Below are 115,343 nucleotides of genomic sequence, written 5' to 3' on the forward strand. Positions count from 1 at the left end.
GCCAGAACCTGGTCCAGTACGTCGTCAGGGATCACGGGCTTCTTGCGTCGGGACATGATGCTTCTCCTTCTCCAGCATCACACCAAACACACGAAATTCAGGATAGGCCCGTGAAGATGGGCGTGAAAACAGGGCATTCGGGCATTTCCAGCCGGGTTGGCGGGGCTCCGGTCGTGGCGGCGGCGTTTCTGGACCGGAAAGTGCGGGGAATGGAACGGTTCCTGGCGTGTTCGGTATTGGCCGAGGCCCGGTTTTTGCCTGCCGTGTCATTGTCGCCACGGCGGCTGGTTTACAGGAACGCCATCATGATGCGGTGCAGATGGTCCGTGGGATCGGCCTCGAACGCGCCGCCGCCGGCCGATGTGCCGATCATGGCCAGCAGAGGCCCCGTGCCCGCGCCTCTGCGTGGATCGACCACCACCGCGCAGAGCGGACCTTCGGGCCGCAGGACCAGCACCCGGTCGCGCCGCCGGATCGGGATGGCGGGCGACACCGTCAGGATGGTGCCGACGCGGAAGACCGGCTCGAACAGGTCGGTATCCAGCGTGACGGCGTAGAGGTCGGTTTCGGTGGCGGTGGGCATGTCCCACTGGTCCCAGTGGCGGCCGCTGGGCAGGCCGGTGCCGTCGAACATGCCGGGATGGTCGAGATGGGAGAAGGGGGACAGGCGGAGGCGTGATCGGGCGCCGGCGCGGGGGGAGGAGGAGAGGGGATGGTGGCCGGTCGCGAGGCGGGCGAATGCCTCCAGGCTCAGGCCGGTGATGTCCAGCACGCGGGCCAGGCTTTCGGTGCCGGGCCAGCGGGGGCGGCCGGCGGCCGTGATGCGTTTGGAGGGATTGAAGCTGGTCGGGTCCAGGCCCGCCGCGCGGGCCAGGCCGGACGGCGTGAGGCCGCGTTCGGCGGCCAGCGTGTCTAGCGCGCGCCACAGATCGTCATGCCGGATCATGAGGGCGAGAGGATTTCCGATTCATGCCGGGCCACGCCCTCGGGCGTGGGGTGGTAGCGGCCGTGGGTGTCCTGGCTGGCCAGGCCCATGCAGGTCAGACGCGCCAGGCATGGCTGGTCCTTCAGGCCCGGCGGGCGGCCGGCCGCGCCGCTGAGCATCAGCCGGTGCAGGGCCGACCGGCAGCAGGTTTCCAGGTAGGGTTCGGTCCACATGCGGCGAGGATCGGCGTTTCCGGGGCGACTTGCAACCTTGTGCTATTGCGGCGAGCCATCGGTGTCGATGGCGGCTGGGCCGCTACAGGGTATGGATCGTGCGGTCGCCGTCGAGCAGGGCGAAGGTCTGGCCCGTGCGGGCAATGCCGCCGCTGCGGTCAACGAAGGACATGAGGCGGGTTGCGACCTTCAACTGGCCCGGAGTCATGGTGACCAGGAGATATCCTCTGTGCTGGTAATCGTAATGCAGGATATGCGGGTTTTTCGGCAGGGCCTGCACGATCGGTGTCGCCAGGGGGGCGGGCCAGAGGGAACTGATGGAGGTGCCGAGAAATTCGGGCATGATGCCGTGTTCCGGTCCGTCGTCGGCGGTGCGCACGACCTGTGCGATCAGGTTGGAATGCAGGTCGCCCGACAGGCAGAGAGGATTGGCGGGGCGGTATTCCGCGATCGTGTCGAGAATCCTCTTTCTGTTCGCATCATAGCCGTCCCAACTGCCGGGGTAGCAATAGGAGTCGCCCGCATGCGTCATGCGCAGCGGCGACATCAGCACCGTCGAGACCAGAATGTTCCAGCGCGAAGGCGTGGACCGCAGGCGATCGTCGAGCCAGGCTTCCTGCGTCTTTCCCAGCATGCTGCGCAGAGGATCGGCAGCGAAGGCCGGACAGGCTTTTTCATAAACACCGAAGGCGAAATGGCCGTCCGATTCCTGCCGGCACGGCGTTTCGACATCGCGATACTGGCGGGTGTCGAGCAGGTTGAGGCGCGCGAGGGTGCCCAGTTCGACGCTCCGGTAGATCTGCATCCGGTCGTCGGCGTGGCGGTAGGGCGCCCTGACGGGCAGGAATTCGTACCATGCCTGATAGGCTGCCGCGCGCCGCCGGTCCTCGTCCTGGGTGTGGGGCGCGCTTTCCAGGGCATCGTGATTGTCGGGCAGCAGAATGAAGGGGTGGGCCTCGTGCGCGGCCAGCAGGGCGGGATCGGTACGGTAGAGGGCGTGGCGCGCCCGGTAGTCGTCGAGCGTCATCGGCAGGGCGGTGCGATCGTGCCGGCGGACGCCGCCGCCCCTGGTCACGTCATAGATATAATCGCCGAGATGCAGGACGAATTGCAGGTCCTGATCCACGATATCCCTGTAGGCGTCGAAATAGCCGTTTTCCCAGTTCTGGCAGCAGACGACGGCGAACCGGGCATCGGTCGGGAGCGCGCGGGGCGCGGGCAGCGTCCGGGTGCGTCCGACCGGGCTGCGCTCGCCATTGAAGAAGAATGCATAATAATAGACACGATCGGCAAGAAGGCCCGTGACATCGACATGGACGCTGAAACCGGATTCCGGGCGGGCGTGGGCCGTGCCCGTACGCACGGGGTGAGCCAGCGCCCGGTCTTCGGCGATCAGCCAGCGGACCGGGACCGCCGTCGTGGCGAAGGGCTCGGGATCGGTCGCCGAGCGGGCCAGCCTGGTCCACAGGATGACACGGTCGGACAGCGGGTCGCCCGAGGCGACGGAAAAGGGAAAGAACGTGGCGCCATGTGCATACGCACCGGTACCCGAGACGCTGGAGGATAAGGCGGGGCAGGACAGCAGCAGGCTGGAAAAGCGCCTGCGGCCGAGGCCGGGTCTCGGGTGCGTGTGCATTGATGTCAGAACCCCGCCGATACGGTGACCATCGCAGAGAAGGGAGGCTGAAGATAATAGCTGGGCTGCGAACCGGCAATCGTGCTGCCATACACCCCCTGCGTCGTCCGCAGTGCGTTCGAGATGCCGTAGATCCCGTTTCTGAACTTCGCGCCCGTCAGGTTTTGCAGGTTGAGCTGGATTTCGGGCGATTTGATGATGCCGTTGCTTTTGAGCCGGTACCCGATCGCGATATTGTTCGTGATATATTGCGGGATGGAACTGTCGTTCATGAACGTCGCGTATTGCTTGCCGATATATTTGATCTGGCCCGATACCCAGAAATTGCCGTCGTCATAATCGAGCCCCAGACCGGCCTGGATTTTGGGGGAGCGTACGGCGATCTTGCCCGCCGTCGGCAGGTAGTCGGTGACCTGCCGTCCATCGCGCATGCCCGCCGTCCGGATGTCGCTGTCGATCGTCGAATGGAGATATTCGACGGTGGCATAAGGGCGAAGATGGTTCCAGACCGGCTTCAGCCCGATCTGTGCATCGACGCCGCGCGTAGTCTGGCCGCCGGCATTGGTCGTCGTGGTGATGGGCGTGGTGCCGAGGTAATAGCTGAGCTGCTGCTGGCGGTTGGTCAGGTTGTAATTGAAGAACGAGAGCGAGGCGACGAGCAGGCGGTCGTTGTACCGATAGCCGATTTCCTCGTGGATCGCGTATTCCGGGCTGCTCTGGCCGCCGGATTGTGTTTTGACGCCCGCCATATTGTAGAAATCGACGATGGACAGGTTCGACGGCATTTTTTCGCTCGTCGTTCCGGAAATATAGATCTGGTGATGCGGGTTGAAGAGCCACGACACGCCGAGTTGCGGCAGCGGTTCCGCACTGTGGATATTCTGGTTGTATCGGGCGCCGGGCGTGTAATTATACGTCCTGCGCGTCGTCATCGCTTCCTTGAAGCCCAGGTCCACGAGCAGGCGGTCGTCGAAATAATGGGCATGATGCTCGACGAACAGCATGTTCGTCTGGGTCAGGGTGAGGAAATCGCGCATGTTGTAGGGTTGGCCGTTCGTCTGGGTGATCAGGTCGCTCCGCCCCCAGATGTCGAAGACGTGGCCTGTCGCCTGGTCCATTCTGCCCAGGGCGTAGTTCATGTATTCATTGTCGTATTCATACCACCAGCCGATGACGGTGGAATTGTGGGCATCGGCGTCATATTTGACGGACAGCGTGTTGCCCGGCCGGAATTGGCGCTGGTTGGACGAGCCCAGGACCAGGGCGTGGCTGGCGCCGCCCAGGTCGAGCGTGACCGGGCGTGTGCCCATATAGGCGTTGCTGCCCACGGTCATGGCCCCGCTGCCGCCGCCGGTGCCGTACCAGAAATACAGGCTGTCATCGAGGGACAGGCGCGGCGTGATGTGAATATGGGTGGGCACGACCGCGATGACGTTGCGAAACGGGTTGTTGCTGGATTTGTACCAGTTTCCGCCGCTGAAATAGGCGGGGAAACTGGTGCTGTATCCGGTGGTCCGGTATCGCGACAGGGTCGGGTTGAGATAATTGCTGTTGATCTGATCGTTGTAGGATACGGTCAGGCCGGTGTGGCTTCCATTGTCGAATTCCTTCATGGCCTTGAAATCGTAATGATCTTTCTCGGCCTGCCCGCTGCCGCGCCACAGGTTGCCCTTGGTGTGGCTGAAGGCGAACATGGCCCTGATGCCGCTCTGTCCGAGATAGCCGGAATTCAGGCGGATATATTGGCGAAACGTGTCGTAGGAGCCGAAGGAGGCGTCGATCAGGCCGCCGAACTTGGCAGCCGGCGTCATCATCGTCGCCTTGGACAGGCCCGCCGAGGCATTGATCACGGGGCTGGAGATGTCCACCGAGCCGGGTTGCAGGGAAACCGTTTCCAGATCCTCGGCCTCGACAGCCTCGTTGGCATAGAAGGCCGCGTTGCCGGTGTCGTTCAGCGGGGCGCCGTCCAGCAGCCAGCCGACTTCCGTCTGGTCGAAGCCGCGTACGTTGACCTGTCCGGCATATAGGCCGAACGGGTCCTGGTCGGCGATATTCACGCTGGGGAGCATGCGCAGCATCTGTTGCAGGTTCGATGTGGGCGCCTGCTTGGCGATATAATCGCGCGTGACCGTCTGGATGGCCTTGGGGCTTCTTTCCACCCGAATCAGGCCGCCGCCGGGCTCCTGCGTTCGTCCGCTGCGGCCGGATACGAGAATGGCTTCGGGAACGGCCGGTCGCGGATCGCGCGTGGCGGTGGGGGCCGCGGCGGTGGGCCGCGTTTCGGGCGGGGCGGGGTGCGCCGGGGCGTACGGGTGGGTCGCCGGGCGATGGGTCGCTTTGTGGCCCCGTGCGTGCGCCGCACCGGTATCGGCTCGGCCATCCGGGGCGCCGAACGCGGCAAATACGGCCGAATAAAGAAGGGTTCGTCGAGAGCGTCGCATGGTCCGGGTCGTCCTGTGAGCAAGGATGGCGGGGCGGGTCAAGGGTGGCCACGCGCATGGGGGAATCGACGAAATGTCGTTGCGTCACACGTTTGACGTGGGCGGATTTCCATTTCAAGATTTTTTTCGGCTATCATGAATATGTCATAAACCGGGTGTCGGGCGCGTCTGCGGTGGACCACGGGGCCGGCAGGTGGCAGTCAGGGTTTTTCGGGCGTGCGCCGGAGGGGGCGGTCCGGCGGAGATGCCGGTGCGCGGGGTGCCTGTCCGGTGGTTGAGCCTTGCGGACGGCGTTGCCGTTCGATGGGCATCAGGCGATTTGGGTGACGAGGATTTCTTGAAGATACGGCGTGCCACGGCGAAAGACGTTGCCAAACTGGCAGGATGTTCGGTGTCCGCCGTGTCCCTGGTGGTTCGGAACCGGGATGGCGGACGCATCAACGGCGATCTGAAGGCGCGCATCCAGAAAGCGGTTTCCGATCTCGATTATCGCCCCAACAGTTTTGCGCGTTCACTGGTCAGTCAGTTGCCGTCCAGCATATCGGTCGTCGTACCCAGCATCAGGAATCCGTTCTTCGGCGAGATGCTGGAGGGCATCCTTCAGGTGATCGGCACGCGCTTTACGATCCAGCTTCATGTGCCCTCGGAAGATATGGATTATGGGATCGATATCGTCCGGGCGGCCCAGGAAGATAATATCGCGGGCCTGATCCTTGCCACTCCGCCGCAGACGACGCTGGATTCGTTTCGCCAGACCTGTCCGACCGTCATCCTGGACGCCTATACCGCCATGGATGTCTCGCGCATCGAGTTGAATGTCGTCCTCGCCGGGCATCAGCTTGGTCGGCATCTGGTCGAACTGGGGCATCGGAGCGTCGGTTATCTGGATTTCCTGCCTGACAAGGCGACGTTTTCATGCCGGCGGGAGGCGCTTGGGGCGGTCGTCCGGCAGGCGGGCGGCGCTTTGCACAATGCCCCGGCGCCCGCCGAATATCTCGATATCGAGCAGGGAGAAGCGGCTTTTTCCCGGTCGTGGCCGCTATGGGAAGCCGCCGGCGTGACGGCGATCGTGGCGGCGGACGATATTCTGGCCTATGGCATCATGAAGCGCGCCCAGGAAATGGGCATGACGATCCCGGACAGGCTGAGTGTTGCGTCTTTCAACGATATTCCGTTCTCCGCACTGGTGTCTCCCGCATTGACCACCGTGGATTTGCGGGCGCATGAACTGGGCCTACAGGCCGCGCGCGTGCTGCTGGATGCCATTGCCAGGGAGGTTTCCAGCGTCTGTACTGTCGATCCGGAATTGCGGGTTCGTCGCTCGACCGGCAGCCGCCGGGCCGGCCCGTAAGGGAGGCGCGGCGTCCGGGGGCTGCCGGGATGCGCGCGGCATGGAGCCGCTATCGGGTATCGGCCCCCGCGCGGGTATGGCGGGTCTGAAAGATGGCTGAACAGAAAAGAGCTTCAGAAGATCACCCGCAGGCGCAGGCCGAGGACGGCGAGATTCTTCACCCGTTTTTCGAGGTTGGGGTTGATGACGTACTGGGCGTCTGGCTGGACCCACAGGCCCTGGAGGACGTGGATGTTGTAGGTGGCTTCGATGACCGTCGCGGAACTCTGGGGCGTCAGGGCGTTGGCGGGCAGTTTTTTGCCGCGTTTGTAAGAGAGTTTCTGGGCCGCGACGAGCGTGGAACTGGCCGTGATGCGGTTGACCAGGAGACCGAACGTGTCGTTGGGGCGGCCGGGGATCATGCCGCGATCGGACAGGCCGACATAATATTGATGTTCGTACGGCGAGGCGCGCGGCGTGTTGTGCACATAGCCGGCCATGAGATACAGGCCCTCGTAGAGCCCGCGCCCATTGCGCAGGATCATCTGGTCCATCGTCGCCCAGACCTGGATCTTGCCGCGCGCGGTGCGGGCCGGCAGGCCGGTCAGCGGGATCGGGTTGCCGTTGATGTCGTCGTAATACGACGGGTAGATCGAGGAATCGTAGGCGGCGGCGATCTTGTAATGGCCGATCAGCGCGTGGGGGCCATAAACGGGAATGGCACCGATTTCAAAGGGAACATACACACCCGTATAGGCGCTGGTCGCGAATTCGAACCCCGTGCGGGTATAGCGGGGCTTGCCGATGCCGGCATTGACGCCATAGGCGCCGCCCTGCACATACAGGCCGTGCAGGGGCCAGAAGCGCAGCCGGCCGCCCAGCGCCCCGTTTGGGGTATTGGAGAAGCCGATGGACCCCTTGGTCTGGGTTTTCGGATTGCCGCATATGGCATTGTTCATGAACGTGCAATAGAGCGGCGAGGTCGAGAAATCGAGATTGACCGACATGTAGCCGAGCGCGATCTGCATGCGCTGGTTCAGCAGGTCCTGGGTGCCGTAGGCGGAGACCAGATGGGCGATGACGTTGCCGCCGCCGCCGTAGATTTCCTGCACGTTGACCAGTGAGCGATCGCCGGCATCGGTGGAGAGATTGTGCCCGGCGCGGTTGACGAGGACGACATGGGTATTGAAACCCTTCCAGCCCACCAGCTTCTGCCAGTTGAGATGGAGTTGGACCGCGACCTGGTGCGTATAGCCGGCCGAGCCGGTGACGTTGGTGCGCCCGCCATCGAGGATGATCGCGCTTTCGCCGACATAATCCAGCCCCAGGCCGATGCCCATGCCGGCCAGCCGGGTACGCAGGCCGTTCCATGTGCCATAGGCATGTTCGGTATTGGGCGTGAAGGGCGTGTTTTCATACGCCGTCGGGCTGTCGAGGAAGGAGGACGGGCCGCTGGGCGAACTCAGGCCCGTATAGGGCAGGGTGCGGGCCGCTGTCGCGGCGGGTGAGGATGTCATGAGGACAAGGAAGAGGCCGGCGATCGCGAGGCACGTCTTCCCCGTTCCCATACGAGGGGAAAAGGTTGAGAGGGACACGACAGTTTTCCTGTTCTTTGTGATGTCCGCGACATGACGGCCGTTATGCGGCGGTCATGATCTCGTTCTTCTGTTCATATGCGCGCGGGAGGGTGCCATGCTGGTCATGGCACCTGCCTTTACTGGGTCTGTTCGCCGGCATGTCGTACAGGGGACGTGCCGGCGGTCTTTTTGACCGTAATGTGCGCGCGCGGCCGGCCCTATGCCGGGTGCAGTAACGCGCGATAGCGGCGTGCCCGGTCGCGGTAGGACTGGCTGGCGCCGCGCATCATCGCCTCGTGCGCCGGGGTGACGGGGCCGACGAGCGTGGCCGGGCGGCCGCGAATGACCGAGCCGTCGGGGAAAATCCTGCCTTCCGGGACCAGGCTGCCGGCGGCGACCAGGCAGTTTCGGCCGATCTGGGCGCCGTTCATGATGACCGAGCCCATGCCGATCAGCGAGCCGGCGCCGATGCGGCAGCCATGCAGGATGACCATGTGGCCGATCGTGACATCCTCGGCGATTTCCAGCGGAAATCCGGGATCGGTGTGCAGGACGGAATTGTCCTGCACGTTGCTGCCGGCGCCGATGACGATGCGTTCGGAATCGCCGCGCAGGACGGCGCCGAACCAGATGCTGGCCGCCGCCTGCACCGTGATGGCGCCGATCAGCGTGGCGGTCGGTGCCACGTAGGTATTTTCGGCCGACAGGTCGGGGGTCTGGCCGTCATATTCAAACAGCATCTCGTTCCTCACTCCCGTCCAGCGAGGCCAGGGCGATGCGCGCGCTGGTCCCCGCGATATGGTCGCGCATGAGTTGTGACAGGCGCGCCCCGTCGCGCTGTTCCAGGGCGTCCATGATGGCATCGTGTTCCGCGATCGCGGTGGCCCAGTCGCGATCGTCCTTGCGCCGGATGAAGCGGCAGACATGGATGCGCGCCAGGATCTGCTGGTACATCTCCGACAGGGCCGGATTGCGGGCCAGGGCGAAGATGGCCTCGTGGACCTGCCGGTTCTGGCGCAGGTAGCGTTGTTCGTCGCGCCGCGCGTAGCTTTGCATCATCTCGTCGTGCAGTGTGCGGACGTGGGCGATGTCCTGCGTGCTGGCGCGGGCGCAGGCCAGTTCGCCGGCCACGCCTTCCAGCGCGCCCATGATCGGGAACAGGTTGTGGATATCGGCCTCGGTGATCTGTGCCACGACCGCGCCGCGCCGGGGCAGCAGTTCGACCAGCCCCTCCGACGCCAGGACCTTCAGCGCCTCGCGCAGCGGGGTTCGGGAAATGCCGAACCGGTCGCATAGCGCGCGCTCGGCGATCTTCTCGCCCGGCAACCAGCACGCCGTCGAGAATCATGCCGCGCAGGGCGGTGATGAGCGTGTCGTGAAGGTTGAGGCGCGGGACGATCGTGGGATCGGTCATGGCGGGCTGGGTCTCCGGTGGTCAATGACCATGGGCGTTGCCGAGCTTGTGGCCCGACAGGGGGGCGCCAGGGTTCGGTGTGCCAGGGTTCGGTGTGCCCAGGTTCGGCGCATCCGGGGTCGATGATCCGGGGGCGGCGTCGGGGCGCGACGGCAGGTAGTGGAACGCCAGCGCTGCGCCGACGATCAGCAGGACGACCGGGCCGTAGAACGGCAGGCTGTAGCTGTGCGACAGGTCGATGATCAGGCCGAAGGCGAACGGCGACAGGATGCCGGCGATGGCCGAGCCCGTGTTCATGATTCCGCTGCTGGTACCGGCATATTGGGGCGCCATGTCCATCGGGATCGCCCAGATCGGGCCGACAGTCAATTCCAGGAAGAAGAAGGCCGCCGACAGCGCGATGCCGATGGCGGTGAGATTATGCACGAACAGCGCCGGCAGCAGGCAGAGCATGGAGCCGATCATGCTGGCGATGATGACCTGGCGCCGCGCCTGCGGCAGGTTGCCGTGGCGGCGGTACAGATAGTCGGTGAACAGGCCGCCGCAGGTATCGCCCACCACGCCGGCGGTGAAGACGCCGAACGAGAAGATGGCGGTGTGCTTCAGGTTCAGCCCGTAAGCCTGCACGAAGAAGGACGGCAGCCAGGTGATGTAGAGCCACAGCGTCCAGTTGTAGCAGAAATAGATCAGCGTGGCCGGCATCATGGCGCGGATCAGCGCCCGCCACGGGATGGACGGTTTGGCGGCGCCCGTGCGGGGCGTGTCGATGACCGGGAGTTCGGCCAGTTCGGCGGCGGTGACGCCTGGGTGGCTGGCCGGGCGGTCGCGGAACATGAAGGCCCAGGCCAGCGTCCAGCCCAGGCTGACGCAGCCCAGCGCCATGAAGGCGCCGCGCCAGCCCAGCCACAGGGCGATCATGACCGTCAGCGGCGGGGTGAGCGCGTTGGCCAGGCGCGATGAGGAATGCATCATGCCCTGGGCGTAGCCGCGTCGGGTGGAGGGAACCCATGCGGCCACCGCGCGCGTGGCGGCGGGGAAGGTGGCGCCCTCGCCGATGCCCAGCAGGACGCGGATGGCGATCAGCGAGAGCAGGCCGCCCACCAGGCCGGTGAGGATGGTGGCGACACCCCAGATGAGGCCGCTGATGACCAGCGTGCGGCGTGGGCCGAGGCTGTCGGCCAGACTGCCGCCCGCGATTTGCAGCAGGGCGTAGGGATAGCCGAACGCGGACAGGGCCAGCCCCAACTGAACGTTCGACAGGTGCAGGTCGCGTGCCATCAGGGGCGCCAGCGTCGAGATGTTCACGCGATCGACATAGGTGATGAAATACATCACGCACACCAGCCCGAAGATGCGGCCCGGCGCGGTGGTGAGGGTGTGACGGATATAGGCGGTCGGCGTCATTGTCTTGCCGTGGAACATGGTCGGCCTCGTTTCTTGTTTTTTTTGAGTGCGCCGTCGCCGGTCCCTTTGGGGAGCATGGCCGACGCGGCGTTTCATGGCCTTTCACAGAACGGAGTACTGTCCCCCCTGTTCTGCCGGAATGCTTGTAGCACATCGGCATTATGAATTATGAATGCAAAATACCAACACCCGTTCAATCACGAAAACGGGATAAAAGACGGAGGGCCCTTTCATGGACAGCACGCTCCACTCTCACGACACGTCGGCGACGCAGGACCGTAGGGACGACCCGGCGGGCGGCCATGACGCGCGGCCGGGCGCGGCGGGGGGCCGCGCGCTGCCGCTGGCCGGAATCCGGGTACTGGACGTGACCCAGGTGATGGCCGGGCCGGTCTGCACCATGCTGCTGGGCGACCTGGGGGCCGACATCATCAAGATCGAGCCGCCGGGGACGGGCGACCAGACGCGCGGGGCCATGGGGTTTCGCATGAAGGGCGATGACAGCATGGGGTTCCTGAACATGAACAGGAACAAGCGCAGCATCGCGCTGAACCTGAAGAACCCGGCCGGGCGGCAGGTTTTTCTCGATCTTGTGAAGACGGCCGATATCGTCGTGGAGAATTATCGCCCCGGCGTGGTGCGCAAGCTGGGCATCGATTACGAGACGCTGGCGAAGATCAATCCGCGCCTTGTCTATGCCAGCATCTCGGGCTTCGGCCAGACCGGGCCGTGGGCCATGCGGCCGGGATTCGACCTGATGGCGCAGGCGATGTCGGGCGTGATGAGCGTGACCGGGCACCCTGGCGGGCCGCCGGTGAAGGCGGGCGTGCCGGTGGCGGATATCGGCTGCGCGCTGTTTGCGACCTATGCGATCCTCGCGGCCTATATCGGCTGCGAGAAGAGCGGGCAGGGGCAGTTTATCGATGCCTCGCTGTTCGACTCGGCGATGGCGTTTTCGATATGGGATATCTCGGAATATTGGGGGAAGGGGACCATCCCCGAGCCGTTGGGGACCGCCAACCGCATGAGCGCGCCCTATCAGGCGGTGCGGGCGTCGGACGGGTATTTCGTGATGGGGGCGACCAACCAGAAATTGTGGGTGAAGCTCTGCAATGAACTGGGGCGGGCGGAGCTGCTGGACGATCCGCGCTTTGCCACCATTTCCGACCGGCTGGCCAACCGGGTGGTGCTGATCGAGGAACTGGAAAAGACTTTCATGACCCGGCCCTCGGAGGAATGGGTGGAAACGCTGCTGGCCAAGGGGATTCCGGCCGGGCGGATGAATACCTATCCCGAGGCGTTCGAGAGCGATCATGGGAAATTCCGCGAGATGAAGATGGAAATTCCCCACCCGGTGGAAGGGACGATTCCCAATATCGGCTTTCCGGTGAAGTTGCGCGGCACGCCGCCGACCGTGCGCCGGCCGCCGCCGCTGCTGGGGGAGCATACGCGCGAGATCCTGGCCGAGCGCGGCCTGTCGGACGAGGCGATTGCCGGCCTGACGGATGCGGGAGCGTTTGCGTCATGAACGGTGTGGCGGAGCGGGAGGAGCCCGTTGCCGGCCGGGTGCGGCTGACGATCGAGGGCGAGGTGGCCACGATCGTTTTCGACCGGCCGCAGGCACGCAATGCCATGACGTGGCAGATGTATCGCGACCTTGGCGAGGCGATCGAGCAGATTGATACGACGCCGGGCCTGCGGGTGGCGGTGCTGCGGGGGGCGGGGGGACAGGCTTTTGTCGCCGGGACCGATATTGCGCAGTTTCGCGATTTCCGCTCGGGCGAGGATGGCGTGGCGTATGAGCAGGGGATCGACCAGTGCATTGCGCGGCTGGACCGGATTGCGGTGCCGACGCTTGCGGTGGTCGAGGGCTGGGCGGTCGGCGGGGGGCTGGCGATTGCCAATGCCTGCGATTTTCGCATCGCGGCGGCGGGGGCGCGGTTCGGCGTGCCGATCGCCCGCACGTTGGGCAACTGTCTCTCCGGCGCCAATCTCGCCCGGCTGGAGCGCACGCTGGGGGTAAGCTGGGTGAAGCGCATGACGCTGCTGGCCGAGATGCCGGCGGCCGAGGATCTGGCGGGCATCGGGTACCTGCATGCCATCGTGCCGGCCGAAGAACTGGAGGCGACCGTCGTCAAGCTCTGCCGACGGATCTGCGGGCATGCGCCGATCACGATCGCGGTGACGCGCGAGGCGTTGCGCCGGCTGGGAGAGAGCGCGGTGCCGGAGATGGCCGACCTGATCCGGCGGTGTTACGGCAGCGCGGATTTTCATCGGGGGGTCGCGGCGTTCGGGACCGGGGCGCCGGCGCAGTGGGAGGGGCGGTGACGCGGGCGCGGGCCATTCGGCCGTAACGGGCGGTCTGGTCTGGTCTGGTCTGGTCGTAGCCGTGGAGGCCGGCGCGGGCGTGGGTGTTCATGTTCGCGGCCGGGGAGGAGGGATGCGTGGTCTGCTCCCCTTGCCTTTCCCGGCCCGCTCGCGTAACAAAATGAGAATTGTTCTCATTTGCGTGGGCCGTCCGACCAAACGGTGCGGCGGGAGAGGTGTCCCTTGGGGGGAAAGCCTGAATTGCTGGCCTGCTATCTCTCCAATCGCGGGCAGCTTCTTCATTATGCCGGACGGATCATGGGGGACACCGCGCTGGCCGAGGATCTGGTCCAGGAGGCATGGCTGCGTTGTCATGGGATGCATCCGGAGAATCCCCTGAGTTTCCTCTATCGTGTCATCCGCAATCTTGCACTGGACAGGCGTCGCCGGGCGGTTCGCGAGGACCAGCGTTTCGTGCGGATCGAAGGCAGGGCCATGGAGGCGATCGCGGCGGACGTTCCCGGCCTGGAAACCGAACTGGCGGCCCGCCTGGAACTCGAACGGGTGATGGAATGCCTTCGGGGGCTGCCGGACGTGACGCAGCAGGCGATCATCCTGTATCGTTTCGACGGGCTGAAACTGCGCGAGATCGCCCGGATACTCGATATGTCGATTACGCGCGTGCATGGGCTGGTCGCTGACGGGATGGAACGCTGCCGCCTGGCGTTCGATTCGACGGAATAATGTCGCGTCACGGTGAAAAAACACACGCCCCGAACGTGTCGAGTATCGAGGGGACCGGTTTTGCCATACGAAACCCGCGGCTGGTCTTCGGGGGGAACAACGCATGAGTGGCGACGGCGGGGGCGATGGCAGGGGGGACCTGTCCGCCTGGCCACGGCGTGCCGTGGAATGGCATATTCTGCTTCGCGAAGAGGATGACGATCCCGAGGTCGTGAAGCATTTCGAGATGTGGCGGGCCGCCGATCCGGCGCGTGACGCGGAATGGCGGCAGGTTGTCCGAACCATGGGCCTGCTCAAGGCGATCCCGGACGATGCCCTGCCTGTTCCGGTGCCGACGATGCGGACCTATCGAAGAAAGCGCTGGAGGCGCCGCCTGCCGGGGATCGGCCTCTCCGCTCTTGCATCGGTGGCGGCCGCGGCCGTCGCGATCCTGATCGGGCCTGAGATGATGGTGCGCTGGCAGGCCGATTATGCGACGGGACGGCAGGAAACGCGCACGCTGGAACTGGCTGATGGCAGCCGGGCGGTTCTCGCGCCCGAGAGCGCGGTGGCGCTCGATTTTCTGGACGGGCATCGCCATGTGCGGCTTCTCAGGGGAGAGGCCCTCTTTACGGTGCGCCATGATGCCGCGCGCCCGTTCTCCGTGCTTGCCGGGCGCCTGACGGTTACGGATGTCGGCACGGTGTTCGATGTACGACTGGGCGGCGGGCATGAGGCGACGGTGGCTGTGCGGGAGGGGCGGGTTTCGGTGCAGGAGAACGGCCTGCGGGAACCGGCCGTCTTTCTCGGTGCCGGGCAGGCGGCGACGTTGCGCGGTATCCATCTCGCCACGCAGGCGGTTGACCCCGACGAGGTCGGATTGTGGTCCACCGGCATCTTCGTGGCGCATGATCTGCCGGTGGCGGAGATCGCGGCGGCGCTGCAAGCCTATGTGCCGCGTGGCCGGCTGTTCGTGTACGGCGCGGAACTGCGGGTGGAACGGGTGACTGGAACGTATCCGCTCGATGAGCCCGATCAGGCATTCGAAACGCTGGCACGCGGCCAGAAAGCCCATGTCATGCATGTGACGCCGTGGCTGGCGGTCATGAGCCGCTAGGGCGGCCCCTGTTTGAATGCGTGCATTCGAACGGGGCGGAGGTCTGTAAAAACAATGGACGACAGCAGTTCACCGAACCGGTTTTCGATGAATTGCTGTCGTTTTTTTTCTGAAAAATGCGGAAAAAGCACCCTGTTCGGACGTGTTGAAGGTTAGGGATGATAGAGAGTGAGAGGCATTCTCATCATTCGGCATGAACCTGAGAGGCTGTTGAAAAGTCGCGCCGGATCGCAGGCTGGGTGACTTTGCAGGCGGCCTCTGACGCACGACAGCCGAAAGGGGCGAAGACAGCATGTCACGAGTATGCGGGAGGGATTTCTTCTCCTTCAGGGGCTTGGCGCACCGGGCCGTTATCCTGACCTCATCCACCGTTCTCGGCGGCATCGCATTGTATCCGGTCGCGTTGCGGGCCGCGTCCGCCAACCAGGCGGAGAGCGTCAATTTTCATATTGCGCCCCAGTCTCTCGCCACGGCGTTGACGACATTCGGCACGCAGAGCGGCTGGGCGGTATCGGTTCCGCAGGAACTTCTGGCGGGGTTGCAGAGCGCAGGCTTGCGGGGGGCGCAGTCGCCGTCCGCCGGGCTGGCCAGGCTGCTGAACGGCAGCGGCCTGACCTATGAGATGACCGGCAGGCACAGCGTGATCCTGCGCCGGGCCTCTTCCACGATCACGCTGGGGCCGGTGCGGGTGGGCGGGACGTTCGCGCATCAGGACCCGACCGGGCCGGGTGTCGGCTATGTCGCCGAGAACACCCTGGCGGCGACGAAAACCGATACGCCGATCACGGAAATACCCAACTCGATCTATGTCGTGACCAAGCAGCAGATGGTGGACCAGCAGGCTCAGCGCCTGACTGACGCCCTGCGCTACAGTCCGGGGATCTTCGCCGAGCCGCTGGGAACGTACAGCGCCGGGGCGTCCGGGTCCGGTATCAAGCAGCGTGGCTTCGGCACCTCGGAATTCGTCGATGGATTGATGACGCAATCCCAGTCGGCCACGGAAACGGCTTTTCTGGACCGGATCGATGTGGTCAATGGCCCGTCTTCCGTCATGTATGGCCAGACCACGCCGGGTGGCATGATCGGCGTGAGCCTGAAGAAGCCGACCGCGACCCCGCTGCATCAGGCGACGCTCGGCTTCGGCAACTGGGGACGATATGAAGCGACGCTCGATGTCAGCGACAGGATCACGAAATCGGGGAATGTGCGCTACCGGATCGCAGCCATAGGCGTGACGCAGGGTACGCAGATGAATAACGTGAATTACAGGCGTGTCGGCGTTCTGCCCTCCCTTACGTGGGATATCGATCCCAGGACATCGCTGTCTCTTATCGGGGAATATATGTACACCCCCGAGATCGGCGTGGCGCAGACGGCCTATTCGCTCTACGGCACCGCCTTTCCGGGCACGAAAGGCTATCTGTCGCGCAGCACCTTTCTGGGTACGCCTTCTTTCAACGACAATCGCGCCACGGATGCGATGTTTGAATATCAGTTCAAACACGAGTTTAATAAATATATAACATTCGTGCAGAATTTTCGCTGGGAGGATTCCTGGCGTTCCACCCAGTACATGGTTTTGAACCAGCCGATTTCAATGTCGGAAATCCGCAGGAATCCATGGGCGTCCAGCGGTGCAAACCGAACTGTGGGCCTCGATTCGCGGCTGATGGGGCATGTCGATACCGGGCCGGTGTCGCATACCTGGATCGTGGGGTCCGATTTCCGGCAGATCAATAGTACCGGGCTGTATCAGACCGCAGGATCGTACAACGTCGTGGATGTCTATAATCCGCGCGCTTACGATTTCACGCCCTGTCTGGCGACGCCCTGGAGATGTCCTAACCCGGCTTATATCCAGAATTTATCCTATTTTCAGGAAGGCGTCTATTTCCAGGACCAGATGAAATGGAACAGGTTCTCGATTTTGCTTGGCGGCCGCCAGGATTGGTATAACCGAACCTTTGTTGGCGGGCAGCGTAATTATCATGTCGGTGGTGGCAGTACGGCGACACTGAACGCGCCCAATACCGTCTCGCAATCCGCGTTTACCTGGCGTGCCGGGCTGGTCTATAATTTCGACTTCGGGCTGGCGCCCTATTTCAGCTACTCATCCTCCTTCAACCCGCAGTTCGGCACGACGGATTACCTGAACCGCCCGTTCGCGCCGCTGACCGGAAAGCAGTTCGAGGCCGGTCTGAAATACAAGGTGCCGGAGCGGGATATCCTGCTGACCGGTTCCGTCTTCCATATCGAGGAAAACCATTACCTCGTCACGGACCCGCTCCATCCGAACTTCAGCGCCGATGTGGGGCGGGTGCGGTCGCAGGGGGTGGAGCTGTCGGCCAGCGCCAATATCACGCCGGATCTGCGGGTCGTCGGTTCCTATACCTATACCGACATGCGCTTTGCGAAATCCAACCTGAAGACCAATATTTTTTACCCCCGGACGGGAACGTTCGGCGCGGCGGTGCCGCAGCAGGGAAAATATGTCGAAGGCGTGCCGCGCAACATGATGTCGGTCTTCTTCGACTATACGTTGCCCCGGACTGTCGCAAAGGGATTGGGTATCAATTGGGGGGTAAGATATACGGGCTTCACTTATGACGATCCGGCCAATTCCTATAAAATGCCACCTTATCTTCTGTTCGATATAGGCGCGCATTACGATTTCGGCGGGTTGACACCGGTGCTGAAAGGATTGCGGGCGCAGGTGGCGATTTCGAACCTGACCAACAAATATTATGTGACGACATGCGGCACGTACCAATGCTACCTGGGGCAGGGGCGCAGGGTGTACGGCAACCTGATGTACAGTTGGTGACGGGCGTGGTGGAGCGAGCGGGCGCGGCTGTACCCCGGCGCGCGGATTCGGATCGATCTTCACGGTGGGTGGCGCGTCTGGCCGGCCTTTTCTGTCTGTGCGGCGTGGTCTTTTCTTCCACCGCTTCGGGCCGCCCGGTGACGTATCGCGCGGTGGTGCGCTGGACCGCGCACGATATTCCCCATGTCAAAGCAGACGATTTCGCGGGGCTGGGCTTCGGAGCGGGCTATGCCTATGCGCGCCTGAACCGCTGTCTGCTCATGGAGACGGTGATGACCGTGCGGGGGGAGCGGTCACGTTTTATCGGGCCGGACCGTCCCGCCGGGCCGGGCGGGCGCGCTGGGTCGAACTTGGAAAGCGATATGTTTTTCAGGTTTTATTTCGATATGGACCGTCTTGGGCACGGTTATCGGCGGCAGAAGGATGTGTGGCGGCTTTTGAGCGGGTATGCGGCCGGTGTCGATCTTGCCCTGTCGAAGCCGGCGGCGCCGCGCCCCTGCGGCGGTGCGCGGTTGGCGGGGCCGGTCACGGTTGATGACGTGATCAGAATGATTGCGCAGAAGGCGGTCTTCGACACCGCTTTGCCGCTTTATCCACAGATGGTTCGCGCGGCTCCGCCGGGGGTGGCCACGGTAAAGGGGGCGGTGCCCGACCCGGTTCCGCCCGTTCCGGCGGCCCACGGGGAGAAGGAGGGAAGCAATGCCTACGCCCTGGGGGCGGCGGTGACGGAAGGGAAGACCGGGTTGCTGGTCGGCAATCCGCATTTTCCGTGGGATGGGCCGAACCGCTTCTTCGAGATGCACCTGACGATACCGGGCCGGTTGGATGTCATGGGCGCGGCGCTCGGGGGACTGCCGATGATCAATATCGGCTTCAACAGGGATGTGGCGTGGTCGCATACGGTTTCCACCGATCGACGTTTCACCTTTTTCCGTCTCGCGCTCGTTCCCGGCCATCCGGACCGGTATGTCGTCGATGGCAGGCCGGAAGCCATGACGCGGCGTGTCGTGGAGATCCCGGTATTGACGCCGGGGGGAGCGACGGAGATTCGCCGGCGGGTGATCTATGAATCGCGCTATGGTCCGCTGGTCTCGATCGAAAGGCGGGGCATGCGGTGGACCGACACGGAAGCGTATGCTCTTGCCGACAGCGAGCGGCGGAACACCCGCATGATCGCGCAATGGCTGCGGATCGATCGCGCCGTTTCCGCCGCCGACCTGCTTGCCGGCCTGAAGGCGGTACGTGGGTTGCCATGGGTCAACACCATCGCGGCCGATCGTCTGGGGCAGGCATTATATGCGGATGAATCGATCGTGCCGGATCTGCCCGACGATGCCGATCCCTCATGCTTCGTCGGCGGGCGTTCGCCAGAGGGGGTGCCCGTGATGGATGGTGCCCGCAGCGCGTGCGACTGGACCCGGCGCGGCGTGCTGCCGGCCCGCGACATGCCGGTGGCGCGGACGACGCGCTATGTCTTCAACAGCAATAATTCTCCCTGGATAACGGGGGCGGAGCCCGGTTCTTCCTCCGTTCCGGAAATCGTGGGCGGCAAGGGGACGCCGTTGGGTTTGCGTGCGCGGATGAGCCTTGTCTCGTTGCGACGGTTGACGGCGGCGGGTCCGGTCAGCCTCGATCAGGCCGAGCATATGATTCTGGATAGTCGGAACTATGCGGCGGAACTGGCGGCTCCCGCTCTGGCGGCACTGTGTGGAACGGAGCCGCATGATAGGCCGGTTTCCGCCGAAGCGTGCCGTGTTCTTCTGGCATGGGATCGGACGGATCGGCCGGACAGTCGTGGAGCCGTGCTGTTCCGGGCGTTCTGGACAAGGGCGCATGAGATTCCGGATTTATGGCGTGTTCCGTTCGATCCGGACGCTCCGGCCGATACGCCATGCGGGATCGCGTTCGCGCGTGCATCCGTGCATACGGCTCTGCGGCAGGCGCTTGAGGGCGCGGTGGACGAGTTGACGCGATTTCATATTCCGCTCTCCGCGCCCCTGTCCCGCGTGCAGTATCGTGCAACCGGGGCTGGGGGTATTCCGGTGCCAGGTGGTTCGGGCATGGAAGGGATTCTCAATGTCGTCGGGTTCGGGGCGCTCGGCGGGGCGGGCTACGCCAATGAGAACATCATGGGAACGAGCTATCTGCTGGCCGTAACCTGGAAAAAGGGGCGACCCGTGGCCGATGCCTTGTTGACCTATGGACAGTCGGACGATCCGCTCTTGCCGGCTTACGCGGATCAGACCGATCTTTTCTCGATGGGGCGGATGGTCAGGCTTCCGTTTGAAGAAAGCGCGATCAGGCAGGACCCGTCTTTTGCGATCGAGGAAGTGCGGCAGTGAAGGGACGCGCTCCGTTGCGGTGATTGCCCCGCATTGCCGGTGCGATGGGAGGGGTACGGGGGAAGTTGTTGCCAGCGGGGTTTTGAACCGCTTCTAGCGGGGGGAGTCGGTGATGACCTCCCATTGTCCGTGCCGGCGGCAGCCTTCCAGGGGGCCGGCGGTTTCCGTCGCATCGTTGATGTCGACGCGCAGGGAAAATGTGCCGCAGGGGCCGTTGGGGGCGCCGGACATGACGACCGTGCCGCCCCGGCGCCCGTCGGTGCTGCGCCATTGCTGCTCCTGGTCGGGGTGGGCGTTGGCGCGTTCGGTGGCCGCCCTCAGTCTTGCCAGGTCGTTGCCGTTGAGGTTGGCGCGCGCCAGGTAGCTCATGGGGGCGGCCAGGGTGCGGTCTGCGGGCAGGGACAGCCGGACGGTGTTGTTCAGCCCCATCAGGACGATCTCCTCGAACGGCAGCCTGACATATTTGGTCAGGTAGTCGGGGATGGTTTCCAGATAGACTTCGAGGTCGGCGCGGAATTGGGGGGTCGCGTAGCCGCCATCCAACGGGCCGTGGTAGAAACCGAGCTGCTTCAGGGCACTCTGGATTTTCCACTGGGATGGAGAGCCCGGAAGCTGGTCGTCGGGCGGCATGGGGACGGGGGCGAGTTTCGGGCGTTCGTCCGCGCTTTCAATGCCGGTGGGCGGCGTTGGCGGGGTCGGGGCGGGCCGGGACGCGTGGTGGGATGACGGGTGGGGCGATGACGGCAGTGACGGCGCCGGGGATGGGGGTGACGCTGGCTGTGACGGCGGCTGTGACGATGGTTGGGGCGCGGCGGCCGAGGGCAGGAACGGCTGCATGATGCCCAGGGTGGACAATGTGAAGCCGGCGGCGTCGGCCGGGGAGGCCGGCACCGTCTCGTGCAGCAGGACCATGCAGAGCAGGGCGGCGAGGGGGCGGCGGCCCCGGTGCGACGAGCGGGCCGCCCCGCCACTGGTGTCGGCGACGGTTTTTCGGGAGAGAGCGTCTGAAACCGGCATTCTGGAAGTCATGATGCGTATGATTTATTATATTTTTCAGGGGGGCCGCAATACGGTGCGCGTTGATGAGCGTGCTGGAAAGCGGTGACTCTCGCATGATGACCGCCGGGTGATCTGCTACGGATACGCTGTTTTATGGAAGGTGCCGTGCCATGCTTCTGATCGACGACCCCGCCATCATGGCCGAAGTGACCGCCATGTCCGACCGGTACGAGGCGGCGCTGATGGCCAATGACCTGGATGTTCTGGATGCGCTGTTTCGCAATGCGCCGGAGACGATCCGCTATGGCGTGGGTGAGGTGTTGTACGGCTTTGCCGAGATTGCGGCCTTTCGTCAGGGGCGCGTCGGCGGGTCGCCGCAGCGGCGGGTGCTGCGCCGGGTGGTGACGACCTTCGGCACGGATCTGGCGACCGTCAATCTGGAATTCCAGCGCGAGGGGGCGGCGCGCATCGGACGGCAGAGCCAGACATGGGTCCGCACCGATGAGGGGTGGAAGATTACCTGCGCGCATGTCTCGCTGATGGCGGATGGGTCCTGACGGTTCATTCGGGGCGGCGTGTGGTCGCCCGGCGGCGGTGCTCCGCGCGCCGCTCTTCCGCGCTAAAGCCGCTTTCTCACGTCTTGCGCGCCGCTCCCTATCGGAGCTTTTGAAACGGTCGCCTGGTCCTGTTCCGCGACCGGCCCGTTAAGAGGGGCGTGTGACCGGACAGCCCGAGCATCCCGCGCGGTCGGCTGATCTGTGCTGTTGTCTGCCGTCGTCGCGAGGATGCGCCTGAACCCGAGGGGTAATCCCGGCAAGCGCGGTTTGCGCGCGGATAAGGGAATGCCCGGTTTATGGACGGGCCATATCGAGAATGGACATCAGGGCACGAGGGTCACCCCCAGGCAAAAGGGTGGGACGCCCTTTGATGGCGGTTATCCATGAATGGAATTTATGGATAAATGAAATAAAATCATTTTTGCTCAATGATCCTCTCAGGCATAACAGCGTCCAATGCGTCTCGGCACTTCCGGCCTGAAAATTGCCGATTGGGAACTGTAAACACGTCAAATCCTCTACAGGTCAAAATAATGATCTGGGGGATTCTGCCAAAATGAGGTAAAACAGGAATGTCTCTCGAATTTACGTTCGCTATCAAGAAGACGAGATTTGATGACGATTACAGTCCTTCGGATGACACGCGCCTGACGACCAATTTCGCCAATCTGGCCAGAGGGGCGCATCGTCGGGAAAATCTGCAAAACGTCCTGCGGATGATCGATAGCCGTTTCAATTCTCTCGCGCACTGGGATAATCCGAACGCAGATCGCTATTCCGTTGAGATCGAGATCGTTTCCGTCGAGATGAATTTCGTTTTCAATGGTCAGAATAAGGTCTTTCCGTTAATTGAGATTCTCAATACCTCGATTATTGACAGGATTGACAATCGGCGTGTCGCTGGAATGACCGGGAACAACTTTTCTTCCTATGTCCGGGATTATGATTTCAGTGTGCTTCTGCTGAAGCACAACCGGGACCTGCCGGAATTCCGTATTCCCGACGGATTCGGTGATCTTCATGGGAATCTGTTCAAATCGTTCATATATTCGGACACTTACAGGAATAGCTTCGGCAAGATGCCCGTGATCTGTTTGAGCGTCTCCTGTAACAGGATCTATCATAAAACCGGAAATTATCATCCGGTTCTGGGTTCTGAATATGAGCAGAGAGAATTTTCCCTGACCGACCAGTATTTCGGCAAGATGGGCATGAAGGTGCGGTATTTCATGCCGCCCTATGCCGCCGCGCCGCTGGCGTTCTATTTCTTTGGCGACCTTCTGTCGGATTATTCCAATCTGGAACTGATCAGCACGATCAGCACGATGGAGTGTTTCCAGAAGGTTTACCGGCCTGAAATCTACAATGCCAATGCTCCGGCGGCCGCACGTTATCAGCCGAGCCTGAACCATCAGGATTATTCGTTGACCCGCATTGTGTACGATCGCGAGGAACGCAGCAGGCTCGCTGTCGCGCAGGGCAAGTTTACCGAAGAACGCTTTATCGAGCCGTATCAGGATAGTCTTGAGCAGTGGTCTGCTCGTTTTCCTGTCTGATCAATCAAACATACCAAGGCCGCAACCATGAAGACATTACTCCCGACCTCGACCGCCGGAAGCCTGCCCAAGCCGTCCTGGCTTGCGAAACCGGAAACACTCTGGTCCCCCTGGAAATTGCACGGTGAAGAACTGAAGGAAGGCAAGCAGGATGCGCTGCGTCTGACGCTGGACAATCAGGATCGTGCCGGCATCGATATCGTCAGCGACGGCGAACAGACGCGGCAGCATTTCGTCACGACCTTCATCGAGCATCTCAGTGGCGTCGATTTCGAGAATCGACAGACCGTCAGAATCCGTAATCGTTATGACGCGAGTGTGCCTTCCGTCGTGGGGGCTGTGACGCGTGAAAAGCCGGTGTTTGTCGAGGATGCCCGGTTTCTGCGCACGCTCACGAAAAAGCGGATCAAATGGGCTCTGCCCGGCCCGATGACCATGATCGATACGCTGCATGACGCGCATTATAAAAGCCGCGAAAAGCTGGCCTGGGAATTTGCCGGGATTCTTAACCAGGAAGCCAGGGAACTGGAGGCTGCTGGTGTCGATATCATTCAGTTCGATGAGCCTGCGTTCAACGTTTTCTTTGACGAAGTGAATGACTGGGGCATTGCGACGCTGGAAAAGGCGATCGAAGGGCTGAAATGCGAAACGGCCGTTCATATCTGCTACGGGTATGGCATCCAGGCGAATATCGACTGGAAAAATGCCCTGGGTGCGGAGTGGAGGCAGTATGAAGAGATCTTCCCTAAACTCCAGAGATCGAACATCGACCTGATCTCGCTGGAATGCCAGAATTCGCGCGTTCCGATGGATCTTATCGAACTCATTCGCGGTAAGAAGGTGATGGTCGGTGCCATTGATGTGGCAACCAACACCGTCGAGACACCGGAGGAGGTCGCCAGCACGCTGCGAAAGGCCCTTCAGTTCGTTGATGCGGACAAGCTTTATCCGTCGACCAATTGCGGCATGGCGCCTCTGTCCCGGCATGTTGCCACGGGAAAGCTGAATGCTCTGGGGGCGGGGGCGGAAATCGTTCGGAAAGAACTGTCGGTCTGAGCGTCGGGGTTTTTCGAGTGTGAGGATGATGCGCCCGTGAGTCTGGCGCGGCCTGGAGACCGGGGCCGTCTCCACGCGCTCTGATTGCCGAAGATCGGGATTTTCGGCAATATGCGGATGTTCTGGATGCCGTTCAGCGCGACCAGGGCAGAATGCAGCATGGGCAGCCAAACGGGTTTTCGTCGTGGGAAGCGTTGTCCTTCTGGTCGTCACAGATCAGGAGGATTTCGCCCTGCTTATGCCGGCTTCCGTCCGTCTGGGGTGATGCGTCCGTTACAATGTCGGCGGGAGACTGCGTGCTTTGCGGCTTGTCAGTCATTGTTGTCCGTTCCGTAATAGAGTTTGCCGATTTCAATGGCCGGCCGGCCCGTGTTGCGGCGATGCAGGTTGGTGTCCCTCAGCGAATAGGCGCAGCCGCAATATTCCTGCTGGTAGAACTGCTCCTGTTTGCTGATCTCGATCATGCGCGCGGCACCTCCGCCCTTGCGCCAGTTGAAGTCCCAGTAGGATAGCCCGTCATAGGGGGAGACGGCGCGTTGCCCGCAATCATTGATTTGCGCCATGTTTTTCCATCGTGAAATGCCGAGCGAACTGGTCATGACGGGGAAAGCATGTTCGTGCGCGTAAAGCGCCGTGCGCTCGAAACGCATGTCGAAGCACATGGTGCAGCGTATGCCGCGTTCCGGCTCCCATTCCATGCCTTTGGCGCGGGCGAACCAGTTGTCGCGGTCATAGTCGGCGTCGATGAAGGGAACATTGTGCTTTTCCGCAAAGCGGATGTTCTCATCCTTGCGGAGACGATATTCCCGTTCCGGATGAATGTTCGGATTGTAGAAGAAGATCGTATAATCAATGCCGGACGCCGACATCGCCTCCATCACCTCGCCGGAACAGGGTGCGCAGCAGGAATGGAGCAGCACCTTCCTGTGTCCATCGGGTGGTGTGAGCAGGGGGCGGGAGCGTTCCGTCATGGGTAATTTCCTTGCGTTGCGGTTTCTTGTCGTTAAACCGGATATGGGCGCTGGCGGCGGTTCGGTGTGCACGACCCTTCAGGATCGCTCTCGCGCATCAGAGCGCATTCCCGGTCAGGCTTTCGGCCGGTGCGGAGAGTTCCGTCGGGCGGAGCCCAAGAATATGCGCGATGGCGAAGGGCAGGTCAGCATGATTCAATGTCGAGAGATGAAATTCGTTGATTCCATTGGCCTGCAAGGCCCGCACCTGCTCCACAGCCACGACGCTGGCGACGATACGACGAAGGTCTGGAGTTTTCGCGGTGTCTTCAAACAGGTGTGTCAGCCAGGCTGGGACCGTCACGCCACAGAGCGCCGAGAAACGCGCCACCTGATCGTAGTTTGAAACGGGCATGATGCCCGGCACGATCGGTGCGGTGATGCCGGCCGCCATGCATCGGTCGAGGAAACGCAGGCAGGTTTCAGCGTCAAAGAAATACTGGGTGATGGCGCGTGTCGCCCCGGCATCGAGCTTGCGCTTGAGATTGTCGAGATCGAACGCTGGGCTTGGGGCCGCGGGATGGGTCTCGGGGTAGGCGGCGACGGAGATTTCGAAATCCGCGATGCGGCGCAGGCCGGTTACGAGGTCGCTGGCGTGGGTGTACCCGCCGGGATGCGGGGTGTAATCAGCCGCGCCTGCTGGCGGATCGCCCCGCAATGCCACGATGTGTCTGACACCGGCTTGCCAGTAGCTGTGGGCGATTTCGTCGATTTCCTCGCGGCTTGCACCGACGCAGGTCAGGTGAGCGGCGGGTACGAGATCGGTCTCCCGCTTCAGGCGCAGCACTGTCGCGCGGGTGCTGGCCCGTGGGCTTCCGCCAGCGCCGCAGGTGACGGAGACAAAACGCGGCGAAAGCGGCGCAAGGCGCCGGATGCATTGCCACAGGCGGTGTGCCTGCGCGTCGGTTCTCGGGGGGACAAATTCGAAAGAGAGAGCAGGGGGCGGCATGTCGAGAGCATGAGGGGAGAACGCGCCTGGGAGGGCTTGGGCTGGCCGGTGTTTCACGGTGTTGTTCATCTCGACGATATGAAAATATGAGAGTGGGCCGGGGACTATTCGTCAGAATCGGGCTGAATTGCCGAAACCGTCGCAAGCGATGCCAGAGAAGTCCTGCCGACGGGCGGAGGCATGGCCATCATTGAGATCCGGATATGCCGATGTGTGGTCTCAGATAAGGGTTTTCGCCAATATATATAAATGATAATTGTTTATGATTGTATGAATTTGGTGCATATTTCCTGGTAAGACATGGCCATTCTTGAACGTAACCATCTGATGATCATACAGGAAGTCGCCAGGGAGGGGTCGCTTACGGCGGCGGGGGCGCGGCTGAATCTGACCCAGCCCGCGCTCAGCCATGCGGTTCGCAAGATCGAGATCCAGCTTGGCGTGAAGATTTGGCGGCGTGAAGGGCGGTCTCTGGTTCTGACGCAGGCCGGTCAGTGGTTGCTCTCGCTCGCCAACCGGTTGCTGCCGCAGTTCTCGCTGGCTGAAGAGCGGCTGGAACAGTTTGCCAATGGCGAACGGGGCACCTTGAAGATCGGGATGGAGTGTCATCCCTGCTATCAATGGCTGCTTAACGTCGTCTCGCCTTATCTCGAACGCTGGCCGAAGGTGGATGTCGATGTGCGCCAGAAGTTTCAGTTTGGCGGGATCGGGGCTCTTCTGGGCAATGAGATCGACATTCTTGTGACGCCTGATCCGCTTTATAAACCGGGCCTGGTTTTTACGCCGGTTTTTGATTATGAACTCGTGCTTGTCGTCGGAAGTACCCATCGGCTGTGTGACGTTAAATGTATCACGCCTGAACAACTGGCGGACGAGACGCTTATTACCTACCCTGTTCCTGCGGAGAGGCTGGATATCTATACCCAGTTTCTTCAGCCTGCCGGGATCGCGCCACGCCAGCAGAAGCACATCGAGACGACGGACATCATGCTGGTGATGGTCGCGCATGGTCGCGGCGTTGCGGTTCTGCCTCGGTGGCTGGTGGAGGAATATGCATCACGCTTTGATCTGCGGGCCATAAGGATCGGCAAAAACGGCATTGCGAAGCAGATTTTCCTTGGCCGCCGTGAGGCAGATGAGGATCTGCAATATCTCACCGATTTCATAAGTTTTGCCGCTGATCCCCAGGGATGAGGCGCCTGGGGACGAGGCGGTGCGTCTGGCCTGTTCCGTTCGGAAGATGAATATCCGTTTCTGGCGAGGTCTTTGAACGGATCAAAGTCTTTTTGCTTCTTTTTCTTCAGAAAAAGAAGAAGAGACGACCCGGTGACGCACGACTTCGCCGACCAGGATCAGCGCCGGGCTGCCGATGTTGCTGGCGCGGGCGAGGTGGGGCAGGGTGTCCAGCGTGCCGGTGAGCACGCGCTGGTCGGGCCGGGTGCCGCGTTCGATGATCGCGGCGGGCCAGTCGGGCGGCAGGCCATGGCGGACGAGCATCGCGCAGAGGTCGGGCAGGGCGTTGACGCCCATATAGATGGCGATGGTCTGGCCGCTGCCGGCCATGCGCGCCCACGGCAGGTCCAGCGTGCCGTCCTTGCGGGCGTGGCCAGTGACGAACAGGCAGGATTGCGCGCAGTCGCGGTGGGTGAGCGGAATGCCGGCATAGGCGGCGCAACCGCTGGCCGCCGTGATGCCAGGCACGACCTGGAAAGGGATGCCGGCTTGCATCAGGGCCTCGATTTCCTCGCCGCCCCGGCCGAAGATGAACGGGTCGCCGCCCTTCAGCCGCAGCACGCGCTCGCCCATGCGGGCGCGGCGGATCAGTTCGGCGTTGATCTGCTCCTGCGGCATGGTGTGGCGGTCGCGCTGCTTGCCGACGAAAACCCGCGTGGCGTCGCGCCGCACGCGGTCCAGCAGGTCGGGGGGGAGAAGCTGGTCGTAGAGCACGGAATCGGCATTCTGCATCAGGTGCAATGCGCGCAGCGTCAGCAGGTCCGGGTCGCCGGGGCCGGCGCCGACCAGCCAGACCTCGCCGGTGACGGGGGTGTCGTCCAGCAGGTGGTCGAGGATCTGGCGGGCGGTTTCGGTGTTGCCGCGCTGGGCGGCCTCGGCCCCTCTGCCGTCCAGGAAGGCTTCCCACACGCGGCGGCGGCGGTCGATGTCGGGGCAGCGTGTGACGACGTGGGCGCGGGCGTCGCGCAGGAAGCGGGCCAGGCCGTCCAGCCCGGCGGGCATGACGGCCTCGATACGCTCGCGCAGGCGGCGGGCGAGGACCGGGGCGGCGCCGCCGGTTGAAATCGCGATCCGTACCGGGCCGCGATGGATCTGGGCGGGGGTGATGAAGCTGGACGGCGTGGGGTCGTCGACCGCGCAGACCGGGATGTTCAGCGCGTCGGCGCGGGCCGCGACGGCGCGGTTGACGGTGCGGTCGTCGGTTGCCGCGTAGACCAGCCGGCAGCCGGGGAGCAGGGTGTCGAGCTGGTCGGGGTGGGCTTCGGCGGGGATATGGTGGATGTCTCCCGCGTCGCGCAGGGCCGTCAGCGCGTCGTCGAGCGTGGGGGCCAGCACCTCGACCCGCGCGGCGTGGGCCAGCAGCAGGCGGATCTTGTTGAGCGCGATCCCGCCGCCGCCGACCACCAGCACCCTGGCGTCGCGCAGGCGCAGGGCGATGGGGAACCAGCCGGGTTCGTTCGGTGCGCTCATGGCGTGTGTCCTGTGGGCTGTTCGGCTGAAGGAGGCGTGCGGCGTGTCGGCTTCGTCTTGCCCATGCTGCTGTGCCCGGTGGTGCGCTGCCGCATCGTTTTGCCCCGTCGTGCCCGTGCCTTGCGTGGTCGTTCGGGAACTGGTGCCTTCAATCCCCGATGATGGCAAGGTCGGGGCCCGGTGGGCCGACGACAAGGGCGGGGGGAGCCCGTCTGGACATGCACGCCGGTAAGTGGGAGCGACCCGCCGGGGTGGTCCCGCCTGTGGGCTCCGCACGTGCCGCTTTATCGGATGGGCGATGCGGAGCGTGGTTCGCTGATGGCGGACGATGTGCTCCGGGCATGGTCTGTGCTGGCTGCGCCGCGTGTGAGCGTGGCGGAATGCCCATGCGAACCATGAATCGCTACTGCCATATCGCTACAGCCATCAGGCGGTTGCCCGAAAGGGCTGCGTCAGTCGGTCTTCTGGCCCGTGCCGGTGACGCGCCACACGGTGTTGCCGACATCGTCGGCGACCAGGAGGGCGCCGGATTTGTCCAGCGCCAGGCCGACCGGGCGGCCGTGGGTGTGGGCTTCGTCCTGCGTCAGGAAGCCGGTCAGCACGTCGCGGGGGGCGCCGTCGGGGTGGCCGTCGGCGAAGGGGACGTAGATGACGCGGTAGCCGCTCTTGGGCTTGCGGTTCCATGAGCCGTGCTGCGCGACGAACAGGCCGCTGCGCCAGGCCTCGGGCAGGCTGCTGTTCTGCGAGAAGGCGATGCCGAGCGAGGCCGTGTGCGGGCCGAGCGCGTAGTCGGGGGCGATGGCGCTGGCCACCAGGTCGGGCCGCTGCGGCTTGACGCGGACATCGACATGCTGGCCGTAATAGCTGTAGGGCCAGCCGTAGAACGCGCCCTCCTTCACCGCCGTGATGTAGTCGGGCACCAGGTCGCTGCCGATTTCGTCGCGTTCGTTCACCGCGACCCACAGGGCGCCGGTCTGGGGCTCCCACGCCAGCCCGTTGGGGTTGCGCAGGCCGGTGGCGTAGGGGGTGAGCTTGCCGGTGGCGATGTCGAACCGGTCGATCCGGGCGCGGCCTTCCTCGACCTCCATGCCGTTGTCGGCCACGTTGCTGTTGGAGCCGACCGTGACATAGAGAGTGCTGCCGTCCGGGCTGGCCAGGATGTTCTTGGTCCAGTGGTGGTTGTAGCCGGCCGGGAGGTCCACGGCTTTCTCGCCCGGTGCGTCGATGTGGGTTTCGCCCTCGTGATAGGGGAAGCGGACCAGCGCGTTGGCGTTGGCCACGTAGAGCGTGTCGCCGACCAGCGCCATGCCGAAGGGCGAGTAGAGGTGGTCGAGGAACACGCTGCGCTGGTCGGCGATGCCGTCGCCGTCGGTATCGCGCAGCAGGATGATGCGGTCGGGGCTTTTTCCGCCCGCGCCGACCTGGCCCATGACCAGGCCGGCGATGCGGTTCTTCACCGTCTTGATGTCGGTGCCTGGGGACTCGGATTCCGCCACCAGGATATCTCCGTTGGGCAGCTTGTACAGCCAGCGGGGGTGGTCCAGGCCGGTGGCGAAGGCATGCACCGCCAGCCCCGCCGCCGGGGTCGGGGCCTGCGTGCCCTGCCAGCCGATGGGGGTGGCGATGTTGACCGTGGGCATGAAGGTGGGGTTGGGCGGCGGCAAGGCGGGGTGGGGGCCGGTTCCGGCCGCGACCGTCTGCCGGGCTTCCTCGGGCGAGACGACCGCGCGGTAGCCGGCTGCCACCAGGAGCGCGGTGACGCCGGTGGTCGCGACGAGAAGTCTGATCTGGGAACGGGTCATGAGGGCGGCCTTGCATTCTGTGGCTCCGTGAACGGTAAGCGGAGCCGGTCGGAATGAAAAGCGCGGATCGCCAGGTGGTTGCGGAGGGATGGTCTGGATGGCGCCTGATGGCGTGCATCTTGCCTGTTCATCCCCCGGTGCCATATGTCTGGAATGGCTGTGTTTAATGTTGGCTGGGCATGCGGAGCCGGGGGGATGGAGTCGGATTTTTATTGAAAATCCGGAAATATCACCAGTTATAAGTCAGGTTTCCGTAAATTTTTCGCCCCTGGCCCAGATAGCAGGAATAGGTGCCGCCGCAGGACGTGATGTAATATTTGTTCGTGAGGTTCGATATTGCAACCTGGGCACGAAGACCTTTCAGCATGGGTATGCCCTGGCCGAAATCGTAATGGGCGCCGATATCAAACAGAACACGATCGGGTATCTTGAAGCTGTTTACGGCATCGGAATAGGTGGAGCCGACATATCTCAAACCGCCATTGATGCCGAAGCCTCTGAACACTTTGCCTGGTAGCGTGTAATCGGCGAAGGCTGAAACCATGTTTCTGGGCACGGATTGTATGTATTTTCCTTTTTGCGATACCAGCGCACCCTTTGTGCCGTCAGCGAAATTCTGTTTGCTGGAATCGTTTGTGTCGAGATATGTGGCGTTGTCGTATGTATAGGACGCGACAAGTTTCAGGTCGTGGGTGACGTTGGCGTTGGCGGAGAGTTCGAAACCTTCCGATCGCACGCGGCCGGCATCGGCGGAGTAATTCGTGTGGACGGGGTCGGTGACCAGATAATGGTCCTCGTCGATGTGGAAGGCTGCGGCGGTGAGCATGACATTGTGGTCTGGTGTCTGGTATTTCAGCCCGGCTTCAAGCTGTTTGCCGGTCAGGGGATCGAACAGTTTTCCGTCCCATCCTCTGCCCGAACCACCGAGCGACTGGGGGACGAAGGATGTCGAATAGCTGAAATAGGGCGTCAGGCCGAAATCGAAGGTATAGGTCAGGCCCGCGCGCCATGTGAAGGCGTTCTGGGGGCGTGGGACGGCATTGCTTGAACTGGTGACGGTGCTTTGGTGGCTTGCGTTCTTATTGTTCCAGTATTGTGTCGTGCCGTGATAATTGACCCAGTCCTGCCGGCCGCCCAGTGTGATGCTGAGGCGTTTGTATTTGATCTGGTCCTGGAAATAGACGCCTTCCTGAAAGAGGGTGGTGTTGCTGTGGTATCCGCCGTTGAGGCATTGCGGCGATCGTGGGTTCATGCAGGGGATATAATCGCTGACGGGGTTGTAGACATTGACGATGGTTTCTTCGTCGACGCCCGGATATCCATTGCTGCCAGGGGTATCATCCCAATGGTTCCCGCCGTTGCTTGTGTATTGCCGGAAGTCTGAGCCAACGATCCATGTGTTCTTTACGTTTATGATATCGAATTTTCCACCGATGCGGCTGTCCAGCCCGATCGTCGAATCGACAGATTGTGCGTTATAGGCGCCGCGTGACAGAAGTTCGGAATCGATCATTCCGCCGCCGCTCGACAGATATTTGTCGTTGGTTCGGGATTGTTCCCAACGCAGCGTCTGACTGAACTGGATGGAGCGGTTGAAATCATGCCGGAACTGGTATTCGAACATCGCGTCTTTCGCGCCTGATGTATTCCAGCCTGCATCGCCGAAAAAGCGACTGCGCGGAATCCGTCCGAGTCCCTGCGTGTTCAGCAGCACGGAGGGAGGGAGCTGTATGTTGTTTGTTCCTGTTCCGGGCGTATAGAGGTAGCTGCCGACAAGGGTGAGCGATGTCCTGGGGTCGATATCCCAGGCGATGGATGGCAGGACGCCCACGCGATGATAATCGATATGGTTTGTCTGCGTGCCCTGCGTGACGCCGATTGCGGCGATGCGATAGCGCACGTTGCCCGATCGGGTCACCTTGTCGCTGACATCGAGGGTTGCCTCGTATCGCCCCCAGTTGCCGAAGCCCACCGATACCTGACGCAGGGGGGTATCCGTGGGTTTTTTGAGACTCATGCCGATCATGCCGCCCGGTGTCGTCTGGCCGTACATGACGGATGCCGGGCCGTTGAACACTTCGACACGATCGAGAAAGGCGGTTTCGGCCGCGCTGTCGGAATATGAACGGATGCCGTCGACGAACTGGGATGTTGTGAAGCCGCGTTGGAGAATGCCGCCGTTATTATTGTCCGTTGCCGCGCCGTTGGTATAGCCGCCCAGGACTTCGGTCGAGATGCCCGGTGCGTAGCGCAGGGCTTCCATGACGTTCTGGGGTTGCTGGTCGATCATCTGCTGTTTGGTGATGACGTAGATGGAGTTGGGGATTTCGGTCAGAGGGGTGTCGGTTTTCGTTCCTGCCAGGGTGTTTTCGGCCACGTAGCCGATGCCGGGCCCGGTTGGGTTCTGATGGGTGGTGGCGCCGCCGACGCGGACGGGGCCGAGCGTGATGTTGGAGGACGAGGCGTTCTGGACGACGATCGTGTCGGTGCCTGCGGAGCGGAACGACAGACCTGACGACGAGAGAAGACGTTGCAGGGCGGCTTCGCGGCTCATGGTGCCGGAGAGCGCGGGGGCGGTTTTTCCCGCAATCAGCGCGGGTGCGTAGGTGACCTGGATGCCGGCCTGTCGGCCGAAGGCGGCGAGGGCCTGGCCGAGCGGTAGCGCCGGGATCGCGTAGGCGCGGCCGGTGGCCTTGGACGCAGTCTGGGAAGGGGATGTGCCGGCCGGGAGGGGGAGGCCGTCCGTACCGCGCGGGGTGGCCTGGGCGGTTGTGACGGCGAGGATCATGGCGGAAGAGGCGGCCAGCAAGGCGACGCGGTTTTGCCTCGGAGGCGCGAGGTGAGTCGGCGAAGGAAGCGGGCGGACTGGCGGGCGGTGGTCCATGGGGCGTCATGTCTCCAATATGCAAATGCATCGCATTTGAATGAAGGACGGGGACGCTGTTCGTTTTTTAAGGGCGACGGTGCGAAGATTTTTCCGGTTTGTGTTTCGGGGGTCTGTCTCCGGGTTTTGTTCCGGGGCTGGTCATCGGGGTTTTCGAGGTACGCGGGTTATCGGTCGGTGGGCGTGCGTGCCGTCGTGGCCAGGAGGATCCGGTGGCCGATTGCGCGCACATGGCCGCCTGCGGGGAGGATCGCGGCGCGGAGGGCGGCGGGGATATTGTGCAGGTCGTACACCCCGCCGACATGCCGGGAGCGGAGCGTGCCGCCCCATGTCACGATGAAGCCGGGGTAATAGCGCCGGAGCGTTTCGATGACGTTATCGGCCGTGTCGTCGGCCACGACCAGGGTGCCTGTGGTCCAGGAACCGATCGTGTCGGGGGCGACCTGGCCCTGCGTCAGAGTGCCGGTGGCGCGGTTCAGCCGGATTTCGTCCCCGCTGCCGAGGCGCGTTTCCGGGCTGTTCGGTGCGGTGGAGACGCCGACCGTGCCATCCTGGACGCCGACGCGGATTTCCGCGCGGTCCATGCGGATATCGAAGCGCGTACCGATGTCGCGCGCGCGCAGGGTGCCGGCATGGACCGTGAAGGGGCGGTGCGCGTCGTGCCGGACCTGGAAGAAAGCCTCGCCGGCCAGCAGGGTCACGTCCCGGCCCTGCGGGCGCTCATGCACCGCGATGGCCGATTTCGCGCCCAGCGTGATGAGGCTGCCGTCGGCGAGGGTGATGGTGCGGTCCTGCCCCGTGGGGGCGGTGTAATCGGCCCGCAGGGCGATTTGCATATCCGGGAGGACGAACAGGCCCGGGACACAGGCGGCCACGGCCAGGGAAAGGGCTGCGCGTCGGCGGCGCCGAGTGGCGCGCGGGGATGGGTGCCGGCGCCTGCCGGGCGGCGTGACGGTGGGGGATCTGGTGGCCGGCGGCGCTTCGGCCACGGGAAGGGCGAGCAGGGCCGGGCTGAGGGCGCCGGTGAGTTGCCAGACGCGGAGCGCCCTGGCCCAGGCCTGGGCATGGGCGGGCGCATCGCCATGCCAGGCGGCGAATGCGCGGCGTGTGGCGGGGTCGTCCGGGTCTTCGGTCAGACGGATGACCCACATGTTGGCCTCCGTGGTCGGCCCGTCGTTCTGGTCGGAAGGGGTGTCTGTCATAGGGACCACGAGCGGTTCGCTATCCGATGGGTTTGCGGCGGGCGGGCTGCCGTCTTGTCAGGGAGACGGGGAGCGCGGGCGTTTTTCAAGGTGTGCGGTTCAGTTTTCGGCTGCGGTGTCATCGAGCGCCTGCTGGCATGCGGCCATCGCATCGTTGATCAACTGCGCGGCCCGGACGATCGAGATGTCCAGGGTTTCGGCGATCTCGCGCAGTTTGCAGCCGCCGAGGCGCTTCATCTCGAAGGCCAGCCGGGTGCGGGCGGGAAGCGTGGCGAGGGCGCGCTCGACGATGGCCAGTGCCTCGCGGCTTTCGGCGTGAGATTCGGGGGAAAGGGGATCGGCGAGCAGGCCCTGGATGGCGCTGTTGCAGATATCCTCTTCGTTGCGGACCCGCCCGAAACGCAGGCGGTCGATGGCAAGGCGCCGGATGGCCTGCAACAGGTAGGGCAGGGGGTGCTGGATCGCGATGCCCTGCCTCTGCGCCGTGGTGACCTTGAGGAAGGCGTCCTGCACGATATCCTCGGCGCGGGCGCGGCAGCCGACGATGGCGGCGGCGACCTCGACGAACCGGGCGCGGTGGCTGAGATAGACATCCACGATCTGTTGTGACTCTTCCACCGCTCCATGCTTTCTGGCGTCTTGTGACCCGCTGGGGGTTTCCCGATGATTCCGGGGGCCGGGGTGGATTTCGTGTATTGCGAGTTTTTCTTAACTGCAACTGCTATTCGGAGAGGGGTGGTCGGCGGGCCGCGATTGGGGGCCGATTCCGTTCGGGAGTGTGTCTGAACCAGGAAAATTCTTCGGGAGACCTTAAAAATAGGCGATGCTGGCCGTCTTGCATGGAATGGCCCTGTCGATTGGGAGACGGTCGGCGGGCCTGTTTTTTACCGTCCGGGATGATCATGGCGGATAGTACCGTCATGGGTGTATCGGGACGGGTTTCCTTGTTGATAATTATTCTCATGATAGGGTAAGGGGGCTGAAACGCGCCGTAAGGGAAAACGCGGGCTGTGATGTCTTCCGATCCACTTCTGGAAACCTATCTGGCGAACCGGTCGCGTTTCGTCTCGCTGGCGACGGGCATGGTCGGGTGCCCGGCGCATGCGGAAGATATCGTTCAGGATGCCTTCGTCCATGTGGCGTCGGTGGCGAAACGCGGTGTCGTCGTGTTCAGCCCGATTGCGTATCTGACAACCATGGTGCGTCGGCTGGCGCTGGACCATCTGAAATCGTCGCGGCGGCAGGTTCCGATGGAGATCGACCATGCGCTGCTGGCGGAGGCCGGGGCGGCGTGTCCGACGCCCGATGTGCAGTTCCGGTTCAGCGAGGAACTGGGGGCTGTCGACCAGGCGCTGTCTGCCCTGCCGCCGCGCACCCGGCGCGCGTTCGAGATGTATCGGATCGGCGGCTATACGCTGCGCGAGATCGCGGCCGTGCTGGAGGTTTCGACCACGCGGGCACACAAGATGATCCAGATTGCGCTGGTTGCGTGTGCCACGGCGCTTCCTGACGCGGAATCGTGAAGAGTCCGCGCGTGGCGTTGAAAAAAGGCGGCCTGTTTCGTCCCTGTTTCAGGGTGGTCGTCCGGAACCTTGGTCGCGGGGCAGCGGGGAGCATGGTCATATGACGGCGACGCCGCTTCCGGGACGTGACGAGGCCATGCTGGAGGCTGCGTCATGGAAGATCCGGCTGAACGAGGCGCCGGATGACGAGGCCCTTGCCGCGGCGTGTGCGGCATGGCGCGCGCGCAGCGTTCTGCATGAGGCGGCGTGGCGGCGGGTGGAGAAGGCATGGGGGGTCGCCGGCGGGTTGGCCGGGGAGAACATGCCGGCCGGGGAGGCTGTGTCTTCCGCGGGGCGGCAGCGGCCCGGACGTGGTGGGCGGTGGTTGCGGCGCACCGCGCTGGGGGTGGCGGCCTCGGTGCTGGTGGGGGCTTTCGGGCTGCGGGCGCCTGACCTCGTGCTGCGTCTGCGCGCGGATTATGTGACCGGGGCGGGGGAGACGCGCACGCTCGCGCTGCCGGATGGATCGACGGTGATCCTGGGGCCGCGTTCGGCGATCGCGCTGCATTATGCCGGCCGGGAGCGGGCGGTTGCGCTGCTGGAAGGGGAAGCCTTCTTCACGGTGGTGCATGACGCGGCGCATGGATTTTCGGTGACGGCCGCGCGGGCGGTGGTTCGGGATATCGGCACCGCTTTTGACGTGCGGCTGGCGGGGGCCGGTGTGGCCGTGGCGGTGAAGGAGGGGATGGTCGGCATCTCGTGGCCGGGGCGGGGCGGTCTCGTGCGGCTGGCATCCGGGCAGCAATGGGCGGTCGATGGCGCGAGCGGGCGCGAACAGCGCGGGGAGGTCGATCCGGCAGGGGTCGGCGCGTGGGCTTCGGGCCATCTGGTGCTGGATGGCATGACCCTGGCGGATGCCGTGCGGACGCTCGGCCGCTATTATGCGGGGACCGTGCTGACGCATGGGCTGGAGCGCGACAGGGTGCCGATGGGCGGGGTTTACGATCTTCATCGCCCGAAAGAGGCGCTGGAAGCGATCAGTGCGCTGCATGGGGGACGGGTGGTGTCTCTGCCCGCCGGGCTCCTGCTGGTGCTGCCGGGGCCGGGGGCCGGCTGACGGCGCCGTGCCGGTTTTTTGGAAAAACTTTTCCGCGTCCCGTTGAAAACGGGCGTGCCCCGGCGGTCATGGGAATAAGCGAATGCATATCGTTCGCATCCATGATCCGTTCGACCGCCTGCGGGGCCAGTTGCCATGTCTGTTTGTTGTTCCTTTCGTCGTCACTCTGCTGCGTGCTTTCGGGGCGGGTTGCTTGCCGGTTCCTCGTTGCTGATGGTGGTTTTGGGTCTGCCCGGCGTGCCGCGTGCCCTGGCGGCCACCGCAACCGGAGCGGCGGCTTTCGCGGATGTGCGGCGGTTCGAGATTCCGCCCCAGCCGCTGGCGCGTGCGCTGGCGGCCTATGGGGCGCAGACGGGCATCCAGATCGCGTTCGACAGCGCGACGGTCTCGGGGGCGAAATCGGGTGCCGTTTCCGGGCAGATGACGGACGAGCAGGCGCTTTCGCGGATATTGGCCGGTACGGGCGTGCGCTATCGGAAGACGGGAAGCCGTTCGGTTTCGCTCGTCAGGGGGGCGTCGACCAGCATCACGCTTGGTCCGGTCCGGGTTGGCGGTGTGGTGGCGCATCAGAACCCGACCGGGCCGGGTGTGGGGTATTTTGCGGGGAATACGATGGCGGGTACGAAGACCGACACCGCGCTGATCGATATTCCGAATTCGATCTATGTCGTCACGAAACAGCAGATGGTGGACCAGCAGGCGCAGAGTGTCGCGCAGGCGTTGCGGTATAGTGCTGGTGTCTATGCCGAACCGCAGGGGACGAACCTGACCGGCAGTGCCTATAGTGGGTTTGACGGCATCAAACAGCGTGGATTCAATTCCAGCCAGTATGTCGACGGAATTCTTTCCGACTCATTCGCTGCGGGAGAGACGGCGTTTCTGGACCGGATCGAGGTCGTCAACGGGCCGGCTTCCGTCATGTATGGGCAGACCACGCCTGGCGGCATGGTGGGCATGAGCCTGAAGAAGCCGACCGAGACGCCCCTGCATGAAGCCACGGTGGGGTTTGGCAACTGGGGGCGGTATGAGGCGACGTTCGATTACAGCGACAGGGTCACCAGATCGGGAAACCTGCGCTATCGCGTGGCCGCGATCGGCGTTACGCAGGGCACCCAGATGGATTATGTGAATTATCAGCGGGTCGGCGTTCTGCCTTCCATGGCATGGGATATCGATTCGAAAACATCGCTTACCGTTCTGGGAAGTTATATGTACACGCCGCAGACCGGGGCGGCGGGGACGGCTTACCCCCTTGTGGGAACGTTGATTCCCGGTCCGGAAGGAAGGGTACCCCGATCGCGCTTTTTTGGCGATCCGGGTTGGAATACCAACTCTGCGCGGGACGCGATGTTCGAGTATCAGTTTCGTCATGTATTCAGCAAATATGTTGAGTTCAGCCAGTCCTTTCGTTGGGAGAAATCGCGGAACAACCTGGAGTATCTTTATTTTAGCGGACGGGTGTCGCCTTCGGAGTTCCGGCGTACGGCATGGTATTCCCAGGGGAAGAACAGAACCGTCGGGTTGGATAGCAGGCTGACGGGCCATGTGGATACCGGTCCGCTGTCGCATACCTGGATCGTGGGGTCGGATTTCAGGCAGATCGGGACGGACACCGATATCATGTTCGGCGAGGGTGACGTGATCGACATCTATCGTCCGGCCTATGACCTGCATACCTGCCTGCGGACGCCGTGGAGTTGTGGAAAGGCCAGTTATCCCAGTTCGAATACATATTTTCAGGAAGGGGTTTATTTCCAGGACCAGATCAGATGGAAAAATCTGTCGGTTCTGCTGGGCGGCAGGCAGGATTGGGTGAGCCGGGAATATATCGGCGGTACAAGGAATTATTATGCCGATGGCAGTGCTGCGACGAAGAGAGGAAAGCCGTCCGATCAGAATCAGGCGGCCTTCACGTGGCGTGCCGGACTGGTTTACAAGTTCGATTTCGGTCTTGCACCGTATTTCAGCTACGCGACATCGTTCGTGCCCCAGACCAGCAGCGACTGGATGGGGCGGCCGTTTGCGCCGCTGGTCGGCAAGCAGCTTGAGGCGGGCCTGAAATACCAGATTCCGAAAACGGATGTTCTGCTGACGGCATCGGCATTTCATATCAATGAAAATCATTATCTGATCGGAGATCCCGACCATACGAATTACAATGCCGATGCCGGCATGGTGACGTCGAAAGGGGTGGAGCTTTCGGCGAGCGCGAATGTTACGAAGGACCTGCATGTGGTGGCATCATACACCTATACAGACATGCGTTATGCAAGGAGTAACCTGACGGCCACGGTGGTCGATGCGGCGACCGGTGACGAGGGCCGTACCGTGTCGGAGCAGGGGCGGTATGTTCAGGGCACGCCACGCAACATGATGTCGCTGTTCTTCGACTACACGCTTCCGTTCGAGAGGGTGAAAGGGTTCGGTTTCAACTGGGGTATCCGTTATGTCGGGTTCACTTATGCGGATGCTGCGAATTCTTTCAAGGTGTCCCCCTATGTATTGTTCGATATGGGCGCGCATTACGATTTCGGCTCGATATTCAGGCGTCTGAAAGGATTGCGTGCGCAGGTTGCCGTTTCGAACCTTACCGACAGATATTATGTTACCTCGTGCGGTACGAACGACTGCTATATGGGACAGGGGCGCAGGGTGTACGGAAACCTCGCCTATAGCTGGTAGCTGGTGGAGAGAGATGGGCGTGACCGCTGGTTTGGGATAGGGTCGGGATTCCATTCGGCGAAGCGAGCGGTACGATGACAGCGCGGCAGGGTCCCCGGAACCGGGGTGAGGGTGCGAAGGCCGGGGCCGGGCCGCATGGTCATGACGACCCGGAAATGCCCAGCCCCGTGGTGGGACCGAGCCGGCCGCGCCTGTTCCGGGTGCTGGGGCCGGGGCTGATTACCGGGGCATCGGATGACGATCCGAGCGGGATCGCGACCTATTCCCAGGCGGGCGCGCAGTTTGCCTATGGGCTGTCGTGGACGCTGCTGGTGACCTATCCGCTGATGGTGGCGGTACAGATGATCAGTGCGCGGATCGGGCGGACGACCGGGCATGGGCTGGCGGGGGTGATCCGCCTGCATTGTCCGTCCTGGCTGCTGAGCAGTGTCGTGCTGCTGTTGCTGGTGGCGAACATCATCAATCTGGGTGCCGATCTGGGCGCGATGGCCGATGCGCTGGGGCTGCTGCTGCCGGCGCCGCATGCGCTGTATGTGCTGCTGTTTTCGGCGATTTCGATCTCCATGCAGCTTTTTTTGCAATACACGCGCTATGTGGCGGCGCTGAAATGGCTGACGCTGGCGCTGTTTGCCTATTTTGCGGCGCTGGCCTGTGTGGATGTCGACTGGGGCGCGCTGGCGTTGCATCTGGTCTGGCCCCCTCAGGCGCTGACATCGGATTATCTGACCGCACTGGTGGCGATCCTGGGGACCACGATCAGCCCCTATCTGTTCTTCTGGCAGGCGTCGGAAGAGGCGGAGGATCTGCGGGTGTATCCCCGGCGCGTCGATCTGGTGGATGCGCCGTCGCAGGGGCGGCGGGCGTTGCGGCGTATCGAGATCGATACATTGGTGGGCATGGGATTTTCGAATCTGGTTGCGCTGGCCATTCTGGTGACGTCTGCGGCGACGCTGAATGTGCATGGCATGACGCATATCCAGACCTCGGCGCAGGCGGCCGAGGCGCTGCGGCCGATCGCGGGGGCGTTTGCGTCGCTGGTGTTTACGGTGGGCATCGTGGGTACGGGGTTGCTGGCGGTGCCGGTGCTGGCCGGCTCGGCCGCCTATGCGGTGGGGGAGGCGCGGCAGTGGCCGACCGGGCTGGAGCGCCGGCCCAAGGAGGCGCAGGCATTTTATGCGACGCTGGTGATCGCTACGCTGATCGGGATGATCATCAATTTCGCGCCGGTTGATCCGATCCGGGCCTTGTTTTGGAGCGCCGTGCTGAACGGGGTGGCGGCGGTGCCTGTGATGGTCGTGATGATGCGGGTGGCGGCGCGGCGCGACGTGATGGGGCAATTCGCCATTCGCGGGCCGCTGAAATGGCTGGGGTGGGTCGCGACCGTCCTGATGGGCGGTGTGGTGGTGGCGATGTTCGGCGCCATGCTGTGAAGCCTTGTGGCGCAACGGCTGCCTGGGGGCAAAGGATGGAAACCGTGGGTTTCCGGTTTTGAGGGATGTGAGGGCGCGGGGTGGACCGTATGGTCCCGGATGTAATGTTTGCCCCGAGCACACGGCCCCGAGGCCGGGAAAGAGGTCAAGATGACGAAGCTGCTGGTTCTCTATTATTCCACCTATGGGCATGTCGAGACGATGGCCCAGGCCGTTGCGGAGGGTGCCCGTGCGGCGGGGATCGAAGCCGATATCAAGCGCGTGCCGGAGACGGTGCCCGAGGAGATCGCGAAGGCGCATCACTTCAAGCTCGATCAGGCGGCGCCGGTGGCGACCCCGGACGATCTGACGCATTATGACGCCATCATCATCGGTGCGCCGACCCGCTTCGGGCGGTTGCCGGCGCAGATGGCGGCGTTCTGGGACCAGACCGGCGGGCTGTGGCTGAAAGGGGCGCTGATCGGCAAGGTGGGCGCGGCCTTTACCTCGACCGCCAGCCAGCATGGCGGGCAGGAGACGACGCTGTATTCGCTGCTGTCGAACCTGATCCATCACGGCATGGTCATCAGCGGCCTGCCCTACAGCTTCCAGGGCCAGTTGACGCTGGATCAGGTTTCGGGCGGGGCACCGTATGGTGCGACCACGATCGCCGCCGGGGACGGGTCGCGCGCCGTCAGCGCCAACGAACTGGATGGCGCGCGCTTCCTCGGCCAGCATGTGGCCGGGCTGGCGAAGAAGCTCGCCTGATTGGGGGGGCGTCGTCCCCCCCCGGTGATTGTGTGATTGTGTGATTGTTGCGGAGGCTGTTTGAACGATCGGCCTGCCGGGCGGGATCGCCGGCAGGGTGGTTTTGCGAACAGCCTCAGGCCATGGCGGGGTCGGTTTGTCCGGGGCGGCCGGTTTCGACCCGGCCGGCGAACTGGTAGGCCAGTTCGGGCTCGGCCGGGCTGGTGAGCGTGACGTCGTACCACATCGCGCTGCCTGACAGGTCGAACGGCGCCTCGGCGGCGTGGCCGGGGGCGATGCGCAGGGTGCGTTTCACGTTCCGGTCGGCCAGGGTGCAGGCGACCGTGACCGTCCGCGGGCCGTTATTGGTCACGCGCAGGGTGAGGTCCTTGCCCCGGCCGTGGAGATAGCCGCACTCCACCTGCAAACGCAGGCCGGCCTGCCGGCCCCGGAAATGGCGATAGAAGCCGTTGGGGGCGTGGACCGCGACATCGTAGAGACTGTCGGCGAAGTCTGTCATGTCGAAGGCCGCGTCCAGCGTGTCGCCGGCCGCGACGGCGTAGGTGCCGGCCTGCATCGTGTTCCTGGCGCCGGTCTTGCCCGGTGCCAGGCCGTGGCAATAGACGTTGAAGGGCAGGCCCTGCGCCTGCGCGCCGTGCAGTTTCTGCCCGGCGTGCAGGCGCAGGGCGATCTGTTCGCCGTCCGGCGTCGGGCCGCCGTCGCAATGGGCTTCGTAGGGCAGGGCGCAGGAGGGGCGGGTGCCGGGTTCCTGCCGCACCAGGCTGCGCAGGCTCGCCGGTTCGGCGCGCAGGGTGGCGAGGTCGGCCGCGCTCAGGGCGCGGAAGCCGCCGGGCAGGGGGCGGTCCTTCGCGTCCTCGATGGTCTGGAGAAAGGCGTCGCGGTTGAGGAACGGCAGGGTGGGGACCGTGCCGTCATAGGGGCGGAAGCAGGAGGTCAGGTCGCCGCTGATCGCGCGGCGCCAGGGCGAGATGTTGGTTTCTGTGACCGTCTTGCCGAATTTCGTCTGGATGAAGGTCTCCAGGAACCGCAGGGTGGAGGTGTGCTCGAAAAGCTGGGAATTGACCCAGCCGCCGCGGCTCCACGGTGAGGCGATGATCATGGGCACGCGGAAGCCCAGCCCGATCGGGCCGGTGCGGGCCAGGTGGGGCGGGACGCCGCGCTCCACCTCGTCGCGCGCCGTGGTGTGTTCCAGCCCGTCGGGGCCGATCGTGGCCGAGGAGCGGCCGGTTTCCGGGCGGTAGGGGTCGGGCGCCGCGTAGGAACAGCCATGGTCGAAATAGCCGTCATTTTCATCGTACGTGATGATGAAGATGGTCTTTTTCCACACTTCCGGGTTTTCGGTCAGGATGTCCATGATTTCCGACACGTACCAGGCGCCGTACCACGGGGAGGTCGGGTGGTCGGAGAAATGTTCCGGCGCGGCCAGCCATGAAACGGTGGGCAGGGTGCCCGCGCGCACGTCCTGGCGGAACTGGTGGAGGATGTCGCCCTTGGGGGCGTCCATATGTCGCGTCCTGTCGCCGTCGGAGAAGGACAGGGTTTCCAGCGTGCGGTATTGCGGGTCGCCGCTGTTGATGACGAAGGCCCTCTCGAACAGGGCGCGTTCGGCGGGCGTGAGTTTCTGCATCGTGTGGCTGGCCGACGGGCGGCGGCGGGTCAGCACGTCGAGCAAGGCCCGGGCTTCGGCCAGTTGGTCCTCGTGCGTTTCGGAGACGAGCATTTCCTGCTTCGTCAGCCGCTCGATATGGTCCGTGCAGTCGTCGATGCGGGCTTCGAGCCAGTCGCTGAAGCCGGGATTGGCCGAGACGCAATACTGGTCGAAACATTCCAGGATGTTGCAGCCGAAATTGGAGAGCCATGCGCGCTCCCGCGCGCTCATGCCGCCGGTCTGGGAGAGTTCGTTCTGGTAGAATTTCCACGAGATGCCGGCGCTCTGGAGCCGTTCGGGGAAGGTGGTCCAGGTCATGCCGCCTTCGAGGATCTCGCCATTGCGCATGTAGACCCTGGAATCGGTCGTCTGCGCGTCGCGGACCGTGCCGGTCCAGAACAGCAGGCGGTTGGGCGTGGTGCTGGTCATGGCGCCGCAGTAATGCTGGTCGCAGACCGTGAAGGCGTCGGCCAGCGCGTAATAGAACGGCAGGTCCTCGCGCGTGTAGTGGCCCATCGTCAGCGGGTAGCGGTCATAGCCCTTGTGGTGAGATTTCTTGGCGTCGATCCAGCGGTCGTGGCCGCCGTCGTTCCACGCATCGACCTGGCTGTCGCGGGAATGGGGGATCGAGCCCATCCAGGTGACGCGCGTGTCGCGGATGTTCAGGCGCCACGGCGCGTAGGTCTGGCCGTCCGCGCCCGTCTGGGCGAAGACCGGGTTGCCGTTGGCCTGTCGCATCGCCCTGGGATCGTTGAAGCCGCGTACGCCTTGCAGCGTGCCGAACACATGGTCGAACGACCGGTTCTCCTGCATCAGGATCACGACCTGCTCGGCATCCTGCCACGTCGTGCCGGGGTTGGGGGCGATGGCGAAGGCGCGCTGGATGGCGGCGGGAAGCGTGGTGGTGGCGCCCGCCGCGCCGGACAGGAGGGCGTATTTGAGGAAGTCCCGGCGTGTCGTCATGAGTCTGTTCGGCCTGTGTGTTCTTCCGCGGCGGACGGAAATCGTGTGGATGTGGCGTGACATACGGCATGGTTGCCGGTTTTCATTGTGACAATTTCATGAAACGGAAGCGGATGGAAACGGTTCGTGCGCTGCCGGCGGCGGCCGGACATTGCCAACTTGTCAGGAAAAATGGTCCGCAAACGCATTGGAAATCCGGGACCGGTGTTTTAGAGCCTCGTGTTGTTGCCTTCTCTTATGCCCTTCGGGCGCCATGAACGACATCCGGGGACCATGAACAGGACCATTCGCTTTCTTCTGCTGCTGCCGGGCCTGTCTGTTCTGCAAGGGTGCTACGAGATCGGGCCGACGCGGCTGGACCGGGACCAGAGCGACTATTCGCGCGCGCTGACCAGTTCGGCCAAGCAGCAGACGCTGCTGAACGTGGTGCGCCTGCGCTATGCCGACACGCCGGGCTTCCTGGACACGACGCAACTGATTTCGGGGTATCAGCTTCAGCGCAATATCTCCGTGGGGATCGGCAACTATTCGGCGACCCGGCCCTATGGCGGGGCGGGGATGCAGGTGCAGGAAAGCCCGACCTTCACCTTCCAGCCCGTGACGGGGGATGCCTATGCGCAGAGCTTCCTGCGGCCGCTGCCGCCGGGGAACCTGCTGCCGCTGGCCATGGGCGGGCTGCCGATCGACGTGCTGTTCCGTCTGGCCGTCCAGTCGATCAACCTGATCAACAATACCGGGTCGCTGGGCGGGGATGTGGGGCGGGCCTCGCCGGCCTTCTTCGACCTGATCTACGACCTGCGGTTGCTTCAGCTTGCGGGGTTGCTGGGTATCCAGCTTGAACGCAATCCGGCGGCCACGGACAAGGACGTGCTGGCCGACCGGGTCTTCCTGTCCATCGCCTCGACCGACAATCCGGACCTGACGAAGGTGGTGCACGATACGCGCCGCCTGCTGGGCATGGCGCAGGACGACGAGCGGGTGGAGGTCGTCTATGGCGGCGGGCGACCGCGCCGGGGGCAGATCCAGTTGCTGACGCGCACCGTACTGGGGGTGCTGGGGCAGATCGCCTACCAGATCGACGTGCCGGAGGAAGACATTACCTCGGGCCGCACCCGCCCCACCATCAAGATGGTGGGGCGGGTGCGGCGGCCGATCGTGGTGGTGCATGTGACGAAGGAGCGGCCGGAGGCGGTGTTTTCCTGGACCAGCTACAATCACAAATTCTACTGGATCGCCGACGACGATTTCGACAGCAAGCTGGCTTTTACGATGTTGCAGATTCTGCTTGAGCTTTCCAAGACCAGCAAGGGGCCGAATACCATCGTCACCATTCCCGCCAACGGCTAGGGCGGGTCCTGTTTGAATGCGTGCATTCGAACGCGCATTCAAACAGGTGAAGAGGCCCTAGGGGCCGGAGGGGGGGCGTTGCTCGACGCGGCGGGCGATGGCGACCGCCCCCAGGTAGAGGACCAGATAGAGCGCGGGAATGAAGAAGATGATGCGTTCCAGATCGCCCATCATGGTCAGATTTCCTTTTCCGAAGTCTGTTCGTCCTGCGCATCGAGCAGGATGGCGCCGGCGCCGGCGATGAGGATGATCATCACCGTGCCCACGACCCACGCGAAATACCACGGCCCCTGATCGCCGACGAAGACGGCGAACAGAAGCGAGACGACCAGGGCGACGGCCAGCCCGGCCAGGCGCATGATGTTCATGACAGGGTCCTCAGTAGCTGTGGGTATCGTGGATGATGTCGGCTGTGCGGACCTTGCCGCGCATGACGTAGTAGCACCACGACGTGTAGGACAGGATGATCGGCACGAAGATCGCGGCCACCACCAGCATGCAGGCCAGGCCGTAGGCGCTGGCGGTGCTGTTCCAGATCGTCAGGCTCTGGTCCGGCATCGTGGCGGAGGGCATGAGGAAGGGAAACATCGCGGTGCCGACGGTGCCGATCGTGCAGGCCCAGGAGCCCGCGCCGATCCACCAGGCGAGAACCGGACGGTCGGCGCGTACCATCAGGGTGCCGAGCAGCATGCAGGCGATGCCGAGCAGCGGAATCAGCCACAGGGCCGGATAGGCATGGAAGTTTTCCAGCCATCCGCCGACGCTGACGGTGACGTGCTGCCCCTGGATCGGGTTGGCGGGCATGCCGGGGTTGGGGTCGGTCAGGCGGAAGCCGTTCAGGCGACTGATCCACACGCCGCCGATCGCGAACAGGGCTGCCGCGGCGACGCCGCCGCGCATCGCATAGCGCCGCGCGCGGCCGTGGATCGGCTCCTCCGAGCGCAGCATCAGCATGACGCCGCCCTGGTAGACGCTGAGGGCGACCGACATCAGGCCGCACAGGATCGCGAACGGATTGACCAGATAGGACAGGAAGGATTCGTCCTGGTAATACTGGCCGGTCCAGCCGAAATGATAGCCCACGCCCTCCAGTACGTTGCCGAAGGCGGCGCCGTAGATGAACATCGGCAGCGTGCCCGAGACCAGGAACGCGACGTCCCAACTGGCGCGCCAGTGCCGGCTGTCGGCCTTGGAGCGGTATTCGAACGCCACCGGCCGCAGGATCATGCTGAACAGCAGCAGGATCATGACGACGTAGAAGACCGAGAACGAGGTGGCATAGAGCGTGGGGAAGGCGGCGAAGATCGCGCCGCCGCCCAGGATGAACCACACCTGGTTGCCGTCCCAGTGCGGGCCGACGATGTTCAGCGCCGTGCGGCGTTCGCCGTCGTTGCGGCCGACGAAGCGCAGCAGCGTGCCCACGCCCATGTCCATGCCGACCATCGTGCCCAGCCCGATGAACAGGATGCCGAGGATGGCGGCCCAGACCAGTTTCAGAATTGCGTACGAGTCCATTTTACGAAATCCCCTTACGAAGACAGGGAGGAGGCGACGGAAAACGCGTCCTTCCGATCGTGCGCGACCGTCAGGTGCGGCCCTTGCGCGCCATGTGCGCCGTGATCGGGGCCGAGGCGGGCATATTTGAACATCAGGAACAGTTCGGCGGCGATGAAGGTGGAGTAGAGCAGCGCGAAGCCGGCCAGCGAGAAGATCATGTAGCCGATGCCGTGGCTGGAGGCGGACAGGAAGGTGGGCAGGCGGTTGAACACCGTCCAGGGCTGGCGGCCGGCTTCGGCGGTGATCCAGCCGAACTCGGTGGCCAGGATGGGCAGCGGGATGGACCACATGCACAGCTTCAGCAGCAGGCGGTTGCGTTCCAGCCGGTTCGTGAGGCTGACATAGGCGGAAAGGGCGAAGACGGCGAAGAACCACAGCGACAGGAACACCATGATCCGGAACGACCAGAAGGTGACGAACACGTTCGGCAGGATGTCCGGCTCGGTCTGCCGCACCACCTCGTCCATCTGCGCGGCGGAAAGGGCGCTGACATCCTGTCCGGGGGCGTGGCGCATGGCCAGGAAGCCGAAGCCCATGTCGGCCTCATGCGCCCTGAACTGCGCCAGGTCCGCCGGGTCGTGCGCCTGGCCGTAGCGGCGCAGCGCCGCCAGGGCCTGGATGCCCGATGCGATGCGGGGGCCGGCCTGTTCCTCCAGTTCGGTCATGCCGGTGATCGGCGTGTCGAAACTGTGGGCGACCAGCGGCGTCAGCACGAAGGGGACGCCGATTTCCAGATGGTTTTCCTGTCTGGCGTCATCGGGCAGGGCGAAGGCCAGCCACGGTTCGTACGGCGGCTTGCTGGTGTGCCACAGCCCCTCGATCGCGGCGATCTTGGTGGGCTGGTGCTCGTAGTCCAGCCGGCCCAGCACGTCGCCCAGCGTGATGACGGCGACGGTGGAGATGATGCCGAACAGGGCCGCCATGCGGAACGAGCGCGCCGCGAACGCCTTGTGCTGGCCGCGCAGGATGTAGAACGCGCTGATGCCCATGACGAACATCGCCGCCGAGACGTAGCCCGCGACCGACGTATGGACGAACTTGGCCTGCGCGTCGGGGTTGAAGATGACCTTCACCACGCTGTCGAACTGCATCCGCATGGTGTCCGGGTCGAAATGCGCGCCGTCGGGCATGTTCATGCTGGCGTTGGCCACCAGAATCCACAGTGCCGACAGGTTGGAGCCCAGTGCGACCAGATAGGTGATGGCCAGGTGCGCCGGGCGGCTGAGGCGGTCCCAGCCGAAGAACATCAGCCCGACGAAGGTGGATTCCATGAAGAACGCCATCAGGCCCTCGATGGCCAGCGGCGTGCCGAACATGTCGCCGAAAAAACGGGAATACATCGACCAGTTGGTGCCGAATTCGAATTCCATCGTGATGCCGGTCGCGACGCCGATGGCGAAATTGATGCCGAACAGCTTGCCCCAGAACTGGGCCATGTCTTTGTAGATCTGCCGGCCGGTGACGACGTACACCGTCTCCATCGCCGCCAGCATGAAGGTCAGCCCCAATGTGAGCGGCACGAACATGAAATGGTAAAGTGCCGTCAGCGCGAACTGGAATCGCGACAGGTCGACGACATCCGGATTGATAAGTTCCACGCTCGATTCTCCTGATTCTTGCAGTCTGGCCCGCGTGGCGTGGGCGCGGGCTTTGTCGTGTCAAGTGACACGGGGTCTTTCATCGTGTCGTGCGACACGCGGTCGTTCATCGTGTCGTGCGACACGCGGTCGTTCATCGTGTCGTGCGACACGCAGCCATCGTCATGTCATCGCGGCCTCCCGCGCGGTATCGCGACATCGTGGAAGCGGTGATCGGCGATCTCTACCGCCCGCTCCAGAAAGGGCAGGATGGCCGTGCGATGCGTGATGCACAGGAGCGTCGCATCATGCGGCAGGGAGGCCATGAGGGCGGTCATCACCGCTCGCTCGGTCGCCGCGTCCAGCCCTTCGGTCGGCTCGTCGAGGATCAGCCAGCGGGGACGGCGCAGCAGGACGCAGGCCAGCGCCAGCCGACGGCCCTGGCCGCCGGACAGGCGCAGCCCGGCCTCGCCGATCAGCGTATCCAGGCCGGCCGGCGTCTGGCGTACGAAGGCGGCCAGTTGGGCGGTTTCGAGCGCCGACCACATCGCGGCTTCATCCGCCGTGGGGCAGGCCATGGCCAGGTTGCGGCGGATGCTGCCCTGGAACAGGTGGGCGTCCTGCGCCATGACGCCGACCAGGCCGGACAGCGCGTCCGGGTCCAGCGCGCGCGCGTCCGTGCCGCCGAAGTGGATCGTGCCTTCCTGATAATCGTGGAAGCCGAACAGCAGGCCGGCGACCGTGCTCTTGCCCGCGCCGGACGGCCCGACCAGGGCCACGCGCTCGCCCTGGCGGATGGTGAGGTCGGCGTGGCGCAGCACCCACGCCTCGTCCGGGGCGTAGCGCATGCCGACCGCGCGCATGTCGAGGTCCAGCGGGGCGGTCGGGGACAGCGACCCGCCGGTCGCCTGCGGCGGCAGGGCGCAGGCCGCGCGCATGCGCCGGGCGGCCAGCCGGGCATGGCGGGCCATCTGCCGCGCCGCCGGCAGCGGGGCCACGCTTTCGAATGCCGCCAATGCCCCCAGACCGAGCATCGGCAGGCAGGCGGCGGACAGGAGGCCGCCATGCAGGGCCGTGGAGGCGCAGGCCAGCACGCCCAGCGCGGTCAGCATGGCCATTGCGCCGGTCAGGGCCCGCGCGCCGCCCTCGATCGCCGCCAGATGCAGGCGGGCGTGGCGGATCGCCGCCTGCCGGGTGTCGAGACGGTGGCGCATCGCGCCCTCCGCGCCCAGGAAGGCGATCTCGTCCGCGCCTTGCAGGATGTCCACCAGGTCGCCGTGCATCGCGTCCTGCTGGGTGGCGATGCGGGCGGTCGCGCGGTCCGACAGCCATCCGGCCGCCAGCGGCAGGAGCACGCCGCAGGTCAGCAGGCCGGTTGCCAGCACGAGGCCGGCCGAGGGGACGAAGGCGCCGACGAGACCGACGGAGGCCAGCCCGCAGACCGCCGCCGTGACGAAGGGGACGCCGGCATCCAGATAGGCGTGGCCCGCGCGCTCGGTGTCCGAGACGAAGCGGAAAAGCTGTTCGCCGCTGCGCTGGCGCGACAGGTGCGCGGGCGGTTGCCGGACCAGCCGGTCGAAGCTCCGGGCGCGGATCTGGCCGACCAGGCCCAGCGTTGCGTCATGGGTCACGACCCGTTCGCCGTAACGGGCCAGGATACGCAGCGTGGCCAGGAACCGGACGCCCGCCGCCGGCAGGGCCATGTTGAAGGCGTGGGCCGCCACCAGCCCCGCCAGCCCGGCGGTGGCCGCCGCCGCCAGCAGCCAGCCGGACAGGGCCAGCAGGCCGAAATTCGCCAGGGCCGCCAGGCAGGCCAGGACCAGCCCGGCCGCCATCCGCCGGCCGATCGGCCGTGTCGGCGCGAACAGGGGGGAGAGGTGACTCATGCCGCCGCCCTTTCGCTGGCGGACAGGGGACGGATCGTGCCGTCCGCGACCGCGAGCAGGTGATCGGCCTGTCCGATCATCGTCCGCCGGTGCGTCGTGACGATGACGATCCGCCCCGGTACGGCGCGCCGGATGGCGTCCGCGACCCGTCTTTCGCTGTCCGGGTCCAGGTCGGATGTCGGTTCGTCCAGGATCAGGATGGCCGGATCGCGGATCAGGGCCCGTGTCAGGGCCAGGCGGCGCGCCTGCCCGCCCGACAGGCGGGCGCCGCGTTCGCCGATGGGCGTATCGAACCCCTGGGGCAGCGCCTCGATGAAGGCCAGTGCGTCGGCCTGTGCCGCCGCCGCGCGCAGTTGGGCCAGGTCGGCGTCCGGAGCGCCCAGGCGCAGGATGTCGGCAATGGTGCCGGATGGCAGGCAGGGGCGCTGCGGCACCCAGCCGATCCGGTCGCGCCAGGGGCCTGCGAGCGGTTGCCCCGCTTCATCCAGCGCGACGATGGTGCCCGCCGACGGAGCCAGAAGGCCCAGCAGGAGGCGCAGCAGGGTCGTCTTGCCGGCGCCGCTTTCGCCGACCACCACCGTCAGCGCGTCGCGGGGGAACTGGCAGGACGCATGTGCCAGAACCGGCGCGGCGTCGGTGCCGTAGGCGGCCGAGAGATTGGTGCAGGCGATGCCTGCGAGCGGCCCGGATGGCGGGGCGGGTGCGATCGTGGCCGCCATCGGTGCCTGGGGCAGGGCCAGCAGGGCGGCGATGCGCCGCATCGCCACGGTCGCGTTCTGCCGCGCGTGATAGCTGGCGGAAAAGGCGCGGAGCGGCATGAAATATTCGGGGGCCAGCAGCAGGACCAGAAAGGCGGTGCGGAAATCGGCATGGCCGGACAGCAGGCGTGCGCCGAACACCACCGCGACCAGGGCGATCGACAGGCTGGCGAAGAATTCCAGCGCCGCCGAGGTCAGGAACGCCACCCGCATGACCGACAGGGTGGTGCGGCGGTAATCGTCGGCCATGCGCCCGACGGTGCTTGCGGCGTGGTGCGCGTGGCCGAACAGCCGCAGGGTGGTCATGCCCTGAAGGAAATCGAGAAAACCGTTCCCCAGCAGCAGGAGCTGGGTCCATTGCCGGTCCATGATCGCCTGCGCGCGATAGCCGACCAGCGCCATGAACAGCGGGATCAGCGGCCCGGTGCAGGCCAGGATCGCGAAGCTCCAGCCGTCCAGGCCGGCCACGCAGCCCAGGATCATCAACGGCATGACGACCATCATCGCGGCGCGCGGCAGGTAGTGGGCGACATAGGGTTCGAGGGCGTCGATGCCTTCGGTCAGGGTGGTGACGGTCTCGCCGGTGCCCGCGCCGGCCATGCCCACGGAGCCGACCCGCAGCAGGTGGGCCAGCACGTCGGCGCGCAGGGCGGTCGTGACCTTCATGCCCGCCGTGGCGGCGGCCATGTCCGCCAGCCAGCCCAGGACCGCGCGGCCGGCCAGCAGGGCCGCCAGCCAACCCGCGCGGCCGGTTTCCTGGCCGAACGTGTGGGCGTGGAAGGCCAGATTGTCGACGATGCGGGCCAGGACGACCAGTTGCAGCACCAGCATGGCCGCCGCCGCGCCATTCAGGACCACCGCCACGCCCAGCCAAAGGCCGGCGCGCGATGCCAGGCCGGTCAGGCCCCTGTCCGCCGTCCGCATGGGTTGCGCACTTTCACCTGCCGAACGGCAGGATTGACTATACTTTCATGTATTATGAAAGTGTCATTTAATGTAACTATGAAATTATATGTGGTCAAGGGACCGTGATCGCGCGCCGTGCGGGCGCGCGACCTGTGTGTCGGGTGGGATCGGGTGGTGTGAGGGGTGTTGTGGACGGGGTGGCGTGCGCGCCTTACCCGTTGGGATGCCTGGGTTATTCCTGGCTGGTGGCCGCGCCGACGCGGGCGAAGACGGCCCCGGCTTCCTTGCGCGCGATGCGGGGTGTGCGGGCGATGTCGGGGTGGGCGTGGGTGTCCGTGCTGGATTGCGTTGGCCGCATGCCCAGCAGGAGGCGCATCCATTTCTCTTCTTCGGTGTCGGCGAAGCTGTAAAATATGGCGCGGGATTCGCGTTCGGTTCGCAGGATGCCGGCGCGGCGCAGGATGCCGAGTTGCTGGCTGAGGACCGGCTGGCCGATCCCCGTGCCGCTTTCCAGCGCGCTGACGGCGCGGGGGCCGTCGAGCAGTTGGGCCAGGATCAGCAGTCGTTGCGGCTGGGCGAACAGCTTGAGCCGTTCGGCCAGTTCCCGGGCGTCGTCCGCTGCCAGGGGGGTCATGCGCGCGGGTCCGGCCGGGTGCGCATGAACCATGCCGGTCCTGCTTCCGCCGCGTCCTGCTGGGTCTGGACGGCAGGGAGGACCGTATCGTGGCCCGGTTGCCAGCCTTCGGGCGTCAGCACGTCTTCCGTCGAGACTTTCTGCAATGCGGCGACCAGGCGCAGCATTTCCGCCACCGAGCGGCCGACCGACATCGGATACCATGTGATGGCGCGAATGGTGCCGTCGGGGTCGATGACGTGCACGGTTCGGACCGTGGCGCTGCTGTCCGCCGTCAGGTCGAGCATGCCGTAGGCGCGCGCGATCGCCATCGACGGGTCTTCGATGATCGGGAAGGGGATCGTGACCCCGAACTGGGCGCGGATGGCCTCGATCCATGCCAGGTGGGCGGGCAGGCTGTCCACCGACAGGCCGACCAGGGCGCAGTCCAGGGCCTGGAACTGGTCGAAGGCCGTCGCGAAGGCCAGAAATTCGCTGGTGCAGACCGGTGTGAAATCCGCCGGGTGGGAAAACAGCAGCACCCAGTGCCCCCGCAGGTCGCTCAGGCGCAGGCGTCCGTGCGTGGTCCGCGCGATGAAATCCGGGGCCTCGTCGCCGATTTTCGGCGGGGATACGGGCGCGGCGGCGCAGATCGTCGAATCGGAGTCGGTCATGCTTCCTTTCATAAATCGACCGCCAGCCTTGACGCAAGGAGGTTTAATTGTTAAATAAACTGATATACATTAGTTAAGCATTTTACTTAACAAATGGGAGGCCGTCATGTCCGATTCCGCATTGGAAACCGCCATCGCCCAGGTTGAGAAGGTCGCGCGGGGACAGGCTCCTGCCCCCGTGGTTCGCTCGTTCTTCGATGAGGCGACCTTCACGGCTACGCATGTGGTGCATGACCCCGCCACCCGCCAGGCCGCCGTCATCGACAGCGTGCTGGATTACGAGGCGGCATCGGGCCGGACCAGCCATGCCACGGCGCAGAAGGTCGTCGATTATGTGCGGGCCGAGGGGCTGGAGGTGCAATGGCAGCTCGAAACCCATGCCCATGCCGACCATCTGTCGGCGGCCCCCTGGTTGCAGGCGCAACTGGGCGGCAATCTGGCCATCGGGGCCGAGATCGTGCGGGTGCAGTCGGTCTTCGGCAAGATCTTCAATGCCGGCACCGAGTTCGCGCGTGACGGCTCGCAGTTCGACCGGTTGTTCCATGACGGCGACCGGTTCGCGGTCGGCGGGATCGAGGCGACCGTCCTGCATGTGCCCGGCCATACGCCCGCCGACATGGCGTTCGTCATCGGCGATGCCGCCTTTATCGGGGATACGCTGTTCATGCCCGATTACGGGACCGCGCGGGCCGATTTTCCCGGCGGGGAGGCGCGCCAGCTCTTCCGCTCGATCCGCCGCCTGATGGCGCTGCCGGACGCGACGCGCGTGTTCCTGTGCCACGACTACAAGGCGCCCGGCCGCGACCATTTCGCGTGGGAAACCACGATCGGCGCCGAACGCCAGGGCAATATCCATGTGCATGACGGCGTGAGCGAGGATGACTTCGTCGCGATGCGCACCGCGCGCGACGCCACGCTGTCGCTGCCGAACCTGATCATGCCTTCGGTGCAGGTCAACATGCGCGGCGGGCGCATGCCCGAGCCGGAATCGAACGGCACCCGTTACATCAAGATTCCGATCGACACGCTCTGACGCCCGTTTTCCGCCCCTCCTTATTTCTCTCTCCTTTGTCGACCGGGAATTCAGATCCATGTCCTTTCGCGCGCTGACCCCCCAGTTTTCCGTTTCGCCGCAACTCTCCGTCGCCGATGTGAACGCGGCGGCGTCGGGCGGATTCAAGACCATCATCTGCGCCCGTCCCGATGGCGAGAGCGCGGACCAGACGCCTTCGATGGAGATCGAGCAGGCGGCGCGCTGCCGGGGGCTGGAGTTCCTCGCCATTCCCGTTCGCTCGGGCAGCCTGCCGAGCGACGAGGCGGTGGAGGCCATGCGGTCGGCGCTGGAGCGGGTGCCGGGGCCGGTCCTGACCTATTGCCAGGGCGGGAACCGGGCGGCGCGGCTCTGGGCGCTGGCACAGGCGGGCCACATGCCGGTGGAGGGTATTCTGGCGGCCGGCCGGGCGGCGGGGATCGACCTGTCCTCGCTGGGCGACCGGCTGGCCGCCGCGCCGCACGCGCCGCGCCCGGCGGCCGCAAAGGCGGTTGCACGCCGGTTCAATGTCGTCATCGCCGGGGGCGGCGCGGCCGGTCTGGCCACGGCCGCGAGCATTCTGCGCCGCAGGCCCGGTATTTCGGTGGCCATCGTTGATCCTTCCGCCACGCATGACTACCAGCCGGGATGGACCATGGTGGGGGGCGGCATTTTCACGCCCGAACAGACGCGCCGCCCGGAAAAGGGGCTGATCCCGGCCGGTGCGACCTGGGTGCGCCAGCCGGTGGCGGGTTTCCTGCCGGAGGCGCGCGAGGTCGCGCTGGGCGACGGGACGGTGCTGTCCTACGACGTTCTGGTGGTGGCGACCGGGCTGACGCTGGACTGGGCGGCGATCCCCGGCCTGGAGGACGCGCTGGGCCGGAACGGCGTCACCTCCAACTACCGCTACGATCTGGCACCCTATACCTGGCAACTGGTGCAGGGCCTGTCGCGCGGCAGGGCGCTGTTCACCCAGCCGCCCATGCCGATCAAATGTGCCGGGGCGCCGCAGAAGGCGATGTACCTGTCCTGCGATGCCTGGCGGCGGCGCGGCGTGCTGAAGGATATCTCGGTGGGTTTCGACACCGCGACGCCGGCCCTGTTCGGCGTGGCGGCCTTCGTGCCCGCGCTGATGGCCTATATCGAGCGATATGGGGTCGACCTGCATCTGCGCTCGAAACTGGTGGCCGTGGATGGCGCGCGGCGGGTGGCGACCTTCGAACGCGCGACGGAAGCCGGGTCGGAGCGGGTCGAGCAGACATTCGACATGCTGCATGTGGTGCCGCCCCAGGTGGCGCCGGCGGTGGTGAGGTCCAGTCCGCTGGCCGGAGCCGACGGGTTCGTGGCCGTCGATCCCGCGACGCTGCGTCATGCGTCCTTCTCCGAAGTCTTCGCCCTGGGGGACGTTGCCGGCACGTCGAACGCCAAGACGGCCGCCGCCGCGCGCAAGCAGGCCCCCGTCGTGGCGGTGAATGTGCTGGCGGCGTTGGACGGCAAGGCGCCCGTCGCGGCCTATGACGGGTACGGCGCCTGTCCGCTGACGGTCGAGCGCGGGCGGATCGTGCTGGCCGAATTCGGTTATGGCGGCAAGCTGGAGCCGACCTTGCCGCTGTGGCTGTTGCGCGGCACGCAGCCGACGCGGCTGGCATGGTTCCTCAAGGAGAAGGTCATGCCCCAGCTCTACTGGCGGGGCATGTTGCGCGGGCACGAGTTGCTGGCCGCTCCCCGGAACGCTTCGGGAGCGTGACATGCCGCCCGACCTGACACATCTGGCGCTGGAGGTTCTCTCAGGCGCGCTGGTCGGCTTCACGCTGGGGCTGATCGGCGGCGGGGGGTCGATCCTGGCCGTTCCGCTGATGGTCTATGTGGTCGGGGTGAGCAACCCGCATGTGGCCATCGGCACCAGCGCCCTTGCCGTTGCGGTCAATGCGCTGGCCGGACTGGCGCAGCATGCGCGCGCGCGCACGGTCAAATGGCGCTGCGCCGCGATTTTCGCCACCTTCGGCGTGGTGGGGGCATTCGGCGGGGCGACTCTGGGCAAGGCGATGGACGGCCGTCGGCTGCTGCTGTGCTTCGCGCTGCTGATGATCGTGGTCGGCGTGCTGATGCTGCTTGGACGGCGCAACCAGGGCTGCGAGGGGGCGGCGTGCAATCGTGAGAATATGAGCCGGGTCATGACCTATGGCCTGGGGACCGGGGCGCTGTCGGGCTTTTTCGGCATCGGCGGCGGTTTCCTGATCGTGCCGGCGCTGATCGCCTCCACCCGTATGCCGATCCTCAACGCCATCGGCACCTCGCTGGTTGCCGTGGCCGCGTTCGGTGCCAGCACCGCCCTCAGCTACATGGTATCCGGCCTGATCGACTGGAACCTGGCCGTGCTGTTCATCGTTGGCGGCGTCGTCGGCAGTTTCGGCGGGATGCGTGCGGCCCGAGCTTTGGCCGGGACCACCGGCGGCCTGACGATCTTCTTCTCCGGCGTCATCTTCTGCGTGGCGACCTACATGATCTGGCGGAGCTTCTGACAGGCTGTCGGGCGATCTGTCGGGCAGGTGGCGCGGTCGGCGAGCCGACGTGGCGTTCCGGCGGGGGGAAGGGGCGTGGCCGGTCTGGCGCGGGTGGCTGGTCGAACGTACCGATCCTGGCGTAACATTCCGATACCATATCGGAAGGACCGTCGGCTATGCTGCGCATCTCGGATCTTGTGCAGGTCTATTCCAGCGGCACGCGCGCCCTGGATCATGTTTCGCTCGATATCCCGCGCGGGATGTTCGGGCTGCTCGGGCCGAACGGTGCGGGCAAATCCACCCTGATGCGCACCATCGCGACCTTGCAGGCTCCGACATCGGGCAGCGTGACGTTCGACGGGATCGACGTGCTGCGCGAGCCGGAGCGTCTGCGGGAGACGCTTGGGTATCTTCCCCAGGATTTCGGCGTCTATCCCCGTGTCTCGGCCTATGACCTGCTGGACCATCTGGCGGTGCTGAAAGGCATTACCGGCAGGGGAGAACGGCGCGAGACGGTCGAGACGCTGCTGCATCAGGTCAATCTGTGGTCCGTCCGCAAGAAGGCGGTTGCCGGTTTTTCGGGCGGGATGCGCCAGCGGTTCGGCATCGCGCAGGCGCTGATCGGGCAGCCTTCGCTCATCATCGTCGACGAGCCGACGGCGGGGCTGGACCCGGAGGAGCGCAATCGCTTTCTCAACCTGCTGGTGGAAGTGGGCGAGCAGGTGGTGATCATCCTCTCGACGCATATCGTCGAGGATGTCGCCGATCTGTGCCCCCGCATGGCCGTGCTGGCGGGTGGGCGCATTCTGCTGGAAGGCGCGCCGCTGGACCTGATCGAGAAGAGCCGGGGGCGCCTGTGGCGCAAGGTGATTCCGCGCGACGCGCTGGAGCAGTACCAGCGGGATTATCGTGTGATCGCCGTGCGTCTGTTTGCCGGCCGGACCGTTATCCATGTCGAGGCGGAGAGCGATCCGGGGGCCGGTTTCGCGCCGATGGAGGGGAGCCTCGAGGATGTCTATTTCCGGACGCTCGACAGTTCGCGCCGGGCGGCCTGATCCATGCTCGGACGGATTGCGCGGTTCGAGATCCGCTACCAGATGCGCGGCCCGGCTTTCTGGGTCTGCGCGCTGATCTTTCTGACGCTGACTTTTCTCTGCACCACCGTTTCGGTCATCCAGATCGGCAGCGGCGGCAATGTGCACAAGAACGCGCCCTATGCCGTTGCGCAGATGGAGCAGGTGTTCTCGGTCTTCTCGCTGTTCGTCTGCGCGGCGATCGCGGCCAATGCCGTGATCCGCGACGAGGAAACGGGCTTCGGCCAGATTCTCTACGCCACGCGGCTGCGGCGCCTGCCTTATATCTTCGGCCGGTTCCTCGGCGTCTTCTTGACCTGCTGCCTCGTGTTTCTCGCGGTGCCGCTGGGTGTGTTCCTGGGGTCGTTCATGCCGTGGGTGGACCCGGACACGCTCGGCCCGGTCCATGGGCTGGCCAATCTCAAGGCTTACGGGCTGCTTGCGATTCCGAACCTGTTCCTGATCAGCGCCATGATGTTCGCGGCCGCGACGCTGACGCGCTCCATGATGGGGTCGTATATCGTCGCGGTGTCGCTGATGGTCGTCTGGACCATTGCCGGCACCATGATCGGCAAGCTGCCGCGCCTTGAGGAAACGTTCGGTTATCTCGAACCGTTCGGCTTCGGAGCGGTCGATCTGGCGACGCGCTACTGGACGGCGGTGGAGCGCAACACGCTCGCGCCGCCCCTGACGCCGATGCTGCTATGGAATCGTGTGCTCTGGTGCGGCATCGCGGTCGGGCTTCTGGCCCTTGCGGGCAGTCTGTTCAGCTTCACGCGGCGGCAGGGACGGTTCGCGCGTCGGCGGGCGGAGGGGCCTGCCGAGGTGCCGCCGGTGTTCGACCCCCGCGCCTTGCCGCGCCCGCGCTTCGACGCGCGCGCGCGGCGCGTGCAGTATGTCATGCGCCTGCGCTTCGAGGTGCGGCAGGTGTTGCGCAGCCCGGCCTATATCGTGCTGCTGCTGCTGGGCATTATGAACACGGTGGGTGGGCTGGTCGATCTCGACGAGATGTATGGCACGCCCGTCTGGCCGGTGACGCGCGTCATGATCCAGCATCTGGTCGGCGCGTTCACGCTGATTCCGTTCATCATGGCTGCGTTCTATGCGGGCGAGGTGGTCTGGCGCGAGCAGGACCGCAGGATGCATGAACTGATCGGCGCCGCGCCGCTGCCCGGATGGATCTTTGTCCTGAGCAAGGTGCCGGCCATCGCCATCGTGCTGTTCACGACGCTGCTGGCGGGCGTGGCGGTCGGTGTGGTCTATCAGCTTGCGCATGGCTACACGCATCTGGAGCTTGGGCATTATCTGCTCTGGTTCGTGCTGCCCGGCACGGTTTCGGTGCTGTTGACCGCGATCCTGGCCGTGTTCCTCCAGGTTCTCGCGCCGCAGAAATTCGTCGGCTGGGGGCTGATGTTCCTCTATATGGTGCTGCGGTTGATCGGCGGCACGCTGGGGCTGGACGATATCCTCTATAATTACGGGCGCACGCCGGGCATGCCGCTTTCCGACATGAACGGGGTGGGCACGTTCTGGAAGGGGCTGGTGGTCAGCGACCTTTACTGGGCGTGCTGCGCGATCGTGCTTGTCGTGCTGTGCCATGGGCTGTGGCGGCGTGGCGCGGCCATGCCGCTGCGGGCGCGGCTGGCGGCTCTGCCGTCGCGCATCCGGGGGGTGCCGGCGGCGATCGGCGGTGCGGCGCTGGTGTGTTTCGCGGGGCTGGGGGCCATCATCTTCGTCAATACCCATATCTGGAACGAATATCGGACACCCAACCAGCGTGACCGCTACATGGCGGATTACGAGAAGGCGCTGCTGGCGTACGAGCATGTGCCGCAGCCCGATGTGACGGCGCTGCGCTTTGCTATCGACATTCATCCCGACGGCCCGGCGATGACGGTGAGCGGACATTATGTGCTGACCAACCATCAGGCGGTTCCGCTCGATCATGTGCATGTGCGGATGGAAACGCGCCAGACGAAGCTGATCGACCTGAAGATCGACGGCGCGACGCTGGAGCGCGATTATCCGAAATTCCATTACCGCATCTACCGGCTGGCCCGGCCGCTTGCGCCGGGGGAGAGCATCGGACTGGATTTCCGCACCGAGCGCGGACAGCGCGGCTTTGCCAATTCGGCCGATACCGGTCTTGGCATCTTTCCGAACGGCACGTTCGTCAACAAGGACGATTTCGCGCCGTCCATCGGCATGACCCGTGACGGGCTGCTTCAGGACCGCGTCAAGCGCCGCAAATACGGGCTGGTGCCGGAACTGCGCATGGCGAAGCTGGAGGACCGGTCGGCGCAGGCGCAGAACTATATTCATGCAGGTTGGACGACGGCGGACATTACGGTGACCACCGATGCCGACCAGACGCCGATCGCGCCCGGCGACCGCGTTTCCGACGTGACGCATGACGGGCGGCGTACGGCGCATTTCGTTACCTCCGCGCCGGTGCTCGACTTCTTTGCCGTGCAATCGGCGCGCTATGCCGAGCGGCATGCGCTCTATGACGGGCCGAACGGCAAGGTGGATCTGACGGTCTATTACGACCCGCATCATCCGTGGAACGTTGACCGGATGCTGAACGGCTTCAAGGCCGGGCTGAAATATTATGAGCCGAATTTCGGCCCGTATCAGTTCCATTATGCGCGTATTCTGGAATTTCCGGCCTATTCCGCCTTCGCGCAGGCTTTTGCCGGGACGATCCCGTATTCGGAAGGGATCGGGTTTATCGCCAACCTCTCGAACCCCGACAATATCGACTATGTGACCTATGTGACGGCGCATGAACTGGGCCACCAATGGTGGGCGCATCAGGTCGTGGGCGCGGACATGCAGGGGGCGACCATGCTCTCGGAGACGCTGGCGCAATATTCGGCGTTGATGACGATGCGCGAACTCTATGGGCCGGACAAGATTCGGCGCTTCCTGAAATACGAGCTGGACCGGTACCTGCGTGCGCGCGGCACGGAGCGGCTGGAGGAGGAGCCGCTTGAGCGGGTCGAGAACCAGCAATACATCCATTACCGCAAGGGATCGGTCGTGATGTACCTGCTTCAGGATCGGCTCGGGGTGGACCGGGTGAATGCCGGGCTGCGTCAGCTTCTGGCCGATTACCGCTTCAAGGGTGCGCCATGGCCGCGCTCGCTGGATCTGGTCGGCGATTTCCGTGCGCAGGCCGGACAGAAGGAGGAGGGCGATGCCGCCGGGCAGCAACTGATTACCGACCTGTTCGAGAAGATCACGCTCTATGATCTGCGCACCGTCTCCAGCACCGCGACGAAGCGGGCCGATGGCCGGTTCGATGTGGAACTGAAGATTTCGGCGAAGAAGCTTTATGCCGACGGCAAGGGCAACGAGACGGAAACGCCGATGAACGAGCCGGTCGATATCGGCCTGTTCACCGCCATGCCGGGTGAAGCGGCCTTCGACCGGAAGAACGTCGTGCTGATGCAGCGGGCGCCGATCAGGACCGGCGAGAACACGCTGCATTTCACGGTGGATCGCGCGCCCTCCTTCGCGGGTGTCGATCCTTATGTGGAAATGGTCGATCGCAATCCCGATGACAATGTCAGGGCGGTGGCGGGGCCGTAAGGGCGGCAGATGCGGATGATGATCGATACCGGGGGAGGCATATTTGCCTCCGTCCGGGTTTCGAACATTGAAGCCGGCCGGCTTGGTTTGACGGGGGACGGGCGCTGCGTGGCGACGGGCAGGTTCGCGGGAGGCGCGGCCAATCTCCCGGCGGCCGAGGCCCACAAGGCATCGGGCGTCAGCGTCAGCGCCGGTGCCGGGGTGGCACGCGACATGGCGGCGTGCCATGCCCGGTATTTTTGGCAGCGCCATATCGCCGGGGCGATGAATCCCGCAGGCAGCGCGGGAGGCCATCGGGCGGACGGAGGATTTCCGTGGCGTGATTTGCCCAATACAGGACTGTGACGGCGATACGCGGCATTGGCCGCCCGTGCCGCCCATGGCTGTGGCCAGACCTGAATGCTGGGTGAGGCCGACGTGGATATTTGGCGGAAGCAGGTCGTCAATGATATAGATCAAATGAATGCTTTGTTTTGTTATTTAAAACATCTTGCACATTTTGTAATGTAAAAGTAGGCATTCATGCGGCTTCATGAGGGGCCGTTGTACATGTGTCCTGATTGGTTCCCTTGGGGGGATAGCCGATCCGGTGAGCATGTCCCTATTTGTTTTCGGATAATGGTCGGACGTTTTGTGCCGATGGAGACGTCATGCGATCCGGGGGGCGCGCGTGACGGGTGATGGCAGACGAAGGGACGGGGGCGGGTCTTTCCTTCTCGGTTCCTGAAAGAAATCATCTGAATTATTCAATCATGGGGCGTGAGCCGTTGGTCGACGGGTTCAAGACGAAGGGACGCGAATTTCTTCTGCGCATGCTTGACGACATGCCGGTGGCAGTCATGACGGTGGAGCCGGAATCGCTGCTGATCGACTATGTCAACAACATGTCCGTTGCGCTGATCCGGCGGATCGAGCATCTGCTGCCGATCCGCGCCGATGAACTGATCGGCACGTCGATCGACGTGTTTCATCGCTCTCCCGCCTATCAGCGGCATCTATTGTCCGACCCGCGCAATCTGCCGCACAGTGCGCGCATCCGTCTGGGTACCGAGGTGTTGGACCTCAAGGTTTCGGCCATCAACGACCGGGAGGGCCGCTATATCGCACCCATGCTGACCTGGGCGCTGGTGACGAAAGAGGTCGAGGCGGAAAAGCGCATCGGCTATCTGGCGCATCACGACGCGTTGACCGGACTGCCCAACAGGCTCGTGTTCCGCAGGGCGCTGGAGGAACGGCTGGCGACGCCCGATGCGTGCTTCGGGCTGCTCTATGTCGATCTGGATGGTTTCAAGCTGGTCAACGACACGCGGGGGCACCAGGTGGGCGATGCGCTGCTGCGGCAGGTCGCCGACCGGCTCAGGACGTTATGCGATGATCCGGCGGTGACGCTGACGCGGCTGGGCGGCGATGAATTCGCGATCCTGTCGCCCCATGACGCGGAACGGCCGGTCGGGCTGCATGCCGACCGGATCGCGGCGGCGCTGGGCCGGCCCTTCGACCTGGAGCATGGCCACAGAATCCAGATCGGGGCTTCGGTCGGCATCGCACTGGTGCCGGAGCATGGTGTGGACCCCGAGATCCTGCTGGCGCGGGCCGATATGGCGCTTTATAAGGCCAAGGAAGATGGCAAGGGGATCGCCAGGCAGTTTTCACGCCATCTGGAGTTTCGTGCCCAGGAGCGGACGCGGTTGGAGGAAAGTCTCTACGCCGCGTTACAGGCCCGGCAGGATTTGTTCGTTTTCTATCAGCCGATCATCGATCTCTATTCGGGGTGCGTCACGGCGCGGGAGGCATTGGTGCGTTGGTACCATCCTGAACGCGGCTGGGTCTTGCCCGCCGAGTTCGTGTCGGTGGCCGAGCAGTGCGGCCTGATCGACCCGTTGGGTGAATTCGTCCTGGATCGGGCCTGCCGCTGCGCCATGCAGTGGGAGGATGGAGCGCATGTCGCCGTCAACATCTCCGCCATCCAGTTGGGCAGGGAAACGCTGGTGCCGGCCGTTGCGGCCGCACTCGCGGCGTCCGGCCTGCCGGCGGAGCGGCTGGACATCGAAGTGACCGAGACGGCGCTGCTGGGCGACGAGCAGGGCGGTATCCAGGACCTGCTGGCCCTGCGTAAAATGGGGGTCTGCATTTCGCTGGACGATTTCGGTACCGGTTATTCGTCGCTGGCCCATCTGCGGGCTTTTCCGTTCGACAAGATCAAGATCGACGGGTCCTTCGTCCGGGATGCCCTGGCGCGCCCGGAATGTGCTGCTGTGGTCAGGGCTATTGCCGACCTGGGCCAGCGCCTGGGCGTACGGACCGTGGCCGAAGGGGTGGAGACCGAAGACCAGCTTGCCCTGGTGCGCCGGGAAGGGTGCGCCGAGGTGCAGGGCTATCTTCATGGTTGCCCCATGCCGGTGGGGGAAGATATCGAACGGGTGCGTCGTTGCGATCCGGAACTGGTTGTCCGGTGACGGGGCGAGGGGACGACATGCCGGATGGGGGCGTCATGCGATAGCGGGCTTCCTGGGCAGCAGGAATATTTCTCGTTTGGGAGGGAGAAGGCCGCGCGGGCGTGCTTTCCTTCAATAATTAGGATCGAAATTCACATGAGTGCCCATTCTGAAGCAAAGAAGCCGCTCCGGCAGAACGGAGCCGCTATCGAGAAGCTGCGGCGAACCCAGAACTTCATGGATATGACGGAGGCGAATTACCGCGCGATCCGCGGCGTCGGGGCCGTGATCGAACGTGAACTGCCTGAAGCCCTTGAGCAGCTTTATGCCCGGATTCGGAAAGTGCCAGAAATCCACAATCTTTTCTCGTCGGAAGAGGAGATCGAACGCGCGAAGCGGGCACAGCGGAACCACTGGAAGAGTATTTCGGCTGCCGATCTGGGCGCCGAATATGCTGCCCGCGTGCATGCGATCGGCACTGTCCATGCCCGCATCGGCCTGGAACCGACCTGGTATATCGGCGGCTATGCTATTATCGTCGATCATCTCGTCCATGCCATCGTCAACCATTTCCAGCAGGGGCGATCGCTGTTTCCGGGGCAATCCGCGCAGGTGACCGCGCAGATGGCGGATACGATCGCCAGCCTGTGCAAGGTGGTGTTCCTTGAAATGGACCTGACGATTTCCGTCTATCTGGAACAGGAGGAACTGGCCCGTGAGGCGGCTCGTGAAGAGGCCATCAGGAAGGAGCAGGATCTGGTCGCGGGCAGTTTCGGCGCCGTGATCGGCCGGATCGCCGAGCGCGACCTGTCGGGGCAGGTGCGTGACGACCTGCCGGCTGCCTATCTGACGCTGCGCGAGAACCTCAATAGTGCCATGGGCGCCCTGAACGGTACGCTGGGTGCGGTGCTGGACACGACCCAGGCGATCGACCGCGCCGCCGCCGAGATCAGCAGCGCCGCCCACGACATGGCCGGCCGCACCGAGCGCCAGGCTTCGTCGGTGGAGCGGACCGCCGCGACGGTCGAGCAGGTCAGCGCCACTGTGTCCGAGACGGCGACGCGGGTCGCTCATGCCGAGGATTTCGTCGTGCAGTGCGAGGCGGCGACCGGGCGCTTCGGCGAGATGATCGAGCGGGCGCAGAACACGATGGGCGATATCGCCGCCTCTTCTGACGCCATCGCCCGGATTACCGATGTGATGGACGGCATTGCCACCCGCACCAACCTGCTGGCCCTGAACACCGCCATCGAGGCCGCGCGCGCCGGCGAGGCGGGGAACAGCTTCAAGATCCTGGCGAAGGAGATCCGGGATCTGGCGACCCGGGCCGCCGAGGCGTCGAAGGAAGTCAGGGGGCTGGTGAATACCGCGCGGGTCCAGGTGGCGACCGGCGTGACCGCGATGGGTGAGGCGAGTGCCGCGATCGGCAGCATCATCGCCGGGGTCAACGAGATCGGCAGCCATCTGAGGGATATCGCTATCGCGGCGCGGGAGCAGGCCTCGGCGTTGCGGGACATCAATGGCGCCGTGGCGACGATCGATCAGGGCACCCGCCAGAACGCGGCGATGGCGGAACAGACTTCAGCCGCGAGTTTGGCGATGGCGGAGCAGGCGGCTGCCCTGAAAGCCCAGCTTTCGGAGTTCCGGCTTGCCCGGCCGACCGGTGCGGCGAAGGCGCCTGTTCGGCTCGCGGGGCCCGGCGCCCGCTATGCGGGCGTGGCGTAACGGCTGACCGACTGATCGCGGACGGCGAGCATCTCGCCCAGGCGCACCAGGTCGGCCAGCGAGCGGGCGCCCATTTTCCGCATGACCTGGGCGCGGTGGAGCTTGATCGCCGGCAGGCTGAGGGACAGGTGGCCGGCGATCTGCTTGTTCATCAGCCCGGCCACGACCAGCGCCATGACCTGGCGCTCGCGATCGGACAGGGTGTCGTAGCGTTGGCGGATGTCCGCCGGGCAGGGCGTGTCGCCCTGTGTGTCGGACCAGTGATCGAACGCGCGGGAGACGGCGGCGAGCAGGGCTTCGTCGTCCAGCGGCTTGGCGAGGAAGTCGATCGCGCCCGCGCGCATGCCCCTGACGGCCATGGGAATATCGCCGTGGCCCGTCATGATGATGACGGGAATGCCAAGGCCGGCTTCGGTGAGTGTGGCCTGGAATGCCAGGCCGTCGACCGTGCCGAGCCTGACATCGAGGATCAGGCAGCAGGGGCCGGCCGGACGGGCGGTGCGGAGAAACTCTTGCGGGTCGGCATGGGTGGTGACGGTGTGGCCGGCCGAGCGCAGCAGGCTGTCCAGCGAGGCGCGTATGCCGGCGTCATCGTCGATCACGATGACATGGCCGGCCGGTTGCGGTGGTGTGTCGTGCGTCATGGGGTGATCTCCAGCACCGGCAGCCGTACCGTGACGACGGCGCCGCGTGGGGTGGCGTTTCGGGCCTCGATCGTGCCGCCATGGGAAAGGGCGATGGTGCGGCAGATCGCCAGCCCCATGCCCATGCCCGATGCCCTGGTGGTGATGAAGGGCGCGAAGAGGTGATCGGGATCGAGATGCAGGAATCCCGGCCCTGAATCCTGAATTTGCAGGCGGATCGTCCGGTGCTTCGCCTCGTCTTCGGCCAGGGTCAAGGTGATGAGCCTCCGGTGATCGGTCATCGTCTCAAGCGTCTGGATGGCGTTCAGCATCACGTTCATGACGATCTGCTGGATGGCGATCCGGTCGCCGATGATGGCCGGAAGATTCGGTGCGGCATGGCGGCGCACGTCGATGCCGCGTGTGGCCAGTTCGGAGCGCAGCAGCAGGAGCGTGTCTTCGATCAGGGCGAGGAGGTCCAGCCGGGCATGGGCGAGCGGGGCCTTGCGCGTGAGATCGCGGACGCGGCTGATGATGGCGGCGGCGCGGCGGCTGCAGGCCTTGATCTGTTCGAAACAGGCGAGGGCCTCGGGGAGGTCGGGCCGGTCGCGGCGAAGCCATCGGCCGCCCGATTGCGCGAAGGTGGCGATGGCCGACAGGGGCTGGTTGACCTCGTGTGCGATCGAGGCCGTCAGGTGCCCCAGCGTGGCGATGCGGTCGGCATGGGCCAGCAGGCGGGCCTGTTCGGCCAGCGCGTCCCTGGCCTGCCGGTTGCGGGCGGCCAGAATCGTGACGACGATGGTGGCGATGAGGCTCAGTGCCAGGTGGGCATACTGGCCGTCGAAGGGTTCGCCGTAATGGCGGATCGCGAAGGATGTGCATTCCAGCGCGACGCACACGCCGCCCACGATGTGCAGCCTGCGCGGCGTGCAGCGGTCGGCGACCAGGACGACGACCAGCACATACAGGACGCCGAACGCATTATGGGAGGGAAACAGGGTAATCGCGAAGATGACGACCGACATGATGGCTGCGATGAGCCAGTACCAGCGCCCCATGGCTCAGGAGAGTCCTTCGGCTCGGCCGCTCTCGTTTTCAAACGCCTTTCCGGTCAGCCGGCGTCTGGTGCCGGGGGGCGTATCCATGCGGTTTTCTATGTGAAACGGAATGTCACGATGTATCATAACATTTCTGGAAGAAATTGGAAACCTATACCTAAGTCTATGATTTTTATGGCACCTATGCAATTGTGAGTGATTCTCATTTGTGTTTTTAAGGCACCACCTAACCGTGGTTGCGAGAATGAGAGAAATGTCCAGTCCACTGATCCGCCGCCGTGTTCATCCTGCGCCGCTGATGGCGGGATTTGCGCTTCTCTGCTCCGGATTGCATGTCGGTTCGGCCGAAGCCGGTACCGATGGCGAGACGGCGGCGAATGCGAAGCATCATCGCCATGCCGGCCGCAAGGCGCATGCCGCCGCCCATCCTGTCGGGCAGCCGCCGGTGGAAGGCCATCAGGCGACCGAGGCCGCGCCGCCGCGTGCCGACGGGGTGGTGCCGGCACGGCCGCTGAACGGCCAGCCGCTCGATCAGGTGGGGCGGAGCGCCACGGCGGAAGAGCATGTGACGGTCGTCGGTAGCCGTATGAACATCCTGCATGAGGATATCGGCCTGAGCCGCATGCCGCAGGATGTGATGCACACGGCCCAGACCGTCAATGTCGTGCCCAAACTGCTGATGGAACAGCAGAACGTGAAGTCGCTGGACGAGGCGCTGCGCAACGTGCCCGGCATTACCGCCTCGGTCGGCGAGGGGGAAGGCGGGATGAGCGGGGACCAGTTCCTGATCCGCGGCTTTCAGGCGCAGAACGATATCTATGAAGACGGGTTGCGGGATTTCGGCGTCTATAGCCGCGACAGTTTCGATTATGACCATGTGACCGTCATCAAGGGGCCGTCGTCGGAAGTGTTCGGCAACGGGACCACGGGCGGCGCCATCAACATGGTGACCAAGATGCCGCATCTGGGGAACAGCTATGGCGGGCAGTTCAGCGGCGGGTCGGCCGATTATTATCGGGGCACGCTGGATGTGAACCAGCAGGTCGGCGCATCCACCGCCGTGCGGATTGCCGCCATGGGCAACGAGAACGACGAGGTGGGGCGCGCCAGCGTCTATTCGCATCGCTGGGGCATCGCGCCGTCGGTCGCGTTCGGACTGGGCCGGCCGACGACGCTGACGTTGGAATATTTCCATCAGACCGACAACCGGATTCCCGATTACGGCGTGCCGCTGCTGAAGAAGCCGGGGACGAGTGTGTCGCGGCCCGCGACCGCGTTCGGCCTGAACCGGAACAACTGGTATGGCACGCAGTACGATCAGGATGCCACGAACGTGGACATGCTGTCGGCGCATCTGAAGCATGAAATGAACAGCCATATCTCGTTTTATGACGATCTGCGCGGGGGGATGTACGAACGCTATTATTCGGCGTCGCAGCCGGGGTGCGATGCGACCTGCAACGCGGCGTATTTTACCGATCCGTCGGCGGCGATGGTGAACCGTCGCGGCCATCTGGGCGGGCCGGAGCCCTATCAGCAGAATGACTGGTCGGTGCAGAACGTCTTTTCCACCATCGCGAAATTCAATACCGGCGTCCTGCGGCACCAGATCATCGCCGGGTGGGACGTGGCGCATATCTATGACCGGCGCATCAATTATGCCTTCAACTATAACGGGCAGAACGGCACGCGGAAGGACCTGACCAGCATGGTCAATCCGACGAACAATGTGCCGGATCTTCTGCTGGGCGGGCAGGGCCAGTACAGCTATGATCTGGTGAATATCGGCGGAGTGGGACGGGCGCTGTACAAGACCGGTTCCGCGACCGATGTGGGGGCGTTCTTCTCCGACCAGATCTGGTTCACGCCGAAATTCTCGGCACGGGCCGGGTTCCGCTGGGACCATTGGGACAGCCATTATGCGGCCAATGAGGGGCCGGCGGGCAACGGTGTCGCCTATGGGCAGAATCAGGACACCTACAACCCGACCGTCAACCTGATGTACACGCCCGACGACAATACGATGCTCTATTTCAACTGGGCGAAATCGACGACGCCGCTGGGGCTGTATGTGACCAACAGTTCGGAGCCGCTGAAGGCCTCGACCGAGGGGTTCAAGCCCGAGACCAGCAGCCTGTATGAAGTCGGTGCGAAATATAACGCCTTTCGCGGACGGATGGGCTTTACCGTTTCGGCGTTCCGTCTGGAAAAGGGCAATTCGCTGCTGACGGACCCTTCGACGGGGAATGTGAGCGCGTCGAGCGACCGGCAGCGGAACCAGGGGTTCGAACTCAGCGCGTCCGGCGAGATCCTGAAGAACTGGAACGTGATCGCGACCTATGCCTATTACGACGCGACGACCGTGGGGTCGCTGACGCCGGCGGATGTGGGCAAGCGTATCCAGTATGCGCCGAAGAACTCGGCGACCTTCTGGACCACCTATACCGCCGGAGCGAACACGCCGTGGAACGTGACCTTCGGCGGTGGCCTGACCTGGCGGCAGGGCGTGTGGCTGGATGCCGCCAATACGGCGCGCGCGCCATCGACCGTGGAATGGGATGCCATGATCTCGCACAGCTTCCTGAAACATTGGAAGGTGCAGATGAATGGCTACAATCTGGCTAATCGCCTGAACTATTCCAATCTGTTCAGCGACCGGATCACGCCCGCGACCGGCCGGGCGTTCCTGTTCGCCGTTTCGGCGACCTACTGACGACGGGTCACGGACCCTGCCGGGTGGGCGGGGTCCGCAGGGTTTCCAGGGCTTCCGACAGGGCTTGTCGGGTCGTGGCCATGTCGGCGTCGTCGTGCGGCGTGCCCAGATACATCAGGCCGCGCGGCAGGGTGTAGATGCCGCGTTGGAGCAGGGCGTCGGTCAGGCGGCCGGTTGCCGCCCGGTCCACCTGGGTCAGGTCGCCGATACAGGTCAGCCCCTTCGTTCCGACAAAGAGTTGCACGGCGGAGCCGACAGCCTGGGCGCAGGCTGGGATGCCCGTCCGTGCGGCCTGCGTGTTGACGTGAGCGCACAGATCGGCGGCCATGGCATCCAGCCGCGGATAGAGTGTTTCGGCGTGGATGCGAAGGTGGGACACGGCCGCGAAGCCCGCGGCCAGGGACAGCGGATTGCCGTTGAAGGTGCCGCGATGCAGCAGGCGCCCGCTTGCGACGTCGTGCATGATGTCGCGCCGTCCCGCCACCGCGCCGATCGGCAGTCCGCCGCCCAGCACCTTGCCCAGCACCGTCAGGTCCGGCAGGACGCCGTAGCGTTGCTGCGCGCCGCCGAGTCCGAGGCGGAAACCGGTGATCACCTCGTCGAAGATCAGGACGATGCCGTGTTCGCGCGTGGCGATCCGCACGGCTTCGAGAAAGCCCGGCGGCGGGGCGAAGCAGCCGGGATTGATGGCCGCCGGCTCCAGGATCACGGCGGCGAAACTGCTGTCGAGCGACGCCATCTGTACGGCGTCGCCCCAATCGAACAGCACCACGTCCGCCGAGGCCGCCGGGTCCTGGCCGATGGTGCTGGGGCCGTCATTGTCCGGTGCGCCGGCGATGTGCAGGTTGTCGATCCAGCCGTGATAGTTGGCGCGGAATTTCGCGATCTTGAGCCGACCTGTGGCGGCACGGGCGATGCGCAGGGCGAGTTGTACGGCCTCGGTGCCCGTCGTGACGAAGGCCGTCTGTTCGGCCGTGGGCACGCAGTCCGCCAGCAGGTCCGCCAGCGCGGCCTCGCCCCGATGGACGGTGGCCGTGCGCAGACCACGGGCCATTTCCCGCGAGACCGCGGCCTGCACGCAATCGGGGGTATGGCCCAGCAGGAGCGGACCGTAGCCGAGGGTGAAGTCGATATAACGGTTGCCGTCCAGGTCGGTCAGGTGAACGCCCTGTGCGTCCTCGATGACGACCGGTACCGGGGTCTGCCGTCCGCGCGGGGTCGAGGAGACGCCGAAGGGCAGGTGCGCGCATGCGGCCGCGCGATAGGCGCGCGAACGGGTGTAGTCGGGGGCGGGCATCAGGGGGTCTCCGCCCGCGCGGGGCAGGCGCTGAGGTAAGCGGCGACCTCATCGGTGGGGATAACGTCGGCATATTTGCAGTTGAGGTCGAACAGGTTGATCGCGTGGCTGGCCTCGAACCGGTCGAAGGCGGTTTCTTCGGGGATGATGGTCTTGAAATTGTAGGAATAGGCATCGACAGCCGTGGCGCGCAGGCATCCCGATGTCGTGCAGCCGGTCAGGATCAGCGTATCGACGTCGAGGAAATTGAGCTGGCTCATGAACAGCGTGCCGAAGAAGCAGGACGGCTTGCGCTTGCCGATCAGATAATCCTGGGGGCGGGGAGCCAGCGGGGCGACGACGCGCGTGGCATGGGTGCCCTCGATGACCGTTTTTTCGTGCCCGCGATGATTCTTGCCAACCTGGACCCCGGAATCGCGCAGGTCGGCGCGGCGCGCGCTTTCGGTATAGAAGATCGGCAGGTTCTTCTCGCGCGCCAGCAGCAGGAGGCGTTCGATGTGCGCCACCGCCGCCCACGCTTCCGGCCCGCAATGGGTGCGATAGGTCCTGAGTCCGTCCAGGATGTCCTCCGGCCCATCGCCGCAGAAATTATACTGCACGTCGATGATGAACAGGGCTGGACGAGAACCGAAGCCCCCGCGTTTGCCGTAACCCGAGGCGGCATAGACCTGGCGGTCCCGTTCCGTCAGGAACCGGTCCCAGAGGCGTGGTCTTTCATCCATGGCGGGTACTCCGTGATCGTTGCGATGCGTGCCGCGTCAGCGCCGCACGAAAGGATTGGGGATTTCGGCGGTGGTGGAGATCCACACGCTCTTGGTTTCGAGATATTCCATCATGCCTGCGATGCCGCCCTCGCGTCCGACGCCGCTCATGCCGAAGCCGCCGAAGGGCGAGGTGGTGCTGGTGGAACGGTAATTGTTCACCCACACCGTTCCCGCCCGCAATCGTTCGGACATCAGGAGGCCGCGTCGCAGGGATTCGGTCCACACGCCGGCCGCCAGGCCGAATTCGGTATCGTTCGCGATTCGAATTGCATCTTCCTCGTCGCGAAAGCGCAGAACGCTGAGGACGGGGCCGAAGACTTCCTCACGCGCGATGCGCATGTCGTTGGTTACGTCGGCAAAGATCGTGGGTTCGAAGAACAGTCCGTTGGGGAAGTCGGGAACCGCGCGGGGTTTGCCGCCGGCGACCAGGCGCGCGCCGTCCTGCTGCGCGATGGCGACATAGGAACGGATTTTCTCGAACTGGGGCCGGGTGGAGATGGGCGCGATCTGGGTCGCCGGGTCGGCGGGGGAGCCGAAACGGACATCGCGGATGAAATCGACCAGGCGTGCCAGAAACGCATCGTGGATGCTGTCCTGCAGCAGCAGGCGCGAGCCTGCCACGCAGGTCTGGCCGGAGGCGGCGAAAATGCCCGCAACCGCCCCCTTGACCGCCTGGTCCATATCCGCGTCGGCGAAGACGATATTGGGAGATTTGCCGCCCAGTTCGAGCGTCACGCGCTTCATGTGTCGTGCCGCCTTCTCGGCGATGATGCGGCCGGCTTCCGGACCGCCGGTGACGGCGATGCGCTGGATGCCGGGATGGCAGACCAGGGCGTCGCCCGTCACGGCGCCGCGCCCGGTGACCACATTGACCACGCCCGGCGGAAAGCCCGCCAGTTCCACAAGCTTGACGAATTCCAGCAGCGAGGCCGACGTGAATTCGGACGGCTTGAGGACCACCGTCGCGCCCGCCGCCAGGGCCGGCGCCAGCTTGAGGCTGGTCAGCGGCAGGGGCGAGTTCCATGGCATGATGCAGGCGACCACGCCGCAGGGTGCGTATGTCGTGAAATTGAAGATGCCGGGCTTGTCTGATGGAATCACGGAGCCGCCGACCTTGTCCGCCAGTCCGCCGTAATAATAGTAATATTGCGCCATGTAGCGCATCTGCATGGAGAGTTCGGCAATCAGCTTGCCGTTGTCCTGGAGTTCGACCCTGGCCAGCCAGTCGGCGTTCTGTTCGATCAGGTCGCCCAGCCGGCGCAGCAGGGTGCCGCGCGCGGTCGGCCGCATGGTGGCCCAGGGGCCGGTGGTGAAGGCGGCCGTGGCCGCGCGGACCGCGCGGTCGACATCCGATGCGGTGCCGTCGGGCACGCGCGCCCAGACGGTGCCCGTGACCGGGTTGTCGGAATCGATCCAGCCCTCGCCGTCGGAATCGACGAACGCGCCGTCGATATACTGGCGGTAGACGAAGCACCCATCCTCGGCGCGAGGGGTGGGCGCCAGACGGGAATCGGTCGGAGTGACATCGACAAGCAGCGCGCTCATGCTGGTTTTTCCTGCTCCGTTCGGGGTGTTTGACTTCATATGTATTATGTGTATGACATTAAGTCATGAACCGCAAGCGACATCGTTTCGGTTGCGGCACCCATGGAGCATGAAAAGAGACGCCATGACAGGAAACACCGCTCGATGAACGGTAAGGTCATCATCTGCGGCGCGGGACCGGTGGGTCTCGTCACGGCGCTGCGTCTGGCCCGCGCGGGCGTTTCGGTCTGCGTTCTCGAAAAGCGGGAGACGATCAATGTCGCGTCCAAGGCGTCGACATTCCATCCGCCGACCCTTGATATCCTTGACCGGCTGGGGCTGCTCGAACCGGTGCGCGGGCGGACGCGCGTGGTGCGGGCCGCCCAGTACCGTACGGTCGCGGGGCCGTTCGCGCGCTTTCCGTTCGAGATGCTTGCCGACCTGACCGAGCATCCGTATCGCGTGCATGTCGAACAGGCTGAAATCGCGCGGGCGGCGCTGGATGCGCTGGAGAGGCTGCCCCATGTGCGCCTGCTGTTCGGTGCCGACGTGCTGTCGGTCGAGAGCGCGGATGGCGCCGCTTGCGTGCGGTTCTGGCATGATGGCCGCGAGCATGCGCTGGAAGCGGATTTCGTGCTGGTGGCCAACGGGGCGGGCAGCGCCCTGCGCGAGCAGATGGGCATCGGTTTCGATGGCAAGGTCTATCCCGGCGAAGTGCTGCGTGTGATCACCCGTGCGCCGATGGCCGATTTCATTCCGGGTCTGGACGGCGTGACCTATCTGTTCGACGGCAATCGTTCGATCAGCCTGCTTGAAATGCATGATTGCTGGCGCGTCATCCTGCGTCCGTCCGACGCGGCGCTGGATGAGACGCGGCGTGATCGGGCCTGGGTCGAAGCCGTGCTGCGCGATGTGCTGCCGGCGGCCATCGCGGCGCCGCCGGTCGATGGCTGGGACCTGTATCGCGCATCGCGGCGCATTGCCTCGCGCTATGCGGTGGGTCGTGCCGTCCTGATCGGGGATGCGGCCCATGTGACGAATACCCGCGGCGGGATGAACATGAATTGCGGCATGCATGATGGGTGCGTGATTGCCAATGCGGTCCTGCGTGCGCTGGAGAGCGGCGACGTGGCGCCGGTTCTGGCGGCAGCCGAACGGCGGCACAGGGTAGGCAGCACGCTGCTGGCGGAACGGACCGACCGCAGCGTGGGGGACCTGTCGCACTGGGCCGAGCGCGTGCGCGCGATCGCGGCCGACCCGCGGGAGGCGCGGGCATTCCTCGTCGAGACCTCGATGCTCGACATGATCGACCGGGAGGATATCGATGCGATCTGAGACACTGGCTGCCGCGCAGCGCGCGGGGCTGACCGATCTGGAGGGGATGCCGCGGCTGGGTGTTCTCGTGCCGCCGTCCAATCCGACGGTCGAGCCCGAACTGGCGCGCCTTCTGCTGCCGGCCGGCAAGCTGTACGCCGCGCGCTTTCCGGTGATGCCGGATACCACGCTGGACGAGCGTAACGCGCGCTATATCGACTTGTATGCCCCGACCCTGGGACAGATGGCGGGGCTGTCGCTGAATGCGGCGGTGGTGGGGCTGACCGGGCCGAGCTATCGCCTGCTGCCGGACGGGGACCGGGCATTGTCGGAGCGTCTGGGGACGGAGGCGATGAAGGTGGCGACGGCCAGTCACGCCATCGGTTGCCTGCTGGGGGCGCTGGGCGTGCGGCGGCTGGCCCTGGTCTCGCCTTACCAGAAGGCGTTGACGGCGCAGGCCGTGGCCTATTGGGAGGCGGCCGGCCATGACGTGGTGCAGGTGGTGAGCCTGTCGGAAACGTTCCGTGCCTACGAGATGGGTACGGCGGACGTTCAGCGCGGGCTGGATGGCATTTCGGACGAGGCGCAGGCGGTCGTCATCAGCGGGACCGGCCTGCTGACGTTGCCGGCGATTCTGGCGGCGCGGCAGGCGGGGAGCGTGCCGGTCCTGTCGTCGAACATCGCCTGCGCGTGGTGGCTGCGCCGGGCGGCCGGCGTGCGCGTGTCCGCGCCGGTGCTGGAGGCCGTTCTGCCGGAGGTGGCGTGACCGCGGCCGCCATCCTGCCCCCGGAGGGGCGGTGGGCGTGGAGGATGGATGGATCACGCGTGTCGTTCCGTGCTTCATTGCGGGGCAAACCGACGCGAGTTCCCAGAATTTTCATGGCTGCCAAGAAACCGACCATCCAGACCGCCCTGCGCGATATCGAGCCCCTGTCGCAACAATCGCTGATTCCCCTGCATCATCGTGTCTACGTCGTGCTGTATCGCAAGCTCATGGAGGGCAGTTTCCAGCCGGATGAGCCCATGCCGACGGAGGCGGAACTGTCCGAGGTCTTCGGCGTGTCGCGCATTACGCTGCGCACGGCGATGAAGCGGCTGGAAAGCGAGGGGCTGATCCGCCGCCTGCGTGGGCGCGGGACCTTTCCGCTGGCGGCCCCTATCCGGGCGGCCATGCAGTCGACTGCTGTACGGCGCAATCAGGTGTCGCTGGCCTTCAAGACCCAGGTGCGGATCGTCGGTTATGAAACCGTCGATGCGTCGCCGGTCATGGCTGAACAACTGGGCGTGCCGGTCGATGCGCCGTTGCTGCGGATCGAGCGCGTGCGCTCGGACACGCGCTCCGCGATATCGCATTCCGTCTGTCTGCTGCCCGCGGAGTTCGCCCGGTTCCTGCCGCGCCGGCAATTGGGGACGCTGCCGGTTTCCGCCGCGCTGGAAGCCGCGGGCGTGGAACTGCACGATTTCGACGAGCACCTCAACGCCTGCGCGGCCGATGAAACGGCGGCCGAGGCGCTGGGGGTGGATATCGGCACGCCGCTGCTGTCCATGCTGCGAATCGCGCGGGATGCCGCCGGGCGTGTCGTGGAGCGGCTGATGGTGGTGTACCGCCCGGATCGGTACGAATATTTCCTTTCCTATTCGGCGGAAAGCCTGCGGCAGGGCGAGCATGCCCTGCATCTGAGCGTGCGCGACCTGGCCCCGCCCGCGGCGGGAACGGAATGACCGCCGCGCCTTCCGGCCGCCTGCGCGGCGAACTCGGCCTGGCCGACGTGGTGGCCCAGGCTGCCTCGGGCGTCGGGCCGATCTATTCGGCGATCGTCTTCGTGCCGCTGGTGACGGTGGGGGCTTCGGGCTTCGGCGCGGGCGGGGCGGTGCCGCTGTGCATTCTGATCGCCGCGTTTCTGCTGATGGCCGTTGCCCGTGTCTTCGCGGGGTTCGCGCGGCAGGTCCGCACGCCGGGATCGTTGTACGATTACCTCAAGCTTTCTCTCGGGCGTCGGGCGGGCACCGTGTTCGGGCTGCTGTTCTATGCCTGTGCGATTGCGGCCTTCGTCAACGGTACGCTGACGTTCGGGGGGCTGGCGGCCACGATGGCCGACCATCTGACCGGCCATGTGCTGCCATGGTGGCTGGGGGCGCTGGGTGGGCTGGCACTGGTGGCGCTGTCGGTTTCCCGCGGCATCACGATGGCGGTGCATCTGCAGCTTGCCATCAGCGTCGTGTCGATCGGCGCCGTCGGGCTGTTCTCCGCCTGGGTTCTGGTGCAGTCGCCGCATCTTCCGGCGGTGGCGCAGGCGGGGCTGCTGCCGTCGGCGCAGGGGCACGGGCTGGCCGGTGTCATGATGGGGCTGAGCTTCGCCTTTTTCATGTATGGCGGTTTCGAGGGGGCGGCGAGTCTGGCCGAGGAATGCCGCAACCCGACGCGGGCCATTCCGCGCGCCATGATCCTGACGATCTGGGTCAATGCGGCCTTCTACCTGCTGACGGCCTTTGCGGCCCTGGCCGGATTCGGTGCCGACGCGGGGCGCCTGGGCGGACAGGAGATGCCGCTGCTGGCCCTGGCGGCGGACCCGCGATACGGCGGGCCGGCGATCGAGGGCATTCTGATGACGATGACCCTTGCCGACGTGCTGGCGATGATTACAGCCGGCAGCATCGCCATCGCGCGCGGCTTGCTGTGCCTGGCGCGCGACGGGGTGCTGCCGGCCGCCTTTGCCCGCACCAGCAACGGGCGCGGGGTGCCGGTGATGCCCAATCTGGCCCTGCTGGGTGGAACGGCGGCGCTGGTGGCCGTGATCCGCATTGCGACGGGGCCGGTACCGGGACAGGAATCCTATATGGGGTGGTTCATCTGGATCGGCACATTCGCCAGCCTGAACCTGCTGATCGCCTGGTGTGCGACCTGCATCGGCGGATTCGTGATGGGGCGGCGACCGGGGGGAGGCGGCGAGATGCGTTTCTGCGCGGCGATCGGCACGGTCGCGACCCTGGCGGTGATCGGGGTTACGCTTGGTCTGCTGGAAGGATCGGAGCGGTTGGTACCGCTGGCGAGTGTGCTGCTGGCGCTGGTCGGATGGTGGGCGATGCGTCCAGCGCGGTCATGAGGTTGGCGCGCGCCTTTTCGATATGCTGCTCCATCAGCGAGCGGGCCAGGTCGGCGTCGCGCGAGCGGATGGCGCGCAGGATCTGCCAATGCTCCTGGTATGCGACGCTCTTGCGTTCCGGCCGGGCGCCGGACCAGCGGCGATAGAGCCGGAGCAGCGGATAGAGATCGCCGCCCAGGACCGCCGAGATGCGCGGGCTGCGCGCATGTTCGATCAACTGGAGGTGAAAGTCGAAATCGTCGGGGGGGATGTCGGGATCGCCCAGGTCGCGGCGGCGCGCCTGTTCGAGCGCGGCCAGCAGGCTGGTGATTGCGGACTCGTCCATGCGGGTGGCGGCCAGGGCGCAGGCGCGGCCTTCCAGTGCGACGCGCATATCGAACAGGTCGTCTACCGCTGCCCTGTCCAGCAACGCCACGCGTGCGCGGGCGAAAGGCTCGCGGGTGACCAGGCCGATGCCCTGCAGGCGGCGTATCGCCTCGCGCACCGGGCCACGGCTGACGCCGAACTGACGGGCCAGGGTCGCTTCGCCCAGCGTGGCGCCGGGGGCGATCCCGCCCGAATGGATCAGGGCCAGGATGTCACGAAACAGCGCTTCGCCCAGCGAGCGGGCGCTGTCGTCTTCCTCCTGACCGTCCATGGCATTCTCCTTGATCCTGTTGTCACCCCGCGCCGGACGTACGGTGGAGATAGCGGCCGCGACGTGTCTCCGCTTCGTCCGTCAGGGTGCCGTTTTCCATCATGACGCGGCCTCCGGCAACTGTCAGGGACGGCCAGCCACGCAATGTCATCCCCTCGTACGGCGAATAGTCGGAATGCGATTCCAGCGTCGCTGCCTGCACCACCCTTTCGCAATCGGGATCGACGACCACCAGGTCGGCGTCGTCGCCGACCCGCATGGAGCCTTTGCCGGGGATGCGATACAGGGCCGCGACGTTTGCCGATGTGACGGCCGCCAGGCGTTCGGGCGGAATGCCGCGCCGGTGCCATCCTTCGGTGATCAGCACCGGCAGCAGGGTCGCGATGCCGGGAAAGCCCGCCGATGCCTGCCATATGTCGGGGCCCTTGGTCGCGCGCTTGCGTGGGACGTGATCGGAACCGACGGTGAGAATCTGTCCTTTTGCAATGCCGTTCCACAAGGCGTCGACATCGCGCCGGCCACGCAGCGGGGGATTGACCTTGCCCAGCAGGCCGGCGGCGCTGTCGGTCGACAGGGACAGGTAGTGGGCGCAGGTCTCGACCTCGATCGGGGCGGGATGGCTGCGACCGCGCAGCATCTGGACGATATCGAGCCCCTCGCCGGCCGACAGGTGTACGATGTTGACCCGGCAGCGTGTCTTTTCGCTGAAATAGCCGACGCGGAACACGTTCTCGGCTTCGAGGAAATCGGGGCTCTGTTCGTCCCAGGCCGCCAGATCGTCGCGGCCGGCTTCGCGCAGCGGGGTGCGCAGGCCGGGAATGACCTCGACATTCTCGCAATGCACACCCAGCACCGAGCCGGACAGGGATGCCAGTTGGCGCATTGCCGCGAACAGCAGTCCGTCGTCGATTTCGGTAAAGCCTTTCGCGGCGCCGGAAGCGCCTTTGTACATCAGGTAGAGTTTCGCTGAATTGACGCCGAAACGCTCCATGACCTCGGGCAACTGGGCGACGTGGCGCAGGCTGGTCAGGCCGAAATGGCAGCCGAAATCGAGACAGGAAAGCCGTTCGCCGGCAGCGATCCAGCGGGGGGTGGAATCCGCGAGGTCGGCTGAGCGGTGGAAACTGAGATAGGACGTGACGCCACCCAGCGCCGCCGAGCGGGATTCCGTGCGGAAATCGTCGTCGCCTGCTCCAAAGCCGAAATGGGTGTGCGGGTCGATCAGCCCTGGCATGATCCAGGCGCCGTGGCAGGGAATCACCCGGTGGGCGGGAAGGTCTTCGCCCTGGGCGAGGATGGCGGCGATCTTTCCGTCGCGGACCGCGACGGAGCCCCGGCCCGTTCCGAGGTCGGGCCAGACGATCAGCCCGTCCTTGAGCAAGAGGTCAGCCTTCATGGTCATCTGCTCCGTGTTGCGGCCGCAGGTCCGGGGCAACCGCCGCCAGCAGGGCCTCGTGTATGCCGCCCTGCCGCAGGAGGGCGCGTTCGCTGTTCGTCAGCAATGCCGCATGGGTGACGAAACGGCGGATGCCGGTGTCTCCCGCGGCTTCGACGGTGATTGGGGCGCCATCGGCGATGCCGGCCCGCAACCCGTGAAAGGAGAAGGTCTCGCGGCCGCTCAGCCCGAGTTCCGGCCAGCTTTCGCCGTCCGCGAACAGCAGGGGAAGGACGCCCATCCCGACCAGGTTGGCGCGGTGAATCCGCTCGAAATCGCGGGCGATCACGATTCGTACGCCCAGCATGGCCGTGCCGCGGGCCGCCCAGTCGCGGCTGCTGCCGGTGCCGTAACGATGGCCGCCCAGCACGATCAGGGGCACGTCGCGGGCGCGCCATGCCATGGCAGCGTCATGGATGGTCTGGCGGGTGCCGTCGGGGCCGGGTGTTTCCCACCCCCTGCCGTCGCCGGCCAGCGCATTGCGGATACGGATATTGGCGAAGGTCGCGCGTGTCATCACCTCCGGGTTGCCGCGGCGGGCGACGTAGGTGTTGAACGCCGGACGTGCGATGCCCAGGCCGGAGAGGTAGCGTCCGGCCGGACTGTCTGGCGGAATTTCGCCACTGGGCGAGATGTGGTCGGTTGTCAGGGAATCGCCGAATGCCGCCAGCACCCTTGCGCCGTCGATATCGTCCAGCGACCAGTCTGCGCCATTCTGGGCGCCGAGGCGGGGGCGGCAGAGATAGGCGGAGTCCGGCCGCCAGGGATAGGTATCGCCAGCGGGTGCCGCGAGGGTGCGCCAGAGGCGTCGGCTTTCCTCGGGGGCTTCACCAGGGCCGCCTCGGCCCGCATTGTCGCCGAGGGCCGCGGACAATTCCTCTGACGTGGGCCAGAGGTCGCGCAGATGGACAGGCGCGCCGGTGGAATCGTGGCCGACAGGGTCCGATTCCAGATCGAGATTCACGCGTCCCGCCAGGGCGAAGAGGACCACCAGGGGAGGCGAGGCGAGGTAGTTTGCCGGCAGCAGGCGGTGGATGCGGCCCTCGAAATTCCGGTTGCCCGACAGCACGGCGACGGCCCGCACGCCATGCCGTTCGATCGCCTGTTCCATCACTGGCAGCAATGGCCCCGATTTGCCACCGCAGGTGGTGCAGCCGTAGCCGGCAATCGCGAAGCCCAGTGCCTCCAGCGAAGCGAGCAGGCCGGTGCGTTCCAGCAGTGTTTTCACCGAGGGCGAACCGGGGGTCATGGACGTCTTGACCCACGGGGGCACGCGCATGCCGCGTGCGACGGCTTTGGCGGCGACCAGACCGGCCGCCAGCATGACAGAGGGATTGGCGGTATTGGTGCAGGAGGCGATGGCCGCGATGGCGACTGCGCCGTCGGCGATGCCGTCCGCCTGGCGATGGGTGCCGTCTTCCTCGTTCTGTAGCGCGTGGAAGGAGCGTGCGGCCTCTGCGAGGGGCAGGCGCTGTTCCGGCCGGCGTGGACCTGCGACGGACAGGCCCAGTGTCGACAGGTCGATCCGGATGACCCGATCATAGATGGGATCGGGAGGGGGGAGAGCCAGAGGCCGGAAGAGGTCGCCGCGCCGGGTCCATGTTTCCAGATCCGTTGCTGCGCCGCGTGTTGCGGCCATGTAGCGGCAGGTTTCCTCGTCGACGGCGAAGAAGCCGCAGGTTGCGCCGTATTCGGGTGCCATGTTGGCGAGGGTGGCGCGTTCTTCCAGCCGCAGGTGGCGTATGGCGGGGCCGAAGAACTCGACGAAGGCGCCGGTGACGTTGGCGCGGCGCAGCGTCTCGGTCACCAGGAACGCGAGGTCGGTCGTCATCACGCCGGGTGGCGGGATGCCGTCGAGCAACGCGCCCACGATTTCGGGGACCGGCACGACATAGGGCTGGCCGAGCAGGGCGGCTTCGATATCCAGTCCGCCCACGCCCCAGCCCAGTACACCCAGTGCGTTGACCATCGGGGTATGGGAATCGCCGCCCAGGACGAACTCCGGATGGACGATCGTGCCGCGTGGCGTGGGGGAGGCCACCATGATCCGGGCAAGGCGTTCCAGATTGATCTGATGAATGATGCCGCTGCCCGGCGGGTGAAGCGTCAGCCCCGGCATGGCCTGCTGCGCCCATTTGAGAAAGGCGTAGCGTTCGGTATTGCGCTCGTATTCGCGGGCAAGGTTACGGATCAGCGCATCGGGTGTACCGCTGACATCGACCTGTAGGGAATGATCGACGATGAGATCGAGCGGGACGCATGGCGAGACCGCCCGTGCGTCGCCGCCACGCGCAGCCGCGATGTCGCGCATGCCGGCCAGGTTCTGCAGGACCGGCACGCCGCTGGAATCGGGAAGGATCACGCGGGAGACGGCGAGCGCCACGCCGCGGCCGCGATCGGCGGGGGTGCGGCGGACGATCGCCTGGAGATCGGCCAGGGTCGTATCCGACAGGTGGTCGCCTTCGACCCGCAGGGCCTGGCGGGCGACATTTTCCAGCAGGATGCGGGCACAGAATGGAAGCGCATCGGGCGTCGTGCCGAGCCGGGCGGTGATGACCGCCAGGTCGACCTGGCTGGGTGGGGTGTCGGTCCAATATGAGCGCTGCATGTGTCGACACTATTTTAAGATATCATCCTGAATCAAGTCATTCATTTGGCATAAGTGTTGACAGTTTGGCGGGGTGCTGACTTATTCCGGCTACGGACATTTGACATGAAGGACTCCGATGACCCGTTCCACGGCTCTTCCCTCTGCCGCCGCGCGCCTGCGGGAGTTGATCTCGTCCGGTGCGTTCCTTGTCGCGCCCGGGGTCTATGATGGTTACAGCGTGCGGCTGGCTGAGGCGGCGGGGTTTTCCTGCGCTGCGACCAGTGGCGCGGCGATCGCGAATGCTGTGCTGGGCATCGAGGACGTCGGCCTGATGGGGCTGGCGGAAAACGTCGCGCAATGCCGCACCATCGCGCGTGCCGTGTCGATTCCCGTGACGGCCGACGCGGATAATGGCTATGGCAATCCGATGAATGTCTGGCACACGACCCGCATGTTCGAGGAGGCCGGCCTGGCGGGCATGAATATCGAGGACCAGGCGAGCCCGAAGCGGTGCGGCCACATGCCGGGCAAGGCGCTGGTCGGCCGGGCGGAGATGGTCAAGAAGATCGAGGCTGCGTGCATGGCTCGTCGCGATGACGATTTCGTCGTTATCGCCCGTACCGATGCGCTGGCCGTCGAAGGGCTGGAAGCCACGCTTGAGCGGGTGCGGGCCTATGTCGCGGCTGGTGCGGACATGATCTTTCCCGATGCCGTAGGCTCTGAGGAGGTGATTGCGCGCATTGTCGAGGCGGCCGGGGTGCCGGTATCGATCAACATGGGTTTCGGTATCCGTGCGCGGCCCACGACGCCGCTGATTTCGCCGCGACGACTGAAGGAACTGGGGGTGCGCCGGATCAGCCTGCCGCGCATGTTGCCCGCGGCGGCGATCATGGGTATGCGCTCGGCGCTTGCCGCCATGAAAGCGTCTATCGAAACGGGCGAGACGGTCGAACGGCCGGATCTGCTGGTCGGGATAGACGAGATCTGGTCGCTGATGGGGTTTCCTGCGATGCAGGCGCTGGAACGTTCGCTGCTGACGACGGATGCCCTTGAAGAACGGTATGGAGCGGAAAACGAATCGTAATTTCATTTTTTTCCGATCCAGGATCAAAAATTTATATTCCGGAATCGGATTGGTGCGTTGACGCAAGGATATCCGGCGCTAAAGTATTATAGGTATGACAATATACAGAAGATAGCGTTGTCCGTTGAAGGTTGGTGCCCCATGACCTCTTTGCATTCGCAGGCCTCACGTCTAACCCGGTTTCTCATGCTTTCGGCATCGGGCATCGCCTTGATGGCGTCTGCCCAGGCCCAGGCCCAGGCCCAGGCCCAGTCGCAGATAGCGCCCCATGCGGCCCAGCCAGCCCTCCCGCACAAGGCCGCACGTCCGTCGGTGGTTTCTGCTGCGAAGGCCAGCGCGATGCCGGCGGGCCGTGTCGCAAGGGCTGCGGTGGTGCCCGAGACGCTCAACGTCGTCGCCAATGGGCGTGGTTCCACCCGCCAGCTTCAGGCGGCGACGCGCACGATGATCGCGAATTATGTGCCGGGCACCAGTCCGCTTAAGATCCTCGGCCAATTGCCGGGGGTCGTCTTTACCTCCGCCGATCCGATGGGGGCTTATGAATGGTCGGCCAGGATCTATTCCCGTGGGTTCAGTGAAAACCAACTGGGTTTCACGCTCGACGGCATACCGCTCGGCGAACAGGGCTATAATACCTATAACGGATTGAGTTCGACCCGCGCCGTCCTGACCGAAAACCTGCATGACGCTTCGATCTCGCAGGGTGCGGGGTCGGTCGACGTGGCGTCGACCAGCGGGCTGGGGGCTGCGATCAGCTTTCATACGCTCGATCCATCGGACAAGGCGGGCGGGCTTGTCGAGCAGACATTCGGCAGCAATTCGGCTTTTCGAACCTTCGCCCGCGTGGACAGCGGTGTTCTCAATGCGACCGGTACCAAATTTTCCGCATCGTTCGCCGATTCCACGATCGACAAATGGAAAGGCTACGGGGCGAACAAATATCAGCAGGTCAATTTCAAGCTCGTCCAGCCGATCGGGACGCGCAGTTCGCTGACGGCTTATTTCAACTGGGCCAATCGTCAGGAAGTGGACAATCAGGACCTGTCGCTGAACTATATCCATACGCTCGGCACGCGGGTCGATAATTACTACCCGAATTACAAGGCGGCCTATCTCGCGGCGCAGGGGACATATACCCATGGCGAAAATCTGACCAATGACCCGAAGGATGTCAGCTATTACGAATCATCGGGGATGCGAAAGGATTATTTCGGCTATCTGACCTTCAGGTCGGATATTACCAGCCGGTTGAGCGTTCAGGCTTCGGTCTATGGCGATTACGATCCGGGGCTGAGTACGTTTACGTCGCCCTACGGTTCATCACCGAACGGTGCGCCGCTTCAGCTTCAGGGATATTCGCTGGATGTGCAGCGTGTCGGTTTTCTGACCTCGGCGAAATACCACATCGCCCATAATCACCTGAGTGCGGGCATCTGGTATGAGAACAATCAGTTCAGAAACGACCTGCATCTGTATCAGGATCCTCTGCTGGGGCAGGGATTGCCGCCCGACCCGACCACATGGCTCAACCCGCGTGATTCCTTTGACCATGCCTATGGGTATGTGTTCAACACCAATACGTTCCAGACCTATTTCCAGGATACGTACGACATCACGTCGAACCTGCATGTGAATGCGGGGTTCAAGTCGATGCTTGTCACCACCCATGACGGGATCACGGGCAACGATCCGTCCTATACCGGATACGACACGCTGCCTTCGGGAACCAAGACGGCATATAGCCCGTTCCTGCCCCAGGTGAGCGCGAACTGGCGCTTTACCCATAACGACGAGCTGTTCTTCGATTTTGCGCGCAACATGCGTGCATTCAATCAGTTCGGATTGAGCGGGGGGGCTTCGGCATCGGCCTGGTCGGTCGGCGATCCGGCAGTCTTTCAGCAATCGATGAAGCTGAAGCCCGAAGAGTCGAATGTTTATGAAATCGGCTATCGTCATGACGACCGGTATCTGTCGGCATTGTTGACCGGCTATCGCGTCAATTTCCAGAACCGGCAGCAGGTTGTCAGTTCCGGACCGATCATCCAGCTGGTCGGCGCCCTCAACAATGTTGGTGGTGTGACCACTGATGGTGTCGAGGCCAGCCTGACACTGCATCCGTTCGTCAATAATCGGTTTCTACAGGGGTTGTCGTGGTATAACAGCGTCAGTTGGAACCGCTCGACCTTCGACAATAATTTCACGGATTCGAACGGGCTGCAGCGGATCAAGGGCAAGCAGGTTCCGAACTATCCGTCCTTCATGTGGAAATCGTCGCTCGTCTATCGCTACGGCAATGCCAGTGCCAATCTGGATGCGACCTATATGTCGCGCCGTTACCTCAGCTACATGAACGATGCCTGGGCGCCGTCGAATTTTATCATGAATCTCGGTGCGCGCTATCGGTTCGGCGGCTATGGCATCCTTCAGCACATCACGCTGGAGTTCAATGTCTACAACCTGTTGAACAAGAGCTACATCGCGACTGTGGGTGAGCAGGGCAACCCCATCAGCGGCGATTACCAGTCGATGCTGATTGGTGCTCCGCGCCAGTTTTTCGGAACCGTGCGCGCGGAGTTCTGATACTCTGCGGGGCGCGACTCCCGCCCCGGAGACCCCGGGGCGGGCATTCATGTCGTCAGGATGCGTCCAGCGTCATCAGCGACGCGTTGCCGCCTGCGGCGGTGGTGTTGGTGCTGATCAGCCGTTCTTCCAGCAGCCATTCAGGTAGCGGGCCCTGCGGCGTGAGGATATGGCAGGTCACCACCGGGCCGTCATCAAGAACCCGCAGAGCCGCGGACAGGCCGGGGGCGTCGGGTTCGGCGAGGATGGTGGCCGGTGCCGGGTCGACCAGTGCGATCAGCGAAGCGATGTCTGGCACCGTGCGGATGTGCGGGCGCAGGGCGGCGGGCAGGTCGGCGGTCCAGGCTGTGGCGGGGCCTGCCAGCAGCACCACGCTGTTGCCGGTAGCCAGCGCCATGCCGGTGGCGCGGCGGGCGGCGGCTTCCGAGCCTGTCAGGCACAATACGCTGCCGCGCGGTTCCAGCGACCATAGATTGGTTTCACCCACGGGGCCGGGCATGGGCACGCGCAGCCCGTGCAGAGGCTGGCCGTTGATGCCGTCCGGGTGGCCGGAGCCGGCCGAGAAGGCCTGCCAGTCGCGGGCGGCCTGGGGCAGGTGGCCGGGGCGGGCGTCCTGCCGGTCGGCGGCGGCCGGGGCGGGGGGCGTGAAGGCGGGGCAGGTGGCGAGCAGGCGGCGCAGGATCAGTGGGCCGCCTGCTTTGGGGCCGGTGCCGGACAGGCCGCGGCCGCCGAAGGGCTGGACGCCGACCACGGCGCCGATCGTGTTGCGGTTGACGTAGAGATTGCCGGCCGCGATGCGGTTGGTGACGTGTTCCACGGTTTCGGCGATGCGGGTGTGCAGGCCGAAGGTCAGGCCGTAGCCGGTGGCGTTGATCGCGTCGATCAGGCGGTCGAGATTGTCGCGCCGCCAGCGCAGGACGTGCAGGACGGGGCCGAAGACTTCGCGGCCGATGGTGGCGATGTCGTCGATCTCGATCAGTGTGGGCGGCAGGAAATGGCCGCCGGGCACTGTGTGCGGCGTGGCGGGAGACCAGACGCGGCAGCCGGCGGCGCGCATGCGCGCGATATGGGCGGCGATGCCGGCGCGGGCGTCCTCGGTGATGACGGGGCCGATATCGGTGGCCAGGAGGGCGGGGTCGCCCACGCGCAGTTCCTGCATCGCGCCGCGCAGCATCGCCAGCATGGGTTCGGCGCAATCCTCCTGCACGCACAGGATGCGCAGGGCGGAGCAGCGCTGGCCTGCGCTGTCGAAGGCGGAGGCGATGACGTCGGTGACGACCTGTTCGGCCAGGGCCGAGGAATCGACGATCATCGCGTTCTGGCCACCGGTCTCCGCGATCAGGGGGACCGGCTGGCCGTTGGCGCCGGTGCGGCCGGCGAGTTGGCGGGCGATCAGGCGCGCGACCTCGGTAGAGCCGGTGAACATGACGGCTGCGATCCGTGGGTCCGCGACGAGGGCCGCGCCGACATCGCCGCCGCCGGGCAGGAGTTGCAGCGCACCGGTGGGAATGCCGGCCTGATGCAGCAGGGAGACGGCGCGGGCGGCGACCAGCGGGGTTTCCTCGGCCGGTTTGGCCAGCACCGCGTTGCCGGCCGCCAGCGCGGCCGAGACCTGGCCGAGGAAGATGGCCAGCGGGAAGTTCCAGGGGCTGATGCAGACGACCGGGCCGACGGGCGTGTGGGTGGCGTTGTCAAAACCCTGCCGGATGGTGGCGGCGTAATAGCGCAGAAAGTCCACGGCTTCGCGGATCTCGCCGACCGCGTTGGGATAGGATTTTCCAGCTTCGCGTATTATCAGGCCGATCAGTTCGGCGTGGTGGGTTTCCAGTAGGTCCGCGGCTGCCTCCAGGCATGCGGCGCGGGTGGCAGGTGGGCGGGCGGACCAGTCCGGCATGGCTGCCGTAGCCAGCCCGACGGCGTGGGTCGCCTGGGCGGTGTCGGCGAAATGCACGGTGCCGGGGGTGTCGTCCGGTCGGGCCGGGTTGGGAACCGGTTGTGGCGCGGTGGTGGGAGCGCTGTCGTCTGCCAGGAGGGGGGCAGCCTTCCAGTGTTGGGGGGCGGAGGCCATTTCGTCGGCCAGGGTGATCAGGGACGGTTCATCGGCAAGGTCGAGGCCGGCAGAATTGCGGCGGCCGGTGCCGAACAGGGCCGGGGGACGAGCGATGGCGGGGTGAGGAGCGCCCACCGGCAGGCCGCCCTGCGCGGCCAGGTCGCGTGCCGTCTGCACCGGGTCGGCGATCAGGGCGTCCAGCGGGATGGCGCTGTCGCCGATCTGGTTGACGAAGGACGAATTGGCCCCATTTTCCAGCAGGCGGCGGACCAGATAGGCGAGCAGGGTCTCGTGCGAGCCGACCGGGGCGTAGATGCGGCAGGGACGGTCGAGATTCTTCGCCCCCACGACGTGGTCGTAGAGGCCCTCGCCCATGCCGTGCAGGCACTGGAATTCATATTTTCCGTGCTGGAAATCGGGGCCGGCCAGGGTGTGGATGGTGGCGACCGTGCGGGCGTTGTGGGTGGCGAACTGGGGGAAGATCGCGTCGGGCGCGCCCAGCAGGAGGCGCGCGCAGGCGATGTAGCTGATGTCGGTATGGGATTTGCGGGTGTAGACGGGGAAGTCGGCCTGGCCGTCGAGCTGGGCCTTCTTGATTTCGCTGTCCCAGTAAGCGCCCTTGACCAGACGGACCATGATGCGGCGGCGGGTATCGCGTGCCAGGGTGATGATCCAGTCCAGCACGGATGGCGCGCGCTTGCCGTATGCCTGCACCACGAAGCCGATGCCGTTCCAGCCCGCGAGGTCGGGGTGACGGCACATGCCTTCGAGCAGGTCCAGCGACAGGTCCAGTCGTTCGCTTTCCTCGGCGTCGATATTCAGGCCGATATCGTAGCTGCGGGCCAGACGGGCGAGGCGGACCAGTACCGGAAGCAGTTCGGCCATCACCCGCTCCCGCTGAGAACGGGTATAGCGGGGGTGAATGGCCGAGAGTTTGATCGACAGGCCGTTGCGGTCGTAGATGTCGCGGCCGCCTTCGGCCTGTGCAGCACGGCCGATGGCGTGGATCGCGGTTTCGTAGTCGCGGCAGTAGCGGGCGGCATCGGCCTCGGTCAATGCGGCTTCGCCCAGCATGTCGAAGGAATAGCGGAAACCGCGATCGTGGCGAGGCTGGCTGGTGCGCAGGGCGGATTCGATCGTTTCGCCGCAGACGAACTGCTCGCCCATCATGCGCATCGCGACATCGACCGCGCGGCGGATCAGCGGTTCGCCGCCGCGTGCGACAAGGCGGGTCAGCGTCCCTGCCAGGCCCCGCTGGCGTTCAGGCGTGACCAGATGGCCGGTAACGACCAGCCCCCAGGCGGCAGCGTTGACGAACAGCGAACGGCCCCGACCGACATGCGCCAGCCAGTCGCCGGTGCCGATGCGGTCGCGGATCAGTGCGTCGCGGGTTGCGGTGTCGGGAATGCGCAGCAGGGCCTCGGCCAGACACATCAGGGCCACGCCTTCTCGCGAGGACAGCGAGAATTCCTGTACCAGTGCCTCGACCCCGCCAGGGCGGCGGCCGTCGCGCAGCGCGCGGGCCAGGCGCCGTGCGGTGGTGCTGGTCTGGGCCGCGAGATCGGGCGGCAGGGTCGCACTGTCGATCAGGGCGGCGACGCATTCGGTCTCGGGCTGGCGCAGATGGGCCGCGATGCGCGTGCGGGCCGCGTCGCGGGATGGCAGAGCCAAGGCGAGTGCCGTCGTCGGTACCGGCGTCGCATGCAGCGTGGCCGAGCAATGCGGAAGCGGAACGGTTGGCAGGGAGGACGAGGAATTGGCGTTCATCATGACGGGCCGTTTTTGGTGGAAGCAGGATGGATGATGAATAAAGGAAATAGCAGATAATATACGATCTGCAAAACAATATATGAAATATCTGTTTGCGGTATGGGTGAGCGGCCATGTCGGCGCCGTGTGGCATGGTTGGCTGGTGTCATGCGCCGGCTGGAGGCAGTCGGCTGGCTCACGGCGCCATCGACTTTTCCGATATATACGTATTCGAAACGGTATATCGTGACGTATGTTCATTGGGCGTGCGCCGCGTGCCAAGCTGGACGGCTATACGATTTCAAACAGTCGCGACAGGCATTTCAGGGGGATGCAATCTCCTGTCAGTATTGGAATGCCTGTGGCGGCAGTGTCGTCCCTTATGAGGCTATGGGACGATCGGACCTGAGTGCTACACCGCCGTCGGGGCAGAGTCCTTGCGATGGAGTGCGACCAACTCGGCCATTGTGCGAACGTGGAAGTCGATATGAGGAAGCGTTTCGGGCTTCATCGTGGCGCCCCAGCCTTCCACAGCATGCCGGCGGTCGATCCATGCCGATGCGATTCCGGCCCTGTTGGCGGGCACATGATCATGGAACAGGCTCTGAGCCGTCATCAGGATGTCGGACTTGCTGAACCCCATCGCTTCGACCTGCCGGATGAGATAGGCGAAATTATTGGGAGATGGCTTGTAGGTGCCGATATCCTGCGCTGTGCAGATCGCATCGAAAGCAACCTGGAGATGTTTGTTGCTGCCTTTGAAGCTCTCGCGGTCGACGTTGGACAGGATGATCAGCTTGTAGTGCTGTTTCAGATAATGCAGCGCCTCGGCTGAATCGGGGAAGGCAGGCCAGTCTGGGACTGAAGCGCCGAAACGGGCCATATCTGCGGCAGTGACCTCCGTCTTCCATTCTTTTGCGAGTCGCCCGTAAACGACGCCAAGAAGCTCGGAATAGATCATACCAGGTGTTATTACTTCCTGGTCAGCTTCGTGCCATGCAAAGCGTTCCAGCACCTCGTCGCGTGACAATGTCATGCCCGCGGCAGTCAGCAGGGGCTGGAGCGCGGTATAAATGCCGCTTTCCCAGTCGATCAATGTCCCATAGCAGTCGAAAGCCAATACCTTGAAGTCGGTTAGGCGCATGGTGTGGTCTCCGGTAATGCTCTGGAAGCAGTGAGATGAGAGAGGTGTCGTCAGCGCTGCCGGGTGGCTGGTCACGGCAGGGCGTGTTCATGCCGTCCGGCAGGGTCCGGGCCGCGTCAGGGTGGGGCGGCGGAGGTTTCTGCGACGATGCGCCCCGATGTGCGCACGGCGGCTCCCCGCGCCGGTACCGTCAGGACGGCCAAGAACAGAATGGCTCCGATGAGGAGGAAGATGCCGCGCAGCCCGACCAGGGGATAAACGGCACCCATGCAGATCGGTGCGATTACCGCACCGATCCGCCCGGCGCTCGAAGCGAGGCCTGCTCCCCTGGCGCGAAGTGCGGCTGGAAAGACGAAGGGGGTAAAGGCGTAATATGCGGCGTTGCTGCCATTGAGGAAAAACGAGAGCACCATTCCGCCATAGCGGATTGCTTCGATGGTCGGGTGCAGTGCGATTCCGATACAGGTGGCTGCTGCACAGGTGACGTATATTGTCAGAACGCGGTGGGAGCCGATCTTGTCGTTCAACCAGGCCGCGACAAAATATCCGGGGATCTGTGCGCCGAAGGTCGCGATGGAATAATAGATGCTGTTTGAGAGTGTGACGCCGTTCAGCACCAGGAGCTGCGGCATCCAGGTGAAGAATGCGTAGTAGCTGAACATGAAAAAGAACCAGATTCCGCATGTTCGGAAAAGGGTCAGCCGGTTGCCCGGAGTCAATAGACGCGTTGGTGGGAGGGGAAGCTGGTTCCGGTCTGGCGCGCCCGGTTGGGGCACGATGACCGTGGACCCGTATATTGTGCGGAGGACATCCGCAGCTTCGTCTGTCCGGCCCCTGCTTTCCAGCCAGACCGGGGATTCTTTCAGGGCGCGTGCCCACCACCAGGCCAGGATGATCGGCAGGCCACAGAGGGCCGTGAAGATGCGCCAGCCATTTGCTCCTTGCGGCACCAGCGCATAACCGGCCAGGGCGGCGCCGAGGAAGCCGAACGACATGAACCCGGCCATGCCGCCGGCGAATCGTCCGCGCCAGCGAACGGGCACGAATTCGGTCAGGTAGGGCGCGATGATGACACTTTCGAGCCCGATTCCGAAGCCGCCGATCCCCCGAAAGAGCATGAAGGACGTCACGCCAGGGGAGGCCGCGCAACCGAACGCGCCCAGGGAGAAGATGATCAGCCCGGCGATCATGACCCGTTTACGGCCATGTCTGTCGCCGGAGAAACCCGCGGTGAGTGCGCCGAAGAAATATCCCACGAAGGTCGAACTGCCGATCGCGCCCGTCTGTGTCATTGAAAGATGCCACAGGGATGCCAGGGCAGGCAGCACAAAGGACAGTGAGGCGACATCGAGCGCGTCGAAGAAATACCCGCTGCCGCCGATCAGGAAGAGCCTTTTATGGAAAGACGACAATCCATGCTGCTCGATCGTGCGGGATACCATTCCGGTTTCGCCCATGCCTGAATTTCCCCTGATTTTTCCTGCTTCCGGAATCTTCTGTTGGTTCAGGCCGGGCGGATATGGTCAATCACCTCGGCGAGGTTCGAGATATCGGCATATCGTCTGCCGACATCGCGCAGATTGTCTTCGTGAGGCTGTTGTTCGAAGTCGCCCACGCAATCTTCGGGAACGATCGTATGCCAGCAGCGGCTGAAACTGTCGATGGTCGAGGCGCGAACGCACCCGCTGGTGGCGCATCCCGTGACGATGACCGTATCGACGCCTTCCTTGATGAAATAGTCGGCGACTTCGGTATTGTAGAAGATCGATGGGGCTTTCTTGCAGACGATCAGGTCGTAGGACGGATCGTGGATGCTGGGATCGAGCGCGACGCTCGGGTCGCTATACAGGAAAGTTTCTCGAACATTGCGAATCTTCCAGAACGGCATCTCGCGTTCGCTCATATAGGCCGTATTGCAGACAGCGACGGGAAGGCCTGCCGAGCGGGCGACGTCGAGAAGCTTCGATGTGTTTTCGAGGGCACGCATGATCAGCGGCGCGGAACCGAAACGATATTCGGGGCGGGTGTAGCCGATCTGGAAGTCGATCACGACGATGCCGGCGCGTTTGCCGAAGCCGACCGGAATGTCGCCAAAGGTCCTGCTCTTGTAGGAATCGGAAACTGTCATCTGTTTCGCCTTCTGTCGGGGGATCGAGTCAGGTTGTCAGTTGATTCTTGACGAATGTGCCGTTCTGCATGATGACCTTCATATGTTGGCCCTGTCCTGTCAGGACTGACATGTCCTGCAATGGATCGGCGTCCAGGACCAGCAGGTCGGCGAAGGCGCCGGGGGCTATGGTCCCGAGTTTGCCTTCCATTCCGCACAGGCGCGCGCCGATGGAAGTTGCCGAAGCAATGACTTCGTGTGCCGGCATGACGCGCGAACGCAGGACGAATTCTTCGGATTGGTGCGTGTGCATCGGACCCAGAAGGTCGGAACCGTAGGCCATGGACAAGCCGGCATTCCGCATGATCGAAAGGGACTCCATGCCGGCCTTGCGCACGGCTTCCACCTTGGCGACGGCAGCGGCGCCCATGCCGAGTTCGAGACCGATCTCTGCGATCTTGTCGTAAACAACCAGGGTCGGTACTGCCACGGCGCCCATCTGCGCTGCGAAGGCAGCGGTTTCTGGCCCGATGAGATTGCAATGTTCGAGCGAGTGGATACCGCATTCGACAGCGCGCCGAATGGCGTCATCGGTATAGAGATGGGCCGAGACGTATGTGCCGGCGTTGGCCGCCTCCTCGACGGCGACCTTCAGTTCCTCGCGGGAGAAGCCGAGGAAGTGAATGGGGTCGGTGGGAGAGGCAACGCCGCCATTTGCCATGACCTTGATGAATTGAGCGCCGGCCTTGATCTCTTCGCGAGCGAAGCGCCGCATTTCGGCAACGCCGTCACAGGTGCGACCCAGGGCGCCCAGGCGCTGCCAGTAATGGTCGGGCCAGGGATTGAAGGGGCCGCGGAAATCGCAATGGCCGCCTGTCTGGCTGAGCGCCTTGCCTGAAATCACAAGCCTTGGCCCTTGCACCAGTCCTTCCTCCCAGGCGCGGAGCTGCCCCAGATCGGCACCACCGACATCGCGGACCGTCGTGAAGCCACGCATGAGCATGCCGTTCTGGATACGCATCGAGCGTGCCATGACGAGGGAGTCGGGGAATGTCGCGTTGAGGCCGAGATTGGCGACGCCAGCGACGATATGGACGTGGCAGTCGATCAGGCCGGGGAGAAGATAGTGCCCTTTCAGATCGATTTCGGCGGCTCCGCTCATATGTGCGTGCGGTCCGACTTCACGGATCTGTGTCTCCTCCACGATCACATTGACCGGATCGCGGGGCCGGTCGGCTTTGCCGTCAATGATACGGGCGTTCCGGAAGACAACGGCATTCATCGGGTGGCTCTCCGTTTATGGAAACCGGGACGCGGGTCGGCGCCCCGCAACGCATCGTCTGCCGGCGATGACATCTTTCCGGATGCTCCTTCGTGTGATCCGATAACGTAATGATATCGTTCGAAAAAGAGCCTCATGGAAAACTCCGCCGATAGGATTGGGGATTTGTTGACAAGACGCAGGCGATCTGGCGTGCTTAACATGTACATCATAACGGAGACAATATAATATGTGGCGAAAATTATAATATCGTCTGTTTGGTGAGGGCGGAGGGCTGATCCGTCGGGTATGCTGCCATTTGGACCCATCGTAGGTCTGTGAATGAGGAAGGAACCACATTGATGTTGCCGGACGGTATCTTTGGCGTCGCCCAGGACGCACCCCGAGGAACCGCGTCGGAGAGTATCGCCGTAGCGCTTCGCACGGCCATTCTACAGGGAACGCTTTCCGCTGGTCGGCCGCTGCCGCAATCGGAGTTGGCTACCGGGTTCGGTGTGAGCATCATTCCGGTCCGGGAGGCATTGAAGCGGTTGGAAGCCGAGGGGCTCGTATCGTTTCTGCCTAATCGGGGCGCAACGGTGGCGGGGATGTCGGACGCCGATATTATCGAGTATTCCAATATCCGGGCCGTCCTGGAAGAGCAGGCGATTCGTCATGCCGTTCCTCGAATGGGGCGCGTCGATCTCGCGCGTATCGAGGATGCCTACGAAGCCTTCGTGGAAGGCAGCCATGGCAATGATGGGATGATATGTTCAGGTCAGTTGAATCGCGACTTCCATAACGCGATTTATGTGCCTGCCGCTCGGCCGCGGCTGCTTGAAATGATAGATGACCTTCATCGTCGTCTCGATCGTTATATCCGGAGCCATCTGGTGATCGAAGGACGCAAGGTCGATACGGATGGAGAGCACTTTGCAATCCTTGAGGCGTGCCGGCATGGGGACGTCGAGGAAGCGGCACGGCTTACGCGCCAGCATATTCTGCATGCAGCAGAAATCTCTCTTCAGTTCCAGAAGAAATAAAATATTTCAAAATGGGGTGGTTGCCGGGATGTCCTCCGAGGCATGCGGTGGCGTGTCGCGGCTGCGATGGGTAATCTTTGCAGAATATATTATTTTTCAATGACTTTTGGCATGTATCCTCAATCTGAGGGGCATCATCCTATCCGAGCATCGTGGCATCGGAGGGGCTGTCGAACGCGTGGTTCATCCGGAGGTTCATTTTATTGCCAGATCAGATCATATAAACTGTTGCCTTTCGTATATGAACCGAAATAGTCTGGGGTCGGAATAAACCACATCACCGGCCGGAGGATCGGCCATCCGGCTTATCCGGAAACAGACGACAGGGAATGTAGGAATGCGCAGTCGCAAGAAATGCCTCTGCCTTTACACCAGTGTTTTTGCTCTTTCTGTCTCGTCATGGGTGGAAAGCGCAGGTGCGGAAGCGCCGTCGCGTCATAGGGCCAGTCAGACATCGGCTCACTCCAGTGCGCCTGTAACGATGAAGCCGGCGGCCGCTGTCCGATCCGCGCCACCGGTAAGGCAGGTAGCTGCTCAAGGCGAGGAAATCAGCGTCAGTTCGGCACGCAGGCTTTTCGATCAGGGCGAGCGGCAGCATGTCGGTGTCTCCGAGACTCATATCTCGGTAGAGACGCTGGCGCGCCATGTCGTGACGGACGTGAAGGGATTGATGAATCTTGCACCGAATCTGACGGTGCAGCCCCAAGGTGGGTCGGCGAACGTCAATTTCACCCTTCGCGGTGTAGGACTGAAGGATTTTACTTCCAACAATACGCCTTCGGTCATGACCTATGTGGACGGTGTGGCGCTACCGATCGGGTATATGGCGGGATCTGGCCTGTTCGATCTGGCGGGTGTCGATGTCGTGACCGGTCCCGTCGGCTTCACGCATGGCCAGACGGTGACGGCTGGTGAGATCAACATCAAGACTGCTGATCCGACCAAGACGTTCCATTACGGCGGCTCGGAAGATCTTGCGACTTATGTTCGCAGTATCACGAATTTCTACGTCTCCGGTCCTATCACGGATAATCTGCAGTTTCGGATTGCGGCATATACGCAGCAGGGCGGCGGATTCCAGACCAACCGTTATACCGGACAGAATCTGGGAGATGCGAACAAGGGTGGGCTCCGCGGAAAACTGGCATGGCAGCCGGACAGCAAGACGAATATCGCGCTGACCGCTAACTGGCTGCAGGATGATTCCGAAGCGGTCGGGGCTTTCAACGTTGAGGACAATGTCAAGCACACGCCGCCATATGCCAATAATTTAGAGACGGGTTGGGGGTTTCGAAAGGATTTCCTGAAGATTACCGGAAATATGGGACGTACCAAGCCCTCTTATAACGACACGTTCTGGGGGGGCGCGCTGGATATGACGCGCGATCTGGGTTTCGCGCGGCTTGAAACGGTCACTTCTTATCAGCAGATGTATGTTCACAACCTGATGGATCTGGATGCTACGCCGTATGCGATTTACGATGATGACGTGAATACGAACGGGAACATGCTTTCCCAGGAAATTCGTCTGTCATCGCGTAATCCGCAGTCGCGCCTGCAATGGGTTGCAGGGATGTATTACGATAGAACACAGTTAAAATCGACGTTCTTCAATGATTATACAGATTCTGGGACGCGCCCGTATGTGCAGCGTACCAGTTACAAGCAGGATCAGCAGGCGTTCTCGCAGTTCGGTAATCTGCGCTTTGCCGTGACGTCCAAGCTGCATCTCACAGCCGGGGTATCGCACGAATCTGACGACCGCAGCCTGTACGATATGCAGACGCTGCGTTACCGTACGGCTCTATACCCCGTGAATTTCGACAATAAATATGCACAGCATGGTGCGTTGGCGAACCAGTTTTCCGGTATGGGGGGGATTGAGTACCAGGCGCTTCCGAACCTCATGTTCTATGGAAATATTCGCAAGGCATTCAAACCGGGGGGCTTTACAGCTAATAATACGGTTATTGCCGCGCAATTGGTGCCGACCAAGCCGGAATCTCTTCTCGCTTACGAAGTTGGGTTCAAATCAGAGTATTTCAATCACAAGTTACGTATCAATGGCGATGCATTCTGGTATGATTATCATGGTCAGCAGATTCTTGGACTTGATGTGGTGCCGAATTACGGTGTGGTTGGCCGGTATATCAATATCCCGAAATCCCAGATCTGGGGAACCGAACTTGAGATTGATGCCACTCCCATCAGGAATCTGATGCTGCATCAGCATGTCGGGTATGAGCGTGGGGTCTATAAAGACCTAAATATGATCAATTCGGCTGCCGTGACTGCCCATTTCCAGCAGACGGGCGTCTATACAGGGATTTACACGAGCTACAACAATGTCGACAGCGGAATTCCGAAACTGACGTTGGAAGGTTCTGTATCCTACAAGATCGAGATCGGACGGCAGTGGTCTTTGACGCCTTATCTGGACTACACTTATCGTGGGTCTCAACTCGACGTGCCGGGGAATAACATCTATCGGTTGGCGCCGTACTTCCTCATGAATAATGGTTTGACCTTCGCGCCGACGAGCAACAGATGGTCGCTGACGGTTTATGCGAACAACATCATCAACCGGCGCTATGACGTCACGCGCGATATCGGCCTGAACGGTTTCTATGGCATTCCGGGCACGCCGCGCATGGTGGGAGGGCGGTTCCGTATCGACATGTAAAAGTGTCCTGTCTTCTTTCGCAGCCACCCGGGAGACTGGGTGGCTTTTTTTATGCGTGGACGCTGCTGACGATGGGATGGGATCGTGACCCTGAGACCGATTGTTGGCCGACATGGCAGGAAAACTGGCAGAATGCTGTTTGGACGGATAATATACAATATGTACTGTGATATATGAGACGCGCGGTTGCAAGATTGGAGGGATAGCCATGCTGCCGGAGAGCATTTTCATGAGTGTGCAGCAGGAAACGCGCGGCTTGGCCTCGGAGCGGGTGAGCAATGCTTTGCGCGAAGCGATTCTGGATGGGGTGCTGGCCGATGGGCAGTCCTTGCCGCAATCGGAGTTGGCCAGCGGATTTGGGGTCAGTACCATTCCGGTACGCGAGGCGTTGAAGCAACTGGAGGTCGAGGGGCTGGTGCTGTTTCAGCAGAATCGGGGCGCCACGGTGACCGGTCTTTCGGAAGCGGACATCATCGATTTTTCCGAGATCCGCGCCGCGCTGGAGGAAATGGCGGCGGTGCAGGCAGTGCGGCGCATGACCCGCGTGGACCTGGCGCGGATCGAGGATGCGTATGAAGCCTTCGTGGTCGGGACCAGTGAGCAGCCGGAAGGGATGGCGCGGTCGGGCGCGCTGAACTGGGCGTTTCATGGCGCGATCTATCAGGCGGCGGGGCGGCCCCGGCTGCTGGAAATGATCGAGGGCGTGCATCGACGGGTGGACCGCTATATCCGGGCGCATCTGGAAATCGCGGGGCGGAAGGCGGTGACGGATGCCGAGCATCTGGCGCTGCTGGAAGCTTGCCGGTGCCGTGATGAGGCAGTGATCGGGCCTTTGACCCGCCAGCATATCCTGGACGCGGCGAATGTTTCGATCGATGTGCTGCGCCGGAATCGCGCGGGCGGTTGAGAGCCTGCCTGGCCCGGTGCGCCAGTGGTGATTCATGCGTGTTTTCTGCGCGGAACAGGCTGGGCGCCATGGGGCCGCCCGGCCTGTTCCGGGCCGCGTGCCAAAAAACCAGACCGATCTGTCGAGTATCGGGATCGACCTGCTCAGTTCGGTCGGCCGCTATGCCAGCCTGACCTTCAATGTCGGCTGGCGGTTCTGCGGCCCTACGCGATATTTGGGACAGTTGACCGCTGCCGTTGCTGATTATGGCGGGTAGGTGACGGTTTCGTCATGATGGACGGGATCGGCTGGTTCATGCTTCTGTCGGTCGTTCCCGGAAATGACGTCCTGCCTCCGGGAGCGTGTAGGGCCGGACAGGGAGCGTGGTGCCATGGACGGGATGGGGATGCCGGGGTCGGTTGGAGAGATGGCCGCGCCGGTTCGCTACAGTGTCGAGACACGGTGGCTGCACTGGTCGTGCGCGTGGCTGGTCGTGGCGCAGTTCGGGCTGGGGGAAGTGATGCATCGGGTGCCGCAGGGAATGCGGGGGACGGTCGTGTCGGCGCATCTGTCGCTGGGGGTGTTGCTGGCCGCGTTGTTCGTGACGCGCATTGTCTGGCGGGTGACCGGAGGGCGGGCGATCCGCTTTCCTGCCGGGGGAGGGCTGGACGCGCGCGCGGCGGGGGCGATGCATGGTGTGCTGTATCTCTTGCTGGGGACGGTGATCGCGCTGGGTTATCTGGCCCGGTGGTCGGGCGGTCGGCCGGTGACGGCGTTCGGGGTCGTGATCCGGTCGCCTTTCGGGCCGATGTCGCAGGCGACGCATCATCTGTTCGGCAGCGCGCATGGCTGGCTGGCCTGGGCAATCGTGATCCTGGCGGCCCTGCATGTGGCGGCGGCGCTGTATCACGCGCGGGTGCTGCGCGATGGCGTGCTGCGCCGGATGTGGGGCGGGGCCTGATGCGGACAGGCATGCGGATGATGGTAGTGGCCCTGCTGCTGGTGTTGGCAGCATGCGGGGGGCGGGACGGCAGGGGCCATGGTCGTCATGCGAGCGGCCCGTATCTGTCTGGCGGCATGGGGTATGGCGCGCCGTGACGCGGATGTGAGGCGACGCGGGTTGGTTTGCTGATCTCTCTGATTTGAACGGGCGATTCCGGATTTTGTGCCGAGGGGTGCGCTTGCGCTATCGTTGGGCCGTGCGCACTGACCGGGAGCGGGACGATGTATATCGGCATTGATGCGGGAACGTCCGGGATCAAGACGGCGCTGGTCGATGAGGTCCAGAGTGTGCTGGCCACCCGAACCGAGCCGCTGACCAGCCAGTCGCCGCATGCGGGCTGGAGCGAGCAGGCGCCGGAAGCCTGATGGTGTGCCCTGCTGGCCGCGATCGACACCCTGCGTGACAGCCATCCGCATGCGGTTGCGGCGGTGCTGCTGGATGGAGACGGGCGGGTGCTGCGGTCCTGCATCCTGTGGAACGATGTGCGGGCCAGCGCGGAATGCGCGGTGTTCGAGCAGCGTTTTTCCGACAGTCGGGCGGTGACCGGGAATATCGCCATGCCCGGCTTTACCGGGCCGAAGCTGCTGTGGGTGGCGCGGCATGAGCCGGAGGTCTTTCGCGCCACGCGGCATGTGCTGCTGCCCAAGGCGTGGCTGCGCTATCGGCTGACCGGCGAGATGATCGAGGAGATGTCCGACGCTTCGGGCACGTTGTGGCTGGATGTGGGGCGGCGGCAATGGTCGGAGGCGGCGCTGGCGGCGATGGGCCTTTCGCTGGAGATGATGCCGGCGCTTTGTGAGGGGACGGATCGGGCGGGGGTGTTGCGCCGCGAACTGGTGGAGCGGTGGGGGATGGATATGCCGCCGGTGCTGGCCGGCGGGGCGGGCGACAATGCGGCCGGGGCCGTCGGGCTGGGGGCGGTGCGGCCGGGCGATGCCTTTGTCTCGCTGGGGACGTCGGGGGTGGTGTGGGCGACGACCGACCGCTTCCGGCCGGGGCCTCGCGCGGCGATCCATGCCTTCTGCCATGCCGTGCCGGGGATGTGGCACCAGATGGGGGTGACGCTCTCGGCGGCATCCTCGCTGGCGTGGTGGGCTTCGGTCTTGGGGCGGAGCGAGGCGGAATTGCTGGGGGAACTGCCGGAGGTGGTCGCAACGATGCCAGCATCCGGGGGGGCGTTTATCGGGCTGGAGCGGAGCACGAGCCGCGCGCAGATGACGCAGGCGGTTCCTGGGGTTCGATGTTTGGCAACACACGCTGGGCGCGACCCTGTCTGCACGTCCAGACAGGCTCTGCGATGTTGCCTCGGTCCCGCTTGATCTGGCCTTGATCAGGTTGGCAGGCCAGGGCGGGTCGGTGCCGGTGCGACGGGTGCCCGATGGACAGGTGGGTTTGGGGGGGCTGCGGATGGAGCGGGCGGCTTGCGGAGCGTGGGGCAGGCGCGTATGAGTGTATGGTGAGAATTGTTCTCAACATCGACTTCCACATTGCGGCGGCGGCGCGGGTTCGCATGTCATGGTGATCAGAATGGCAGAGCGGGGAAAAAGGGCGCGCCTGGCCGGCAGTTTCCAGCGGCATTATCAGGACCTGCTGCGTTTTCTCTTCCATCGTACCGGGGATATGAACGACGCCGCCGATCTGGCGCAGGATACGTGGGTCCGCCTTTCGCGGGTGCAGGATCAGGCGATCGAAAACGACAGAGCCTATATCTTTCGGGTGGCCGGGAATCTGGCGCTGGATGCGCATCGGCGTTCCGTGCGCCGCGCCGGGTGGTTCTCGGACGAGGAGCCGGATAAGGGCATCGTGGATCATGCGCCGTCGCAGGAGCGGCTGGCGATCGATCGGGACCATCTGACGCGGCTGGATGCGGCTTTGCTGGAATTGCCGGTCAAGGCGCGGCTGGCCTTGATGATGCTGCGGGTGGACGGATTGTCGTATGCCGAGATCGCCGCCCGGCTTGGCGTCAGCGAGAGCATGGTGGGAAAATATATCATGCAGGCCGTTCGTCATTGTCGGGATCGCGCGGAGTGGGGTGACGAATAATTCTGCCCGGCCGACTGTCATTGTCCTCTTTCCCGGTCGTCCTTGGTTTATGAGACGGGTTGGGATCTATGAGACGGTTCGGGATCGGACATATCGAGGGGGGGCAGGGCGATGGAATGGCCGTCATCCGGCGCGACGCCATGCGGGCCGCATGGCTGAGAGCGGGCGGGGTGCTGCACCCGGCCGCATGCCGCGCAGCATCGCCCTAAGCGATGAGGCGATCGCATGGCTGACGACGCTTCGGTCCGGCCGGGCGACCGGAGAGGACCGGCGGGCCTATGGCGCCTGGCGCGCGCGGTCTCCGGCCCATGAGGATGCGGCGCGCCAGGCGGAAGCCTTGTTCGGCGCGATTGGCGAGACGTCGGTCGCGACCGACTATCGGACCATGGGCATGGCGCTGGCATCGCCACCCTATCGGCAGCGGGCGCGCCGCTTCGGCCGGCGCGCCTTCGGTGCCGCCCTGGCGGGCAGCGGGGTGGCGTGGCTGGCCGGGCCGGCCATCGTGTCGTCCGTCACATCCCTGGTGGCGACTTATCATACGGGTGTCGGCGAGCGCCGGCTGGTGCGTCTGGATGACGGGTCGCATGTCTGGCTGAATACGGCGACGGCGCTGTCGGTGGCGTTTACGGCGGAGAGGCGGCGCGTGGTCCTGCATGATGGCGAGGCGCTGTTCGATGTCGCGCGGGATGCGGCGCGCCCGTTCGTGGTCCATTCCGGGGCGGGAGAGGCCGAGGCGCTCGGGACCCGCTATCGGGTACGGCGCGACGGAGAGGTCACGCTGGTTTCGGTCGTCGAAGGCCGCGTCGCGGTGAGGGCGGGGGCACGCGCGCAGCAGATTTCCGCCGGGCAGGAAGTGCGTTACGGCGGGGGAATCCTGAGCGCGCCCGAGGCGGTGGATGCGGAGACCCTGACATCCTGGACCCGTGGAAAGCTGATTTTCAACCGGCAGCCCCTGGCGCAGGTCGCGGCGGAACTGGAGCGCTATCGTCATGGCCGGGTGCTGGTGAGAGGTGCGGCGCTGCGGGCGCTGAAAGTGACCGGCGTGTTCGACCTGGATGACAATGACGCCCTTCTGGCCGCGCTTTCGTCCTCGACCGGTGCGCGAGTCATCCGATTGCCCTGGCTGCTTGTCATTCACTGATCTATTTGTTTTTTCATATGGTTTTTCACTCTGGCCGATTTTTGGGGCCGATTTTTTTCCGTGGTGCGCTGCAAGCTCGTGTGGCGGGAGCGTCCTTGAAATTGAGAGGTAGTCGCGTTTCGGGCCGGGTGGCGGACTGAGGGCGTCAATTTCAGGGTGAGGACGCATGATTCGAACAAGGGTGGCGCGGCGACTGGTACTGATGGCCGGGGTGATGTCGTCCGTCATGGGGATGAGGGCCGCGGCGGCACAGACGATTGCCGAGCAGGGCGTGCGGTTCGATATTCCGGCAGGCGACCTGGATCATGCGCTGACGCGGGCGGCCGACCAGAGCGGCATGCATATCTTCTTTCCTTCCGCCGCCGTCGCCGGAAAAAGGACTGCCGGCTTGTCCGGGGTATCGACGGTCAGCCAGGCTTTGGCGCGGCTTCTGGCGGGGAGCGGCCTATCGTGGCGCCTGCGGGATGGCAGGACGATCATCGTCGCGCCTGACGACAAGGGTGCTGCGATCATGCTGGGGCCGGTGCGGGTGCAGGGCAAGGCGCCCGTGCAGGCCGGCCTGTATCCCTATGATCGAGCCGATGCTCCGGCTGCGCAGGGCCTCGAAAGGCGGGTTATCGGCGGAACCAAGGTGCCGACGGCGCTGGGTGAGAACCCCCAGTCCATTTCCTCGGTCGATCGTACGCAGATGGACCTTCAGGCTGCGCAGTCGGTGCCGGAAGCCCTGCGCTACATGCCTGGCGTCACGGCGGAAGTCGGGGGCGACGACAATCGCATCGAGACCGGTCAGATCTTTGTGCGCGGGTTCAATCCCAACGAGTATCTCGACGGGCTGCGATTGCAGGCGGGCACCTGGGCGACGCCGCAGTTCGATGCCTATGCGCTGCAATCGCTCGATGTCATCAAGGGACCGGATTCCGTCGTGTACGGGCAGGCGTCGCCCGGCGGGCTGGTGACCCTGACAAGCAAGACCCCGACCGATACGCCGCTGCATGAAGTCAGGCTGACGGGCGGATCATGGGGGCGTTTTCAGGCCGGGGTCGATGTCGGCGACCGGCTGAATGCGTCCGGATCGGTGGCCTATCGGGTTGTGGGCCTGTTCCGTAATACGGGTACCCAGGTCGACCATACCACGTTGAGACGCTTTCTGATCGCCCCGTCGATCAGGTGGCGGATCGATCCGGCGACCTCGGTAACGTTTCTCGCCAGCTATCAGGCGGACCCGGAAGGCGGATTCTACAACCAGTTGCCCTACAAGGGGACTTTGCTGCGGAACCCGTACGGGCGTATCGCCACGAGCACCTATCTGGGCGAGCCGGGCTTTGACCGCTTGCGGCGCAACCAGTTTTCCGTCGGGTATGCGTTCGAACACCAGTTTTTGTCCTGGCTGAAATTCCGGCAGAATTTTCGGTACCAGTTTCTGGATGCCAACTATAACGGTGTCACGTCCGATGCCTTGGCGCCGAATCTGCAGGACGTCACGCGTGATGGATATATGGCGCGCGAGACGCTGAACACGATCGCGCTCGATAACCAGTTGCAGGCGGACTATCGGACGGGTCCGGTCAGGCATGTGACGCTGGCCGGTATCGATTACCAGCATGCGACATTAGCCCAGCAGGACTGGTACGGTTACCTGAAAGCCGCCGAACTGAATATTTTCCACCCGGTTTATAGCGGCTTTTCGGGTACCGTGCCGGAGATCGCCAACGCCCATACCACGAACGATCAGGTCGGGTTCTATGTCCAGCAGGAAATGAAGTGGGAAAATCTGAGCGTGATCGGCGGCGTGCGGGGCGATCTGTTCGATGAACAGACCCGCAACAGGCTGAAATCCAAGACAACCCACCAGTCCCAGGGGGCCGTGACCGGACGCATCGGGGCGATTTATCGGCTGCCGTTCGGGATCTCGCCGTACGCGAATTACTCGACCTCGTTCATGCCGCAGGTCGCGACGACCTTTACCGGTGCGCCGCTGGCGCCCACCAGGGGCCAGCAGGTGGAAGTTGGCATCAAATACCAGCCGCGGAAAATAGACGGTTTCCTGACGCTCGCCCTGTACGATCTCAAGGAACAGAACGTGGTGACGGCCGATCCGGTCCATACCAATTTTGCCATCGCCGCCGGCGCCGTCCGTTCGCGCGGGGCGGAAGTCGAAGCGCATTATGCGATCGGTCGGTCGCTGCGTGTCGTGGCGTCGTATGGTTATGTGGACCAGAAAATCACCCGCAAGATCAATGGCTATCGGGGTGGAGCCCTGCCGGGGATTCCGCGCCAGACGGCATCGGCCTGGGCGGACTATACCGTGCGCCAGGGGGGGCTGGAAGGGTTCGGGTTTGGTGGTGGTCTTCGTTACCAGGGCATTTCATTCGCCAATTACGCGAACCAGTATCATGTTCCCGGTGTGCTGCTGTTCGATATGGATCTGCATTACGACCTAGGCGCACGGATTCCGTCGCTGCATGGGTTGAGTGCCCAGTTCAATATATCAAATATTGGTGACCGGAAATATATCGCATCCTGTGTGAATCTTGGGTGCTATTATGGGTTGCGGCGAAATTTCATGGGATCTCTGCAATATAGATGGTAAAATGGTGGAATCTGTTCCGGCATGCGGGGTGGTGAACGGTGCATGCCGCTCCGGTCATCCGTCCCGCTACGGCAGAAGGGAATAACATGAGTGCTTCTGTGCTTCGTCGCTGGTTTGCGGTTCATAAATGGACGAGCCTGATCAGCACGCTTTTCCTGCTGGTCATTTGCCTCACCGGTCTGCCGCTCGTGTTTCAGGACGAGATCGGTGACTGGCTGGATGATTCGGCACCCTATGCGCAGGTGGCGGCCGACGCGCCGCGTGTCAGCCTTGACAGGGTGCTGGCGGTGGCCCGCCAGCATTATCCGGGGCAGGTGGCGACCTCCGTTTTCGTCGATGACGATGAGCCGCAGATCCTGGTTGGGATGGCACCGTCGTGGGATCGGTACAACAGCGACCCGGCGACGGGGCATGTGTTGAAATTCGATGCCCATACCGGCGTCATCTTGCGCGATGACGCGGCGCCTGCCGGGCGGGTCGTCGGTTTTCTGCCGTTGATGCTGCATCTGCACAAGGACCTGTTCGCCGGTCTGGCAGGCACGTTGTTCCTGGGCCTTATGGGGCTGTTTTTCGTGCTGGCGATCGTCTCGGGCGTGGTTCTTTATGGGCCGTTCATGAAGCGGCTGCGGTTCGGTGCCGTCAGGACCGGTCGGGCGGCGCGATTGCGGTGGCTGGATCTGCATAACCTGCTGGGGATCGTCCTGACCGTCTGGATGGGTGTGGTGGGACTGACCGGCGCGATGAACGAATTGTCGCAGCCGCTTTTTGCCATGTGGCAGGTTTCGACCGCCCGCACGCTGCTGCTGCCATGGCAGGGGCGGCCGGTGCCGGCCGTGCAGGACCTGACATCGCTGGATGCGGCGTTTCAGGCCGTACAGGAGACGGTGCCGGGCATGCGCGTGATGAGCGCCGTCTTTCCCGGCTCGCGTTTCGGTTCGCCCTATCATTATCTCGTCTGGACGAAGGGAAAGACCCCGTTGACGGGACGGCTGTTCACGCCTGTTCTGGTCGATGCGCGCACGGGCGGGGTGACGGCTGCGGTGCCGATGCCATGGTATCTGCGGGCGTTGGAGATTTCCCGCCCGCTGCATTTCGGCGATTATGGCGGAATGCCGCTGAAGATCCTCTGGGTATGCCTCGATCTGGGCACGATCGCCGTGCTGGTGACGGGGCTCGTTCTCTGGTTTGGCCGACGCAGGGTTGCGGCCGATACGCGCCTTCGTACGCCTGGCTTCGATCTCGACGAGACATTGCCTTCCGTCCGTGAGGCGCCTGCACCGGTGGCGGCCCCGACATGACAGTTGGACCTGTGAAACGGGTCTTTATGCGTCCTGACGGAGGGTGGCCGGCAGCGTGACCATAATGGCCGTCATGCCCGTTCCATGCCTTTTGTGGTGAGCGGATGTGGGGAAGGGCCTGAGATGCGGTGGGGAGCGCGGATGATGGTGCTGGCGTTGCTGCTGCTGGTGGCGGCGTGCGGAGCGCAGGAAGGCAGGGGCCATGGTCGTCATGCGAGCGGCCCGTATCTGTCTGGCGGCATGGGGTATGGCGCGCCCTGACGCGTATGGGGAATGGTTTTTCGATCTCTCTGATTCGGAAGGGTGTTTCCCGGACTTTGTGGCAGGGCGCGTGGCTGGGCTATCGTCGGGTCGTGCGCACCGACAGGGAGCAGGGCGATGTATATCGGCATTGATGCGGGAACGTCCGGGATCAAGGCGGCGCTGGTCGATGAGGACCAGCGTGTGCTGGCCACCCGAACCGAGCCGCTGACCAGCCAGTCGCCGCATGTGGGCTGGAGCGAGCAGGCGCCGGAAGCCTGGTGGTGTGCCCTGCTGGCCGCGATCGACGCCCTGCGCGACAGCCATCCGCGTGCGGTGGCGGCGGTAAGAGGGATCGGCCTGTCGGGGCAGCAGCATGGGGCGGTGCTGCTGGATGGGGGCGGGCGGGTGCTGCGGCCCTGCATCCTGTGGAACGATGTGCGGGCCAGCGCGGAATGCGCGGTGTTCGAACAGCGTTTTCCCGACAGTCGGGCGGTGACCGGGAATATCGCCATGCCCGGCTTTACCGCGCCGAAGCTGCTGTGGGTGGCGCGGCATGAGCCGGAGGTCTTTCGCGCCACGCGGCATGTGCTGCTGCCCAAGGCGTGGCTGCGCTATCGGCTGACCGGCGAGATGATCGAGGAGATGTCCGACGCTTCGGGCACGTTGTGGCTGGATGTGGGGCGGCGGCAATGGTCGGAGGCGGCGCTGGCGGCGACGGGCCTTTCGCTGGAGATGATGCCGGCGCTTTGTGAGGGGACGGATCGGGCGGGGGTGTTGCGCCGCGAACTGGTGGAGCGGTGGGGGATGGATGTGCCGCCGGTGCTGGCTGGCGGGGCGGGCGACAATGCCGCCGGGGCCGTTGGGCTGGGGGCGGTGCGGCCGGGCGATGCCTTTGTCTCGCTGGGAACGTCGGGGGTGGTGTGGGCGACGACCGACCGCTTTCGGCCGGGGCCGCGCGCGGCGATCCATGCCTTCTGCCATGCCGTGCCGGGGATGTGGCACCAGATGGGGGTGACGCTCTCGGCGGCATCCTCGCTGGCCTGGTGGGCTTCGGTCGTGGGGCGGAGCGAGGCGGAATTGCTGGGGGAACTGCCGGAGGTGGTCGCGCGGCCCTCGGGGCTGCTGTTTCTGCCTTATCTGTCGGGGGAGCGCACGCCGCATAACGATGCCGGCATCCGGGGGGCGTTTATCGGGCTGGAGCGGAGCACGAGCCGCGCGCAGATGACGCAGGCGGTGCTGGAAGGCGTTGCGTTTTCGCTGCGTGATGCGCTGGACGGGTTGGCCGGGGCCGGGTCGGTGCTGGAGCAGGCCGATGTGATCGGGGGTGGGTCGCGCAGTGCGACGTGGCTGGGGATTCTGGCCTCGGTAATGGGGATTCGGCTGCATCGTCTGGCGCATGGCGAGCAGGGGGGCGCGTTCGGTGCCGCGCGGCTGGCGCGGCTGGCCGTGACGGGAGAGGATGTGGCGGCCGTGTGCCTGCCGCCGGAGCGGGTGGAGACGATTGCGCCGGATGACGCGTTGCAGGCGGCCTATGGCGCGGTGCTGCCGCGTTATCGGGCATTGTATCCCGCCTTGGCCGATTTTGCTGCCGTGCCATAGGGTTGCGGCGTGAGCGGTCGCCGTGTCGGGTTGGCCGGAAGAGGGAAGATGATGCGATGACACAGGTGACGGGCTGGCGGGCCGATCCGCTGGTGTGGGGGCATGGGCCTCGGCTGTTCGAGATGTTTCTGGAGCCGACCTGTCCGTTCTCCGTCCGCGCTTTCGGCAAGATGGATGCGTTTCTGGCGGCGGCGGGGGAGGAGCGGGTGACCGTGCGGCTGACGATGCAGTCGCAGCCCTGGCACATGTATTCCGGTGTGGTGACGCGCTGTGTCATCGCGGCTTCGACGTTGCCGGGGGGCAGGGAGAGCGCGCGGGCGGTGCTGGCGGCCGTGGGGGCGCATCGCGAGGAATTCGAGTTCGCGCACCATTGCGGCGGGCCGAACATGGATGCCACGCCGAGGCAGATCATTGCCCGGCTGGAGGCGTATAGCGGCGTGGCGCTGGCGGAGGCGTTCGCGATTGCGGACCTGGACCGCGAGATCAAGCGCCATTGCCGCTATGCGCGGCAGAATGGCATCCATGTCTCGCCGACCTTCATGATCGACGGGCTGGTCGATCCGGCGATCGGCAGCGGGGATGCCGTTGCGGACTGGGTGGCGCGCCTGGGGTGAGGCGCGGCATGTCCGGGTGGCCCGCGGCCGCCCGGTGATCCTTAGAAACGGTGGTGGTAGTAGTCGCCGCGCCAGCCGCCGTGATCGTCGTACCAGCCGTAACGGCCGTTGTGATGGCCGCGGTGCCAGCCGCGATAGGGCGCGCGTTCGTAGGTGCAGGCCGCCAGCGTGAGTATCGCGAGCAGCGCGCAGGTGGAGCGGAGCAGTCTGGTCATGCTGGGGTCTCCTTCAACGGGTCCCATCCGTCGCCGGGGCGGCGCGTCGGGTCAGGCTGACGGGGAATCGTGGCGGCTTCGGGACGGAAACGCCCGATAGGGCGCCCGGATCATTTCCAGACCCATTTTCCGACGACGCGGCCGTTGATGTGCACCTCGTCCAGCGCCCGGGTGTAGGTGGGGTAGCCGGGATTGATGCTCATGATCTGGACCATGACCGGGTCGGTGGTGCCGTAGACGATCTCCAGCCGTTTCAGCACCAGGCCGAAGCCGTCCCACAGCACATAGACGCCGGGTGGTGAGGGCGTGCGGTGCGCGGTATCGACCAGCACCCGTTCGCCGGCCTGATAGTCGGGCTCCATACTGTCGCCCGCGACGCGCAGGACCACCAGGGCCTCCGGACTGTCGGTGAAGGCGCTGAGGAAGCGGCGGGGCAGGAACCAGTGATCGACCGGCTGGGGGCCGTCCTCGACCGCCATGTGGCTGGGCAGGGCGCCGGGGCCGGCCTGGGGGGCCACGTTATATTCGGGAATGCGGAACTGGCTCTCGGTTGGGGGCGGATCGCGCTCGACGGGGGCCGCGCCGAACGGGGCGCGGGGCGTGGCGAAATGCGGGCGGCGCGGTGAGGGATCGCCGGCGTCGGACAGGGCGCCGGGGGCCAGGGGCTCCCAGTTCGGGTCCGCGTCGTCGCGGAACACGTTGGCGCTGACGGCGAAGCGGCGGGCCAGGGACTCGCGCACGTCCTCGGGCAGGCGCTGGGGCGTGCCCTTGTGGATATATTGCTGGAGATAGGCGTGGTTGCGCCCCAGCGCGAGGGATTCCGCCTTCAGATTGCTGCCGGCCTCGGCAATCAGCCTGAGCAGAGCGTAGCGGGAGGGGGTCAGGACCGACATGACCCTATTATGCCGATCGGAATAGGGAATTCCCAATAGGATATATCCTCTTGACGGCAGGATTATGCCTATTATTGTGCCTATCCATGCGGACTGATCCTGTTTCCCTTTCCTATCGGCATGATCCCCTGCTGGGGATGATCGAGCGCTTCCTGACCGAGAGCGGCCTGTCGGCGACGGCTTTCGGCGTGCTGGCGATGAAGGACCCGCGCTTCGTCCATGAGATGCGGGCGGGGCGGGAAGTGCGGCGGGCGACACGGCTGCGGGTCGTGGCGTGCATGCGCGATGCCCGGACGCGCGATGGGGGAACTCGGCCGGTCTGCCCGACGGAACACGGAGGGCGTGATGAGGCCATCGAAATATGATTGGGCGCGGCTGGACCCGCAGGTGGATGCCCTGCTGGCGAAGGGGCTGCGGGTGACGCAGGTGGCGCAGGCGCTGGAGATGCGGGTGCAGACGATCCGCGACCGGCTGAGTTATCGCCGCCGGGCGCCGAGGGCCGGGATGAAGCGGGTGGCGCCGAAGCTGATCGACCGGACGTGCCTGAATTGCCGGGCCGCGTTCCAGGTGGCGTCACCGTTCCTGCGTCTGTGCCCCACCTGCCGCGCCGAATGCTGATGCCCCGACGACCGGGGGTGACGGGCGGCCCCCTGCTGAAACGACAAGGACAGATCATGACGGGAACGGCAGGGATTCCGTTCGATGCGATCAACGCGGCGGCGCTGGCGAACTGGCCGGCGCTGGTGGCGGGCTGGCTGCCGGCGGGCCGGCGGCGGGGCGATGAATGGGTGGTGGGCGGATTGGACAATGCGCCGGGGCGGTCGCTCTCGATCAACCTGCGCACCGGGCTTTGGGCGGATTTTGCCGGCGGGCCGCGTGGGGGCGATCCGATCAGCCTTTATGCGGCGCTGCATGCGGGTGACGACCGGGTGCGGGCGGCGCGCGAGCTGGGGGCGTTATTGGGGGTGGAGGCGGGCGCGCCGGCGCGGCGGGCAGCGCCGGACGAGGATGAGGATTGGCGGCCCGGCGTGCCGCCGCCGGGGGCGCCGATGCCGGACCTGGCGGGGTGGGACCATGTTTACGCCTATCGCGACGCGGCCGGGCGGGTGATGCGCTATGTGGTGCGGCGCGATGCGACGGCGCATGCGCGCAAGCGGATCATGCCGCTGACCTGGGGTACGCTGCGGGGCGAGGGCGGTGAGCGGACGGGCTGGCATCCGCGCCATGCCGCCGTGCCGCGCTCGCTGTACGGGCTGGAGCGGGTGATGCGGGCGCGCACCGTGCTGGTGTGCGAGGGCGAGAAGGCGGCCGATGCGGCGCAATGCCTGTTTCCGCGCATGGCGTGCGTGACATGGACGGCGGGCAGCGGGCATGTGGGCCGGGCGGACTGGAGCGTGCTGGCGGGACGGCATGTGATTCTGTGGCCCGATCACGATGCGCCGGGGGCGAAGGCGGCGGCGGAGATTGCCGCCATTCTGGGCGGAATTGCCGCGACGGTGCGGCTGGTGGATGTCGGCGATCTGGAGCCGGGGGACGATGCGGCGGATCTGCGCGTGCCCGACGCGCGGGCGTGGCTGTGCGAGCGGGTGGGGCCGGTGCTGTGCGGCACCAGCGTGAAGCGCGCCGGGGCGCAAGGCGGGCCTGTGGTGGCGCGGCGGGTGGCCGGGCTGGAACCGATTGCGGTACGCGGCGGGGAGATCGACCTGGTGGCCAGTGCCGGGGAACGGGCGCTGGTGGCGGCGAATGCGCCGGTTTATCAGCGCGGTACCCGTCTGATGCGGCCGGGGCGGCGCGAGGTGGCGGCGGCGGACGGGCGGTTGACGCAGGCGGCGTGCCTGATGGATGTCGGCGTGCCGGCGCTGACCGACCTGCTGTGCCAGGTGGTGGAATGGCGGCGGTTCGACCGGCGCAGCCAGGGGTGGAAGGCGATCGACCCGCCGGCGGCGGTGGCGCAGGTGATTTTGAGCCGGGCGGGGACGTGGCCGTTTCCCGTGCTGGCCGGGGTGATCACCACGCCGACGCTGCGGCCGGACGGGTCGGTGCTGATGGCGCCGGGCTATGATCTGGCGACGCGGCTTTATCATGTGGACGATCCGACGCTGGAACTGAGCCTGCCGGAGCCGACGCGGGCGGCGGCCGACGCGGCGCTGGCGCTGCTGGAAGGGCTGCTGGTGGAGTTTCCCTTTGCCGCCGAGGCCGACCGGTCGGTGGCGCTGGCGGCGATTCTGACCACCGTGGCGCGGGGGATGATGCCGGTGAGCCCGCTCTTTGCCTTTCGGGCCAACGCGCCGGGGTCGGGCAAGAGTTTTCTGGTGGATCTGGCGAGCGTGATCGCGACCGGGCGGGTGTGCCCGGTGACCAGCGCGGGCGAGGATGTGGCGGAGATGGAAAAGCGCCTGACCGGGCTGCTGCTGGCGGGCTATCCGATCATGTCGCTGGACAATGTGAACGAGGAACTGGGCGGGGACCTGCTGTGCCAGGCGACGGAGCGGCCGATCCTGCGGCTGCGCGAACTGGGGGCGTCGTCCAGTGTCGAGATCGAGAACCGGGCGGTGATCTTCGCCACCGGCAATGCGCTGCGGGTGCGCGGCGACATGACGCGGCGGGCGTTGCTGGCGACGCTGGATGCCGGGGTCGAGCAGCCGGAACTGCGCCGGTTTGCCCGTGATCCGGTGGCGGACATCATGGCCGATCGCGGGGCGTATGTTGCCGCCTGCCTGACGATTCTGCGCGCCTGGATGGGAAGCGGGGCGGCGGTGGACCTGCCGCCTCTGGCCTCGTTCGAGGGTTGGAGCCGCACCGTGCGGGCGGCGCTGGTGTGGCTGGGGCGGGCCGATCCGTGCCTGAGCATGCAGGCGGCGCGCGAGGACGACCCGGAGCGCGGCGAGTTGCGCGAGATGCTGGGCCTGCTGGCCGAGGCGGCCGGGGTGGGGCGGCATTGCGGGCGGACGGTGCGGGAGATCGACGATCTTTCGGCGCTGGAACGGCAGGATGCCGCCGGGTATCGCGACGGGTTGCGGCACGCGGAGTTGCGGGATGCGCTGCTGCGCATTGCCGGCACGCCGGCCGGGCGGTTGAATTCCCGCCGGCTGGGGCGGTGGTTTCTGGCGCGGCGGGGGCGGGTGATCGACGGGCTGCGGATCGTGGAATGCGGGATGGCGCATGGCGGCGTGAAGCGTTGGGCGGTCGAGCGGGTGTGACGCGGGGCCGCAACCCTGGCGGGTGGCGTATCGTTGACCCCTGATGGAAATGGAAGCGGTGCCCATGGGGAATGACGGTCGGATCGGGGCGCTGGCCTT

86 protein-coding genes and 1 pseudogene are annotated in these 115,343 nt (G+C 64.5%); 48 read left to right on the top strand and 39 right to left on the bottom strand.

Annotated features, from left to right (window positions below; all coding sequences use genetic code 11):
- Positions 1 to 289: 289 nt before the first annotated feature.
- The 4 genes from HLH25_RS11270 to HLH25_RS11285 all read right to left on the bottom strand — a co-directional run bounded on the left by HLH25_RS11270 (position 290) and on the right by HLH25_RS11285 (position 5,235).
- The gene (locus HLH25_RS11270; RefSeq protein ID WP_182974159.1) at positions 290 to 946 is read right to left on the bottom strand and encodes a helix-turn-helix transcriptional regulator; all 657 of its coding nucleotides are present in this window, start codon (positions 944 to 946) and stop codon (positions 290 to 292) included.
- Positions 943 to 1,158, bottom strand: coding sequence for a hypothetical protein (locus tag HLH25_RS11275; protein WP_182974160.1), 216 nt, complete (start codon positions 1,156 to 1,158; stop codon positions 943 to 945). Before HLH25_RS11275 ends, HLH25_RS11270 begins: the two co-directional genes overlap by 4 nt.
- Before the next feature lie 82 nt (positions 1,159 to 1,240).
- Entirely contained in the window at positions 1,241 to 2,794 is a 1,554-nt protein-coding gene (locus HLH25_RS11280) for an alkaline phosphatase D family protein (protein ID WP_182974161.1), read from the bottom strand.
- A gap of 5 nt (positions 2,795 to 2,799) precedes the next feature.
- A complete protein-coding gene (locus HLH25_RS11285) occupies positions 2,800 to 5,235 on the bottom strand; it encodes a TonB-dependent receptor (protein ID WP_182974162.1) in 2,436 nt (811 codons plus the stop codon).
- Positions 5,236 to 5,479: 244 nt separating this feature from the next.
- On the opposite strand from HLH25_RS11285, the gene HLH25_RS11290 reads away from it, so the two are divergent.
- Entirely contained in the window at positions 5,480 to 6,586 is a 1,107-nt protein-coding gene (locus tag HLH25_RS11290) for a LacI family DNA-binding transcriptional regulator (RefSeq protein WP_246402079.1), read from the top strand.
- A gap of 113 nt (positions 6,587 to 6,699) precedes the next feature.
- Here the strand turns inward: HLH25_RS11290 and HLH25_RS11295 are convergent, their stop codons facing one another.
- The 4 genes from HLH25_RS11295 to HLH25_RS11310 form a co-directional block, all read right to left on the bottom strand.
- Positions 6,700 to 8,160, bottom strand: coding sequence for a carbohydrate porin (locus HLH25_RS11295; RefSeq protein WP_310889094.1), 1,461 nt, complete (start codon positions 8,158 to 8,160; stop codon positions 6,700 to 6,702).
- A 200-nt stretch (positions 8,161 to 8,360) separates the two neighbouring features.
- On the bottom strand, positions 8,361 to 8,882 hold the full coding sequence (locus HLH25_RS11300; protein WP_182974163.1) for a gamma carbonic anhydrase family protein: 522 nt from the start codon (positions 8,880 to 8,882) through the stop codon (positions 8,361 to 8,363).
- Complete coding sequence (locus HLH25_RS11305) at positions 8,872 to 9,468, bottom strand: GntR family transcriptional regulator (RefSeq protein WP_246402050.1); 597 nt, start codon at positions 9,466 to 9,468, stop codon at positions 8,872 to 8,874. Before HLH25_RS11305 ends, HLH25_RS11300 begins: the two co-directional genes overlap by 11 nt.
- 109 nt (positions 9,469 to 9,577) lie before the next feature.
- Positions 9,578 to 10,978 carry an MFS transporter gene (locus HLH25_RS11310; protein ID WP_182974164.1) on the bottom strand — a complete coding sequence of 467 codons (1,401 nt, stop codon included), beginning with the start codon at positions 10,976 to 10,978 and terminating at the stop codon, positions 9,578 to 9,580.
- A 214-nt stretch (positions 10,979 to 11,192) separates the two neighbouring features.
- Between HLH25_RS11310 and HLH25_RS11315 the strand changes: the two genes are divergently transcribed.
- The 6 genes from HLH25_RS11315 (at position 11,193) to HLH25_RS11340 (ending at position 20,273) form a co-directional block, all read left to right on the top strand.
- Entirely contained in the window at positions 11,193 to 12,488 is a 1,296-nt protein-coding gene (locus tag HLH25_RS11315; protein WP_182974165.1) for a CaiB/BaiF CoA transferase family protein, read from the top strand.
- Positions 12,485 to 13,288, top strand: a complete 804-nt coding sequence (locus HLH25_RS11320) for an enoyl-CoA hydratase (protein WP_182974166.1) — start codon at positions 12,485 to 12,487, stop codon at positions 13,286 to 13,288. Before HLH25_RS11315 ends, HLH25_RS11320 begins: the two co-directional genes overlap by 4 nt.
- Before the next feature lie 222 nt (positions 13,289 to 13,510).
- Positions 13,511 to 14,011 carry an RNA polymerase sigma factor gene (locus tag HLH25_RS11325; RefSeq protein ID WP_182974167.1) on the top strand — a complete coding sequence of 167 codons (501 nt, stop codon included), beginning with the start codon at positions 13,511 to 13,513 and terminating at the stop codon, positions 14,009 to 14,011.
- A gap of 103 nt (positions 14,012 to 14,114) precedes the next feature.
- Positions 14,115 to 15,107, top strand: coding sequence for a FecR family protein (locus HLH25_RS11330; protein WP_182974168.1), 993 nt, complete (start codon positions 14,115 to 14,117; stop codon positions 15,105 to 15,107).
- A 292-nt stretch (positions 15,108 to 15,399) separates the two neighbouring features.
- Entirely contained in the window at positions 15,400 to 17,931 is a 2,532-nt protein-coding gene (locus HLH25_RS11335) for a TonB-dependent siderophore receptor (RefSeq protein ID WP_182974169.1), read from the top strand.
- 68 nt (positions 17,932 to 17,999) lie between these two features.
- Positions 18,000 to 20,273: a penicillin acylase family protein gene (locus HLH25_RS11340; RefSeq protein WP_182974170.1), complete on the top strand. Its 2,274-nt coding sequence runs from the start codon at positions 18,000 to 18,002 to the stop codon at positions 20,271 to 20,273.
- A 93-nt stretch (positions 20,274 to 20,366) separates the two neighbouring features.
- Here HLH25_RS11340 and HLH25_RS11345 read toward each other — a convergent pair whose 3' ends face one another.
- Positions 20,367 to 21,290, bottom strand: coding sequence for a hypothetical protein (locus HLH25_RS11345; RefSeq protein ID WP_182974171.1), 924 nt, complete (start codon positions 21,288 to 21,290; stop codon positions 20,367 to 20,369).
- Between the two features lie 152 nt (positions 21,291 to 21,442).
- Between HLH25_RS11345 and hpxZ the strand changes: the two genes are divergently transcribed.
- The 3 genes from hpxZ (at position 21,443) to HLH25_RS11360 (ending at position 24,441) form a co-directional block, all read left to right on the top strand.
- Positions 21,443 to 21,829, top strand: coding sequence for an oxalurate catabolism protein HpxZ (hpxZ, locus tag HLH25_RS11350; protein WP_182974172.1), 387 nt, complete (start codon positions 21,443 to 21,445; stop codon positions 21,827 to 21,829).
- A 572-nt stretch (positions 21,830 to 22,401) separates the two neighbouring features.
- Positions 22,402 to 23,385, top strand: coding sequence for a DUF1852 domain-containing protein (locus tag HLH25_RS11355; RefSeq protein WP_182974173.1), 984 nt, complete (start codon positions 22,402 to 22,404; stop codon positions 23,383 to 23,385).
- 27 nt (positions 23,386 to 23,412) lie between these two features.
- A complete protein-coding gene (locus HLH25_RS11360) occupies positions 23,413 to 24,441 on the top strand; it encodes a methionine synthase (protein WP_182974174.1) in 1,029 nt (342 codons plus the stop codon).
- A gap of 311 nt (positions 24,442 to 24,752) precedes the next feature.
- Here HLH25_RS11360 and HLH25_RS11370 read toward each other — a convergent pair whose 3' ends face one another.
- Together HLH25_RS11370 and metF are read right to left on the bottom strand one after the other, a co-directional pair.
- Positions 24,753 to 25,412 carry an epoxyqueuosine reductase QueH gene (locus HLH25_RS11370; protein WP_182974176.1) on the bottom strand — a complete coding sequence of 220 codons (660 nt, stop codon included), beginning with the start codon at positions 25,410 to 25,412 and terminating at the stop codon, positions 24,753 to 24,755.
- Between the two features lie 97 nt (positions 25,413 to 25,509).
- Positions 25,510 to 26,400 (bottom strand): methylenetetrahydrofolate reductase [NAD(P)H], encoded by an 891-nt coding sequence (gene metF, locus HLH25_RS11375; RefSeq protein WP_246402096.1) that lies wholly within the window; start codon positions 26,398 to 26,400, stop codon positions 25,510 to 25,512.
- Between the two features lie 300 nt (positions 26,401 to 26,700).
- Here metF and HLH25_RS11380 point away from each other — a divergent pair, with 300 nt between their 5' ends.
- Entirely contained in the window at positions 26,701 to 27,594 is an 894-nt protein-coding gene (locus HLH25_RS11380; protein WP_182974178.1) for a LysR family transcriptional regulator, read from the top strand.
- An 81-nt stretch (positions 27,595 to 27,675) separates the two neighbouring features.
- On the opposite strand, the gene cysG is transcribed toward HLH25_RS11380, so the two are convergent.
- The 5 genes from cysG to HLH25_RS11405 form a co-directional block, all read right to left on the bottom strand.
- Complete coding sequence (gene cysG, locus HLH25_RS11385) at positions 27,676 to 29,103, bottom strand: siroheme synthase CysG (RefSeq protein ID WP_182974179.1); 1,428 nt, start codon at positions 29,101 to 29,103, stop codon at positions 27,676 to 27,678.
- A gap of 452 nt (positions 29,104 to 29,555) precedes the next feature.
- A complete protein-coding gene (locus HLH25_RS11390; protein ID WP_182974180.1) occupies positions 29,556 to 30,905 on the bottom strand; it encodes a PQQ-dependent sugar dehydrogenase in 1,350 nt (449 codons plus the stop codon).
- 229 nt (positions 30,906 to 31,134) lie between these two features.
- Positions 31,135 to 33,714, bottom strand: coding sequence for a TonB-dependent siderophore receptor (locus tag HLH25_RS11395; RefSeq protein ID WP_246402052.1), 2,580 nt, complete (start codon positions 33,712 to 33,714; stop codon positions 31,135 to 31,137).
- 242 nt (positions 33,715 to 33,956) lie between these two features.
- Entirely contained in the window at positions 33,957 to 34,991 is a 1,035-nt protein-coding gene (locus HLH25_RS11400; RefSeq protein WP_182974181.1) for a FecR family protein, read from the bottom strand.
- A 99-nt stretch (positions 34,992 to 35,090) separates the two neighbouring features.
- On the bottom strand, positions 35,091 to 35,609 hold the full coding sequence (locus tag HLH25_RS11405; RefSeq protein ID WP_182974182.1) for a sigma-70 family RNA polymerase sigma factor: 519 nt from the start codon (positions 35,607 to 35,609) through the stop codon (positions 35,091 to 35,093).
- A gap of 395 nt (positions 35,610 to 36,004) precedes the next feature.
- On the opposite strand from HLH25_RS11405, the gene HLH25_RS11410 reads away from it, so the two are divergent.
- The 5 genes from HLH25_RS11410 (at position 36,005) to wrbA (ending at position 42,469) form a co-directional block, all read left to right on the top strand.
- Positions 36,005 to 36,514 carry a sigma-70 family RNA polymerase sigma factor gene (locus HLH25_RS11410; RefSeq protein WP_246402109.1) on the top strand — a complete coding sequence of 170 codons (510 nt, stop codon included), beginning with the start codon at positions 36,005 to 36,007 and terminating at the stop codon, positions 36,512 to 36,514.
- Between the two features lie 100 nt (positions 36,515 to 36,614).
- Positions 36,615 to 37,610 carry a FecR family protein gene (locus HLH25_RS11415; protein ID WP_182974184.1) on the top strand — a complete coding sequence of 332 codons (996 nt, stop codon included), beginning with the start codon at positions 36,615 to 36,617 and terminating at the stop codon, positions 37,608 to 37,610.
- A gap of 213 nt (positions 37,611 to 37,823) precedes the next feature.
- Positions 37,824 to 40,292: a TonB-dependent siderophore receptor gene (locus HLH25_RS11420; RefSeq protein ID WP_246402054.1), complete on the top strand. Its 2,469-nt coding sequence runs from the start codon at positions 37,824 to 37,826 to the stop codon at positions 40,290 to 40,292.
- 167 nt (positions 40,293 to 40,459) lie between these two features.
- Positions 40,460 to 41,722 (top strand): NRAMP family divalent metal transporter, encoded by a 1,263-nt coding sequence (locus tag HLH25_RS11425; protein ID WP_343065494.1) that lies wholly within the window; start codon positions 40,460 to 40,462, stop codon positions 41,720 to 41,722.
- Positions 41,723 to 41,872: 150 nt separating this feature from the next.
- Positions 41,873 to 42,469: an NAD(P)H:quinone oxidoreductase gene (gene wrbA, locus HLH25_RS11430; RefSeq protein ID WP_182974187.1), complete on the top strand. Its 597-nt coding sequence runs from the start codon at positions 41,873 to 41,875 to the stop codon at positions 42,467 to 42,469.
- Between the two features lie 115 nt (positions 42,470 to 42,584).
- Here the strand turns inward: wrbA and HLH25_RS11435 are convergent, their stop codons facing one another.
- Entirely contained in the window at positions 42,585 to 45,080 is a 2,496-nt protein-coding gene (locus HLH25_RS11435; protein ID WP_182974188.1) for a phosphocholine-specific phospholipase C, read from the bottom strand.
- A 273-nt stretch (positions 45,081 to 45,353) separates the two neighbouring features.
- On the opposite strand from HLH25_RS11435, the gene HLH25_RS11440 reads away from it, so the two are divergent.
- Complete coding sequence (locus HLH25_RS11440; protein WP_220791789.1) at positions 45,354 to 46,427, top strand: hypothetical protein; 1,074 nt, start codon at positions 45,354 to 45,356, stop codon at positions 46,425 to 46,427.
- A gap of 176 nt (positions 46,428 to 46,603) precedes the next feature.
- Here HLH25_RS11440 and HLH25_RS11445 read toward each other — a convergent pair whose 3' ends face one another.
- The 7 genes from HLH25_RS11445 to HLH25_RS11475 all read right to left on the bottom strand — a co-directional run bounded on the left by HLH25_RS11445 (position 46,604) and on the right by HLH25_RS11475 (position 54,398).
- A complete protein-coding gene (locus tag HLH25_RS11445; RefSeq protein ID WP_182974189.1) occupies positions 46,604 to 46,795 on the bottom strand; it encodes a hypothetical protein in 192 nt (63 codons plus the stop codon).
- A gap of 10 nt (positions 46,796 to 46,805) precedes the next feature.
- Complete coding sequence (cydB, locus tag HLH25_RS11450; RefSeq protein ID WP_182974190.1) at positions 46,806 to 47,942, bottom strand: cytochrome d ubiquinol oxidase subunit II; 1,137 nt, start codon at positions 47,940 to 47,942, stop codon at positions 46,806 to 46,808.
- A 14-nt stretch (positions 47,943 to 47,956) separates the two neighbouring features.
- The gene (locus HLH25_RS11455) at positions 47,957 to 49,582 is read right to left on the bottom strand and encodes a cytochrome ubiquinol oxidase subunit I (RefSeq protein ID WP_182974191.1); all 1,626 of its coding nucleotides are present in this window, start codon (positions 49,580 to 49,582) and stop codon (positions 47,957 to 47,959) included.
- A 167-nt stretch (positions 49,583 to 49,749) separates the two neighbouring features.
- On the bottom strand, positions 49,750 to 51,447 hold the full coding sequence (gene cydC, locus HLH25_RS11460; protein WP_182974192.1) for a thiol reductant ABC exporter subunit CydC: 1,698 nt from the start codon (positions 51,445 to 51,447) through the stop codon (positions 49,750 to 49,752).
- Positions 51,444 to 53,129 (bottom strand): thiol reductant ABC exporter subunit CydD, encoded by a 1,686-nt coding sequence (gene cydD / locus HLH25_RS11465; protein WP_182974193.1) that lies wholly within the window; start codon positions 53,127 to 53,129, stop codon positions 51,444 to 51,446. Before cydD ends, cydC begins: the two co-directional genes overlap by 4 nt.
- Before the next feature lie 214 nt (positions 53,130 to 53,343).
- A complete protein-coding gene (locus HLH25_RS11470; RefSeq protein WP_182974194.1) occupies positions 53,344 to 53,745 on the bottom strand; it encodes an ArsR/SmtB family transcription factor in 402 nt (133 codons plus the stop codon).
- A complete protein-coding gene (locus tag HLH25_RS11475) occupies positions 53,742 to 54,398 on the bottom strand; it encodes a peroxiredoxin (protein ID WP_182974195.1) in 657 nt (218 codons plus the stop codon). The genes HLH25_RS11470 and HLH25_RS11475 overlap by 4 nt, the downstream gene beginning before the upstream one ends.
- 106 nt (positions 54,399 to 54,504) lie before the next feature.
- Here HLH25_RS11475 and HLH25_RS11480 point away from each other — a divergent pair, with 106 nt between their 5' ends.
- The 8 genes from HLH25_RS11480 to HLH25_RS11515 all read left to right on the top strand — a co-directional run bounded on the left by HLH25_RS11480 (position 54,505) and on the right by HLH25_RS11515 (position 66,759).
- Positions 54,505 to 55,431, top strand: coding sequence for an MBL fold metallo-hydrolase (locus HLH25_RS11480; RefSeq protein WP_182974196.1), 927 nt, complete (start codon positions 54,505 to 54,507; stop codon positions 55,429 to 55,431).
- Positions 55,432 to 55,489: 58 nt separating this feature from the next.
- Positions 55,490 to 57,175: a bifunctional protein tyrosine phosphatase family protein/NAD(P)/FAD-dependent oxidoreductase gene (locus tag HLH25_RS11485; RefSeq protein WP_182974197.1), complete on the top strand. Its 1,686-nt coding sequence runs from the start codon at positions 55,490 to 55,492 to the stop codon at positions 57,173 to 57,175.
- A gap of 1 nt (position 57,176) precedes the next feature.
- Positions 57,177 to 57,950, top strand: a complete 774-nt coding sequence (locus HLH25_RS11490; protein WP_182974198.1) for a sulfite exporter TauE/SafE family protein — start codon at positions 57,177 to 57,179, stop codon at positions 57,948 to 57,950.
- Positions 57,951 to 58,108: 158 nt separating this feature from the next.
- Complete coding sequence (locus tag HLH25_RS11495; protein WP_182974199.1) at positions 58,109 to 58,987, top strand: ABC transporter ATP-binding protein; 879 nt, start codon at positions 58,109 to 58,111, stop codon at positions 58,985 to 58,987.
- A 3-nt stretch (positions 58,988 to 58,990) separates the two neighbouring features.
- Positions 58,991 to 62,599 (top strand): ABC transporter permease/M1 family aminopeptidase, encoded by a 3,609-nt coding sequence (locus tag HLH25_RS11500; RefSeq protein ID WP_182974200.1) that lies wholly within the window; start codon positions 58,991 to 58,993, stop codon positions 62,597 to 62,599.
- A 108-nt stretch (positions 62,600 to 62,707) separates the two neighbouring features.
- A complete protein-coding gene (locus HLH25_RS11505) occupies positions 62,708 to 62,944 on the top strand; it encodes a hypothetical protein (protein ID WP_182974201.1) in 237 nt (78 codons plus the stop codon).
- Positions 62,945 to 63,351: 407 nt separating this feature from the next.
- Positions 63,352 to 65,055 (top strand): putative bifunctional diguanylate cyclase/phosphodiesterase, encoded by a 1,704-nt coding sequence (locus HLH25_RS11510; RefSeq protein ID WP_246402056.1) that lies wholly within the window; start codon positions 63,352 to 63,354, stop codon positions 65,053 to 65,055.
- A 135-nt stretch (positions 65,056 to 65,190) separates the two neighbouring features.
- Positions 65,191 to 66,759, top strand: a complete 1,569-nt coding sequence (locus HLH25_RS11515; RefSeq protein WP_182974203.1) for a globin-coupled sensor protein — start codon at positions 65,191 to 65,193, stop codon at positions 66,757 to 66,759.
- On the opposite strand, the gene HLH25_RS11520 is transcribed toward HLH25_RS11515, so the two are convergent.
- Both HLH25_RS11520 and HLH25_RS11525 read right to left on the bottom strand, forming a co-directional pair.
- Positions 66,741 to 67,403, bottom strand: a complete 663-nt coding sequence (locus HLH25_RS11520; RefSeq protein ID WP_182974204.1) for a response regulator transcription factor — start codon at positions 67,401 to 67,403, stop codon at positions 66,741 to 66,743. The two genes, HLH25_RS11515 and HLH25_RS11520, sit on opposite strands and share 19 nt — an antisense overlap.
- Entirely contained in the window at positions 67,400 to 68,440 is a 1,041-nt protein-coding gene (locus HLH25_RS11525) for a sensor histidine kinase (RefSeq protein WP_182974205.1), read from the bottom strand. Before HLH25_RS11525 ends, HLH25_RS11520 begins: the two co-directional genes overlap by 4 nt.
- 253 nt (positions 68,441 to 68,693) lie before the next feature.
- Here HLH25_RS11525 and HLH25_RS11530 point away from each other — a divergent pair, with 253 nt between their 5' ends.
- Positions 68,694 to 71,153, top strand: a complete 2,460-nt coding sequence (locus HLH25_RS11530) for a TonB-dependent receptor (protein ID WP_182974206.1) — start codon at positions 68,694 to 68,696, stop codon at positions 71,151 to 71,153.
- Positions 71,154 to 71,160: 7 nt separating this feature from the next.
- Here HLH25_RS11530 and HLH25_RS11535 read toward each other — a convergent pair whose 3' ends face one another.
- From HLH25_RS11535 to HLH25_RS11545, 3 genes are read right to left on the bottom strand one after another with little or no spacing between them, the layout of a single operon-like run.
- Entirely contained in the window at positions 71,161 to 72,450 is a 1,290-nt protein-coding gene (locus HLH25_RS11535) for an aspartate aminotransferase family protein (RefSeq protein ID WP_182974207.1), read from the bottom strand.
- Positions 72,450 to 73,172, bottom strand: coding sequence for an isochorismatase family protein (locus HLH25_RS11540; protein ID WP_182974208.1), 723 nt, complete (start codon positions 73,170 to 73,172; stop codon positions 72,450 to 72,452). Before HLH25_RS11540 ends, HLH25_RS11535 begins: the two co-directional genes overlap by 1 nt.
- A 36-nt stretch (positions 73,173 to 73,208) precedes the next feature.
- Positions 73,209 to 74,759, bottom strand: coding sequence for an aldehyde dehydrogenase (locus tag HLH25_RS11545; RefSeq protein ID WP_182974209.1), 1,551 nt, complete (start codon positions 74,757 to 74,759; stop codon positions 73,209 to 73,211).
- Positions 74,760 to 74,903: 144 nt separating this feature from the next.
- Here HLH25_RS11545 and HLH25_RS11550 point away from each other — a divergent pair, with 144 nt between their 5' ends.
- The 4 genes from HLH25_RS11550 (at position 74,904) to HLH25_RS11565 (ending at position 79,156) form a co-directional block, all read left to right on the top strand.
- Positions 74,904 to 76,073, top strand: a complete 1,170-nt coding sequence (locus HLH25_RS11550) for an FAD-dependent oxidoreductase (protein WP_182974210.1) — start codon at positions 74,904 to 74,906, stop codon at positions 76,071 to 76,073.
- The gene (locus tag HLH25_RS11555; RefSeq protein WP_182974211.1) at positions 76,063 to 76,818 is read left to right on the top strand and encodes a maleate cis-trans isomerase family protein; all 756 of its coding nucleotides are present in this window, start codon (positions 76,063 to 76,065) and stop codon (positions 76,816 to 76,818) included. Before HLH25_RS11550 ends, HLH25_RS11555 begins: the two co-directional genes overlap by 11 nt.
- A 113-nt stretch (positions 76,819 to 76,931) precedes the next feature.
- Complete coding sequence (locus HLH25_RS11560) at positions 76,932 to 77,774, top strand: GntR family transcriptional regulator (RefSeq protein WP_182974212.1); 843 nt, start codon at positions 76,932 to 76,934, stop codon at positions 77,772 to 77,774.
- Positions 77,771 to 79,156 carry an APC family permease gene (locus HLH25_RS11565; protein ID WP_182974213.1) on the top strand — a complete coding sequence of 462 codons (1,386 nt, stop codon included), beginning with the start codon at positions 77,771 to 77,773 and terminating at the stop codon, positions 79,154 to 79,156. Before HLH25_RS11560 ends, HLH25_RS11565 begins: the two co-directional genes overlap by 4 nt.
- Here the strand turns inward: HLH25_RS11565 and HLH25_RS11570 are convergent.
- From HLH25_RS11570 to acnA, 3 genes are read right to left on the bottom strand one after another with little or no spacing between them, the layout of a single operon-like run.
- The gene (locus HLH25_RS11570) at positions 79,056 to 79,793 is read right to left on the bottom strand and encodes a GntR family transcriptional regulator (RefSeq protein WP_182974214.1); all 738 of its coding nucleotides are present in this window, start codon (positions 79,791 to 79,793) and stop codon (positions 79,056 to 79,058) included. The genes HLH25_RS11565 and HLH25_RS11570 overlap by 101 nt on opposite strands.
- A gap of 22 nt (positions 79,794 to 79,815) precedes the next feature.
- Positions 79,816 to 81,189 (bottom strand): dihydroorotase, encoded by a 1,374-nt coding sequence (locus HLH25_RS11575; RefSeq protein ID WP_182974215.1) that lies wholly within the window; start codon positions 81,187 to 81,189, stop codon positions 79,816 to 79,818.
- Positions 81,179 to 83,836 carry an aconitate hydratase gene (acnA, locus tag HLH25_RS11580; RefSeq protein WP_182974216.1) on the bottom strand — a complete coding sequence of 886 codons (2,658 nt, stop codon included), beginning with the start codon at positions 83,834 to 83,836 and terminating at the stop codon, positions 81,179 to 81,181. The genes HLH25_RS11575 and acnA overlap by 11 nt, the downstream gene beginning before the upstream one ends.
- A 118-nt stretch (positions 83,837 to 83,954) precedes the next feature.
- Here acnA and HLH25_RS11585 point away from each other — a divergent pair, with 118 nt between their 5' ends.
- Both HLH25_RS11585 and HLH25_RS11590 read left to right on the top strand, forming a co-directional pair.
- Positions 83,955 to 84,902, top strand: a complete 948-nt coding sequence (locus HLH25_RS11585) for an isocitrate lyase/PEP mutase family protein (RefSeq protein ID WP_114728077.1) — start codon at positions 83,955 to 83,957, stop codon at positions 84,900 to 84,902.
- Between the two features lie 213 nt (positions 84,903 to 85,115).
- Positions 85,116 to 87,482: a TonB-dependent receptor gene (locus HLH25_RS11590; RefSeq protein WP_246402058.1), complete on the top strand. Its 2,367-nt coding sequence runs from the start codon at positions 85,116 to 85,118 to the stop codon at positions 87,480 to 87,482.
- Between the two features lie 55 nt (positions 87,483 to 87,537).
- Here HLH25_RS11590 and putA read toward each other — a convergent pair whose 3' ends face one another.
- The 5 genes from putA to HLH25_RS11615 all read right to left on the bottom strand — a co-directional run bounded on the left by putA (position 87,538) and on the right by HLH25_RS11615 (position 95,814).
- Positions 87,538 to 91,299 carry a bifunctional proline dehydrogenase/L-glutamate gamma-semialdehyde dehydrogenase PutA gene (gene putA, locus HLH25_RS11595; RefSeq protein WP_182974217.1) on the bottom strand — a complete coding sequence of 1,254 codons (3,762 nt, stop codon included), beginning with the start codon at positions 91,297 to 91,299 and terminating at the stop codon, positions 87,538 to 87,540.
- A 394-nt stretch (positions 91,300 to 91,693) separates the two neighbouring features.
- Complete coding sequence (locus HLH25_RS11600; RefSeq protein WP_182974218.1) at positions 91,694 to 92,425, bottom strand: haloacid dehalogenase type II; 732 nt, start codon at positions 92,423 to 92,425, stop codon at positions 91,694 to 91,696.
- Between the two features lie 116 nt (positions 92,426 to 92,541).
- The gene (locus tag HLH25_RS11605) at positions 92,542 to 93,882 is read right to left on the bottom strand and encodes an MFS transporter (RefSeq protein ID WP_182974219.1); all 1,341 of its coding nucleotides are present in this window, start codon (positions 93,880 to 93,882) and stop codon (positions 92,542 to 92,544) included.
- A gap of 47 nt (positions 93,883 to 93,929) precedes the next feature.
- Positions 93,930 to 94,553 (bottom strand): isochorismatase family protein, encoded by a 624-nt coding sequence (locus HLH25_RS11610; protein ID WP_182974220.1) that lies wholly within the window; start codon positions 94,551 to 94,553, stop codon positions 93,930 to 93,932.
- 28 nt (positions 94,554 to 94,581) lie between these two features.
- Positions 94,582 to 95,814: a metal-dependent hydrolase family protein gene (locus HLH25_RS11615; RefSeq protein ID WP_182974221.1), complete on the bottom strand. Its 1,233-nt coding sequence runs from the start codon at positions 95,812 to 95,814 to the stop codon at positions 94,582 to 94,584.
- A gap of 341 nt (positions 95,815 to 96,155) precedes the next feature.
- Between HLH25_RS11615 and HLH25_RS11620 the strand changes: the two genes are divergently transcribed.
- The 13 genes and pseudogenes from HLH25_RS11620 to HLH25_RS11680 all read left to right on the top strand — a co-directional run bounded on the left by HLH25_RS11620 (position 96,156) and on the right by HLH25_RS11680 (position 110,936).
- Positions 96,156 to 96,836, top strand: coding sequence for a GntR family transcriptional regulator (locus HLH25_RS11620; protein WP_182974222.1), 681 nt, complete (start codon positions 96,156 to 96,158; stop codon positions 96,834 to 96,836).
- Between the two features lie 337 nt (positions 96,837 to 97,173).
- On the top strand, positions 97,174 to 99,519 hold the full coding sequence (locus HLH25_RS11625) for a TonB-dependent receptor (protein WP_182974223.1): 2,346 nt from the start codon (positions 97,174 to 97,176) through the stop codon (positions 99,517 to 99,519).
- Between the two features lie 229 nt (positions 99,520 to 99,748).
- The gene (locus HLH25_RS11630; RefSeq protein ID WP_375288973.1) at positions 99,749 to 100,426 is read left to right on the top strand and encodes a GntR family transcriptional regulator; all 678 of its coding nucleotides are present in this window, start codon (positions 99,749 to 99,751) and stop codon (positions 100,424 to 100,426) included.
- Between the two features lie 34 nt (positions 100,427 to 100,460).
- Positions 100,461 to 100,682: a hypothetical protein gene (locus tag HLH25_RS11635; RefSeq protein WP_182974225.1), complete on the top strand. Its 222-nt coding sequence runs from the start codon at positions 100,461 to 100,463 to the stop codon at positions 100,680 to 100,682.
- 114 nt (positions 100,683 to 100,796) lie between these two features.
- A complete protein-coding gene (locus HLH25_RS11640) occupies positions 100,797 to 101,366 on the top strand; it encodes a cytochrome b (protein ID WP_246402069.1) in 570 nt (189 codons plus the stop codon).
- A gap of 263 nt (positions 101,367 to 101,629) precedes the next feature.
- Positions 101,630 to 102,553: pseudogene (locus HLH25_RS11645) on the top strand (FGGY family carbohydrate kinase); the annotation flags it as partial.
- A 382-nt stretch (positions 102,554 to 102,935) separates the two neighbouring features.
- Positions 102,936 to 103,451 (top strand): RNA polymerase sigma factor, encoded by a 516-nt coding sequence (locus HLH25_RS11650; RefSeq protein ID WP_182974226.1) that lies wholly within the window; start codon positions 102,936 to 102,938, stop codon positions 103,449 to 103,451.
- 151 nt (positions 103,452 to 103,602) lie between these two features.
- Positions 103,603 to 104,592: a FecR family protein gene (locus HLH25_RS11655; RefSeq protein WP_220791791.1), complete on the top strand. Its 990-nt coding sequence runs from the start codon at positions 103,603 to 103,605 to the stop codon at positions 104,590 to 104,592.
- 166 nt (positions 104,593 to 104,758) lie between these two features.
- Positions 104,759 to 107,182, top strand: coding sequence for a TonB-dependent siderophore receptor (locus HLH25_RS11660; RefSeq protein ID WP_182974227.1), 2,424 nt, complete (start codon positions 104,759 to 104,761; stop codon positions 107,180 to 107,182).
- An 86-nt stretch (positions 107,183 to 107,268) separates the two neighbouring features.
- Positions 107,269 to 108,480, top strand: a complete 1,212-nt coding sequence (locus HLH25_RS11665; RefSeq protein ID WP_182974228.1) for a PepSY-associated TM helix domain-containing protein — start codon at positions 107,269 to 107,271, stop codon at positions 108,478 to 108,480.
- Between the two features lie 123 nt (positions 108,481 to 108,603).
- Positions 108,604 to 108,741, top strand: coding sequence for a hypothetical protein (locus HLH25_RS11670; RefSeq protein WP_182974229.1), 138 nt, complete (start codon positions 108,604 to 108,606; stop codon positions 108,739 to 108,741).
- Positions 108,742 to 108,858: 117 nt separating this feature from the next.
- Complete coding sequence (xylB, locus tag HLH25_RS11675; protein WP_182974230.1) at positions 108,859 to 110,322, top strand: xylulokinase; 1,464 nt, start codon at positions 108,859 to 108,861, stop codon at positions 110,320 to 110,322.
- Positions 110,323 to 110,378: 56 nt separating this feature from the next.
- Complete coding sequence (locus HLH25_RS11680) at positions 110,379 to 110,936, top strand: DsbA family protein (RefSeq protein WP_182974231.1); 558 nt, start codon at positions 110,379 to 110,381, stop codon at positions 110,934 to 110,936.
- Positions 110,937 to 110,977: 41 nt separating this feature from the next.
- Here HLH25_RS11680 and HLH25_RS11685 read toward each other — a convergent pair whose 3' ends face one another.
- Positions 110,978 to 111,151 (bottom strand): hypothetical protein, encoded by a 174-nt coding sequence (locus HLH25_RS11685; RefSeq protein WP_170143250.1) that lies wholly within the window; start codon positions 111,149 to 111,151, stop codon positions 110,978 to 110,980.
- Positions 111,152 to 111,261: 110 nt separating this feature from the next.
- Positions 111,262 to 112,044 (bottom strand): S24 family peptidase, encoded by a 783-nt coding sequence (locus tag HLH25_RS11690; protein ID WP_246402071.1) that lies wholly within the window; start codon positions 112,042 to 112,044, stop codon positions 111,262 to 111,264.
- Between the two features lie 86 nt (positions 112,045 to 112,130).
- On the opposite strand from HLH25_RS11690, the gene HLH25_RS11695 reads away from it, so the two are divergent.
- From HLH25_RS11695 to HLH25_RS11705, 3 genes are read left to right on the top strand one after another with little or no spacing between them, the layout of a single operon-like run.
- Positions 112,131 to 112,409 carry a hypothetical protein gene (locus HLH25_RS11695; RefSeq protein WP_182974233.1) on the top strand — a complete coding sequence of 93 codons (279 nt, stop codon included), beginning with the start codon at positions 112,131 to 112,133 and terminating at the stop codon, positions 112,407 to 112,409.
- Positions 112,390 to 112,662, top strand: a complete 273-nt coding sequence (locus HLH25_RS11700; RefSeq protein ID WP_182974234.1) for a hypothetical protein — start codon at positions 112,390 to 112,392, stop codon at positions 112,660 to 112,662. Before HLH25_RS11695 ends, HLH25_RS11700 begins: the two co-directional genes overlap by 20 nt.
- Positions 112,662 to 115,244 (top strand): topoisomerase, encoded by a 2,583-nt coding sequence (locus tag HLH25_RS11705; protein WP_246402073.1) that lies wholly within the window; start codon positions 112,662 to 112,664, stop codon positions 115,242 to 115,244. Before HLH25_RS11700 ends, HLH25_RS11705 begins: the two co-directional genes overlap by 1 nt.
- The last annotated feature ends 99 nt before the right edge of the window (positions 115,245 to 115,343 follow it).

Origin of the sequence: Gluconacetobacter dulcium (assembly GCF_014174165.1) — a bacterium.
GTDB lineage: Bacteria > Pseudomonadota > Alphaproteobacteria > Acetobacterales > Acetobacteraceae > Gluconacetobacter > Gluconacetobacter dulcium.

What these genes read in the sequence shown, in the direction of transcription:
- HLH25_RS11270 (WP_182974159.1), bottom strand. Translation starts at nt 946, where the DNA reads ATGATCCGGCATGACGATCTGTGGCGCGCGCTAGACACGCTGGCCGCC.
- HLH25_RS11275 (WP_182974160.1), bottom strand. Translation starts at nt 1,158, where the DNA reads ATGTGGACCGAACCCTACCTGGAAACCTGCTGCCGGTCGGCCCTGCAC.
- HLH25_RS11280 (WP_182974161.1), bottom strand. Translation starts at nt 2,794, where the DNA reads ATGCACACGCACCCGAGACCCGGCCTCGGCCGCAGGCGCTTTTCCAGC.
- HLH25_RS11285 (WP_182974162.1), bottom strand. Translation starts at nt 5,235, where the DNA reads ATGCGACGCTCTCGACGAACCCTTCTTTATTCGGCCGTATTTGCCGCG.
- HLH25_RS11290 (WP_246402079.1), top strand. Translation starts at nt 5,480, where the DNA reads ATGCCGGTGCGCGGGGTGCCTGTCCGGTGGTTGAGCCTTGCGGACGGC.
- HLH25_RS11300 (WP_182974163.1), bottom strand. Translation starts at nt 8,882, where the DNA reads ATGCTGTTTGAATATGACGGCCAGACCCCCGACCTGTCGGCCGAAAAT.
- HLH25_RS11310 (WP_182974164.1), bottom strand. Translation starts at nt 10,978, where the DNA reads ATGTTCCACGGCAAGACAATGACGCCGACCGCCTATATCCGTCACACC.
- HLH25_RS11315 (WP_182974165.1), top strand. Translation starts at nt 11,193, where the DNA reads ATGGACAGCACGCTCCACTCTCACGACACGTCGGCGACGCAGGACCGT.
- HLH25_RS11320 (WP_182974166.1), top strand. Translation starts at nt 12,485, where the DNA reads ATGAACGGTGTGGCGGAGCGGGAGGAGCCCGTTGCCGGCCGGGTGCGG.
- HLH25_RS11330 (WP_182974168.1), top strand. Translation starts at nt 14,115, where the DNA reads ATGAGTGGCGACGGCGGGGGCGATGGCAGGGGGGACCTGTCCGCCTGG.
- HLH25_RS11335 (WP_182974169.1), top strand. Translation starts at nt 15,400, where the DNA reads ATGTCACGAGTATGCGGGAGGGATTTCTTCTCCTTCAGGGGCTTGGCG.
- HLH25_RS11345 (WP_182974171.1), bottom strand. Translation starts at nt 21,290, where the DNA reads ATGCCGGTTTCAGACGCTCTCTCCCGAAAAACCGTCGCCGACACCAGT.
- hpxZ (WP_182974172.1), top strand. Translation starts at nt 21,443, where the DNA reads ATGCTTCTGATCGACGACCCCGCCATCATGGCCGAAGTGACCGCCATG.
- HLH25_RS11355 (WP_182974173.1), top strand. Translation starts at nt 22,402, where the DNA reads ATGTCTCTCGAATTTACGTTCGCTATCAAGAAGACGAGATTTGATGAC.
- HLH25_RS11360 (WP_182974174.1), top strand. Translation starts at nt 23,413, where the DNA reads ATGAAGACATTACTCCCGACCTCGACCGCCGGAAGCCTGCCCAAGCCG.
- HLH25_RS11370 (WP_182974176.1), bottom strand. Translation starts at nt 25,412, where the DNA reads ATGACGGAACGCTCCCGCCCCCTGCTCACACCACCCGATGGACACAGG.
- metF (WP_246402096.1), bottom strand. Translation starts at nt 26,400, where the DNA reads ATGCCGCCCCCTGCTCTCTCTTTCGAATTTGTCCCCCCGAGAACCGAC.
- HLH25_RS11380 (WP_182974178.1), top strand. Translation starts at nt 26,701, where the DNA reads ATGGCCATTCTTGAACGTAACCATCTGATGATCATACAGGAAGTCGCC.
- cysG (WP_182974179.1), bottom strand. Translation starts at nt 29,103, where the DNA reads ATGAGCGCACCGAACGAACCCGGCTGGTTCCCCATCGCCCTGCGCCTG.
- HLH25_RS11390 (WP_182974180.1), bottom strand. Translation starts at nt 30,905, where the DNA reads ATGACCCGTTCCCAGATCAGACTTCTCGTCGCGACCACCGGCGTCACC.
- HLH25_RS11400 (WP_182974181.1), bottom strand. Translation starts at nt 34,991, where the DNA reads ATGACAGACACCCCTTCCGACCAGAACGACGGGCCGACCACGGAGGCC.
- HLH25_RS11410 (WP_246402109.1), top strand. Translation starts at nt 36,005, where the DNA reads ATGTCTTCCGATCCACTTCTGGAAACCTATCTGGCGAACCGGTCGCGT.
- HLH25_RS11415 (WP_182974184.1), top strand. Translation starts at nt 36,615, where the DNA reads ATGACGGCGACGCCGCTTCCGGGACGTGACGAGGCCATGCTGGAGGCT.
- HLH25_RS11420 (WP_246402054.1), top strand. Translation starts at nt 37,824, where the DNA reads ATGGTGGTTTTGGGTCTGCCCGGCGTGCCGCGTGCCCTGGCGGCCACC.
- wrbA (WP_182974187.1), top strand. Translation starts at nt 41,873, where the DNA reads ATGACGAAGCTGCTGGTTCTCTATTATTCCACCTATGGGCATGTCGAG.
- HLH25_RS11435 (WP_182974188.1), bottom strand. Translation starts at nt 45,080, where the DNA reads ATGACGACACGCCGGGACTTCCTCAAATACGCCCTCCTGTCCGGCGCG.
- HLH25_RS11440 (WP_220791789.1), top strand. Translation starts at nt 45,354, where the DNA reads ATGAACAGGACCATTCGCTTTCTTCTGCTGCTGCCGGGCCTGTCTGTT.
- HLH25_RS11445 (WP_182974189.1), bottom strand. Translation starts at nt 46,795, where the DNA reads ATGAACATCATGCGCCTGGCCGGGCTGGCCGTCGCCCTGGTCGTCTCG.
- cydB (WP_182974190.1), bottom strand. Translation starts at nt 47,942, where the DNA reads ATGGACTCGTACGCAATTCTGAAACTGGTCTGGGCCGCCATCCTCGGC.
- cydC (WP_182974192.1), bottom strand. Translation starts at nt 51,447, where the DNA reads ATGAGTCACCTCTCCCCCCTGTTCGCGCCGACACGGCCGATCGGCCGG.
- cydD (WP_182974193.1), bottom strand. Translation starts at nt 53,129, where the DNA reads ATGCGGACGGCGGACAGGGGCCTGACCGGCCTGGCATCGCGCGCCGGC.
- HLH25_RS11470 (WP_182974194.1), bottom strand. Translation starts at nt 53,745, where the DNA reads ATGACCCCCCTGGCAGCGGACGACGCCCGGGAACTGGCCGAACGGCTC.
- HLH25_RS11475 (WP_182974195.1), bottom strand. Translation starts at nt 54,398, where the DNA reads ATGACCGACTCCGATTCGACGATCTGCGCCGCCGCGCCCGTATCCCCG.
- HLH25_RS11480 (WP_182974196.1), top strand. Translation starts at nt 54,505, where the DNA reads ATGTCCGATTCCGCATTGGAAACCGCCATCGCCCAGGTTGAGAAGGTC.
- HLH25_RS11485 (WP_182974197.1), top strand. Translation starts at nt 55,490, where the DNA reads ATGTCCTTTCGCGCGCTGACCCCCCAGTTTTCCGTTTCGCCGCAACTC.
- HLH25_RS11490 (WP_182974198.1), top strand. Translation starts at nt 57,177, where the DNA reads ATGCCGCCCGACCTGACACATCTGGCGCTGGAGGTTCTCTCAGGCGCG.
- HLH25_RS11495 (WP_182974199.1), top strand. Translation starts at nt 58,109, where the DNA reads ATGCTGCGCATCTCGGATCTTGTGCAGGTCTATTCCAGCGGCACGCGC.
- HLH25_RS11500 (WP_182974200.1), top strand. Translation starts at nt 58,991, where the DNA reads ATGCTCGGACGGATTGCGCGGTTCGAGATCCGCTACCAGATGCGCGGC.
- HLH25_RS11510 (WP_246402056.1), top strand. Translation starts at nt 63,352, where the DNA reads ATGGGGCGTGAGCCGTTGGTCGACGGGTTCAAGACGAAGGGACGCGAA.
- HLH25_RS11515 (WP_182974203.1), top strand. Translation starts at nt 65,191, where the DNA reads ATGAGTGCCCATTCTGAAGCAAAGAAGCCGCTCCGGCAGAACGGAGCC.
- HLH25_RS11520 (WP_182974204.1), bottom strand. Translation starts at nt 67,403, where the DNA reads ATGACGCACGACACACCACCGCAACCGGCCGGCCATGTCATCGTGATC.
- HLH25_RS11525 (WP_182974205.1), bottom strand. Translation starts at nt 68,440, where the DNA reads ATGGGGCGCTGGTACTGGCTCATCGCAGCCATCATGTCGGTCGTCATC.
- HLH25_RS11530 (WP_182974206.1), top strand. Translation starts at nt 68,694, where the DNA reads ATGTCCAGTCCACTGATCCGCCGCCGTGTTCATCCTGCGCCGCTGATG.
- HLH25_RS11535 (WP_182974207.1), bottom strand. Translation starts at nt 72,450, where the DNA reads ATGCCCGCCCCCGACTACACCCGTTCGCGCGCCTATCGCGCGGCCGCA.
- HLH25_RS11540 (WP_182974208.1), bottom strand. Translation starts at nt 73,172, where the DNA reads ATGGATGAAAGACCACGCCTCTGGGACCGGTTCCTGACGGAACGGGAC.
- HLH25_RS11545 (WP_182974209.1), bottom strand. Translation starts at nt 74,759, where the DNA reads ATGAGCGCGCTGCTTGTCGATGTCACTCCGACCGATTCCCGTCTGGCG.
- HLH25_RS11550 (WP_182974210.1), top strand. Translation starts at nt 74,904, where the DNA reads ATGAACGGTAAGGTCATCATCTGCGGCGCGGGACCGGTGGGTCTCGTC.
- HLH25_RS11555 (WP_182974211.1), top strand. Translation starts at nt 76,063, where the DNA reads ATGCGATCTGAGACACTGGCTGCCGCGCAGCGCGCGGGGCTGACCGAT.
- HLH25_RS11560 (WP_182974212.1), top strand. Translation starts at nt 76,932, where the DNA reads ATGGCTGCCAAGAAACCGACCATCCAGACCGCCCTGCGCGATATCGAG.
- HLH25_RS11565 (WP_182974213.1), top strand. Translation starts at nt 77,771, where the DNA reads ATGACCGCCGCGCCTTCCGGCCGCCTGCGCGGCGAACTCGGCCTGGCC.
- HLH25_RS11570 (WP_182974214.1), bottom strand. Translation starts at nt 79,793, where the DNA reads ATGGACGGTCAGGAGGAAGACGACAGCGCCCGCTCGCTGGGCGAAGCG.
- HLH25_RS11575 (WP_182974215.1), bottom strand. Translation starts at nt 81,189, where the DNA reads ATGAAGGCTGACCTCTTGCTCAAGGACGGGCTGATCGTCTGGCCCGAC.
- acnA (WP_182974216.1), bottom strand. Translation starts at nt 83,836, where the DNA reads ATGCAGCGCTCATATTGGACCGACACCCCACCCAGCCAGGTCGACCTG.
- HLH25_RS11585 (WP_114728077.1), top strand. Translation starts at nt 83,955, where the DNA reads ATGACCCGTTCCACGGCTCTTCCCTCTGCCGCCGCGCGCCTGCGGGAG.
- HLH25_RS11590 (WP_246402058.1), top strand. Translation starts at nt 85,116, where the DNA reads ATGGCGTCTGCCCAGGCCCAGGCCCAGGCCCAGGCCCAGTCGCAGATA.
- putA (WP_182974217.1), bottom strand. Translation starts at nt 91,299, where the DNA reads ATGAACGCCAATTCCTCGTCCTCCCTGCCAACCGTTCCGCTTCCGCAT.
- HLH25_RS11600 (WP_182974218.1), bottom strand. Translation starts at nt 92,425, where the DNA reads ATGCGCCTAACCGACTTCAAGGTATTGGCTTTCGACTGCTATGGGACA.
- HLH25_RS11605 (WP_182974219.1), bottom strand. Translation starts at nt 93,882, where the DNA reads ATGGGCGAAACCGGAATGGTATCCCGCACGATCGAGCAGCATGGATTG.
- HLH25_RS11610 (WP_182974220.1), bottom strand. Translation starts at nt 94,553, where the DNA reads ATGACAGTTTCCGATTCCTACAAGAGCAGGACCTTTGGCGACATTCCG.
- HLH25_RS11615 (WP_182974221.1), bottom strand. Translation starts at nt 95,814, where the DNA reads ATGAATGCCGTTGTCTTCCGGAACGCCCGTATCATTGACGGCAAAGCC.
- HLH25_RS11620 (WP_182974222.1), top strand. Translation starts at nt 96,156, where the DNA reads ATGTTGCCGGACGGTATCTTTGGCGTCGCCCAGGACGCACCCCGAGGA.
- HLH25_RS11625 (WP_182974223.1), top strand. Translation starts at nt 97,174, where the DNA reads ATGCGCAGTCGCAAGAAATGCCTCTGCCTTTACACCAGTGTTTTTGCT.
- HLH25_RS11630 (WP_375288973.1), top strand. Translation starts at nt 99,749, where the DNA reads ATGAGTGTGCAGCAGGAAACGCGCGGCTTGGCCTCGGAGCGGGTGAGC.
- HLH25_RS11635 (WP_182974225.1), top strand. Translation starts at nt 100,461, where the DNA reads ATGCGTGTTTTCTGCGCGGAACAGGCTGGGCGCCATGGGGCCGCCCGG.
- HLH25_RS11640 (WP_246402069.1), top strand. Translation starts at nt 100,797, where the DNA reads ATGGACGGGATGGGGATGCCGGGGTCGGTTGGAGAGATGGCCGCGCCG.
- HLH25_RS11650 (WP_182974226.1), top strand. Translation starts at nt 102,936, where the DNA reads ATGGCAGAGCGGGGAAAAAGGGCGCGCCTGGCCGGCAGTTTCCAGCGG.
- HLH25_RS11655 (WP_220791791.1), top strand. Translation starts at nt 103,603, where the DNA reads ATGGCTGAGAGCGGGCGGGGTGCTGCACCCGGCCGCATGCCGCGCAGC.
- HLH25_RS11660 (WP_182974227.1), top strand. Translation starts at nt 104,759, where the DNA reads ATGATTCGAACAAGGGTGGCGCGGCGACTGGTACTGATGGCCGGGGTG.
- HLH25_RS11665 (WP_182974228.1), top strand. Translation starts at nt 107,269, where the DNA reads ATGAGTGCTTCTGTGCTTCGTCGCTGGTTTGCGGTTCATAAATGGACG.
- HLH25_RS11670 (WP_182974229.1), top strand. Translation starts at nt 108,604, where the DNA reads ATGCGGTGGGGAGCGCGGATGATGGTGCTGGCGTTGCTGCTGCTGGTG.
- xylB (WP_182974230.1), top strand. Translation starts at nt 108,859, where the DNA reads ATGTATATCGGCATTGATGCGGGAACGTCCGGGATCAAGGCGGCGCTG.
- HLH25_RS11680 (WP_182974231.1), top strand. Translation starts at nt 110,379, where the DNA reads ATGACACAGGTGACGGGCTGGCGGGCCGATCCGCTGGTGTGGGGGCAT.
- HLH25_RS11685 (WP_170143250.1), bottom strand. Translation starts at nt 111,151, where the DNA reads ATGACCAGACTGCTCCGCTCCACCTGCGCGCTGCTCGCGATACTCACG.
- HLH25_RS11690 (WP_246402071.1), bottom strand. Translation starts at nt 112,044, where the DNA reads ATGTCGGTCCTGACCCCCTCCCGCTACGCTCTGCTCAGGCTGATTGCC.
- HLH25_RS11695 (WP_182974233.1), top strand. Translation starts at nt 112,131, where the DNA reads ATGCGGACTGATCCTGTTTCCCTTTCCTATCGGCATGATCCCCTGCTG.
- HLH25_RS11700 (WP_182974234.1), top strand. Translation starts at nt 112,390, where the DNA reads ATGAGGCCATCGAAATATGATTGGGCGCGGCTGGACCCGCAGGTGGAT.
- HLH25_RS11705 (WP_246402073.1), top strand. Translation starts at nt 112,662, where the DNA reads ATGCCCCGACGACCGGGGGTGACGGGCGGCCCCCTGCTGAAACGACAA.